The following is an 82838-nucleotide window of genomic DNA, read 5'->3' as shown; positions in this document are numbered from 1 at the left end:
TCACAGTCCTTGGTTCCCGACATTTCGTCGAATATATATGGCGTTGTCGGGCTGACCAGCAACCCTATCATGTTAAGTTTGGACTTTCCCGAAAGGGGAGGTCTGTTTGCACCTGCACGTAACTGTTTTGGAATCCCCCGATTCCTTATTTTGCCAAGCAACCTTGTGGGGTTCGCTCATAGAGTCTGGCCTCAACAATCTTTCACGGATTCAGGTTATTCTTCTAAATCAATTAATAACCATGTTCGAACTTTCCCGGCATAAAAAAGAGACCTGCCGACGGGGACTAGGTCTCGAGCGCTCGCTGACCCTCATACCGTTGAATTCCGGTACTCTTGAGGCGTCAGTCCGTAGTGCTTCTTGAATAATTTAATGAAATAATGCGGGTTCTGATAGCCCACTTCAATGGCTACCTCATAAATTTTATGCGTGCTGTGCTTGAGAAGCTGCTGCGACTTCTCCATCTTAAGCCGGGTGATGTAGTCGCTGAGATTGTCCCCTGTCTCCAGCTTATACAGCCGGGACAAGTAAGCGGGATGCATCTGCAGATGCTCGGAGATCGTCTGCAGCGAAAGATCGCCGGAAAGATGGGACAGGACAAATTTCTGCGCTTCCTTCACAGCCACCATACGGGCGCTCCGGGTTTCACTTACCGCTTGCTGCTTGAATTTGTGATAGACGCTCCACACCCATGAGCTTAAATGCTTTACCGTTTTGGCCGGCTGCATCTCCTTCCCTCGCGCGTAATCGTCCTCGATCCAATCCGCGAGCTTCCGGCCGTTCTTGTGCGCGATATAGGAGAATGCCGAGAAGAAGGAAAAGAAAGCCTCCATTCGATGCTCGGACGATTCCGCCCAATCGGCTTCGAGCTCCTTCAAAATCTCGCTGATCTTCTGTTCGGCGGCATCCCAATGGCCGGCTTCCATCAAGTGCATGAGCATCGGGGGCTCGTAGAGACTGAACAAGGTGCGGACCTCGGTAACCTCCGAATCGTCCATAATATATACCGGGAGATCCTTCTCGTTCCCAAGTCTCTTGCCGAAGATCAACAGCATATTGCTGTAGAGCTTGGCGACATCGTCCGGGAAAGCCCCCCATTGGCCCAGAAGTACGGATACTCTTCTTTTCAAAAAATGCTCAATGTTCCTTTGCAGCTGATGGCTGAGCCGATTGGCGTGGTACTGCAGCTCCTCGGACGATTTGGGGATTAAAGCCAGGACCAAATAGTCATGCAAATCCTTGCAGGACCAGACGTGGAAGTATTCCTCCAGCGTTTCCTGCGCCATATTGACGATGGCGAACTCCATCAAGGACATGTCATACGGATCGAGGTCGGAGAATTGGTCCTTGAACCGAACCATGAGCATCACGAGGCGGTCGTTCAGCCGGACCGGGATTTCAAGCAGCCGGATCTGCTCCGCCCATTTCTCCGATGAGAAGCGCTTCCCTTGGAGCAAATCATGTAACAGCTCTCCGCGAAGCCGGGGCAAATGATCTCGCATCGCATTCACGGCCCGCCTGTAAGCGTCATCGCTCTCCCGCTCCGCCCGGATCGTCTGAACGACGGAAGCCACCCGTTCGATCAATTCGCTGTCGCTGACCGGCTTCACCAAATAATCGCAAATGTTGTTCTTGATCGCGGCCTGCGCGTAAGCGAAATCCGCATGGGCGGTCAGCAGAAGGCATTTCATATGCTTCCAGTGCATATAGATATGTCTCGCGAGCTCCAACCCGTCCATCCCCGGCATGCGGATATCGGTAATCACAATATCGACGGGATGCATGTTGACGAGATCGAGCGCCTCCGATGCCGAATAAGCTTTATGAACCGTGCCGATCCCGATTTCCCGCCAAGGGATGGTGGCGGCCAGCGTCTCTACGATGCTCATCTCATCGTCAACCAGCAGCAGCTGCAGCATGAAGCCCCCTCCTTCTTGTACCGGCCCGGTCAGGCACCGATGTTCCATTGGATGGCCACTCGCAAGCCTCCGAGCGGAGAATGCGAGAAGGTAAGGCCGGATTGTTGATCAAATTGATAAGTAAGCCTCTGGTGAACGTTCCATAGCCCGCACCCGGCCTCCTGATCCAGAGGACTGGAAACCTTGTGCGCCAGCTCCGTCAGCTGCCGTTCCGGTAGTCCTACCCCGTTATCGTCGATAAATATACGGCAAGCATGCTCGAACATTTCCCCGGAAATTGAAATGATCCCGTACTGCTCCTTTCTCTCGATTCCATGGACAATCGCGTTCTCGACGATCGGCTGAACCATGAGCCGGGGGATTTGGAGATCGAGCATTTCCTCCGGAATGTCGATCTCGTAGTGAAACCGTTCCATCCGCAAGTTTTGGATCGTTAAATAATTTTCAATAAGCCGCAGTTCCTCCCGCAGGGTGGTCAACGTATGCTCCAGCATGGTGATATATCGAAAATATTCCGACAGACGCAGGACCATCGTGGTGGCCGCCTGCTTATCGTCGATGGCGATCATATTTTTAATAAAGAACATGCAATTGGACAAAAAATGCGGATTGATCTGGGACTGCAGGTGCTTCAGCTTCGCATCGCGAAACCGGATGTTCTCCATATATACGTTCTCGAGCAGCCGCTGGATTTCCTCCGCCATTTCATTGAATCGGGTGAACAAATAATCGAATTCGTTCCTCGGCCGATAGCTCAGTCGGTGGGAGAACGCTCCCGTGTGAAGCTTCCTGACCCCCTGCAGCAGCAGTTGAATCGGAAGCTGGACCTGCCTGTACAGGATGACGGTGGCCAGGAGGCTGACGAAGAGCATAAGAATAATCGACAAGTAAAATAAATCACGGCTCTTGGTGATGGGGGCCAGCACTTCCTTCAAGGGCAAGTAGTCGACGACATGCCAGCCGAGGCTTTTCGTACGCGCATAATTGACCAGATATTGCTCCCGTCCGATCTCTACGATGCGATGACCGGCATCGTCCAGCGGCGACTCGTTAAGGATTGCGACTATCCGGTCGGTGACGCCGGGGCCCCCCGTCTTGTCCAGAATCGGGCTCGCGTAGCGTTTATAAAAAAACGGGTTGGTCTTGCCGTCATTCTTATAATCCTTCAGCATCCGGATCAAATTGCTCTCCGTGAACCGGACCTCGACGACCGATTCGGCTTCCAGCAGGCTTTTATTCAGAAGCAGCGGACTCCAGACCGCTTTGTTGAAATAAGCGTCCCTGCCCGAAGCGTCGGGATGATAGCCCCATTGACTGGCAGGCAGCTTCTCCACGTATTCGTCGCTATAGACGCTCTGGTAGTCGTTCGACAGAGCCTGCTTCACCTTCGGCAGGTAGATGCTCAGCCGATTGTTCCAGCCGCTTGAAGCGCTCAGCAGGTTCAGCTTCTGGACGATGTCCTCCTGCGTCTTCAGCTGCTGAAAGGCGGCAGGGCCGCTTCCCGGGTCGCCCAACGCCTTGATGGAAGGGTCTCTGCTCACGATAATCGACAGGACCGATAATTGATCCACGGTGTTATCTATTTGACGAGCCAGGAACTCCAGACGGGTCAAGCTTTTTTCCTGCAACTCCTTCTCGATGACCTTGACCGAAGTATGATTCGTATAGCTGAAGATGACTCCGATCGGAAGCAGTATCAAAATAATCAGCATAATCATTTTGTGAAATGTGCTCCATTTGTGACGCATTCCCATCGCCCCTAATCCCCTGTTATGCGTATTATACTCGAACCTTGCGAGCGATGGGTACCGCTAGACGAGCTTATTTCACGCGGTAAGCTTCAAAGCACTCCGGAATCATATCGGTGGAGGCGCCCGGTCTTTCCGGCAGTAAGTAGTAGCCGTCCTTCACGGTAGCCGGTTCGATGAAGATGTGGCGGATCCACGGGATATATTCCAGCATGATCGCATTCGGCGTAGAGGCGACCAGATGCTGATGGATTTGCCCCATATCGCCGACATGCGGACAAATCGGGAGGTCATAGGAAGCGGCCAGCCCCGCCACTTGCAGCCATTCCGTGATGCCTCCCACCCGGGTGACGTCCACCTGCACATATTCCACCGCACCTTGATGGATGTAATCGCGGAACGCATACTTGGTATAAACATGCTCGCCGAGGGCAATCGGAATGTTCAGTTCGTCCGCCAGCTTCTTGTGCCCCAAGATGTCGTCCGGATTCAGCGGCTCCTCCAGCCAATACAGGTCGAATTCTTCCATCTTCTTGGCCCAGGTCATCGCCGTATTGATGTTCCACTGCTGATTGACGTCGATCATAAAAATGATGTCGTCGCCGATCGCCCGGCGCACCGCCTTGACGCGGTCGTAGTCCTCCCGGGGGTCCGGCTTGCCTACCTTGATCTTCACACCGGTAAAGCCCTGCTCCACAATCTCCGCCACGTCCCGCAGCAGCCGGTCTTTGGGCCAGTTGAGCCAGCCGCCGTTCGTATTGTAGGCTTTGATCCGCTTCGACTTGTGTCCGCCGAGATACTGCCAGAGCGGCTTCCCCGCCGCCTTGGACATGAGATCCCACAGGGCGATGTCGACGGCGGCCAGCGCCATGTGCGTCACCCCGGCGCGCCCGATCCAGTGCATCTTGCCGAACCGCATCCGGTCCCACAGCTCGCGGACCATATAAGGATCCTGCCCGATCAGCAGCGGGGCGTAATACCGGTCGATCGTTTGGGTGATCAAATCGTCTCCTTCCGCGCAGGTGCCCGTATAGCCGCAGCCTACGAAGCCCTCGTCCGTGTAAAGGCGGACGCCCGAGAGTCCCCAATGCGACGCCGCATTGATGGCATCCGTAATCGGCGGCGTAATCGGCACATGCAAGATGAAGCTTTCCACTTTCGTGATTTTCATAGTCCAGTCCTCCGTTATACTGAGTTCGGCTCTTATCCCTTAACCGCTCCGGCCGATAAGCCGCTGACGATATATTTTTGGGCGAACAGGGCCATCACAACGACCGGCAGCGTAATGATGCAGGCCGCGGCCATCAAGGCTCCCCAATGTATGGCGTTGCCGGAGATGAAGTTGAACACGGCGATCGGCAGCGGCTTTGTCTTCTCGCCGGATAGAATCAGGGAGAACATGAAGTTGTTCCACGAGAAAATGAATGCCAGCAGCGAGGCCGTTACGATGCCCGGCATGGAGACGGGCAGCACCATTTGGAAAAAGGTCCGGATTCGCGAGCATCCGTCTATCCAGCACGATTCCTCGACCTCCTTCGGAAACGATTCGAAGAAAGGAATCATTACCCACATGATGAAGGGCAGGCCAATGACCATATGGCTCAATACCAGGCCCGTGTACGTATCCACCAGCTTCAGCTGATTGAACAAAATATACCAGGGCACGAGATAGGTGATGCCCGGAATAATTTTGGCGACCAGAATCGCCATGGCAAAATATTGCATCCGGTGTCTCGCGATGGCATAGGCCGCCGGCAGGCCCAGTAGGAGAGCGCCCGCCGTAGAAACGACGGCTACGACGAGGCTGTTCGTAATGAACTTGACGTAATCGTATTCCTTGAATACGGTAATGTAGTTTTTCACCGTGGGCGTGAACGCGAACAAGTACTGCGACGATAAAACCTGCACCTGCGTTTTAAACGAAGCGGACAGCATCCACAGGAAGGGGAACAGAAAGAACGCCAGCACCAGGATATTCATGAGCGTATAGTTCATACGCATGACGGTCGATTGTTTCATTGGAGTCCACCCAGCCTTTTCCGAATCGCCATCAGGATGAAGATCATTGCCAGGATCAGAAGAAAGAACAGGATCAGCAGCGCCGAGGCGGAACCCAGCTTAAAGTTCACGAACGCAAGGTCGAAGATCATCAGGTTCAGCGTCTGGGAAGCAAAGTTGGGCCCTCCCTGCGTCGTGGCGTAAATCGTATCGAACGTCTTGAGCAGGTCAATGATGCGCAGAATGACGGCCGTCATAATGGTTGGCAGGAGCAGCGGAAGGGTTATATGCACCAGCTTTTGCAACGAAGTCGCTCCATCCACATCGGCGGACTCGTAAGGGTCCGAAGGCAGAGTCGCGAGCCCCGCGATCACGATTAGTGCGATCATCGGCGTCCACTCCCAGACGTCGATCAGAATCAGGGAAGGCATCACCTGCGTGACCGAGCCGAGCCATTCCTGCGTCGATAGGCCGAGCTTTCTCAGCAGTTGATTGGCGAGGCCGATGGACGGCTCGTAGATCAGCAGCCAGACGAGGCCAATCGAGACCGGAGTGGCGACCATGGGCAGCATCATGACCGTTTTCACAAGCCTCTTGCCGGCAAACGGCCGGGAGAATAGCAAAGCCACCGCCACGCCGAGAACCGTTTCCAGCAGGATGCTGACCGAGCTGTGATACAGCGTAAGCCCCATCGAATTCCAGAATTTAGGATCCTTCAGCAGCTGCGCATAATTGTCGAGCCCAACCCATTTGGGCGGCGTGATGGCCGACATGCTCCATTCGTATAAGCTGATCTTCCCCGTATAGACGATCGGAAAGGCAATCATCAATCCGATAAACAGCACAGCCGGCAAAGTAAATACCCATTTGAGATGCCGATCCAACCAGTTCACGATCACAATACCGACTTCCTTTCTGCAAAAAAATGGCAAGCCAAAGAGCGACTCCAAGGCTTGCCCTTGTTCCTGACGGACGGTTGTTACTTCGTCTTGTCTTTATCGATAATGGCCTGGAAATCCCGGTTCGCCTGGTCCGCCGCCGCTTTAATGTCTTCACCCAGCATCGCCTTTACCACAATGCTTCCTACGGCGTCACGCGCTTCGCCGACACTGATGACCTGCGGGACATTGTAGCCGACGCCGATCTTCATCGTTTCCTGAATGGCCGCAGCCAGGTCGGGCGGGTACGTTTCCGTGCCTTCCTTCATGGCCCAGACCGAATTCCGGGCACCGGGGACGCCGCTTCGCTGAATCTTCAGGACGTTTTCCTTGTTGCTCGCCCATTCCATGAACGCCCAGGCGGCATCTTTATTCTTAGCCTTCGGGTTCATGGCGAGCGACCACGCCGCGATGTTGTAAGGCTTGGCGCCTGCGGTACCGGCTGGGAAGACGGCGAAGCCGACATTGTCCTTCACCAGCGACTTCTCCGGGTCGGTTGTATTTTTGTAAATGGACGCCGTCTCTGCATAAAATGCCGCTTTGCCTTGAGCAAACAAGGCCGCCGCCTGAGGCCAGCTCATATTCAGCGTCCCCTGCGGGCCGTAATTTTTAAGCAGGCTGGCGTAAATCTGGAAGCCGCGGATCGCCTCGGGCGTATTGACGGCCGCCTTGTCGCCCTTCATAAAGTCGCCGCCTTCGGAGAAGACGAACGACGATACAGCGGTAACCAGCGCGTTGCGCTGTCCCCTGCCTACGAAGCCGTAGAAATCTTTGCCCGGGTCGTGCAGCTTCTTGGCCGCCGCCTCCAGGTCTGCCAGCGTCTTGGGAACAGGGATGTTGTTCTTCTGCAAAATATCTTTCCGGTAATACAGCACGAACTGGTCTGTGAACAAGGGGATGTACATCAGCTTGCCGTCAATGGTCGTGGCATCGATGGCTGCTTTGGAGAAGTCATTGAAGTCGTAGCCCGGATTTTTCTTCACGTATTCGTCCAGCTGGGCCATCCAGCCGTTCTTGTAAAATAAAATTTTGTCCATGTACGGGCGGGACATGAAGACGTCAGGCGTTTCCGAGCTGGACGTAAACTGCACGGCCAGCTTTTGCTGCAGCTGCTCCTCGGCGAAAGCCTGAACGTCCACTTTCATCCCGGTAGCTTCCTCGAATTGAGGCAGCGAGGCTTTAATCGAATCCGTCCACTGGTGGTTCAGCGTAAAGACCGTTAGCTTCTGGCCTGCAAAAGGCTTGGCGGAGGCGGACGGGGCCGCAGGCTTCTGGTCCTGGCTGCAGGCCGTCACCGCCATCGCAGCCGCAAGCGTTAATGCGAGAACGCCGCTATTTTTCCGAAGGTTCATATGTAAACCCCTTTCATGTCTTGGTTTGGAGCCTGCTGTTTACGCTTTCATTTTATAATTGGTTCGATCCGGAGGATATAGCAATTATTTAAGAATTATATATCCATTTTTTATCCGGAGCCTCCAGACAGTTACTCGCCGCCCTTAACGCATTGCCGGAAGCCGGCGTTCAAGCGGCGGACCAGCTCCTTGCGGCCTGGATCCTGGCGGATAATCCCCTCCCGGATCCAGGCTCCGGCTTGCTTCTGGAATTCGATATAGCCGTCGAACCGGGGCCTCATGGAACCCAGGTCAAGCGTACGCAGAGTCTGCGCGAAAAAACCGCCCGATAGCCGGTTCACCTCGGGATCGAGCCAGGCGCTGCGGTGCCCGGGCTGTCCCCCGTTCTGGAAAAAGGACGTACGTTGAAACTTACCTCCCACCGCCAGCTCAAGAAACCGGGCCGACCAATCGGGATGCCGCGTACGCGCCGAGACCGCCAGCCCGACGCCGCCGATCATGCTTCCCCTCGGGCCTCCCTCGTCCGAAGGAATATCGCAGTACCGGATCGCATGGGGAGCAAAGCCGTCTCTCGCATAATTGGAATACCCGTACATCAGCGGCACGTAGGCAATTTCGTTCGTCCGTGCCATCCTATCCGACATGGAAATCGGATCGCAGTCTACGGATTTCGGGTGGAGCAAGGGCATCAGCTCCTGCAGCAGGGCAAGCGTTTGCTCGCCGGTCTCCTCGTCCAAGTCCGACCCGTCGCTCCAGCATTTGCGGTTCCCGATCTGGGAGATCAGCGTGAAGAAGCTCGAAAAGGCGTGGGTCGGCACCAGCGGCATCCCGATGCGCTGGCCTTCGGGCAGCTCACTCGCCAGCCTCCGTACGTCGTCCCAAGTATGCGGAACAGGCAACTCCCTTGCCGTCAGAAGATCCTCCCGGTAGGCGCTGACCTGCGCTGCGGCGTCGGCGGCCAGCGCCCACTGCCGGCCCTCCCACGTATAACTGGCATAGCTCCGCCCGACGCTGTTTCGCTCTTGATCTTCCAGAAACTCGGCGGATAACCTCTCCTCCAGCGGATGCAGCAGCCCCTCGGCCACCGCCGTTCCGATATGGGGATGATCGATCATGATAAGGTCATAAGCGTCCGCCAGCTGCTCCAGCGGATAGTTTTCAAAGTCCAGCAGAGATCTGGCATCCCATTCGATTGTCACCTGCGGATGCCTGCGCGCGAATTCGGCGGAAGCCGCAACCAGCGGCTGAATGCCTCGCGCATGGTTCCAGGTCATTCCTTTTAATCGGATCATGTCCCGCGCTCCTTACTTTTTCTCTACCTGATCCTGCCACTTCGCCGGATCGCGGTAGGTCACCGTCTGCAAATGCTCGCAGTACAGTACAAGCTCCCCTTCGTCCTTGAAAATCTCGTAGCTGACCTTGATGAGCCCCATGTCCTTGTACTTCGGACGCTTCTCCATATTCGTCCGCACGGTATAAATGGTGTCGCCGATGAAGACCGGCTTGATAAACCGGAGCTTATCGTAGCCGTAGCTGAACGTATTGACGTTGTTGTGGGATACGAGGCCGAGACCGTAGCTGAACACCATCGCGCCGGCCACCAGCCTTTTCGAGAAACGCCCCTCCTGCCGGGCAAACCGCTCGTCGCCGACGTAAGGATGCATATCGAGCACGAGCGAATTGAACAGCATGCTTTCTCCCTCCGATATCGTCCGGCGGATCGACCTGACCTTCTGTCCTACTTCAAATTCTTCGTACATCCAATTCTCGGTATGGTATACCGGCAGCTCGTGATGGGCTTGTTGGTTCATTTCCATTATGCTGTTTCCTCCTGCTTCCTCGTTTGGATTTACCCTTGCTTCTTAACCATCAGCAAATGCTCGCAGGCCAGCACGGTTTCGCCCTTCTGGTTGAACACCTCGCAGAGCTCGCTCACCAGACCGTACTCCGGCCACTTCGGATGATCCCGCTTCCCCTTGATCGTGACCCGGGTGCGAATCGTATCCCCGATCAGGACCGGCTTGACGAACCGGAGACGGTCATACCCGTAGGAGAAGGCCTCCGGATTGACCGCTCCCGCAGTCATGCCGACCGCCACGCTGAAAATCAGCGTGCCGTGCGCGATCCGCTGCCCGAACGGCTGCGTCCTGCACCATTCCTCATCCATATGATGCGGGTAAAAATCTCCGGTTTGCCCCGCATGAAGCACGATGTCCGTTTCCGTGATCGTCCTGCCGCCCGTTTCTCTGACCGAGCCTGTCTCATACTCTTCGTAATAGACGGATTTCATCATCGTCCGCCGGTCACCTCCGCTTTTACCTTGGCATTATGCTCCCCGATTGCGGGGGCTCCTTTCCCGGACAGCAGCAACTCCCCGTCAATCCGGATCGGACACCGGATCGCTGTCCATTGCTCCCCGTTGCTTGTGCGCAGCGATTGGGTCATATGAAGGCTGCGAAACGCTTCATGCTCGAGCAGCCGGGGCCAGGTCAGCACATCGGAGCACCAATAGTCCGCCGGCTCCAGTCTCGAAAGCCATTCGGCCGTCGTGCGTCCGGCCAAGTGATCCCGGAGGATGGCCTTAATCGTATCCCTTTCCGTAAACCAGGTCTTGGGATCCGGGTAGGCCAGGATACTGTCGCAGCCAAGAAGCCGGCCCAGCTCCGTCACCGAGCCCATAGCTAGCGCGATATAACCGTCCGCGGTTGCATAAATGCCGTAGGGAGCCGCCAGATAAGCATGGGCGTTGTTGATTCCGCTTCGCTGCGGCAGCTGCCCGCCGTCATTCAGATGCGTCGTCAGCACCTCGAATTGAAAATCTAGCAACGACTCCAGCAGGCTGACCTCGACCAGGCCCCCTTCGCCGGTAACGCCTCTGCGGACAAGGCACGCCAGAATGCCTTGCACCAGATGGGCTCCGGCATACATGTCCGCGATCGCCAGGCCGAACGGGACGGGCGGCTGACCAGCATCGCCGTTCAGCCAAGGCAGCCCCGATAGTGACTGCACCAGCAGGTCCTGGCCCGGCTTGCGTCTCCAGGGTCCGGTTTTGCCGTAACCCGTGATTTCACCGTAGACTAGCCGGGGATTCCAGGCTTTCACAGCTTCATAGTGAAGCCCGAGCTTCTCCATGACGCCCGGCCGGAAATTTTGGATCATCACATCCGCCTGCTCGATGAGCGAACGCACAAAGGCGAGATCGTCAGAGTTTTTCAAATTCGCGGAAACGCTTTCTTTGTTCCGGTTGATCGAATGAAACAAGGTGCTGTCCCCATCCAGTTCCATGTTCGAAATATACAGCCTCCGGCACAAATCCCCGCCGTCCGGCCGTTCAATCTTGATCACGCGGGCTCCTAGATCGGCCAGGCGCAGGGAAGCGGACGGTCCGGATAAAAACTGGGAAAAATCGAGCACCAGAAGGCCTTCTAACGGTTTGTGGATGTTCAAGCTATATCCTCCTTTTTCTTGGTCCTCTGGTACTACCAGTTTAACGCTTGCTTAGCCGGCAACAAACCGACTGCTTCCAAATTAAACTAAGCGCCGGTTACCCTCTCGGCTCACATTGCATTGGTTTGTTTATCCGTATGTGGTATAATACATTGGTATCGTGGTAGTACCAGAGCTCTCTGACGAAAGCGTAGCATCTTTTTCCAATCATTGCAATAGCCAAATTAATATCCTTTCCCATCGAGGTGTTCATCGTGATCGAGATCAAAGCCGTGAAGAAAATTACCGTAACCGAACAAATTATGGAGCAAATCGCGGAGCTCATTCGCTCCGGCCAGCTGAAGCCGGGAGATCAGCTGCCGACCGAGCGCGACTTGGCCGAGCGGCTCGGGGTGACCCGCGGACGCGTTAGGGAGGCGCTGCGGGCCCTCTCGCTGGTCGGTCTCATAGAAATTCGGGCGGGTGAAGGCAGCTTCGTCACCCGTCGCGAGACCCCATTATCTAAAGAAACGATCGTGTGGATGTTTCACCATGAGATCGGTAATCTCGATGAGGTGTATGCCGCCAGAAAGCTGATCGAAACCGAGGTGTACGTCGCTGTCGCCAGGATGGCCTCGGCGGGCGATATAGAGAGCCTCGAGCTCTTGCTGGACGAGATCCGGCGGAAGCTGGAAACCGGCAGCGTGGAGGAGCATTTGAACCTGCTCGACCGCTTGGACCTGCGGGCCGGCGAGCTGTGCGGCAACGGCATCTACAGCAAGCTGATGCAGACGATGGTCCATCTGCGGAGAGAGACCAGTCTGAGGCTCCTCAGCGTTCCGGGGGCGAAAGAGAACGGCTTGAACTCCCGCAGCCAAGTCCTTTCGCGACTGAAGCGACAGGACCCGGTTGAGGCCGCGCAGGCCATGGCCGACTTCTTCAGCGAATCCGCTTCCTTCTACCGCCAGATCGGGGGAACAGCAGAATAAGCACGAATTGTCCGTCAGATCTAATGCGGTGTATTTACATGAAAAAAGCTCCCTCTGCAGCAGGGAAGCGATGGAATATGGCTACATAACAAAAAATAAAGGCTTTTCCCTTATAAAATGAACGGGAAGGGCGGGGAACTGTTCCCGCAGCCGCTCCGCCAGCTCCTTCATGCCAGGCTCCTCGCTTTCGGCGTGACCTAGTGCGATGAATGCTTTGTTCCTGCCTTGATGAACGGCGTCACGAACATATTCTGGCGTTTCCCACTCCGGCCCTTCTCCGGCGATAATCAGATCGAGATTGTAATCCATCAGCAATGGGAGCACCAAGGCCGCCCCCCCTCTGTAGCCTGCCAATAGTCCAATGCGACTGCAGGGCATCTCTCTTTCTCCGACAACACGAACGAACGCAATTTGAAGCTTTTCCTTCAAGTATTGCACTGTCCGTTCGAGGGTCATGCAAGGAATTTGTACAATCGTTGCGGCGGGCAGATGCTCTTCAACGTAGGGTGACCATCCCAATGCATTGATTAACCCCAACGTTATACCATCCGGCTTGGAACGGTGAATATGATCGTGATAACGATAAATGGCGATTCCCGAACGATCGATCAAATTATATTTTTCGTAGATTACCGGATCATCCTGCGCCCCTTGCATATTTTCCTGATGGCGGTAGAACGTCCCTTCATGGGTAATGATCAGATTGGCTCCCAAAGACGCAGCCCGCTCGATCACTGCCTGCGTAGCCATAAAAACAACGACAATTCCCTTAACTTCCTTTTGGGCTGATCCTGCTCTTAATGAATCAACCGTTGGCTCGATTAGGGGTGTCTGCTCCAACAACCGATCCATTACTTGTCCAATGGTAATCGTCATCCCCATCATCCTTTATTAATATATGATGCATCCGTGCTCATCAGGAATGCCTGATTTGCGGAGGAAGTAGGTATTGATCTGGTCGCGCCACTCCTTCGCATGGGCTGCTTGCTCTTGCAGTCGGCTCCTCACAGCCTCGAAGCGCTCTACATCCATTTTTGGCTCTAGCGAGCTCCAGGTCCGGACCAATTCCTTCGCCTGAATAACGCCTTCGAAGTGAGTATCGTAGATGTGCTGAATGACCGTCTTACCCGACTTCAGCTTGTGCGTATACGGCACATGATGGAAGAAGAGAAGCAGCTCATCCGGACATAACTCCCTTGATTCGTAAGCTTCCGAATGCGGCGCAAAGTATTGGGCTGTGTACCCGGTTCCCGACTTGACGGTCATCTGATTCTTCGTCGGCTGCTGGCGATTACCCTACACCAATCCTCAACATCCCATTCTGATATCCGGGTCGACAAGGTCAAGGAGTTCATCATCGACCACTACTCCGATGAGCTGGATTTGGCGACTGTCGCCAAGGTGGTCAATCTGCATCCCGTGTATCTCGGGAAGCTCTTCAAAACCAGCACGAGCTTCAGCGTCAAGCATTTCATCAACCTCATTCGGGTCAACAATGCAGAAATGATGCTATCCGGCGGCGGGTTTTCCGTCTCAGAAGCAGCAGAGCGCTGCGGATACAAGGACATCAGCTATTTCAGCAATGTATTCAGATCCATTAAAGGCTATCCGCCGTCAAAGGCGAGCATGCAAAAAAGAGCCTCGGATTGAACCGAGGCTGTGATTTCGAGATGAAAGATTGGGAGTCAGATTTCAGCTCTTCGTAATTTCTATTGCTCCAGCGCCCCATAAATAACAGCCCTAAGTCGAGGATGTATGTACGGCTCGAGACTTGGCAGCATTTGCTGCATGTAAACGACGGACAATTGCTCCTTTGGATCGATTAACACCCACGACCCGGCTAGACCAGCCCAACCAAATTCGCCTATTGAACCGTTAATTCCACCATCTGCAGGATCCATCATGACGCGGACCCCTAAACCATAGCCATAACCACTCATTTGCGGCCAATTAAAATCTTTGAGTTGCTGTGGCCCTAAATGATTAGTTCCCATCAGTTGTATCGTCTTCCGGCCAAGAATCCGCGCCCCATTCAGTTCACCACCCCTCGCCAGTGCCTGTGCAAACCGACTGTAATCACCTATCGTTGACAGCAAGCCTCCTCCACCGCTCTCATATTGACAGCCCGGCTGATAAGGGGCGTCCATTTTGATATTGGGAGTCAGTGTACCGTCTTCTGCTCGGTCATACATCTTGCAAAGTCGGTCTCGCTTTTCCTCGGGAATACGGAATGAGGTGTCGGTCATTTCTAATGGTTCGAATATTTTCTTTCTCAAAAACTCTCCGAATGTTTCACCGGACAGTACCTCGATCAAAGCAGCCAGGACATCGTGGCTCGTACCATACTTCCAGTGCGTTCCGGGATCAAAAGCAAGTGGAACGGCTGCTAACGCTTTGGATAGAGCTCGCATATCCATCGATGTTACGGCGTTTTCCATGACTGTACGGGTTTGCCGTTCGGTTTCTGTACTGTCACCGCCATATGTAAGCCCTGAGGACATTGTAAATAAATCCTTGATCCGTATCGGACCTGACGCCTGAGAAACAGACCTTGCGCCATAATCGTTATACCGGTACACCGAAGGACTTTTAAATTCCGGTAGATATTCCTCCAGTGGATCGTTTAGCAGATAAAGCCCCTTCTCATAAAGCATTAGTGCCGCTACGCAGGTAACCACTTTGGTCATCGAGTAAATCCGGTAAATCGTATCAGATTCTATCTTTTTATTCTTCTCTAAATCCGCATAACCAAAGCTTTCCTGATATAACACTTCACCACTTCTGACAACGGTACACGCACATCCAGCAGGCCCTTTTTCCATGACACTTTTAAGCAAAAGAGTCAAATGTTGTTGTAATTGGTTCATTCTTATAACCCTCCCATAAAAGTTTTCAATAATAAGTGTAACACATTCTTCTTCCAAAATCCGGCTATTATAAAATGAATCGAGCGAAAAAAATAAATGAATTTTACCTCTTTTGAAATAGAAAATCGTTTTTCCCAATCCCAAAACCTTGTTTAGTGGCCTCGCGACACTAGAGTAAAGGGCAGATAAATCTGCCCCTCCTCATCAAACCGTACGTGAGGTTTTCCCTCATACGGCTTTCCGATGTTCGTCATTCATGTGCATGCAGATCACAAGAGCGTTTTTAGTCCACATTGTCCGGCCAGGAATCTCACTTCTCGAAGCGAACTCATCCACCTTGCGCGTTGCCTCTTCTTGGCGTACCATCTTGTGAGCCTTTGCAGTATGTACCAGTCCAACTTTGCCAGCTTTAATTGGCTGTATGCCGTGTAATAGTAGTTCCTTCACCCCTGAATCTTTGGATTCAGCCACTCCACGTGTTCGAGAAATGATTTATGCCTCATGTTCGGCGTGGATAGACGTTCTTTTACGACCTCCCGGATGCGTTCTTCCGCTTTCCGAGCTATCCTGTCTCTGACAGGTACTTTCGTCGATGCGCTTCTACGCAAAGTTTCGTCGTACGTACGCATCCCAGCTACGGCGGGGGCTTGGCTCCCGCGACCGGATTTTCACCGGCTAGAAGATACGTGCCTCGGGGCACGACAAAAAAAATGACCCGCCAACGGGGCAGAAAGATGACACGATTTATAATAGACGGAATTCCCTAAACCCTTGTATATCAAGGGTTTTTTCCGTTCTTATTTGTTCCCATATGCCCTTATTTCCTATCAAAATAAAGACATTCTGTCCCCAATTCGTCCCCAAAGTAATAAAGCCCTCTCCGATGGTTGAGGGCTTTATTTATGTTTCAGTTATAATAGTCTATTTTAATATCATCGAGAGAAACGTTGATTGAATGTTCCCTCAATGCTTTATCTGCTTGTTTGGCATTTACCTCACTAGCCAATCCAATGCTTGTTTCAGTGACCCAATATTCCTCGCGTTTCAACGGTATGCGAATATAATATCGCCGGATGTCCATAGGATTTAAATCCACTTTCAATAAAACCGCGTGACTGTCCAAAGGCAATCCGTAATTGAGGGGGTCAGCAACAACAACCACTTCATCACCAGGACTGAACTTCAAATCGCCCTCACCTCCTACGCTGCGATTCTTTCAAACTGCTTACGGGACATGCGCTGCACGCTTCCCCTGTAATAGACCAGCGCCGGCCAGGTAATTCGATCAAGGTCAATCACAGGAGAGCAAAAACACCGGCAGTTAAAAATTTCACCTGCATGGTAGTGCCCAAAGGTATGTTTTTCCTTGGCAAGCCTCTCTGGACTCGGCGGATCGGTCCAGCGCACCAGAACGCCGTCCATTAGCTTGTGACTGTCTCTGACGCGTTCATCTTCACTCGACCGCCAAATATACCATTGAACACCAACGAGCTCACTACGCGCTTGTGTGATCGCTGTAGCGGTCTTGCTCGTCTCGGTACGCGCGATGAGGTTGGCCTTGGCTCTTGACTTCTCCGGGAACAGGAGTTGAATCTCCTGAGCGATACTGGAAGCCCGCCTACCTTTTAGCGCCTCGTTCAAGATGTGCTCATTGACGGCTACTGCTACGTCTAAAGGCAGCGACTTGATAATCTCGGCATTACGCCTGACTTGATGCCAGACAGCAGCGCCCATAGGGCCCGACATTTCCTTCTGTAATGCCTCGTAAACCATTCGCCCTTGGCTGTTCTTCCTAGCCGCTTGCCGCCAGGTTCGGCCCGAATCGCTGAAGAGGTGTGTCACCATCTTCAAAGCCGTGGCCTCTGCGTATACGGCGAAGTCCTTACTGCGTGAAAAGGCCCGTATCCTTTCAACGATCTCGAATGGATCGTCTAAGCCATCTAACAAACGGGTTAGGCTTAGCATCGCTTGCAGAAGAGCCTTTTTGAAGCTTTGTTCGATCCTTCGGCGTGGTTGGAACAAAGGCGCCATAGTTTAAATCACCATCTTTCGGCAAGGATTCGCCCGGATTGGTTGAGTCATCGGCATTTTAGATATCCTCGTCCGTTATATTCGTGAACATACCGGTTGTCGTGCTAAGTGCCTTGAGCTCTTTAAGCGTTATTTTTTGACTGATAACGCCGGAGTTAAATGCCTCCAATATTGCCTCGGATTTCTTGGCCGACAGTTCAGCAGTTTCCTTATCCGTCGGTGTGCGAATCGGATTAAATGTATAATCGATATCGTCTGGTATCGCGCCGAACTCTGACATACAGATAATGGGTATAATCTTATCAAGCACCGGCGCGAGAACCGTCTCCTGCGATTCTTGGATGGTCTCGTAATAATTCTGCATGTCCGCGTCGCCCGTAGCGTTAAGGCCCGCTGGAGAACGTCCGAAAAGCTTGGTGACGGGGATTTGGCAAGCCCCGGCCACGTCCATCATGAAGCTCTCATAGATGTCATTTAATCCGCTGAACGTGTATTGGTGCGTTTCAAATCCGTCCTGATTACCCATAACATAGATGCCCATATTGGACATCAGCCAGTTTTGCATTTGCAAGGTGTTATACAAGTCTTGCTGTGCCTGGGCATTTCCTATCGCCAATACTTCGCTAAGATCGCCTATTTTCATCACGCGAAGGTTAGCTAAGAAGACGAGCTGCGCGATATTCCATGATGTGTTGTCGCGTTTTTTCAATTCATCGAACACGACCTCTACCTCTGAAGCGCCCCAATGCACTTCCGCAAGCTCTTCCCAGTAAGGGAGTTTGCGTCCCGAAAAACGGATGATCCGGCTATGGTGAACGTGGATAAGTTTGCCGCCTTCCAGTGTCACTTGATAGGAAAGGGGCAAGCCAAACTCCGTACTATCGATATCTTCCACAAGCTCCAAACTCGGATATGCATCGGACCATCGATCAACCACGGTAAGCCCCGCGAAGGATCCCGGCATAATCGTGTCAAAGTCAAGCGGTTGATCCAAGATATCTTCATGGCCTTTGATCATGATGATACCTACCGCACCGCCATACAGACGGCCCCATTTTAACCCGTGCAGTATTTTGGATTTTAACCCGTTCTTCTTCCACGCCTTATCAATTTTGCGGATATCCTCCGGATCCATCTGCGAATTGACCGTGATCCAGTTCCGCGTCATGTCTTCCGGTATCGTATCAATGATGCGCCTAACGATCCAATGACTTCGGTAAAGGGTGTTCATCAAGTTGTAATTCAGTGTGGCCCGCGTCATTACATAGTTGGTGCCTTCAAGCAAGTTCGGCGTACCGAAGCCCATCCTCGCAATTGGATTCGAGAAAGAATCCGTCGTAAACATACCCTTGGGAGGCTTAGGCTTCGGCATGGTTTTCCTGGCATCTTGTACGGATCTCCGGTTTGATCTATTACGTCTGCTCAAGTTATCCCTCCTCCCTCCTTTCCGACCAAATAAAAAGCACCCTCGGGTGAAGGGTGCCTGCTCGCAAATGGCGTTATTTTCCATCTAAACTCGCGCTATAAATTAATCCCCGAATTCCCAATTGGTGTTATTAAATAGCGCCGTATTCGCAGTAATAGCGGCTTGAAGATCGGATACTTGGGCAGGATTGCCCGTTGCGATTAGTGCATTGATCCGGGATGTCAAATCAGTCCACAGGAAGTTATACATGTCATCTTTAGCATTTGTATTCGGCATTATCGTATCATCCTTTTCCTATAAAATGATATACTTTCGTGAATAAGCCGTTTGTTCCTCTTCGCTGCCATCCTTGACGTAAATGCCGGGCACTACTGTTTAAAACGCGTATTTTGTACAGATGTCTGGACGGTCCGATCTTCATTTTCGGTCAAATACGGCGATTACAGCCGATTACGCTTCCATGGAACAATCGAAAAACAGCGTGATTTTTGCTTTTTACAATCTCCGTATTTCTCACGATTGCTTTCGTTTTCAAGTACCGCTAGATACGGACTCGAATCCCTTATAAGGTACCCATACATACCGGGTTATTTTTGGTTCTCGGTAACTGTATTTAATTGATTTATACCAGTTCATTTTACCCCCCCCCTCCCCCTATGCTGCTGCCAGCCTTCTAGGCCTGATGATCGTTTTCACGAAATACCTTATGGCGTCCATGCTATGATCCATCTGCTTCAATGGCTTTTCCTCGCCGCGCTGCACGGCTTTTTTCGTCCCAGATGTAGCTGGCCCGTTCTTTTAGAAAGTTCGGGCAATTCCTACGATGGACCCGAAGCTTGCGCCTTGCCATCATCGTAGAAACATTCCGAATGCCGTCCGCAACTTCGTTATCCGCATCCTTGACGTACACGCCTCTGTTTCGCAAAGCGACTCTAAAGCTGGCTGCTGAAGGATCAAGGATCGTTGCGACTGGTCGTTCATCACCAACGAACTCCACGAGGTAAGTAGCCCGAGGGAATCGCACCCTCAGGCCCTCTCAGAACCGGACGTGAACCTCTCGGCTCATCCGGCTCCCATTATCCAGCCGCAGGCAGTATTCCTAACTGCCAATGGGCAAAGAGTCTGGGAAGGTTCTTCGCAAGTCGACCCAGCCATCTAATTGCCCGAATCTTGTGCCTCTCCAGTTTCTTGTATTTCCTTCTAGCCCACTGGACGAGCGCCTGATTCATATGGCGGAAAACCGGGTATAGCTGTGACTTGTAAAAGTGCCCGTAGTAGTTGAGCCACCCTCTAATGGACGCATTGAACATCCGAGACAGATCATGGATAGTGATGTCCGGTTTCAAATGCATCCGCCAACCTCGTATTGTCTGTCTCATCGCTTTACACGCTTTGTTGCTTACCGCTGGTGTGAAGTTAATGAAAAATTTTCCATGCCGGTTCTTTGACCTCCTTGGCTGAAAGGTATATCCTAAGAAGTCAAACTTGATCTCCGGATGATCTCCATTACGGTCATCATCTTTGCAGTAGACAATCCGAGTTTTCGCCGGATGTAATTCGAGTTTGCATTGTGCAAACCGCTCCTTGAGTTTCTTTAGCAGTTGTTCAGCATCTTCTTTCGTTCGGCAGTGAATCACTGCATCATCCGCGTATCTTGCCCACGGATTTTGAGGCTGTTCGATTCCCATCCACTTATCAAACGTGTAATGCATGAACAGATTTGCAAGTACTGGACTGATGACCCCACCTTGTGGTGTGCCGGAAGTTCGTTCTACGATGTCTCCATTCTTCATTTGGAATGGAGCCTTTAGCCATCTTTCGATGTAGAGAATGACCCACGCACAGTCCGTATGCTTCTTCACCGCTTTCATAAGAAGCTCATGATCGATGTTGTCAAATAGACCCTTGATGTCAAATTCCAACACCCAGTCGTATCGCCAACAGCGAGTTCTTGTCACTCGAACGGCATCAATAGCGGATTTTCCCGGTCTGTATCCGTAAGAGTCTGGATGGAAAATGGGTTCCACCGTCGGCTCAAAGTACAGTTTAGCTGTCATTTGCGCGATGCGATCTGACACAGTTGGCACCCCTAATATCCTGACGCCGCCATTCTTCTTCGGTATTTCTACCGCTTTGACTGGCGGGGGAAAGTAACTCCCTGAGGACATTCGGTTCCAGATTTTATAGAGGTTGTCTTTCAGGTTGGCTTCGAACTTCTGTATCGACTCTTCATCGACCCCGGCCGCTCCTTTGTTCGCCTTGACTAGCTCATAGGCTTCCCAAACCTTGTGCTTTGAGATTTCATACGACTTTGTTTTGTCCATTTGTTCCTCCCACTTTCGCGGTTGACGCATTTTCAAAACCGGATAACACAGCCCCTTGGCTCCGCCACCTTTTCAGTGGGTTCATTGCTACTACGGGCTATTCCGCCCCTATACTCCGCATCTGTACTTTTATCCTTGCGGGATTTCCGCTTGGACTTTTCCATTAACATCGGAGTCGTAGGTTCCCACGTTCCGAACAAAAGCCTGTGCTACGTTCACGCCGCCTTCATGCCGGCCACCATCTGGACAGTAAACAGGTTTCCTCCAGACTAATCCCAGGCCAACGACTCCCTCCTGGTTTTGATGACATCCCTACGCTTTCGACACTTTATCAGCCATTGACTTGTGTTCGTCTCCGTAGCACTCACCTGACAGAGTCTTGCTCTGCCTTTTCCTTAACGCTCACCACCACGGCTTTTGACCGCAGCAGCTTAAGGTGGTTTGAAGCCTCCGCCTGTACAGCGGCTCCGAAGGGCCCGCCTTCATCTTTTGTTCAGCATTGCTTTGGCTTTCTTACGCGCCGCGCATTCGTGGCGCACAATCGTCAGCGTACTGGCTGTCTTCTTTCTGGACGCCGCGGGCCCGGCCGTCGTAATAATACTCGTTCAGCACCCAGCACGTATCGCCGTCGTCCCATATGTCCAGGAACACCATAGGGTTACTCGTCCCGTAGTCGATCGCGATGTAGCGCCGGGCCAGCATCTTGAACCCAGGCACCAGATCGGCGTCCTCGAACGTGTTCTGATCTTCGTCCCACATGTCGTAGATGATGCCCTCAGCAAGCACCCAGAGCCCGAGAATGTACCGCTTGTAGAAAATCCCGGTGTACATACGCTTGTATCGCTCACGCACCTTTTCCGACAATGAAAGGTTATCCTCCATCGTGAAATGAAGGTGCAGCGCGTTTTTCCGCTCGAGCTGATCGAGCCATTCCATCTTGAACCAGTGGTACGGCCCCGCCGGGTTGCAGTTGAACCAGAACTTGGCCCCGTTAACGGAGCAACGCGCTGTTGCCTGGTTGACGAAGCTCTGCGGCATCAATGCAACTTCATCGAAGAACATGCCGGCCAATGTGATCCCTTGGATCAGGTCCTGGCTGCGCTCGTCCTTGCCGCCGAAGAGGAAGAAGTAATTCGTCTTCATTCCGCGGCTAATCGTCAGCACATTGCCCGTCAGATCATCATGCACCCGATACCCGCGGCTCCTAAGCATATTTTTGAGTGGACCCACGACATTCCGGCTGAGAGCACCGATCGTCTTGCCGGCCATGCCGAACTGATCGCCGTTAAATGTCTCTGTGGCCCAGACGATGTAGCTGAATGACATACACATCGTCTTGCCTGCCCGAACCGATCCGTCGCAGATCAGCGCGTCCTTATCGGCATGCGGGCTTTCCCCGGGCATCCACCAGGTTAAAACCTTCAGCTGCTTATTGGAGAACGGCGACCAGCGAAACGTTGGAGGCTTAAGCTTCGGTTTTGCCATCGTTCCGTACAATCTCCTCCTTTCTCGGACATAAAAAAGCACCCTCGGGTGAGAGTGCTTAATTGTCCTGATGATGTATTCTTTTTTTGGATTTCAAGGATTAAGCCGTCCGTAAAGTAGCAGTAAAAACCAGAATTTATCAATTCCAGTTCTCCCGGCTCATATGCTTTCTTTCACCAAATCCCATCAGACAAACATATTCATCGATAGCTTTTTCCCAAGTAGGGATTTGCACACAATCATTTTTTAGAACTTTTGGGAGAATCGACAATTTGGAAATGATTTGCCAATCGGAAAAGTCGTTTATCGTCAATCGAGATATGAATGTCTGAAAATCCAGTTATTTTCCCTGGAGGATAAATGGTAATACTCCCTTGATAGGCTCTAATTAAGTAACCTATTTTTTTTGCTTCTTCAAAATCTTTATCCGTTATTAATTCATACCCAGTTTTCATTATTACACCTAACCTCTTCGGTTGATGTAACCATTATAACCTTTTAAAACAAAATAAGTAATATTCTAAAAACCCTTATCCGGCACGGGTTGGCCTTCGAAGGACTCATGTATATTATTCATCCGCTTGATCCGGCTCATCACCGTTCCAAGCGGCCGCCACTTTGCCTTTAAGCGCAATCGATAAATCCGTCGTCCTCAGTATCGCTGTCATCACCCTTTATCTTCCCAATTACCAGCTTGGTCTTCTCGATCTGCGCCTGCATTTGCTCGAGTTTCAATCGGCGTTCGTAGTTTTCAGGAGCTGCGGCTTGGAATTGCTTTATTTGTCCCCGGATCTCCCTCATAACGACAGCCTGAGCCTTAATAGCATTGGCAAACTTGTCCCAAGCAAATTGGATCTCCCATTCATCTTCCTGAGCTGAACCGCCGTCTTCGCCTCCGAAAAACGTTGTTTTCGTTTTCCGGATCTCCTTTGTCATATCTTCCTTGTTCTCGACGAACATGATGCGCTGGCCCCAAATGATCTGCTGATACAACGTCACGATGTTGCTCCATATCATGTCCAATGGGTCCATCTGCTCGACCATGTCCATGATCTCGAGGAATTCAGGATCTTGAGGAAAGAACTTACGAAAGAAGCCATGCTTAACGGCTTTCGCGTTCCCTGGGGGCCCGCCGGGGCCGCCCTTGTTTCCTTTGGCGTTCCGGTTACCCTTCGGCGCTCCGCGCTTCCGTGGCTGCGGATCGGGGATATCTACCCACTTGTCAACGCTTTTCCACTTACGAACCATGGCATCACTAACGCCTAGCTTTTCTGCAATCTCCTTCGGCTTAAGCGTTCGCCCACTTTTGATCCACATCTGCAGCGCCTTCTTACGCGCCGGGCTTTCGGTTCGCGACATCTACACCTCACCCACCTCCAAAGTAGGGTAAGACGGGGAATTACTTCCCCGGACTCCCCGTCAAACCGTGCATGCGGATTTCCCGCACACGGCTTTCCTTCGTCAGTTCCCCATCTTCAGGAGTGAGTCGTCTTCACCCGTCACCGGGCTGCATATTTCATTCCTGAGTTAGAAACGTGTGGTGAGTAGATTCGTCAGAAATACCATACCTGCTTCCTCCAACGCTTTGTTTGGAATAAGCTTGTTTGAAACCGTAGACTTCTTTTTCCGCATGAAAGCTCGTACTCTCATGCGCGTCCATTCGTCCAGCCGTTGAAACTTGCTCTTTACGTTCCCGATCCCAAAATAGTTACCAAATCCGCGCGACACTTCATTTAGCTTCATGATCATTTCGTCAAGATTGTTCCCTTGCTGCCTTTGGGTGATCTTGCGGATGTTATCTTTGTATTTCTTCACTTTTGCATCCGGCAAGATGAGATATTCTTTCCAGAAGTCGAATCCCAGGAAGCGGAAGCCTTCATCGAAGTGCACCACTTTCGTTTTCTCCGGGTGCATTCTTAAATGAAGTTCCCCTTCCAGAATGGACTTTGCCGCTCGGTATGCTTCATCCGCCTTCTCCTTTGTTTTACAAAGGATCACAGCATCGTCTGCATACCTGACAACGGCAAACCCCTTCTCCTTCATCCCCCAGTCGAAATGATTCAAGTATAGATTCGCAAGTAACGGACTAATGACCCCACCCTGTGGAGACCCGACTACCGTTTCATGGAACTGATCATCTTCCATGACCCCTGCGGTAAGCCATTTCAAGTTGAGCAAATAAATGGTTATTAAGGTCACCAAGTGTATATTTCATCGTTAAACCCTCCCATGTTCCTCAATATTCATGCTATTTCGTAACTGAATTCGTCTTCAAAAAACTGACTCATGAGGAAAGCGCAGCCGGCCATTTTGTGTTCGTGATTCGGCTCCCATGAGGCCATACACGCTTGAATATGAGCGACTGCCTTTTCCCGATCAACGCCCTCTCTCGGGATAACTTCCAATTTTTTAAGCCCTTTATAGAACCAACAAGTTATCAATTCATTCCACTACATTCCACTTGGTTCTTTCTTTTTGAAACTCCTCTGGAATTTCACACATCGGTGGAAGCAGTCTCTTAACGTCACCGCCAAAAGCACGATCGATATTAGAAACATCAATAGGTAATAGTTTTTTTGTCACCTTAATTCCTCCACCTGTCTATTTTCTATCAATCCGTTATATCAGCCGTTTAATATAAACTGCCGATTTCATAGAATATATTGCTTGACAAAAATAAATCTAAGGAGGAATTGACATGGTCACTGTCGCAACAATTCAAGGTTCAATAGTAAATGATGCATTTTATTTTGACCTTGGGGTTAATGGAACAGTGGTTCCTGGCATGATCCTTGATACTGGAGCATTTGAGTTAACGTTTAATGATCAAGTTGCAAATGTTCTTGGTTTACCGAATCTTGGCAATATTCAAATTGGCGGCGTAGGTGGGACTGTGCAAGCGTATCAGTCGGTCTGCACATTACAGATAGGCAATAGTATTTTCGCTGATGTACCGTGTATTATCGACCCTGGATTTACTGACGCCGGACTGTTTGGCTTACGCTTTTTTGTTGATAACCAATTATCTTTGCAATTGGATACAACATCCCAAGTATTGAATATCCTGTCCGCTTGTTGCTAGTGAATTTATGTGATGACAAGATTCCAAGTCTTAGTTGAGTGGCCCGTACCTAAAAGTGCGGGGCACATTTATTTCAATATTCATCGAATTACTTCGAATGATGATAGCCATAATGACCGTAGCGACCAAATAGCATAGAAATGGCCGCTACTTGTTCGCACGATAAATGAGTTGACCAATAAGGACACATTCCCATGTACACCGCCTATATTCAGATGCAATGCTTCCCAATTGATTAACACAGCTTTCACGTGTTAAAATCGCGTTAACCGTTCATTGTCCATATCTACGGTTCATATGGGAAAGTCGTCCTCTTAGGGCGACTTTTTCCATTTACTCCGGAGGGTTCTTCTCCAGATACCTCATAAGCAGTAAAAATCCTCCGATAACTGATAATGCCAGGACAAGCAGGCCCCACGCCAAGATGTTGTTCACCACCTTTTCACATTGTATTTTAGACAATAATTTGCCTATATTAGGGCCCATTTGATTAAGGCAAGCATCTCGATTTATTGGAAAATCATACCTTGTATTAGCTATAAAATGAGAAAGAGGAGGATCAAACAATGGCTTATAACCTTTTCGTTTACGAATTCCCAGGTCAATATCCTTATCAATTTCCTTATCAATATCCCGGTCAGTTCCCTATGATAACCTATCCAACAACTCCTGGGTTTTTCCCTGGTTACACCGGGCAAGGAGGATATGCCCCTATGGGCGGTTCGTATTCTGGTCAAATTTTTGTGCCTCTCTCAGGTCGGTCATCGAGCAACTAAAACCTATATATACACCATCTGCATAGGTTACAAGCCAAAGGGGAGCTTCATCCCCCTTGGCAGTATCCAGATATGATACATGTTTGCTTCGTCCACTAGGTCAACTTCTGCTGGAAACACTTCGATCGCGGTCCGATCCGGTCCAAACAGTTCATTCTTTATCCGTTGCTTCTCAGCCCAAGGGATATCACTGTTGACTGCATTTCGCATACAAGCATGCTCTATCGTGCCCCACTCGGTTTCAATAGTCCGAGTCATCACGGCGTATTTACCATCGCTGAATGCTTTATTCATTTCACCGAACCATCCCATACCCACCCGCATGCTCTTAGGCGATGGTTTACCAATCCAGTTTTTCATATGTAATAAGGCTCCTTATGCTGATCTATTCCTAATGTTACTGAAAATGGCGGATTCAATGCTTCCATTCTCTCTCCCGGCATTAACTCGATGACGATCCGTCCCTCCACCACATTGATGATCGATCCGACCCGGGATCCATCTCCGTCCTCCAGATACAAAGGCTTTCCGCGGAGATTCTCAATGATAAGCTCTCGCTCCCGTTGAGAGAAATTATGCATAAGCGATTGATTTCCCATGCCGCTCATCCTCTCCGAATGACCTTAGTCTTACTTGCGTGTCGATGGACCAGCACGAGCTCCGACGAGGTATTCCGTTCCACCAGCCAGTTCTCCGGATCGAAGCCGGCTGCATTGATTTCAGCCCTTTGCCTGTGCGTTGGCTTGGTTCCTTGCTTCATAAGCCGCCCGTCTCCCCTCAATGACTTCGATTTCCGTTTCATCAACCGTTACTTCCCGAAGGCCGTCCCAGTCCTGGCAGATCTCAAGGGCTTTCTGTTCGACCTCACCGACCATCCGTTTGCTGATCCTCGGGTGGCATTCCATTGCCTCGCGCATATGCTTCTTACCGAGTTCATAGGCCCGGTTGTGGAGGACATTCATCCAGGCCCAGAACTGCTCCGCCGTACATGTCCGAAGTTGCTGCAGTGTTTTACGCTTTTGTATTGGATTCATACCGAATCACCTCAATCCTCAAACAGGCTACACATTTTCTTTAACTTTAAGGTGGGATTCTTTTCGACAGAACTAGAGTTTTTTCATCGAAGGATACGACACGTCACTTGCCGAATTGTTTTTGCATATACTGCATGATCAAATTGCTAGGAAGGTGTGCATTCTATGTTTTCCCGCGAAGAAATTATTACAATTCGTTACGGTATTTTCTTTTTAGTTGCTCCCTTAGTCACGATTGCATACATGTTTTTGATTAAGTGATTTAATTTCATGTAGCTGTCCCACACTACCTCAATCCATGCAAAAGTAACCTTTATTTATCCTTTCAATATCATCGATCGTGGCCGGCTGCACGATGAACGGCCGGCCTTTGATCCATATCACGTCTTGTTCGTACTCCTTCATCTGTAGCAAGTGCTCTTCGAAGGGGAACTTGTTGTCTTGGTCTGGCATTACTTCCTCCTTATGAATGGGAGCAGCAATACTGCTCCCGACTTCTTATAAATTAAGCGATAATTACGATCTTCCCAGATTCCACTTCTTTTTGGAGAGCTTTTTGTAAGTAGGCATTAATGTTTTCCATAGCTGCAAGCTTCCATGCGCCTCCGTCTGCTTCAAATAATGCGCAGCTAGGGCCGTCTTTCATCCGGAACACGAATTCACTCATGGGCTGGTCAACCTCTACAAATGTACGGAACGGACGAAGAACAACCGGATTCGGTACGATGACATTACCTACTGTAGCGATGCCCGACTTGGCAACGACCGTTTGAGTCACCCCGTTGTCACCAGTCGTTTTTACGTTCTCTTCTTGGATGGTACCAATCACTCGAAGGATAGCGGCCCGGTCATCCGTTGGTATGAATCCGGACTGTAGAGAGATGTTGAACTCTTCGTTCCGGTACCAGGAATCGAATTTGAAATCCGGAAGCATCGCTGCAGCCTCGATCATGAAGTTCCGGGCTTTGTCGCGGTTAAATTCAGTGAATGCCACCACTTTCGTCGGGTTCATCACATGAACCATCAACTTGTGATCACCGTCAAATTCAGATTTGATGTAACCAACCAATCCGCTCAGGCTTCGGACATTGATTGCTTGAGGCACCAATTCCCGAATGAGCTTCAATTCCTCGTAGGTGTGAAACTGCTGGTCTCCTACTTGAAGCAGTTGTCCTTCCGACCTTTTTACCAGACCTGCGATATACTCAATTGCTTCTCTAATCATGTTCATTACCTCCAATATATTTTTAGTTTTGATAACGGTTAAAGCCTACTACCTTATCGTTAGAAGTTTGCTGTGGAAGTTCGGTAAGCTCTTTGCCTACGTGATCAGCGACCTTACCTGCGTCGTTAATCATAAGCTGATTTTTCACTCCGCTTTTAAGCTCTGCCCCGATAACTTGTCCGTCGTTGTCAACATCGAGAATAAGCTTGGTTTCGATATCCCGAGCTGGTGCTAACTTAGTCTTGGCTCCTGATAACAAACGGATCAAACGATACAAGACGATCAAGGTTAAAGGAAAATTCACACCAAAAAAATTGAAGGAATATCTTGAAGAAGAGCTCCTTAAATTCAAAATCGAGGTCGAATCGGGAGAGTATATCGCGCCTGAGAAAATGTCCTTTGAGGCGTTCGTTGAGGAATGGAGAAAACGCTATGCTGAAGATGAATTAAAGGCAAAAACGCGCAAAGGTTATGAAAATGAATTAAATAGCCGTATTATTCCAGTCTTTGGACATAAGCAGCTAATTGACATCAAAACAAAGCATCTCGTTGACTTTTTTAGTGATTTGAAAAAGCCTGGTTCCCGAAAAGATGGCAAAGGCGATACTTTATCTCCCAGCACAGTGCTTTACATTTACAAGGTGATGAAATGCGTGTTTGATCGCGCTTTTGAATGGAAGATGATCCCTTCTAATCCGATGCTCGGAGTTAAACGTCCGATTGCTGAAAAGAATAAAGCTAGTTTTTACAATGATCAGGAAGCAGAATTGCTGATCCAAACGCTCTACAAGGAACCAATCAAATGGAGGCTTTACTTCTTAGGTTGCTTGATCGGCGGTTTCCGCCGCGGCGAGCTGCTAGCTCTGCAATGGTCTGACGCTAACTTTGAGGAGAACACAATCAACATAAATAAGAATATCGCAGTATCTAAGATTGTGGATACCACAAAGAACGATTCGGAAGATGAGATTGATATGCCGGAATGGTACATGCAAGAACTTAAGAATTACCGACCTATATGGGAGGAAGAAAGAGAGGATCGCGGAGATACGTGGCGCGGTGGCACGGATGAATATATATTTCATAAAGGATTTGGCGAATCCTATTATCCGGGAACACCATCGAATGTTTGGGTGAATTTCCTTAAAAAGCATGGTCTTCGGCACATTCGCCTTCACGATCTTCGGCATACTTCTGGCTCTCTGCTCTTTGAAGCCGGGGAAGATATCAAGTCCATTCAGGAGCGTCTGCGCCATTCAGATTCGCGAATTACAGCCAACATTTACGTTCATGTAACAAAGAAGAAAAAGAAGCAAACCGCTCACCAATTCGACCGATTCGCTCCTTCGTCCCCATTTTTGATTTTCTTCAGATTCACAACCTCAAAAACCCTTTATAAATCAAGCCTTTCAGGCGATCAAACAAAAAAAGAGACCCGCCAACGGGGCGGGTTCAAAGGTATATATATTAAAAAGGGGGTCTTGCCTATTATATTACAACGTGAACATGTAGATTGCGTAACAGGAATATTTCAGTTATGTAACAAATTTGAAAGCGCTAACGTATAATGTATTCACGCGATAACCATTCTCATTGAGAAAAACTATCAAAAAGGTGAAAAACCTTCTCATTCACGTGATAATCGGTATCAAATGGCTGATAAACGCTATCAATTAAAGTATTTGCCAAAATATCAGACTTGACGTATAATCCTGACCATAGAGAGTTGATCTCGGAAAGGCAGGTAACATCATGAAGGAATACGATTTTCACCATCTTCATCACGTCAAGGAGCAGTCCCGTTCCCGCAAAACCTTGTGGATCACGCTGATTCTTACCTCATTCTTCACGATTGTCGAAATCATCGGGGGCATCTTGTCCAACTCGCTGGCGCTGCTCTCCGATTCGGCCCATATGATCTCGGACGTCCTGGCACTCGGACTCAGCATGATTGCGATTTACTTGGCCACCCGGCAGCCGAACGCCCGCTTTACCTTCGGCTTTTTGCGGTTTGAAATCATCGCTTCTTTCTTAAACGGTCTTGCCTTGGCTATCATCTCCATCGGCATTTTCATTGAAGGGATCCGCCGCTTCATCACACCGGAAGTGATTAATTTCAAGCTAATGCTCGTGATCGCCTCCATCGGCCTCGTCGTCAACCTCGTGCTCACGCTGGTCCTTAGCCGCAGTATGAAGGAAGAAGAGAACTTGAACGTACAAAGCGCCCTCTGGCACTTTCTCGGTGATCTGCTCAGCTCGGTAGGCGTCATTATCTCGGCCATCGTCATTTATTTCACCGGCATTCAATGGGTCGACCCGTTGATCAGTATGGTCATCGGCGGGATTATCTTTATCGGAGGCGCGAAGATCATCAGGGAGTCATATCTCATTCTGATGGAATCGGTGCCGGAAAAGTTCAACCTCGATCAAATTCGGAAGGACATCGCTGCGGTCGAAGGTGTGGAGGACGTGCACGAAATGCATTTGTGGGCGATTTCCACGGATCACTACTCGTTAACCGCCCATGTCTTCATTGACGATAAGATCCAACCGTTCTGCATCATTCTCGCCATCAATGAAACCTTGAAGGATAAGTATGGCATCGAGCATTCCACGATCCAGATGGAGGAAGCGAACATCCATCCGCACGGCGAATACGGCAAGGAATTCCTGCGTCATAAAGAAGTGGATAAGTTCAAGCACGGGCTTCAGCATTAACGGACCGGCAATGCAACGGGTGCAAGGACAAGGACAAGCACGAGCAGAAGAATTGGCAGACACTTGCGTCAAAAGCAATAGCCGCATCCCTTCTACACGAAGGAATGCGGCTTCTTTTAGTTCCATATTATCGGTCGTACCAATAACCCCGGATCCCCTTCTCCAAGCGGAGCAGCGCTTCCAGGTAGAAGTAGTCGCCCCAGATCATATAATCATCGGGAGCCGCCCCTCCGCGCACGCTGTACGAGCCGTGCTCAAGGAAGCCTTCTGCCTCCGGCTGGCCGAGAGTGGAATAGTTGCCCACCAGCGACGTCATCGTGCGCTGCAGTCCGTCCTCGAAGAAGGCGCGGTCCGAATCACCCGCATCGAGATGGGAGAGCAGCTCGAGCAGGCCGCTGGCCGTAATGGCCGACGCCGAGCTATCGCGCTTCGTATCCGGCGTAATCGGCGCGTCGAAGTCCCAATACACCACATCGTCCTCCGGCAGGCGCTCAAGGAAATACCGGGCCAGACGCTTCGACGTCTCGAGATACAGCGGATTGTTCGTATAGCGGTAGGACAAGGCGAAACCGTAAACGCCCCAGGCTTGACCGCGGGTCCATGTGGAGCCGTCCATATAGCCTTGTGCCGTACCTCCGCGAAGCGCTTCCCCATTCTCCGGATCGAAGTAAAACGTATGATACGACGAATCGTCGCCGCGGACAAGGAAACGGCGCGATTTATCCGCATGAATAACGGCCGCATCGCGGTAAGCCTCGTTGCCAGTATGCTCGTATGCCCAGTACAGCAGCGGTAGATTCATTAAGCAATCGATGATAATACGCCCGCCGTTGTCCGGGTGGCCCTCCGGTCCCCAAGCTTGGATATATTGCCCTTTCGGTCTCCAGCGCTTCATCAGCACGTCGGCTGCCTCCAGCGTCAGCTGCTTGGCCGCTTCATCGCTTTCGATGATCCACTGAGCTTTCGAGGAGAGCGAGTACAGGAAACCGATATCATGATGGTCGAGCTCCGTGAGGTTGTCCAGCCGGTTCCGGAAGCTGGCTACCGTCTTCTCCGCCGCTTTCTTGAACGTCTCGTCCTTCGTATACTCATAGCTCAGCCACAGAATTCCCGACCAGAAGCCGACGGTCCAATCGGTGTTCGGATTCAAATGATATTTGCCGTTCTCGCTCACATGCGGGAACAAGTCTCCGAACCGTTCGATATTAACTCTTGTTTTCTGAATGGCGTCATCAATCGCTTGCTGCCATAAACTCATGAATGAACACTCCCTTATAAGTCTTCTTCAACGACCGGGATTCGCTCGATGCGAGGGTCGGTAAAGATGTCAACCTCGTCGCGGCTCGTGCTGGAAAATTCGGACACGACAGCGCCCTCGTCGCCTGCCTGGAACCAGTGCTTGACGCCCGGCATAATCGTATATTGCTCGCCGGGATTCAGCTCGATTTCATGAAAGACGGTGTAGTACGCCTCGCTCCCGGCGGGAACCGCCGCCTGAACAGTTTCCGCCGCTTCGCCATCGACGTATAAGAACACTTTTCCGGCGCGGCAGCGGAACGTTTCCATTTTGCCGGGGTCGCTGCCGACCGGCGGATGCAGGTGCTCGGGGCAAGTCTGCCGGGGAAACAGCAGCAGCTCTTTCGCGCAATACCGATCGTTGTTCACGTAAGTAATAAGCTCAAGACCTTGTACGTCTAGCTCGCCGAGACCGAAGCCGGCCACCTCGATATTGCCGACATCTTCGGCCGTAAGCCGTATGCCGCACTCCGCGAACATAGACGCCGCGCGCTCCTGCGCTTTTCGAACTTCACTTCTTTTCACAAGAAGCCGCCTCCTTATTATTAGAATTAAATAATAACCGCTTTTGCCGTAAGAATCCTACGCCTCTGTGGACCTTCGCGGAATCAGCTTCAGCGGTATGCGAATTTCGTGCGCCCCGCCCCCCATCAGCTCATCACCGCGTTCGTCCGGCAGACGGATTAGCTTCTCGTCCTCACCGAGCTGCCGCATCATCACCCGAATCGCCAGCCTGGCCTGCAGATCGTAAGGAATTTCGATCGTCGTCAATGCCGGATACGTGTGGGAAGATATTGGATCATTATTAATTCCAATGATGCGAAAATGCTCCGGCACCCGATAACCTGACCGCTGCACATGGGACATGAACGTCAGTGCCACGAAATCGTCGAATGCCAAAATTCCGATCGGCGCCTCGTCGGAAGCAACCGCCTCCAATCGCTCTAATGCCGCTTGCTGCTTGCCGTCCGAATACTCCAGAATCTCGGCCTCCACCTCGGAGGGGAGTTCCGACACGCCAAGGTTAAACCCGATCCGCCGCTGCTCGTCGATGGCATGAGAGCCGCTTCGGGCCAAGTAAAACAGCTTCTTGCAGCCTCGCTCGTACAAATACTTAACCGCTTCCCGGCTTCCCTGGGCAAAATCGAGGTTCACCGCAGCCACGGCCAAATCACTCGGCCAGCCCCAGCCGTTGAAGAGGACGAGCGGCGTGCCGTCGCCGACGAGCTGCCGCGTCGTCTCCTGGGACATCGCAAGACCGTGGCAGACGAGCCCGTCCACGCGCCGCTGCAGGAGCACTTCGAGATGACGCTTCTCGATCTCCGGGTCGAACCCGCCCGAAGAAAATACCGATAAGTGATAGCCGAACTGATGGGCGATGCGCTGCATACTCTCCGCGAACAATCCGTAGTACCCGCCGAAGCCGGGCACCAAGAGCCCCAGCTCATAAGACTTCCGGCGGCTCAGGCTCGCAGCCATCACGTTGCGGCGGTAACCGAGCCTCTCGGCGGCTTCCTCCACCTTACGGATCGTCTCTTCGGCCATCGGTACGTTCCGGCGGTTGAGCACATTGGATACGGTGGCAATTGAAACACCGGCAGCCTGAGCGATGTCCACAATAGTCACTTGCCGGTTCCTGCTCATTAAAGTGCTGCCCCTTTCCGATAATGACCATAATTTAAACGTTTAAATTGATTGTAATTGCAAAACGTCCCCCCGTCAATACGGAAGTTACGCATAGTCTCATCCCCCTTTTGAAAATTAACGTTTCCAGGTTATCGCCTTACTTACGTTATACCCTGGGTTTGTTGTCGAAATACAAATATCCGATCAATTGCAAAAAAACTCCCCCGCCTCAAAGGGCGGGAGAGCCTGCTGCCGGCATCCTGATTACATGCCGAGCCATTTCTTGAATAAGTGCTTCGTCGTATCGGCGTTCATGGCCGCGATCGACGTGGTGAGCGGAATGCCTTTCGGACAAGAGCGCACGCAGTTCTGCGAGTTGCCGCAGCCCTCGATACCGCCGTCTTCCATCAGCGCCTCCAGACGTTCGTGCTTGTTCATTTCACCCGTCGGGTGCGTATTGAACAGACGCACTTGAGAGATCGCCGCCGGTCCGATGAAGGTCGTTTTCTCGTTCACGTTCGGGCACGATTCGAGGCAGACGCCGCAAGTCATGCACTTCGAGAGCTCGTACGCCCATTGGCGCTTGGACTCGGCAAGGCGAGGTCCGGGACCGAGGTCATACGTACCATCGATCGGAATCCATGCTTTGACGCGTTTCAGAGCCGAGAACATGCGCTCGCGGTTGATCACCAGGTCGCGCACGACCGGGAACGTAGTCATCGGAGCGATGCGGATCGGCTGCTCCAGCTTGTCTACGAGAGCGGAGCAAGCTTGGCGCGGTTTACCGTTGATGACCATTGAACAGGCGCCGCACACTTCCTCCAGACAGTTCGACTCCCAGCATACCGGGGTCGTCTTGCTGCCGCCGGCGTTAACGGGATTACGCTGAATTTCCATCAGGGCGCTGATCACGTTCATGTTCGGGCGGTAAGGTACCTCGAACTCTTCCGTATAAGGCTTCGACTCCGGAGTATCCTGACGGGTCACGATAAACTTCACTTTCTTGCCTGCTGCTACTGCTGCTTCAGCCATGATTAATGACCTCCCTTCTTGCTGGTCGTATAGTCACGTTTCCGCGGTGCGATCAGCGATGTGTCGACGTCTTCCCAAGAAATTTGCGGGCCGTCCGGCGTCCATTTCGCCTTCGTCGTCTTCAGGAATTCCTCGTCGTTACGCTCTGGGAAATCCGGCTTGTAGTGCGCCCCACGGCTTTCGTTGCGCAGCAGCGCGCCGAGCGTCATCGCATGAGCCAGCTCGAGCATGTTCCACAATTGGCGCGTATAGGCAACGCCCGGATTGTTGAAGCGAGCGGAATCGTTGACGTTGATGTTGTGCCAGCGCTGCTTCAGTTCGTTGATCTTTTCGATCGTTTGCTCCAGGTTCTTATTGTAACGAACCACGGTCATGTTGTTGTTCATCCATTCGCCCAGCTCTTTACCCAGAACATAAGCGTTCTCGGTGCCGTTCAACTTGATGATGCTCTCATAACGGTCCGTATGCTGCTTCTTGTAGCGGTCGAACACCGAGGACGGCACATCGTCGGTATGCTTGCTGAGGCCTTTGATGTACTCGATCGCTTTCGGTCCGGCCACCATCCCGCCGTAGATCGCGGACAGGAGCGAGTTCGCGCCCAGACGGTTCGCGCCGTGGTATTGGTACTCGCACTCGCCGGCAGCGAAGAGGCCCGGGATGTTCGTCATTTGGTTGTAATCCACCCACATGCCGCCCATGGAATAGTGAACCGCCGGGAAAATCTTCATCGGAATTTTCCGCGGATCGTCGCCCATGAACTTCTCGTAAATCTCGATGATGCCGCCGAGCTTCACGTCCAGCTCCTTCGGATCCTTGTGAGACAAGTCGAGGTAAACCATGTTCTCGCCGTTGATGCCGAGCTTCTGGTCTACGCACACGCTGAAGATCTCGCGAGTCGCGATATCCCGAGGCACGAGGTTGCCGTACGCCGGGTATTTTTCTTCAAGGAAGTACCAAGGCTTGCCGTCTTTATAAGTCCAGATCCGTCCGCCTTCGCCGCGCGCCGACTCGGACATCAAGCGGAGCTTGTCGTCGCCCGGAATCGCCGTCGGGTGAATCTGAATGAATTCACCGTTCGCGTAGTATACGCCCTGCTGGTAAACCGCGCTCGCCGCCGTACCCGTGTTGATGACGGAGTTCGTCGTTTTACCGAACACGATGCCGGGACCGCCGGTCGCCAGAATGACCGCATCCGCGGAGAACGTGTTCACTTCCATGCTGCGCAGGTCTTGCCCTGCAATCCCGCGGCATACGCCGTCGTCGTCGAGGATCGCACCGAGGAATTCCCAATGCTCGTATTTCTTGACCAGACCCGCAGTTTCCCAGCGGCGCACCTGCTCATCCAGCGCGTACAGCAGCTGTTGGCCGGTCGTTGCGCCCGCGAACGCGGTACGGTGGTATTGCGTGCCCCCGAAGCGGCGGAAGTCGAGCAGACCTTCCGGCGTACGGCTGAACATAACGCCCATCCGGTCCATCAAGTGGATAATGCCCGGTGCGGCTTCACACATCGCTTTTACAAGCGGTTGGTTCGCAAGGAAGTCGCCCCCGTATACCGTATCGTCAAAATGCTCCCAAGGGGAGTCGCCTTCACCCTTCGTGTTCACCGCACCGTTGATGCCGCCTTGGGCGCATACGGAGTGGGAACGTTTCACGGGCACGAGCGAGAACAAGTCGACGTGAACGCCAGCTTCGGCCGCTTTCACAGTGGCCATCAGACCGGCCAGGCCGCCGCCGACTACGATGATTTTTGAATTCGCCATGACTTCAGTCCCCCTTAACCTTTAGCTACTTGCGGCAGCTGCTGGAACTCTGGGTTCACAAACGCCGTCAAGGACAAAATGAACATGATGGACATCACTACGAACACGCCCATCCAGATAAAAGTAGAAACGCGCTGCGCACGCGGTCCGACCGTGATTCCCCAGCTAACGAGGAAAGACCACATGCCGTTGGAGAAGTGGAATACCGCGGACACGATCCCGATACAGTACAGCACGAAGTAAACCGGATTCGTCGCAATGTCGTGCATGCGGATTCCGACTTCGCCTACCTCCAGACCGAGCGCCACTTGAAGGCGCGTTTGGAAGAAATGCCACGCTACGAACAGGAACGTCAGAACCCCCGTCACACGCTGCAGGAAAAACATCTGGTTACGGAAGTAACCGTAGTTGCTCACGTTGTTGCGCGCCGTATATGCCACGTATAAACCATAGATGGCATGATAAGCGAGCGGCAGCCAGATGCCGAAGATCTCCAGGAACAGCACCAGCGGAAGCTCATGCAGCCAGTAGACCTGATCCAGGAAAGCTCCGTGTCCGCCGCTGAACGCTTTGTAGTTCGTCAGCAGGTGCTCGATCAGAAAAAAGCCGACCGGAATGACACCCAGCAATGAATGCAGCTTTCGTGAGTAATACGAATTTTTAAACATTGGACTTTCGTTCCCCCCTCAAAAAGTAAGGCTTGTCACCGTTTCGTCAAAACCATTTACCATTGTACTCCTGCCCTGTGAGAGCGTCAACACAATCGCTACGCCTATTTTCCATGAATCGACAACCTTTTATGCAGCACAAGGCAAAAATTGTGAACGCAAAGTGACATATACATACTACTCTTCTATCGCTTATAATGGAAATGCTGTTTTTTTATAATCGCTTATAACAGGAAGACATATAAGATCAATCATTGGCAAAGGAGTCCTCCCTATGGAATTAATGGAAGTATTCGCCGTCGTCGTCGAGCAGCAGAGCCTGAACAAAGCCTCGCAGCTGCTTAATCTGTCCCAGCCCGCGCTGTCGCGCAAAATCATGCGCCTCGAGGAGGACCTCGGCGTCGAATTATTCAAGCGCAAGGGCAAGCGGCTCGAGCTGACGCGGGCCGGCGAGGTATGCTATGAGTTCGCTCTGGAGCAGAAGAGGCTCGAGCATAAGCTGCAGCGCGCGCTGCAGGCGTTTAAGACCGACACGCAGCAGGCCAGCCTCATCGTCGGAGCCAGCCTAACGACGCTCCAGTCCACCCTGCCGGATCTGCTGACGCTGTTCACAAAGGAATTTCCTACGATCGACATCAAGGCCGTCACCGGCAAGACCCATGAGATCGTCTCGCTGGTCAAGGAACGGAAGGTCGACATCGGCCTTGTCGCTTCCAAGATAGACGACGCCCACCTGAACTGCCTGCCGCTGTTCGACGATCACCTGTGTCTCGTGCTGCCTCGTATCCACCCGCTCTCGGGGCAGCATGCACTCGACATTGCGGACCTTCAGGATCTGCCCATGATCCTGTTTTCCCGCGGCACCTGGTACCGCATACTGATGGACGAGCTGTTCCAGCGCAATGCCGTCCATCCCGACGTCAAGATGGAGATCGACTCGTTCGAGGCGATCATCCGGCTCGTATCCACCTGCCAGACGGCGACCCTGCTGCCGCAATCCTATCTTCGCCGCAATTTAATAGAAGATAACGAGCTGACGGTCCGCCACATTCCCGCCCTGCAGCAAACAAAAAGAACGACCTCTCTGCTCTACACAGAGGAAGCCGTTCTGCAGCCTGCCACGAAGCGATTCGTCGAGCAGGCGGTGCTGCATTACCGTGCCGATCCCGCCGGTCCGTTCGTTCAGCTCTGATCCGATGCCGCGGGCTGCTCCTTCAGCCCCAGCTTGCGGGCGGCCCAAGCCGTGGAGCCCGCCTGCACGACGATCGTCAGCAGCACCGCCATGAACGTAACGGAAGCGATAATATCCGCGTGGGCGACGCTCATGCCGGCAACCATGCCGGATAACGCCGCAGGAATGACGCCCGTCTCCCGTACCCAGAACATGAACAGCAGCTCGTTGCGCTTCCACCTAGCGCTCCGGTCGGGCAGCGCGCAGGCGAGAACCGTAAGCGGCCGCGCGATCAGCATGAACACGGCGATGACGGCCAGGCTTGGCCATAAGTAGGCCCAGATGACCCCGAAATTGACTTGGCTGCCCAGCAGAATGAAGATCAGCATCCGCATCAGCACCGTCATGTTTTCCGTGAAATGGCCCATTTCATGAAGCTTGTCATCGAGATCGAGCTTGAAGAGGTCGACATTGCCCCAAATGAGCCCTGCTCTCGGAAAGCGAGAAGGCTTGACCGCCTGTGATCACGACCAGCACCGAGAACGTCAGAATCGAGCCCGTCGCGTCGTTGAAGGCGGATTCGCTCTCCACCGTCTCCCGGACTTTGTTCCGGATCCGCACCTGTTTAAAGACGGGAATCAATGTCGCGGGGTCCGTTGAAGAGATGATCGCGCCTAGAAGCACCGCATAGATCCACGGCAGCCCCAGCAGCAGGTGCGCAGCCAAAGCCACGGCCGCACAGGTGATCAGAACGCCCGGTACGCTGAGCAGCGTGACGGTGAGCCAAACCTTGCGCAGCCCCGATAACCGGATATTCCTTCCCCCGTCGAACAGAATCAGCGCGGAGCCGAGCGTCAGAATGAATTGGTTCGTGAAGGAGCTGCTCGTCTCGGTAACCCAATGGAGCCCCTGCCCCACCAGCATGCCTGCTATAAGAAACAAAGCTACGTCCGGCAGCTTCAATGCGCTTGCGAGTCTTCCGAAGATCATGCCGGCAGCCAGAATAAAGATGATGAGAAAGATAACGTGCTGAATCATTGCGCTTTCCATAAGCAGCCTCCCGCTCAGGGCTATCTGTATTTTATCCCTTCGTCGGTTTAACGAATAAGAGCGTGCTCGAAATGATCAATCTGCTGCTTCGTCCCGATCAGCACCATGACATCCCGCTCTTCCACGGTATCTTCCGCCGTCGGCGCGATGACGACGTTATTCTTCTTGTTGATGGCGACGACGCTGCAGCCGAAACGGTGCCTCGGATCCAGCTCCCTAAGCGTTTTCCCGGCAAGGCAGCGGGGGACAGACAGCTCTGCGATCGTATATTCTTTCGACAGCTCGATATAATCGAGCAGATTAGGCGATACAAGCTGGTGGGCCACCCGGATGCCCATATCCCGTTCGGGGAATATCACCCGGTCTACGCCGATTTTCTCCAGCACCTTCCCGTGGAGCTCGGACAATGCTTTCGTAACGACGTTGTTCACGCCGATGTCCTTCAGCAGAATCGTCGTCAGGATGCTCGCCTGAATATCGTCGCCGATGGCTACGACGACGCAATCGAAATTGCGGATCCCAAGGGAGCGCAGCACTTCTTCATCGGTTGAGTCGGCAACAACGACATGCGTCAGCTTATCGCTAAGCTCATCCACCGCTTCTTCGTCCTTATCAATCCCTAATACCTCATAGCCCAGCTGAATGAGCTCCTTTGCCAGACTGGCGCCGAACCGGCCCAGGCCGATCACTGCATATTGATTCGTTTCATGTTTGCTCTCGTTTCCCCTATCCGATTGTAATTTTCCCTTCCGGGTATCGATACAATTCCTTCTCCGCTTTCGGCCCCAAGGCATAAGCCAGCGTCAGCGGTCCAAGCCTGCCTGCGAACATCATTAATGCGATCATGATCTTGCCGAATCCGGTCAAATCCTGGGTCAATCCCATGGTGAGACCTACGGTGCCGAAGGCCGAGGTGACCTCGAACAAAATCATGAGAAAGGAATGCGCTTCCGTCGTCGACAGCACCATGGACACGAACACTACCAGCATTAACGCAAGAATGACCATGGTCGTCGCCTTAAGAATACGGTCCTTGCCGAGCCGGTAATGGAAGAGCACGATATCCTCCTTACCGCGGATCATGGCGATGACCGCGCCCATAAGCACCGTGAAGGTCGTCGTCTTTACACCGCCGCCGGTCGAACCCGGCGAAGCCCCGATAAACATCAGGATGATCATAAAAAACTGCGACGCCTGTCTCATGCTTCCGAGATCGATGGTATTCGCCCCGGCCGTCCTTGTCGTTACCGATTGGAAGAACGCGGCCAGCACTTTGCCCAATTCGTTCAGGGAGCCCAGCGTCTTGGGGTTCGTATACTCGAATATGTACATAACCGCCGCACCTATAACGATCAAAGCGGCGGTCGCCGTGAGGACGACTTTGGAATGAAGGGAGAGGCGCTTATTCTTCTTATACTCGATCACGTCCGACATGACGAGGAAGCCGATCCCGCCGAGGATGATTAGCCCTATAGCCACGACATTCACCAGTATATCGTCGGCATAGGCCGTTAAGCTGCTGAACGGACCGGTAACCGAACCGAACAGATCGAAGCCGGCATTATTGAAGAACGAGATGGCATGCCATATTCCGTAATACATCGCCCGGCCCGGCCCCAGATCGAAGGACCAGCGGGTGGCGAAAAGCACGGCCGCCACGAATTCGATCGTCAAGGAGTACAGAATTACCTTGCGGATGAGCCGGACGATGCCTTCCATGCTGCCTTGGTTCATCGCTTCTTGAAGAATGAGCCGCTCTTTCAAAGAAATGCGTTTCTTCAGCGCGAACGCTACAAGCGTCGCCATCGTCATGAATCCGAGGCCCCCGATCTGAATCAGCAGCACGATCACGATTTGCCCGAAAAGCGAGAACGTCGTTCCCGTATCTACGACCACTAGCCCCGTTACGCAAGTGGCGGAGGTCGCCGTAAAGAGCGCATCCAGAAAAGGCAGCAACGCCCCCTTGGCCGACGCGATCGGCAGCGTCAGCAGCGTAGCGCCGGTCAGAATGATTAAAGCGAAGCCGATGACCAAAATTTGCGGGGGCGTCAGCTCGATTTTCTTAGGCGAATGCTTCATCGTACACCTCAATTCCGTTTTTCGGACAAACAAAAAAGACACTGGGATCCCAATGCCTCGAGTTGTATTGGTCCCTGTAAATTAGCCTACGAGGTTAGCTGTCGGATTCGGGTATATAGGCACCCTATCAGCGGACCGGCCGGACCGGCTGAATTCACCCCTAAACTCATGGTTCCCCCGTTTTCTTAAAAGAAATTCGGCTGTTTCGATTCAATTGATATGAATTATAATGTTCTTTCTTCAGAAGTACAAAGTCGTTATGGAGTGAAAAAGCAGTGAAAACGGGAATGCTACCCGTTTTGATAACACTTACATTACCATTTCGCTTTGCTTTTCTTCCATTATCCTGCGCATGCTTCCGTTTTCATTGGATTTTGAATATGCATGTATGCTAATTTTAAAGAATAGATTGAAACATGCCTTCCGTGATCTCATTTGCCGTTAAAGGAGCTTCCTTCCATGCCAACACGCCGAAGCGAACCGTCCCTTCTTTTGTTAGCCGTTATCGGGCTGACGCTCTACTTGGGTGTTACCTTCTTGTCTCCCTTTCTTACAAAGTCAGCAAGTCTTGAGGAAGACAAGTCGGGCACTCCCGCAATTTCCAAGGCGCAAGCGTCGCAGGCTGCAGAGCAGTTCGCCCTGAAGCAGCTGTCCTTAACCGCGAACCGCCAAACGAACGTGATCTTCCAGTCCTACTCCGCAAGAAGCGGCTATGTGCAGAAGATCAAGCTGTACGACGATTATTTGAAGCGGTACGGCGACCGGTTCCCGCTCGATTATTATCAGGTGGAAATCAACGATCTGAATTCGAAGGCGACCTATTACATCGATGTCAATTTTACGACCAAAGAAATTATGGGCTGGGAGCTGGGAAGCGCAGGCCGCACAGGGACCGCGCCGGCAAGCTCCGGTGAGGGCGGCAGCGAGAGCCTGGCCCGGAAGACGCTCAAGGATATGGGCTATTTGCCCGAGGAATTCGTGCTGAAGGATTCCTCGGAGCCAAAGAGCGGCCGGTATCTCTTCGAGAGCAAGACGGAAGCTATAGGCGAAGCCCATCTGCAGGTTCTTGTCTCCGTCACCAAAGGGAAGGTCACCTCATTCCATCCCCGCTTCTCCGTACCGGACTCGTTCCTGACCTGGCAGCAGGCTCAGAACGACCGGGCTGCCCTGATGACGCGAGTCAGCATGGGCATCTCGCTTCTTATGTCGCTGTCCGCCGTTTATGTCATGGTACGTTACAGGCGGGAGATTACGTTTGTCAAAGGAACCGTGCTCAGCCTGCTGTTCCTGGCGGTCTATGTCATGAATAATTTCAATATGCTGCCCGCTTTCCGAACGTCGCACGGGGAAGGCCCGAGCGGGCCGGAGACCTTATTTTATCTTTGGTTCATGAATATTTTCGTCGGCTTGCTCGCCCTGTCCACCTATTTCGCCTTATCCGCCGGCAGGCGACTGTGGCAGAACCGCGGCGTAACGGCTTGGCCCTCCTGGCGACAAGCCGGCTTCGGAGCCTCTGTAAAATCCGCGATGGTTCGCGGCTATCTCATCTGCCTGTTCGTGCTCGGCGTGCAGCAGCTGCTCTTCTTTATTGCCGGCGAAGCGTTCGATGTGTGGGCCGTCAGCGATCCGTCCGACTCTGTGTTCAATATGCTGTACCCCGCCGCTTTCCCGCTGATGGCGTGGGCGGCCGCGATTTCGGAGGAAGCGGTTTACCGGTTGTTCGGCATCGCCTTCTTCCTGAAAATAACGAAGAACCGCTTCCTCGCGGTTCTTCTTCCCAGTATCATCTGGGCCATGAGCCACACGCAGTACCCGATTTACCCGGTGTATACCCGGCTGATCGAAGTAACGGTGCTCGGATTAATCTTCGGTTATGCGTTCCTTCGGTACGGCTTCCTGACGGCGCTGTTCGCCCATGCCGCCATGGACAGCATCCTGATGGGGCTATCGCTCATGTACATGGGCGGGCCGATGCAGGTTATAACCGGCGGAGCTTATCTCCTGCTGCCGGCACTGATCGGCTGGCTGATCTATTGGATTCACGGCAAGCTCAAACGTCGGCCTCCGTCGCCTCCGGCTCCGGCCCGTCCGCTGTTTCCTCGTCCGGACCATTGAGCGCGGCAAGAATTTGCGAAGCGAGCTTTTCCCCGATACCGAGAGGCTTGAAGTCGGCGACTTCGGCCTCTTTGATTTTCTTCAGCGAGCCGAAATGCTTCAGCATCGCCTTCCGCCGCTTCTCCCCGATGCCCGGGATCGCGTCAAGCTGCGAAGCGATCATCGACTTGGCCCGCGTCTCGCGGTGGAACGTGATCGCGAAGCGGTGAACTTCTTCCTGAATGCGCTGCAGCAGGTAAAATTCCTGGCTGTCGCGCGGAATCGGCACGACCTCCGCCGGGTCTCCCAACAGCAGCTGCGCCGTCTTGTGCTTATTGTCCTTCGCCAGTCCGCAGACCGGGATGAACAGCCCGAGCTCGTTCTCCAGCACGTCGACCGCCGCGGCAATATGTCCCCGCCCGCCGTCAATGACGACGAGATCGGGCAGCGGCAGCCCTTCCTTCAGCACGCGCTCGTAGCGCCTCCGCACCACTTCCCGCATCGTCTCGTAATCATCCGGCCCTTGCACCGTCTTGACCTTGTACTTGCGGTATTCCTTCCGGTCCGGCTTGCCGTCCGTGAAGACGACCATCGCGGATACCGGGCTCGCGCCTTGAATGTTCGAGTTGTCGAATGCCTCGATGCGTCGGACCGTGCCCGTACCGAGCCACTCGCCGAGATTCTCGACGGCCTTGACCGTTCGCTCCTCGTCCCGCGCGATGAGCCGGAATTTCTCATCCAGCGCCACCCTGGAGTTGTCGCAGGCCATATCGACCATATTCTTCTTCAGCCCGCGGCGGGGCAAATGCACCTTCACCTTCAGCCAGCTTTCCAGCGCTTCCTTCACGTCGGATTTGGCTTCGGCAGCCGCTGCCGGCTCGAGCTCGAGCTCATGTTCGGATTCGTGCTCGGACTTGAGTTCGGACTCGGACTCGAGCTTGTGCTGGGACTCGGACCTGTGTTCGGACTCGAGCTCGGACTCGGACTTATGCTCGGACTGCTCGTGTTCGTGTTCGTGCACCGTCTCGTGCAGCGCATCCTCCGCCGAGACCCGCTCCAGATAGGCTGCCGCCTCCCTGGACACGCCGGTTATGGGAAGAGCGCCGGAAGCTTCCGTCTTGCGGGTGCCGGGTAACGCTTCTCCCGTAGCCTGCTCCGCAGAAGGCAGGAATACTTCCTTCGGCAGCGCCGGGTTATCGCTATAGTACTGCGTCACGAACGTCAGGAAATCGTCGTACGCTTCCCCGTAATAGGGGAACATCGACGCGTGCCGCTCGATCAGTTTGCCCTGGCGCATGTAGAGAATCTGCACGCACATCCAGCCTTTGTCTACGGCGAAGCCGAACACGTCCCGATCGACGGCGTCCATCGTCGTAATCTTTTGCTTTTCCATGACGGCATCGATGTGCACGATCTGGTCGCGCAGCTCTTTGGCCCGCTCGAAGTTGAGCTCCTCCGCGGCTTCGTGCATTTTGCGCGTCAAGTCGTTCTTGATCTCGTCATGGCCCCCGTTCAGGAAACGGGCGATCTCGCCAACCATCTTATCGTAGGTCTCCTGCTCCACCGTATATTCGCACGGCGCCACGCATTGACCGAGATGGTAGTACAAACACACCTTGTCGGGCAGCGTCTTGCATTTGCGCAGCGGGTACAGGCGGTCGAGCAGCTTCTTCGTTTCCTGGGCCGCGTAGGCGTTCGGATACGGACCGAAGTACTTGCCTCTATCCTTCACCACCCGCCGGGTGACCTCCAGCCGCGGATGGGCTTCATTCGTAATTTTAATGTATGGAAACGACTTGTCGTCCTTCAGCAGAACGTTATAGCGCGGATGATACTTTTTGATCAGGTTGCACTCGAGAATGAGCGCTTCTATATTGCTGCCGGTCACGATGTACTCGAAATCGACGATTTCCCCGACCAGGACCTGCGTCTTCGCCGTATGGCTCCCCGTAAAATAAGAGCGCAGCCGATTGCGAAGCACCTTCGCCTTGCCGACATAAATGATCGTGCCGTCCCGGTTCTTCATCAGGTAGCAGCCAGGCTGCTCCGGTACGAGCGACAGCTTCGTCTTGATGGCTTCCATAATCTTGCGGCGATCCGGTTCCCCCGTTACGTTGGTCATGCCTCTTCTCCCCTCTTCCCAAACCCCTGTTCCCCTTGGGGCAACAAAAAAGCTCTTTTTCCAGAATAGCAGAAAAAGAGCTTTTTCTCACGCGGCCTGAGGCCTGCCAAATTATTGATGGCGGCTCAGCACGTTTTTCAGCGCGTCCTTGGATTGGAAGCCGACGACTTTATCGACAGGCTGTCCGTCCTTGAACACGATCAAGGTCGGGATGCTCATCACGCCGAAACGGGAAGCGGATTCCGGGTTGTCATCCACGTTCACTTTCGCGATCTTTACGCTGTCTGCGAGCTCTTTATCCAGCTCTTCGAGAACCGGAGCGATCATTTTGCAAGGTCCGCACCAAGGCGCCCAGAAATCCACAAGAACCGTACCGGATCCTTCTACTTCGTTGGAAAAGGATTGGTCAGATACATTTACAATTGCCATAAGAAAAGGTCTCCCTTCGCCGAGTAATAATGTCAACATGTAAAGTATACCACACTAAGCGTCTTTTTCAACCGAGCCAAAGTTTGCACAATTGTCACTTTTAACATCCTTTACAATTATCCGAAGAGTTGGGTATACTAAGCATAACTACGAAGATGGATAACCTGTTGCCGTCTCCAGACAGCAGCTTGAAGGAGGAACTTTTTCATGAGCGAGCATAAGCACCCGGAACTGCACGTATACGAAGAGCAGCGTGACGATTTACATGACGTTTCCATGGGCTTTGGTGTATTTTTCGCTATCTTGCTTGTCATCGCCATCGTGGCGACGGTAGCTTCCATCGCGGTAAAATAATACGCTTACGGACACAAAGCCTCTTCCACATTACGGAGGAGGCTTTTTTGTTGTGCTTTTGTGTGTGGGCGGTTGGGAGGTAAGCTGGCCGGGTCAGGCAGCGCTGTTAGGGGAAGTTCATGAACGCCGCTACTAGCGAGGCCAGCGAGACTATAGTTGAGAACAAGGGTTCACTAGTTGTACCCTGTGGTTTACCACTGCATGTTGGTGGGTGGTGGTGGCCGAGGGAACGTCCGCGTTTTGGTGAACCTGGATTCGTTAGTTGTACCCTGTGGTTCACTATCGCCCGTTGGCCGAGGGAACGTCCGCGTTTTGGTGAACTTGGGTTCGATACTAACGAACCTGGGTTCACTATAATCCGGGCTAACGCGGATTTCGGAGCGTTACTGAACCAGACGCCGCTACTAGTGAACCCAGGTTCGTTAGTTGTACCCTGTGGTTCACTATCGCCCGTTGGCCGAGGGAAAGTCCGCGTTTTGGTGAACTTGGGTTCGATACTAACGAACCTGGGTTCACTATAATTCGGGCTAACGCGGATTTCGGAGCGTTACTGAACCAGACGCCGCTATTAGTGAACCCAGGTTCGCTAGTAAATGTACCCGGAGGTTCATTACCGCCTTTGGCCGAGGGAACGTCCGCGTTTTGGTGAACCTGGGGTCGTTACTATCGAACCTGGGTTCATTACAAGCCGGGCTATCGCGGATTTCGGGGCGTTACTGAACCAGACGCCGCTACTAGCGACCCCAGGTTCATTAGTTGTACCCTGTGGTTCACTACCGCCTTTGGCCGAGGGAACGTCCGCGTTTTGGTGAACCTGGGGTCGTTACTATCGAACCTGGGTTCATTACAAGCCGGGCTAACGCGGATTTCGGGGCGTTACTGAACCAGACGCCGCTACTAGCGACCCCAGGTTCATTAGTTGTACCCTGTGGTTAACTACCGCCTTTGGCCGAGGGAACGTCCGCGTTTTGGTGAACTGGGGTCGTTACTATCGAACCTGGGTTTACTAAGTGAGGTGAGGGTTACAATCCCCCTCATCTTTCTTCTTTAATGTTCCCAATTATATACTTAAAGAGATAAGTTGGCCCAACTACTTCTTAATCTACGTCTTAATCTACGTCCGATCTTCCTTCTTTGCTATTACTTCTGAGTTGCTTCTGGTTTACATCTAATTTACTTCTAAGTTACTTTCGATTTGCCTTCTGACCGCCCTACTTTCTGAGTTCTTCGCCGCGAACATAATAATCAGGCATTTCCTTGCCTTCGTTATTATTGGTGTTTTTACTTATCTTCCTTGCATTTTGTGCCGTGGGATTTACTGTGTACAAAGTACTTAATTACGGAAACAAGCCTAAGTCCCGACAAACAATGATAGGACTTAGACTAGCAATTTACTTTATTGAAATTTAGGGGTTATATCTCAATACCCACAAGATTGAATATTTCGGTGCCATAGAGCCATTGAGTTAACGAGTGAGAACCACCTTGTTACTGAAATAGAGCCACGATGTTAATCGTGAGGAGAAAAGTTAAGTCAAGAGAAAAAGAAAGAGAGTACCTCAACGCGGTACTCTCTCGGGAATACTTGAAGCCTTAGCTCAAGTATTCCTTTTTTATCGTCCAAAGGAATCGTGGAAAGATCCATGTTCACGTCTCAATGATTTAAAATATTGTCCTCCAATACGGTGAATTTATCGCCGTATTCTTTAATAATATGGCCCTCTCCCCAGGAGCAAAGCGCATCCAGAATCGGCTTGAGGCTCCACCCGTATTCGCTCAGCTCGTATTCGACCTTGGGCGGCACTTGATGATACGTAATCCGGTTGACGATCCCGTCCGCCTCCAGTTCCCGCAGTTGCTGGGTTAGCATCTTTTGCGTAATGCTGGGCATGATTCGCTTGAGATCACTTGTCCGCTTCTTTCCACGCGTCAAGTGACAGAGAATCACGCACTTCCATTTTCCTCCGATGACTTCCAAGGTCGCTTCCACCGAAATATTATACTTCTTATTGGTTCCTGTGCTCATGCGAAGCCCTCCAATTGCTATAGGCACTTATTAGTACCTATCGTACTTTAAAGTACGTACTAGCCAAAAATGCTTGCTCCTCTCATAATAGCATGTATCGGCCGATGATTACCACGATTAGAGGTGAGAAAACATGCAATTGGATCAAAAACGGAGTATGCTCGCGCTTCTGGCTCTGGCCATCAGCGCCTATGCGATCGGAACTACCGAGTTTATCAGCGTGGGGCTGCTGCCCCTGATCGCCGAAAACCTTCATATATCGGTCACAACGGCAGGACTGACCGTGACGCTGTATGCGCTCGGTGTCACCTTCGGGGCTCCCGTGCTGACCTCACTCACCACGGGAATGTCCCGCAAGTCGCTGCTGATCGCCATCATGGTCGTTTTTATCGCAGGCAACAGTCTGGCGGCGGCTTCCGGAAGCATTGGCGTCCTGTTGACGGCCCGCGTGCTATCCGCTTTGTCGCACGGCGTATTTATGTCGATCGCATCGACCATCGCCGCCGACCTCGTGCCGGAGAACAAACGGGCGAGTGCGATCTCCATGATGTTCTCAGGCCTGACGGTCGCCATCGTGACCGGCGTGCCGCTCGGTACCTGGATCGGCCAGCAGATGGGCTGGCGGGCGGCCTTCGTCACCATCGCCGTCATCGGCCTGGTCGCGCTGATCGCCAACCTGATCTTGATCCCCGCCTCGCTACGTAAGGGCGTTCCGACCCCGGTGCGTGAGCAGGTAAAGCTGGTGACGAATGGCAGGCTGCTGCTTGCGTTCGCCATCACGGCTCTCGGATATGGAGGCACTTTTGTCGTATTTACTTATTTATCCCCATTGCTGCATGAGATAACCGGATTTGCCGAAAGCACGGTAGCGGTCATCCTGCTGATTTACGGCATTGCGATTGCGATCGGCAATGTCATCGGGGGAAAGGTGGCCAACCGCCGGCCGCTCAAGGCTCTGTTCCTTATGTTCATCCTGCAGGCGATCGTGCTGCTGGTGTTGATGGTGACCGCGCCATTCAAGGTAGCCGGGTTAATCACGATCTTCTTCATGGGCCTGCTGGCCTTCATGAACGTTCCCGGGCTGCAGATTTATGTCGTCATGCTGGCCGAGCGCTTCGCGCCGGGAGCTAAGGATGTCGCTTCCGCCGTTAACATCGCCGCGTTCAATGCGGGCATCGCCATTGGGGCCTATCTGGGTGGTGTGGTCACCGATTCGATGGGATTGATTCATACCACCTGGATCGGCGCTGGCATGGTCTTGGCCGCGGTTTTGCTGACTGGCTGGAGCATGGCACTAGAACGCAAGACCGGGCCGGTTCGCGCCGTGCAGGCGAAGCCGGCCCGGTCTTGACTGTCGAGCTCTTGTCTCCGCTATCTTGGCATCATCCAAGCAGCCACGTGCAAAATGGCTAGGGCCGCTACCAGCTCCAACAAGACATCATGTATTCAAATCTACCATTTCCCCTACTGGAGGTTTTATCTATGACAACGCATCTGCAAGCAACTACGACTCTAAATAACGGAAAGGCTATGCCTTGGTTCGGCATCGGCGTATTCAAAGTCACGGACGGTCCCGAGCTCGTGGACGCGGTCAAAGCGGCTGTCGCCCATGGCTACCGCAGCATCGACACGGCGGCCATCTATGACAACGAGCGCAGCGTAGGCCAGTCTATCCGCGAAGCCCTCCAAGAAACGGGACTCTCCCGCGAAGACTTGTTCGTCACTTCCAAGGTATGGAACGCCGATCTCGGCTATGAAGCGACGCTCGCCGCCTATGAGACCAGCTTGGAGAAGCTGGGGCTGGATTATCTCGATCTGTACCTGATTCACTGGCCGGTGGCCGGCAAGTACAAGGACGCTTGGCGTGCGCTCGAAGCGCTGTACAAGGCCGGACGCGTCAAAGCGATCGGCGTCAGCAACTTCCAGATTCATCACCTGGAGGACCTGATGAAAGATGCCGAGATCAAGCCGATGGTGAACCAGGTCGAGCTCCATCCGCGGCTCAGCCAGCAAGTGCTGCGCGACTTCTGCGCCCGGCATGACATTCAGATCGAGGCATGGTCGCCTCTGATGCAGGGCCAGCTGCTGGACAACCCGGTGCTGCAGGAAATCGGCGCCCGTCACGGCAAGTCGGTCGCCCAAGTCATTTTGCGCTGGGATCTGCAGCACGGCATCGTAACGATTCCCAAGTCGACGAAGGCTCCCCGGATTATCGAGAACGCCTCAGTGTTCGACTTCGAGCTGACGAGTGAAGAGATGACCCGCATCGATGCGCTGAACCAGAACCTGCGGGTTGGACCGGACCCTGACAATTTTGACTTCTAAGCCTGGCCCAGCCATAATGAAGAACGCCAGTTCCCCTAGCAGGGGGCTGGTCAGCCTGTTGAGAAACCCTCAACAGGCTATTTCTTATTTTCATTATTTATCCATTCACCGCGTTAATATAGTAGTCTTAAACAAGGCGGTGGTTGCATGCTTCGCTCCAATCTGAGCCTGAAAATCAGTTTATTCTAAACATGGATTTTTTCGGAAGTTCTCTTCATGCCGAAAAAGAATGCAAATGGATGGACAATGAGGATAGACCTTCAATCCGCCCAGATTTCTTTGTTGTGGGAAGCGATGGTATGGCTGATATTCTTGAATTTAAACTCCCGAACATAAAAACTGATACAGTGGTTATAGGGAAAATAAATCGTTAGACATTCTCGTCGGAAATTCATTCCCACATAGCTCAGACAAGAGTTTACCGTGAATACTTTGAAGATCCACGCAATCGAGATTTTGTCAAAAGTCACTATGGGTTAGAAGCTTATTATCCGAAAAGATATCTGGTTGTCGGACGAAGATGGATGTTTGATCCCCCAAAATGGAGAGCTATTATAAACGAATACAAGGATTTAACTATACGTACGTATTTTGATATTGTAGATACTGTAATGGGTCACTTAATTACTCCTGATTTGCCTTCTGATTTGCTTTTGACCTCCCGCATCCTTCTTCCTCCTCGCTACTCTTCCCTCCCAGTTGCCATCTTCCTCCCGACAGCCTTCTGCTCTACAATTTCTTCTGCCCTCCTCTAAAATCTTCTTGTATCTTGAACCTATAACAATTCCCTAGGACCAAGTACTAGCTTTAACCCGTCTAAGGTCCAGTTTCATTCACACCCCAGGTCGGTTTTGACGCTGCCCTCGCCAAGCTACAATGATTTCATAAAGACATGAAATGAGGGGGATTTTTTTGTACCGATACGAGCTTTTAATCGAGTTGGCCGCCTTATTGCTGCTGCTCCTTTATTCTTGGAACGCCGCGGGCAAGGCTTCCAAGCTGGTATACGCATCCTCGGTCGAGGCGCTGCGGCGTCAAGCCGGCAAGCAGTTATTTCGGTCGGGCATCATTCTACTCTTCGCCGCCATCCTGCTGACGGACCTGACGTATATGGCCATCAACCTGCCCCTGCAGCTGTGGCTGGACCGTACGCTGCTGCACGCCCCGCTGGTTGCGGTTCCCGCCTTTGCGGTACTCGTATCCGCCGTGCCGGCGCTGCTGAAGCTTCGGACCGCAGCTGTTCCTGCGTCCGGCATCGAGACGGACGGCCCGCCGGAGCCCCAAGCTCGCGGCATGGCTTCTTCTCCGGCCCTGGTCGTGCCGTTCCAAGCCGTGCCTCCGGGCGCTCTCACCGCGCTGTACTATGCGCTTACGGCACCGGTTCCATTTCACGCACAGGATACGATCCCGCTTCTCCTGTACCTTCTGGCCGTCACCGGTCTATGGATCCGTCACAGCCACCGGATGCAAATCATGAGCCATCCTGCGGCAACGGTAAAGTACCGCCGGTGGAAGTCCTGGCTGACGCAAGGCATGGTGCTTGCCGCCGCGCTGCTGGCCGCCGCCGTGCCCGTACTGTTTGCGATGCAGGCCAGCATCCTGCCTTCCCGCATGAGCATGATGGCCGGTTCCATGGATTACGGTACGGGAACGACGCTTCCGCTTCCGCTTGGCCACGCCGAGCATGGCGGCAGTATAGCCTCAACTGCAACCGCAGCCGCAGCGCCGGCAGAATCCGTTTCCGTTACGAAGCTGACGGGGCCGCTTACGGGAATGCCGGACCGCACCTTCACGCTGACGGCGGAGAAGAAAACCATTCGCCTAAGCTCCGGCAAAATGGTCGAAGCTTGGACCTATAACGGGCAATCCCCCGGACCCGAGCTGAGAATGAAAGAAGGGGAGCTCGTTCAGGTGACCCTCATCAACAAAAATATCGACGGCGGCGTCACCCTTCATTGGCACGGCCTCGACGTGCCCAATGCCGAAGACGGTGTTGCGGGCGCAACCCAGAATGCCGTCCTGCCCGGAGAATCGTACACATACCGGTTCATTGCCAAGCAGGCGGGCACCTTCTGGTATCATTCGCATCAGGACTCCAAGGAATCGGTCACAATGGGCTTGTTCGGCCCACTGATCGTAGAGCCCGCCGCAGGCGTGAATCCGCAGCAGCAGGAATTTACGGTCATGAGCCACAACTGGAACGGGACGCTGGCCTCCGGGGCATCCGACACCGTCGAGAACAAGCTCATTGCGCCCGGCACGCCGGTTCGTATGCGGCTGCTCAATACGGATGACTGGGTGCGCCAGCAGTTTCTGCTCACCGGAGCTCCCTTCCAGGTAGCCGCGATCGACGGAACCGAGCTTCATCAGCCGGAGACGTTAGACAACACTCGGCTGGAGCTCACTACCGGCGGACGGTACGACGTCACCTTCGTCATGCCGGATCAGCCCGTGTTCTTAAGCATCGCGGGGAAATCGTCCCTCGGCCTTCTCATGAGTCCCGACGGGAAAGGCAACCTGCCGTCCTTCGATCTGTCCAAGACCGCAGTCTTCGAGCCTTCGCAGTACGGCGGAACCGCTCCAACCCCATTCGATGCAAGCAGCCGGTTCGACAAGCAGTTTACGATGATTCTGGATAATAAGCTCGGCTTCTATAACGGACGCTTCGGCGGTCTGTTCACGATCAACGGCAAGGTATTCCCGAACACGCCGATGTACATGGTCCGAGAGGGCGATCTGGTCAAAATCACCATGATCAACCGAAGCGTCGTCGATCATCCGATGCACCTTCACGGCCACCGTATGCTTGTGCTTTCCCGGAACGGCAAGCCGGTCACCGGCACCTGGTGGTCGGATACGCTCGATGTCAGACCCGGCGAAGTCTATGAAGTGGCCTTCCGCGCCGACAATCCCGGCTTGTGGATGGATCACTGCCATAATCTCTCCCATGCCTCAGGCGGAATGACCATGCATCTGATGTACGAAGGCGTCACCTCCCCCTACAGCATCGGAAGCCAGACAGTGAACCGTCCCGAATAAAAACGAAAAACCGTCGGCCTCACGGCTTGACGGTTTTTTCCAATGATCTATAAAATAATAAGTCCGATCTAAGTGCCCCGCTTGTTGTAACCCTCCACCATGACCACCTCGACGAACGGCCGGATGCGGTCCATGATGCGCCGGCCCTTGTACTCCTCGTCCCCGTCCTTGCTGGTAAAGCCGAAATGCTTCTCCAGTGCATCCAGATCGTGATTCGACGTGAAGAACGTCGGCTTCCGGTTCATCCGGTAGTTCAGGATCGCTCCCATCACGTGATCGCGCAGCCAAGGATTCAGATTCTCCGCCCCGATGTCGTCGAAGACGAGCAGATCCGTTTCCTTCAGCACGTCGATCGTTTCCTTCAGCTTCAGCGGATCGTGGAACATCGACTTCAAATCTTCGGCAAAATCAGGCATATACACAATCGCGCCGGTAAAGCCGTCCTTGGCCAGCTCATAGAGGAGGTAGCACATAAGGAACGTCTTCCCCGTCCCGAAGCTTCCGGCCAAGTACAGGCCGTTCTTCTGCAAGCCGTCCTGCTTCGTCCGAAGCACGTAATCGATAATTTGGTTCACCGCTACCTCGCGCTTCGGGTCCTTGTCCAGGATATCAATGGAGGAATAGCCCTGGGACAATGCCCGCTCATCCACATAAAAGCTCCGAATCCGGCTGCGTACGGCGTCCTGCGCTTCCCGGGCGATAAACTTCTTGCACGCGACCTTCTGGTCGTACACGCGCGTCTCGTCCCCGTCGGACTCCACGGAGAGGATCGAATAATGTCCTTCAAAATCGTTCGGACACCGGTCCAGCCCCGGACAATGCGTGCAATTGTGGTGCTCCGTCGCATATTGATGCAGCCGGTTCAAATTCAGCTTCATCGTCCGCTCGTCGAGCTCCGGATACTTCGCCCGCAGCTTCACGATCAACGGATTCGCGGCCACCTCGCGCAGCTTCTCATCCGCCTGTTTCAGCAGCTGCCTGCCTTGTCCTCGCTTCAGCAGCTCTCCTAAAGATTCCATCCGCGATTCCCCCTCCTTTCGATCCGCACAAACTGCGCAACGTCTTCAAATCTACAGCTTCCCATCCAGCTGCTGCGCCTTCCGCCGTAGTGCCTCGCGCTCCGCTTGACTGAGCTGCTTAGCCGGCCCTGCCGTGCTCTGCACGATCGGGATCGCCGGCTTCTGACGCGGAGCCCGGCCCGAGCGGCTTCCCGCCGCCCCCGTTCCGCCGCTTGATCCGCGGCTCCCGGACGTTTTGCGTTCCATATATTTCGCCTGCTCCCGGATGTACTGAACCGCCTGCTCGAATGTGGATACCTGCTTACCCAGCATGTCCGTCACGCTGAATTCGATCGACGTCCTGGACCAGGAGCGCTTGTTGACATAAATGTAATGAATCAGGACATTAATGACTTCCTCGCGCAACCCGTAGGTCAAATCGACCTTCGACAGCGTATCGAGCAGCCCGTCCGGCACCGAGCCCTTGGAGAAAATTTTCTCCAGGAGGTACGTATAAGGCTCATTGCGCAAAATGAAGTTATACTGGTGCTGGTTGCACTCGCCTTGGAACAAGTCCGGCACCTCGAGGTAATATTCCATCTCGACGGTCCGTTCGGGCATGTCCTCCTTCGCGGCGTTTCCATCCGCTCTGGAAGCCGGTTCTCCCTTGGCCGCGGCGATCTTCGCCATCGTCCGGTTGCGGTCGTCCGTCCGCTTCTTGTCGGAGCGGAACACTTGATTTGCTTTGTGCTGCAGCAGCTCCAGCACGATCCGGCCTTCCTCGTCGAAGACGCCCTCTTCATCAAGCAGCTTGCAGACGTCCGTCAGGTACAGGCTGTATTTTTTGGCTACAAAATTAATCGTCGCCATTTGCTCCGGCTCATACTTCAGCCGCTCCACATATTCTCGGTTCTCGGAATAACGCGGAAAATGCATAATAATTTCCGAGTACTGAAACCCCTTGGGCATGACCTCCGCCTTCGATGCGGAAGGCTGGGCCGCTGGCGTGTCGAACAAGGCCTGCTCCAGCTCGTAGTCCACAACCTGCGTGTTAAGTTGGAACAAATCATAGAACGGCACCGACAAATTCTCCGAATTGGCCGCCTTCAGCTCCTCATGCTCCGGGAGAATCAGCTCATCCCGCAGCGCCAGAACCGCGTACTTGCCGATCTTGTCCCGCAGAAGTAGCGTCAGATGCTGGTTCCGGAAAAATTCCGCCGGATTGAGCGGCGCGTACAGCGTATATTCGTAAACGTAGTCCTCGGAAGCCGCCGCGAACCGGCGCGAGGTCTTCAAGAGACCGACCGCCTCGAGCCTCGACGTCATCTCGATGAAGAGCTGCCGCCCCCGCTCGCCGGATTCCAGCTCCAGGGACAGGAACAGCTTGCGCTGCTGGTCTACCGCCGAGCAGCCGATCCGTTCGCCGGGCAGCTGCTGGTACAGCGTCTGATACATACTGATGGCATAAGCGCCGACCATCGGCTGGTACACCGCGGACAGCATTTTATAATCAAGGCTGCTGAGTGCGAAATCCCGCTGGACATAGAAACGGTGGTATTCGGAAAAGTGAAGCATATTCGTGATTCGCATCGCTCAAAACCCCAATCGTTCTTGCAAGATTTACTCTCCATTTTACCACAGGAATCGACACCGGAGATAGATGAAAATAGCGGCGGTTCCTCTTCTAATTCTAAACAAAAAATCACCCGCCCGCCGGCAGATGATTTGAGGTTTAGAACATCTTGAAGCCCTTGTCTCGCAGCATCTTGATCGCCGAGCCGCTCAGCACCGCTCCGACCAATCCGCCGATGGCGGCGATCATATCGACGAGCGAATACCCCGCAACGGCCGACCAGACCGAATCCGAGCCCCAGCCGTAGTAAATAACGAGACCGATGATCAGGACGATGTATCCGTAAATTGGAAACCAAGTCGTCTTCATCAGCATGTTTAGTATAAAACCGAGCCCGAAAAACAGCACGAACAGCAGCACGGTCGCAATGATCAGCTGAAGCATAAAGCAAGCCCCTTTCACGTTCAAACAAGCCTTTCTTCCACCCTCTATTGTAACCAAATTTCGCCGGGCGGTAAAGTGAACGGTTGTTGAACGAGTTCACACAAAGTTCGGCGGGAAGAGGCGCCCTTCATTTGCCCTTTCCTGCCGATTTCGCTACAATGAAACAAGCGATTACTAGGGGACTCATCCCCTTACATACAAAGGAGTGTGTCATTCATGAGTGAAGCTGTAGCGACGCTGGATGGCTGGTATTGCCTGCACGATTTCCGCGCCATCGACTGGAACGCCTGGAAGAGCTTGAGCGCCGGAGAACGGGCCCGCGCCGAGGACGAGCTGTACGGCCTGCTGCGCAAATACCAGAATGTCGAGAACGCCAAGCAAGGTAGCACCGCCTTCTTCAGCATCGTCGGACAAAAGGCAGACTTCGTCTTCATGCACCTGCGCGAAACGCTCGACGAGCTGAACGAGCTCGAGACCGAGTTCAACAAAACGATGTTTGCCGGCGTCACGGTGCCGACCTACTCTTTCGTGTCCGTCGTCGAGCTCGGGGGCTACATGGCCAAGCCGGGCACCGATCCGATGGAGGATCCGGAGATCCTGGCCCGCTTGAAGCCTGCTCTGCCGAAATCGAAGCACATCTGCTTCTACCCGATGAACAAAAAACGCGAAGGCAGCGACAACTGGTACACCCTGCCGGCGGAAGAGCGCCGCAACTACCTGCGCGCCCACGGCATGATCGGCCGCAGCTACGCGGGCAAGATCAAGCAGATCATCACCGGCTCGATCGGCCTCGACGATTGGGAATGGGGCGTCACCTTGTTCGCGGACGACGCTCTGCAGTTCAAGAAGATCGTTCACGAAATGCGCTTCGACGAAGGCAGCGCCCGCTTCGGCGAGTTCGGCGACTTCTACGTCGGCAACCTGCTGGATGAATCCAAGATGGCCGCCATGCTGCAGCCTTAAGAGCCGCTGAGCCGGTCATTGACAGCTGGCCGGGTTTGCTCGCCCGCACAAGTATCGCCCGGCTACAAACAACCTGTTAACGGTCATGAAACACATGCCGTCCTAAAACCAAGACTTCAGGTCTTTGGTTTTTGGGGCGGCTTATTTATTTGGGAATAGGCAGGAGGTTCGCAACATTGCATAGGAAATTTGAACTGGCCTTTGATCGCTTTATGAAGGAACAGATTGGAATGGAAAGGAATGCACGACGGAGAGAAAGGCTGGAGAAGGGACTCGGACACGCTGAGATGGAATTTCTTCGCTCCATCTGGTATCCTACTGCGGGTAACTTTGACCACTTGTACCCGGAGTGGGAAGTTAACGATTTCTCCGGAGGATATCGTTATTTGGATTTTGCTTACCTCCCCGGCTCCGCCAAAGTGGCGACCCAAGATTCAAGGCTACGGCTCTCACGCGCGGGATTTGGAGCTCTGGAGATTCAAAGACCTTTGCATGCGCCATTGCCATCTCGTTTTGGACGGCTGGGCGGTACTACCAATTGCCTATCCATCCATTAAAGAAGCTCCCCGACCTTGCCAGCAGCTGATCCTTTCGTTTATTGGAAAGTTTATTTCCCTATCCGTTCCAGAAGATCTGTACTGGCTGGAAAGCGAGGCGCTGCGATTCGCACGCCGCTGCCTGCGGTCGTTTACTCCTTCGGAGCTTTCGGCTCATTTAAAGGTAAGTCCCAAATATGCCCGAACGATTCTGCACAATCTGACCGACAAGAAGCTGATTCTCGTAACCAGTGGTGGCGTGCGGGCTCGGACTTACCGGTTAAATGAATGAAGTTGGATGGATGGCCTAATGGAGGCACAGGGTGCTCAAATTACGCTTCCTAGAGAAACACAGAGACGTTATTTATCGAATTTAGCTCATTATGAATAGACTAGAGGAACAAGAGGGCCTTATACGAGGAAAATGCACCAAAAAACGACCGCAACAATGATATAAGGAATCCTTGTTCCTTTCTTCTTTGTAGTAGACGCATACAACAAACAATAAGGTACTGACGTTCCGCCAGGACTATTGCAAAAAAAGGCTCTTAGGGCCGCAGCGGCAGCCTAAGAGCCTTTCATTTATTCGTCTTCGTCATCGAGCTCCGCGAGCAGCTCTTCCTTGCTGCGCAGATACGCTTCCGTATCGCGGTCGCGCTGCCGCGACTTCTCCTTCAGCCGCTCGATGGCGGGCAGGATAAGAATGTCGATCTCCTTCTGCACCGGGTAGACCAGATCATAGCGGTTCTGGCTTTCCAGGTAATGGCCGACCTCGATCAGCGCATTGTAGCGGTCCAGCTCCTCCCGCGTCAACAGACCGCGAACTTGAACGCTGCAGTGCCGCATCGATTAAAACTTACCCTTCTTCAGCACGAGCGGAATGCCGCCGATGATGAACAGGTACCGAAGATCGATGATTTTCTTCATCGCGGCAGCGGCGCCGCCTTTGATCTTGCGGGTTCCTACGATGCCGATCGCTTCGCCGCGGCCCAGGGAAGCCACGGTGCCCTTCGGCTTGTACTCGAAGCTCTTCAGCTCGGTGCCGCGAATTTGCGCTACGAGATTCGCTGCACAAACGTCGGCCTGCTGCATCGAGATTTGAGCGGTCGGCGGGTACGGACGGCCTTCCGGGCTCATCACGATGGAGCAGTCGCCGAGGACGTACACATTGTCGTGGCCCGGCGCGCGCAGCGTCTCGTCGACCTTGATCCGGCCGCGCATCGTTTCAAAGCCGGCTTCCTCCAGCATATGGTTGCCGCGGATCCCGCCGGTCCAGATGACCGTAGCGGCTTTGATTTCTTCGCCGGTAGCCAGCGATACGCCTTCCGGCGTGCATTCTTTGATCGCGGTAGCGATCTTGAACGTGACGCCTTTGTTCTTCAGCACGTTCATCGCGTACTCGACCAGCTCCGGGTCGAAGCCCGGAAGCGCGGTCGGCGCCGCTTCGATATTGTATATTTTCACGAGGGAAGGATCCACGTCGAATTCTTTGCACAGCTCAGGGATGCGGTCCGCCAGCTCGCCGACAAATTCGATGCCGGTGAAGCCTGCGCCGCCGACCACGAACGTCAGGTAATCGAGACGGTTCGGCTCACGCTTGAACTTCGCGAATTGATACTCGATATGCTCACGGATGAAGCGAACGCTGTTGATGCTGCGGATGCCCAGCGCGTATTCCTTAAGGCCGGGGATGCCGAACGTCTCCGGCTCGCCGCCGAGGCCGATCACGAGGTAATCGTAAGAAAGCGTGCCCTCTTCAAGGATCACCTTCTTCTCCTGCTGACGAATTTGAACGACCGTCGACTTGACGAAGTCGATCTTGAACTCGTCGATCAGCTTCAAGATATTCACCCGAGCATTCTCCGGATTATCCGTGCCGGCTGCAGGCATGTGCAAGTGGGTTGTGATGTAGTGGTAATCATGCTTGTTCACCAGCGTCACATCCGCCTCGTTATAATTCAGCTCTTTCTGCAAGCGAATAGCCGTAACGATGCCGCCATACCCTGCTCCCAAAATGACTATTCTCGGAATTCGACTCATGGTTCTATCCCTTCCATCCCGTATTTTTTCTTTATTTTTGGTTAAGGTTACAAAAAAGTTTGTGAAAAATTACACAAGGGAAGCCGAAAAAACATTTTCTTTCCCTATTCTTACCCTCGCTGCCTTAAGTTAAGCGTTTCAAGTGCACAATCGGGTACAACCATTTTAACCAATTCACATGAAATGATATAATGACCCGGCGTAAATAGCAAGCTTTATTTTGGCTAAGATATGATGAATTTCGTCACACTAACGTCAAATGTTCCGCTCGATCTTCCTTAATCAAACCGTTACCAAAAACTTTATCGGTCTCATCAATTAAATTATCGCATGAAAATATACTTGCTTATTTTCGTTTCGTACAGCGTACTATTTATAATAGGATGAATTGATTAGAGCCGGAGGTGCATGACTTAATCATGACTAGCGAAGTGTTGGATATTATCATTATCGGGGGCGGTCCGGCAGGGATGTTCGCGGCTTTCTACGGCGGGATGCGGCAAGCTTCCGTGAAGCTGATCGAGAACATGCCCCAGCTGGGCGGGCAGCTCGCAGCGCTGTATCCGGAGAAGTACATCTATGATGTAGCGGGCTTCCCGAAGGTTACCGCGCAGGAGCTTGTAAACAATCTGGAGCTTCAGATGAAGCATTTTCCGGACATTCAAGTAAGCCTGGAAGAGAAGGTGCTCGGCGTAGAAAAAAAGGACGAGCGTCTGTTCGAGGTCACGACCAATAAGGGCGTGCATCACAGCAAAGCGGTTATTATTACCGGGGGCGTAGGCGCATTCGAGCCTAGACGTCTGGAGCTGCCCGAAGCGGAGAAGTACGAGAAGAAGAACCTCCATTACTTCGTCAGCGATCTTCACAAGTTCAAAGGCCAGAAGGTGCTCATCAGCGGCGGCGGTGACTCCGCAGTAGACTGGGCGCTCATGCTCGAGCCGATCGCAGCGAAGGTGACGCTGATTCACCGCCGCGATAAATTCCGGGCGCACGAGCACAGCGTAGAGAACCTGATGAAATCCAAGGTCGAAGTGCTCACGCCAAAAGAAATTACCGTTCTCCACGGCGAAGCGTTCATTGAGCGGGTTACCTTGGCCGACGTCAAAACCGGCGAAGAGCAAATCATCGACGTCGATGCCGTCATCGTCAACTTCGGCTTCGTCTCCTCCCTCGGTCCGATCGCCGAATGGGGCTTCGAGATCGACAATGGCTCCATCGTCGTCGATTCCCGGATGGAAACGAGCATTCCGGGCATTTTTGCAGCGGGCGACATCACGACCTATCCCGGCAAGCTGAAGCTGATCGCGGTAGGCTTCGGAGAGGCGCCGACGGCGATCAACAACGCCAAGGTGTATCTCGATCCTACGGCCAAATTGTCCCCGGGACACAGCAGCAGCATGAAGTTGTAATTCTCCTATGTAAAATCACAGAGCATCCTTCCTCCCTTGCGGACGGAACGGATGCTCTTTTTGGTTCGTTGCCCATAACACAAAAAAACCAGGTCAGCTGACCTGGTAATCGCCTTCCTTATAGTAATCCAAGTTGATTTGGCGGCGTTCAATCTCTTCGAGCAGCAGTTCGACAAAATCCTCTTCGAGCTTCAAATCGACGGCTTTGAAATAGGAATCCACCAGAATCTCATTGCTTATTTTCATTCTAATCACCTTGTTCCTTAATGTAAAATTATATTAACATCGCTGGAAATTTAGAACAAGCGTTCCGTTATCCACACGAAGCTGTGTATAAGCTGTGTGCAACATGTTGATAAGTGTTGAATTATGGGTATTTATGCGGTGGGTTATGTGGACAAGGTTATGCACACCTTCATCGCTCTCCCGGCTGATAAAAAAAAATGATCGGTTGGATGCCCCTATCCACTCTTCCGCATAAAATTTACTCCATCACGGTGCGGGACAGGAACCCATTCGCCGAATCCTAATACCTTGTTGTTAGGAAGACGAATCGAGGTGAGAAGATGGCTGTTGTAAAAGCGAGAGATCAAGACATTGCAATGCTCGCCAGATTGCTCCGCGCCGAAGCGGAAGGCGAGGGCGAACGGGGGATGCTGCTTGTCGGCAACGTCGGCATCAACCGGATCCGCGCGAACTGCTCCGATTTCAAAGGAATCCGTACGATTCCGCAAATGATCAACCAGCCGCACGCGTTTGAGGCTTTGCTGCACGGCTTCTACTATCAGAGGGCGCGGGATCGCGAGAAGCGGCTTGCCAGACGCTCCGTGAACGGCGAGCGCTATTGGCCGGGAAAATTCTCCCTATGGTATTTCCGTCCGCCGGCCGACTGTCCCCCTACCTGGTATAACCAGCCGCATGTAGGCCGTTACAAGAAGCACTGCTTCTACGAGCCGACGGCGCAAACGTGCGAGAACATTTATAACACGTACTGACGGGCGACAGGAGACGTTAACCTTAAGGGTTGGCGTCTTTTTGTACGGAGCCGGGGTGATAAGGAATTTTTTGCAGGCTTGCCACGAACGTATAATCGCGCTACAATGACATATAATAAGAACATACGTTCGTTATAAGGTGGTGCAAATGCGAACATGAATGTTCCGAACCATGAAGAGATCCGATTTCTCAAAGAATATGTCCTTCTTCCGCTGGTGCTGACCGCCTTCGACCGGGACGCCAAACGGATTACCGCCGCGGTCAAGACGCCGGGTCCCTACGCGGATACGATCCAGCGCGCCATTGACGCGATTACGTTCGATCTGGCTCAGCTTCGCAAATACTTTCGAGCCAACGGCATTCGCGTCTTCGATACGGAAAAAACGACGGACGGCATTCGTACCAAGTATGTGTATAAGCGCCGCCAGTCCGAGTTTATCCTGCTTACCAATTTGATCCGGGTGGAGGCGGAGTTGCTTATGCGGCGGTATCTCGGAGAGAATGTGACGAAGTATATGCGTGCGGACCTGCCGGGGCACCTGGCCGACTTTGACGCGGAAGGGACGCTGCATTAACGATGAGAACGATGGCGGACGACGATGAGCTCCTCCGGATCCGGGAGAGCGTCATCCTGCCGCTGGTGCTTACGGCGTTCGACCGGGATTGCCGCCTTATCGCGGCTGCCGTGAAAACCCCTGGCCCCTATGTGGATACCATCCAGCGGGCGATGGACCGCATCACGGCGGATTTGACCAGGCACCGGCGTTATTTTCGCACACACGGGATTAAGCTCTTCGATCCGGAGTGGACGGCTCAAGGGATTGAAACGGGCTACCTCTATAAAAAGTACGAACGGAAATTCGTTATGCTGACGGAGACGCTGCGGGTGGATGCGGAGCTCTATATGCGGAAGTATCTCGGAGAAAATATCGTGCGGTTCTTGCGGATGGATCTGCCCGATCATCTTCAAGTGCTCCATCTGGATCGGGCATGGGAGGATTAGTCCTGCCGGCTGCGGCGTGTCACTCGATCATATAATCTTCAAGAATCCGTTCCACGGAGGAAACAAAATTGTCCGCCACACCCCAATCGATATTAAAGAACAGGCCCTCGGAACTTCCGGTCGCTATCGCTCTTACATTGGTTACGCCTTTTAAATTGTCAATGATTACGATAAGAGCCGCACGATTCTTCGTTCTGAAATAATATTTTTCGAATATCAGCGTACCGATCGCTCTTCCTTCTCCGAGTTCGTTGTACTCCTCGTGAACAAGGTCTGCATCCTGCCTGTCTCTAACAAGATCAAAAGCCTGCAAGGGTTCAATATCGACACCAGGATAACGCCGTCCTTGTCTTACAAGGACAGCGTTATCCTGGCAAGCTGCGTCACAGACTTAACATTCCTCCCCGGAAACGGCCATATTCACTCCTGCAAAAGCCAAACCGCAATGAACTGCACTGACATATTCATGTTCATGTGACCGCGAACCGGCTGCATTTATCGGCCGTGTAAGACCAGTAAAAAAATAAATGTTGCATTGGAGCCTTAAAGTGGTTATTATTTATCTTTGTCTGTTAGTATCGGGAGGGAAATTATGTCTACTACATCAATGGAAAAGACAGAAGAAATACTGAACGTGTGGAATTGTAAAAATAACGATTGCAACGCCTGGATTCGTGATGAATTCGTAACCGAAGCGGCCCCGGAATGCCCCATGTGCAGCGAACCTATGGTTCAAGGGACTAGAGCGATTCCGATTAAAACGAATAAGTCCAACCGGAAGTTTATAATCGGAAAGAGACGCTTCTAACATAGCGAGTAGATCAAGCCGCCTTAAGGGCGGCTATTTTCTTTGTAACGGACCGAGTTTCACGGTCGCTCCCATAACCTATTCTTATCATCCGATGCGGTGTAGAGTTTGTATTAGACCCTTAACGGTGTATAATAACGAATAATATGGACGACGAATAGTGGAGGCGAAGTCTTAATGACTCATTTAATTCACATTGTGATTGGCGTGATCGCCGCGGTATTCATTTGGAAACTGATTAAGGTCACATTTAAATCCATATTTTGGATTATCCTTTTTGGAATAATAGCGATGCTTGTATTTCCTAAAGCTTTAGTTTTTATTGGCGGGCTAGGATTTCTCTTCGTAGGCTTTCTAGTAACATTAATCGTGCTCGGTATCGCCGGATTATTCTTTTTTGAACGGGATGAGTTCTAAAGCCGAAAGGAAGCGGGAGCACCGAATGATCCCCCTTCCCTCGGCTTTTTTCGTTAAAGAATGAAGTTCATTTATATTCCACGAAACTCAACTAATGAATAATTCACTTTCAATAGGATATTATATTTATCGAAATACCACTTTAAAGGAGCGAAGTAACTTGAACGCAAGCATGAGTGTTGTTGATGTTATTGCTCAAATTCAGCATTTAAGGACAGCCGGGGAAACGTTGAACAAGAAAAAAATAAAGCAGACGCATCCAGATCTTATGAAAAACGCTTTGTTTTATTTCCCTAGTTGGGAACATGCAATTCAAAATGCAGATTCGATATAAGAACCAATTGACCGATGCCTTTGGTGTCGGTCTTTATTTTGCTATCCGTTTCAAAGTAAACGCCTCAAAAAGCTCAGCTTCTTAAAGGTGATCCGAAAGCTACATGCCAATGTAAATGTTTTGAATCTTGGTATTTCCCCAAATTTGTGATAATACGACATGCGCCATGCTCCGACACTACATCTGACGCCACTTTTTTTACTGCTGAAAGAAGCTCAATAAGCAAATCCGTTTCGTTTTCTTCCAATGTAATAAATGACGATATATGCTTTTTAGGAATCACTACAATAGGTACCGGATAATATGGGCGAGTATGATGATAGGCAAGCACGTTTTCTGTTTCATAAACCTTATTTACAGGCGTCTTACCACTTAATACTTCTTCACAGTAAAAATCTTCTGACATTTAAATACCTCCCAATTTATCCATCATTAGAATGGACGAACCGATGCCGCCAATTAATAGACCTGCTTTATTTTTCCGAGGCAAATAAGAGGATATTCCATTGAATATCAGTGAAAACATAAACCAACCATCATCTATGATGAAATAATCGATTTTCTTGGTAAATCGCTCACAACTTAATACTTCTTCAAATAAATAATCTTTTTATGGCACAAAAGCATCAAGAATATCACCAATCTCTTTCCAATCCCTTACTCTCGTTATCCTTTCATGTTGACACTCTTGATTATATGGCTTATCAATCAACAGCACGTTGATACCACCATCAGCTAAGGAGAGAGCATGTGCTGGATGGTCTTCGATAAAAAGTGATACCCCATTTAATTTTGCACATTCTAGCTTCCCATTCTCAAATTGTGATGCACATAGTGAAGATTCAACCATAATGTCATTTTCTTTAATCCACTTTTTTGCGGATTCCATCCATTCAATTGGTCTTCCAGTCATAATTGTAAATTTTATTTTATCGACAAACCTAGATAGTGTTTCTTGTAAAAAAGGGTATGGTTCCATATGATGTAATTCATCTTGGTTAATGGTAAAAAACTCTTGAAAATCTTCAAAACTCTGCCCGTAAAGTTCGGATATTTCATAAATCATAACTTCGTCAAACATAATATTACGTTTAAGTTGTTTATTAAGAACACTTACAATAGATTTCCTTGTATCCATTAAAGTATCATCAAAGTCCAATCCAATATGTATCACTAATTTTCACTCTCCTACTCAGATTCATAGTCTACTGTTTCTGCAACAATTTCAAGTGAAGCTTCTTTCATCCCAATTTCCAAAGATGAACTTACGTAATGGTTGATTTTCCTTCATTTCACTTATTGCATAAAGCATCATCCCAATTGGTCTGTTGGAATGGATTGATTTCACTCCGTTAAATCTAACGACTATCCCTTCTCCGTTATAGCAACGGGAGGTGGCGGCTAGTATCGGTTATTAATTCCGTTTCATTCCTTTCTAATCTTTTTCTGAAACGTTGCTTATACTCGATAAATACCCAATCAGTTATACTTGTCCCCTCATACCTTAACGGTGAATGATTTTATCGCAGAAGGGCGGATGGATAACAGTATGGAAATCAGAAAGGAATTGAATGTGGGAAGGCGTATTCCGGTTAAAGGTTATATCATTGATTCCGGCGATGATATAACCTCTCACTCCCACAAATTATACATTACTTCGTGGGACGGTAGGCCAGTTCATGTACATCCTTTCGCAGGAACGACTTCATTCGATGTGGGACACGACCATCGATATGCCGGATATACCGAACCGGCTCCTAGTGGCATTCAACACGTCCACGGTTACCATGTAAATACCTCATTTGATGACGGTCATAGCCATGTGATAACCGGCACGACCGGTCCTGCTATCGAACTGCCGGGTGGGGGACATATCCATCACTTTGAGGGTTTCACTACGGTCAACGGTAAAACGCCTCACACTCACAAGTATCATGGCACTACCGGGAGTGAAGACAGCCTCATTTAAAAACGTTGTGTTTGGTTTCAAAATACAAATTTTAGGTCCAACAAGGTTCATGTGGCTGCCATCATCTTTGGGCTCACCGCTAATCACTACCGGCTACCGATTTTCCCCACGGTAGCCTGTTCAGCTAAGGGGCAGTATTTTTTTAAGAAATATGAACGATAGAAAAAAGCCACGAAATAAAAATGATATGGCTTCTACCTGGGTATGTAGATATTACGCTTAGTTCCCCTCAAACAGCCCCTCCGCCTTCTTCGCGCTGATAACGAATCTAACGCTTGCTCAAACGTCAACCGCGGATACTCTCGTTGATTAACGAGGGTACCGACTGAAACCCTTCTTTCTCGCTTCTTCAACATTGACAAAATAAAAACCTCCCGGACGAATATTCACATAGAATAAACGTCAGGAGGTTCGTTATCCGCAACCCAGAACGACCCCTTTTAGGGTTGTTATCGTTCATCAAACGGGGTTGTTAATCCTCTGTTTTACCGTAACAATCCGCAATCAACCGTGTCGGCTAACGCTTAGGCTGCCGTTCAGGTTACCGGAGATCAAAACGCCCCGAAACTCTTATTAAGCCTCGACCTTATCGTCGCACTTCTCTACATTGCCCTCTTCTTCCTTATGCTTGAAGGAAGAGCCGCAGCCGCATGTAGCTACCGCATTCGGGTTGTTGATGGTGAAGCCGCCGCCCATGCCGGAGTCTTGGAAGTCGATCTCGACGCCGTACAAATACTTCGCGCTGTCGGCATCCACGACCACCTTCAGACCTTGGATTTCGAATTCCTTATCGTCCGCTTGCTGGTTATCGTCAAAGCCCATCCCGTAGGAAAACCCGCTGCAGCCTCCGGCCTTCACGCCAAGACGCAGGAACAGGTTCGGCAGCTCCTCTGCCGCAAGCATTTCTTTAATTTTATCGCTAGCACTTTCGCTAATCGTAATCATCGGTGTAACCCTCCTCTCAGTATGGCTCCACCCGCTCGTTTGAAACTCCGGATGAAAAAGAGCACACTTCTAGTATACTCCTTCCCGTCCGGCTCCTCAAGAGGCGGTTAGCGCCGCCGCTTCACCTTCAGATCCACTTCGTAAAAGCGCAGCAGCAGCTCGTCCAGCTGACGGCTGCATTTCTGCACCTCGGGATGCATAAGGCCAAGCTGGTCTCCCAGCCGGACCATGCGCTCCCGCACCTTCTCGATTTCGTTTGATATGACTGACCGCAGCTCGGCATTCATGGAGAAAAGCACTTTCGCACCGTCCTAATGGTTCCTTATACAATCCAAAAGTATACTCTAGTTCCTGTTTAAAAGAAAGCCTTCTTTTCAATATTTTTACAAATGAATCAAGCGGATGAATGAAAACGGTTTTGTCGAATAAGTGTTGCTCCGTCCCGCCGAACAGTTTATAATAGGATGGATTGTTTTCTCCATCAGGCCGGATAACCATGTGCAAGGTTTCACAAGGATCCCTACATTTTTTCCAAAACGATTAGAAGGCCCCGCCCCATCGGGGTCTCATCCACATGTGGAGGTAGCATATTTATGAGTATCATAATCCAAAGTCCAGATCATCGTATGGCGGAAATCGCCGAGAAAGTCAAGCATGGAGAGCGTCTTAGCTTGGAGGACGGCGTCTATCTGTACGAATCGGACGACTTGCTGACGATCGGTCAATTGGGCAACGAGGTGAACCTGCGCAAGAACGGCAAGCATGTTTATTTTGTGGACAACATGAGCCTTTATTTCACCAACGTATGCGAGGAGCACTGTGCGTTCTGTCATTTCCGCCGCGACGAAGGCGAGGAAGGCGCTTATACGCTGTCGCCGGAGCAAATGTTCGAGTACATCGATCAGCACATTCACCCAGACCTGAGAGAATTTCATATTTCCCAGGGCCATAATCCGAACGTCCCGTTCCAGTATTACGTGGATAGCATTCGCGGGCTCAAGCAGCGTTACCCGAATGTGACCATTAAAGCGCACACGGCGGCGGAAATTGAGTTTTTTTCTAGACTCAGCGGGTTAAGCTATAAAGAGGTGCTCCAAACGCTGATGGATGCCGGACTCAGCACGCTGCCGGGCGGCGGAGCCGAAATTTTGTCGGACCGCTACCGCAAGAAAATGCTGCTGAAGGACAAGGCTTCCACGGAGCAATGGCTGGAAGTGCACCGGACGGCTCACAAGCTCGGCATGAAAACCCATGCAACGATGCTGTTCGGCGCCGTAGAGACGCTGCAGGAGCGTATCGAGCACATGCTTCATCTGCGCGATCTGCAGGACGAGACCGGAGGCTTCATGGTCTTCATCCCGAATTCCCTCCAGCCTTCGAGCGTGAATGCGGGCATCAAGCGCCGCGTGTCGGCCTACGACAATCTGAAGACGATCGCCATCGGCCGCCTGATGCTGGATAACATTCAGCACGTGAAGGCGTACTTCATCAACCTGGGCACACAGCTGACCCAGCTTGCCTTTACCTTCGGCGCATCCGACGCCCACGGCACGATCATCAAGGAACGGATCAGCCATGCGGCGGGCGCGCTGTCTCCGGAAGGCATGACACGCGATGAGCTGGTATGGCTTATTAAAGGAGCCGGCCGGGTACCGGTGGAACGGGATACATTTTATAACGAGATCAAGGTTTATTAATCATTCATTAAATACAGCTTGAATAGAAAGGGTTTGCCTTCTTATGAAGAAACTTGTTATTTTGGGCGGGGGCTACGGCGGGCTGACGGTAGCCAAGGAGCTGCTGGACAGAAATTTACCTGCGGACACCGTGATGATTATGGTTGACCGGATGCCCTACCAAGGCTTGAAAACCGAATACTACGCGCTGGCTGCCGGAACGGTGTCGGACATCGAAATTCGTGTGAAATTCCCTGTGGATCCGAGGCTGATCCTGAAATACGGAGAGGTCACCTCGGTGGACCTGGAGCAGCGAATCATCCGCTTCGAGAACGAGGAGCCGCTGTCCTACGACTGGCTCGTCATTGCACTGGGCTGTGTCGATCGCTATCACGGCATTCCGGGTGCGCAGGAATTCTCCCACAGCATCCAGACGCTGTCCTCGACGCGCAAGACGTACCAAGCCGTCAACGACGTGAAGCCTTACGGCCAAGTGTCCATTGTCGGCGGAGGACTGAGCGGCGTGGAGATAGCCGCCGAGCTCAGGGAAAGCCGGCCGGACCTGAATGTCCGGATTATCGACCGCAGCGCCAGCGTGCTGTCGCCTTTTCCCGAGAAGCTGCAGTGCTATGTCCGCGAATGGATGCTTGAGCATGATATCGAACAGCGGACGCATGTATCGCTCTCCCGCGTTGAGACGGGCCTGCTCTACAACCAGCAGGAGATCATCCATACCGATATGACGATCTGGACCGCCGGCATTCAGCCGAGCCCGATCGTTCAGCAGCTGACCCTGCCCAAGGATAACCAAGGACGGCTGACCGTCAACGAGTATCACCAGCTTCCGGATTACAATGAGGTGTACGTCATCGGAGACTGCGCATCGCAGCCTCATGCGGCTAGCGGGCAGCTGGCCGAAGCGACCGGCAAACAGGTGGCGGAGGTGCTCCAAGCCCTATGGAAAAACGAAGTTCCCCGGCTTGGCAGAATCAAGCTCAAGGGAACTCTGGGATCGCTCGGCAAGAAGGCCGGCTTCGGTATGATGGGCAAACGCACGGTGATGCTAGGCATGGTGCCGCGCGCGCTCAAGAGCGGCGTGCTCTGGATGTCCAAGAAGCACCTGGGTTAATTTATTCTCCTAAGAGATCGAGCATCGCTTCGATCTCTTTTATTTTCGCTGTGATGGCTTCTTCGAGTTCTTCCGCCGTTGAGCCGGCTACAATCTCCCCGTTCACGAGGGCGAACGGCAGCGTGTAGCATTCGCCGCAGTTGCCGAGACAGCCGTATTCGATGACGTCGTAATCGGGATTTTGCTCCAGCTTCTTCATCAGCGAAGCCGTCCCGTGGTGCAAATTGTTGGTACAAAATTCAATAATCGGTCTCATGGTCAATGCGCCACCTTGTAAACCATTTTATTTTTACGTTGATTGTACTATAATAAGACTTAGAAAGGAGATGAAGCAAATGAGCGAAAGTACAGGACAAAGCACCATGTATGACGAGGTGCTTGAGGTTTTAGATAAGCTGCGCCCGTTCCTGCAGCGCGACGGCGGCGACGTGGAGCTGGTGGACGTGGAGGACGGCATCGTAAAGCTGAAGCTCATGGGCGCCTGCGGCAGCTGCCCAAGCTCGACGATCACCCTGAAGGCCGGGATTGAACGCGCGCTTCTCGAAGAAGTGGAAGGCGTACAAGAGGTAATGCAAGTATTCTAAGGTCTTATCCTTACAATGCTCGGCATCGGCACGGCAGACCCTGGGCCGCGCTTGACGATAAGTCAAGCGCCGGTGCCGGGGTCTTTGTGCATGGTCCTGGACCCGCCGATGACGGCGCGAATCGGGTCAAGCCCCCCGGACACATCCATCAAGTTCCCCGTAATGAAATCGGACCGTTCCTCGCATAGAAACGCGATGACCCGCGCGATATCCTCGCCCGTCCCGGGGCGCCCCCGCGGCGACTCCTCATCGATCTGGCCCTCTACATCGGCTATCGTTTTTTCTTTATTGGCACCGCGAATATCCCCGGGACAGATCATATTGACCGTGATGCCCGCGGACGCTTCCTCGACCGCCAGCGTCTTGGTGAAGGAGACGAGTCCTACCTTCGCCGCCGCGTATACAGCCCGGTGCGGCCACCCCCGCGCCTCCGCCGCGTGGCCGAAGCCGAAATGGATAATGCGGCCCCAGCGGCGCTCGCGCATCAGCGGAAGCACGAGATGGTCCAAATGCATGACACCGAGCAGATTGCCCTGCATCAAATAGTTGATTTCGTCCACCGTATATTCGTTAAACAGCCGCCGTTCCCGGATGAACGGGCCTGCATTGTTGATGAGGATGTCGATGGAGCCGAAGGCGCAGGCGGCTTCATGCACCAGCCGCTCTCTGTCCGCTTGTACGGCGATGTTTCCCTGAACGGCAATACTGCGGACGCCCTTGCTCCGTATGCCCTCGCAAAGCTCATAAGCCTCCCGCTCGCTGTGCATGTAGTTCACCACGATATCGCAGCCCTGATCCGCCAGCCGCAGTGCCGTCATTTTCCCGAGCCCCTTGGCGCTTCCGGTAATGAGGGCCGTCTTGCGCGGTTGCATCATGCTCCTACCTCCCGCTGTCCCAAATTCTAACCTTCCCCTAAAGTATAGAGGAAACACGCCCTCGGCTTCAACCGCGGCCGGCGCTCTCGCCGCTATGGGGCTTGTGCGGCAGTCGGACCAAATAACCGAACACGATGGCGACCGCCCTTCATCGTATACCCGATCTTCAAATCCTTGAGATTGGCAGGAACTTCTTCGGTTTGCTGACGGGGGCGCTTCCCGTATTTGGCCTCCGCCGCCTCCATCAGATCGTCGAGCAGATCGGTATGATCGTATGAATCTCCATGTTGCGCTGGTTCCGCAGCCGGTTTACCGGCTCCTGCGTCTCCTGCTTCAGCTCGAACAGCCGCCGCTCCAGCTCAGCATGAACCTGGTTCTGATGCATCGTCCGCAGCACGGTAAAATAAGAAAAGCGCGCCTTCGCCCGCTCCGTATGCAGCGCAAAGCGCTCGTTCAGGAAATAGCCCAATTTATCGAGAATGGAGAACATGCGGATAATGGCATTTTTATAAAAATAAAGATGGCGATGATAATCGTCCCGCTCCGCTTCCTTCATTTCGTCTACATACAGCTTGTGCACCTTGGTGCCAAAGCGCCCGGCTGCATACTGACTTTGCTCCAGCTCGTCCAGGGCGCGCAGGAAATTCTCGCACCATATGACAAACCGTCGCTCCTGCACCGATTGCGCATCGACCGGAATGCGGGCGAGAGCGTTCATATAACGGTGGATCGCGGCATTCGCTTCCCGCAGCGTTCCTTCGTCGCTGCGCCGCGGCTCGCCGAACAAGGCTCTGAGCATGCTGCAGTTCACCCTCTATTTATCTTGTAAGTTAAGTATACCCGACCCCTGCCTGCAAAAACAAACCGAACCCCGGAGCCAAGGGAGAATTTGGAGGTTAGCCGGGCCGTGCAGAAATGGTGCCCGTGCCTTTAGTTCGGGCATCCGCCGCCTTGCGAAGCGGCTGCATCCGGTCCTTCTGCACCAAATACATGGCCGCGAGTACGCCGGCGCCGCCCAAGTATTGGTTCAATGACAGCTTCTCGCCGAGCAGCCAGAAGCCCGCAACGGCCGCCGTCACCGGCAGCAGGTAGCCGTATACGGACGATTTGAACGGACCGAGCCGGGCCAAGTTCCAGTTATGCAGCGAGAATCCGATGATCGTCGCAAAGACGGGTAACCCAAGCTGAGCCATGCGGTTTCCGTCCTTGCCGCGAGATAAGCCGCATCGGCCTTCCATAGCAAGAACGGAAGCAGCGAGGCCGCCCCGGCCGTCATCTCGAGCGAGAACAGAAGCGTTAGCGGATACTTGCCCACTAGCCGGTTCATGCCGATCAGGTAAAAGGCGCCCAGAAAGCTCCGCATCAGGAGCAGCACGTCCCCCTTCAGCGTCTCGGAGCTGATATGGAAGCCGTGTGGGCCCCCGGCTACGATCAGGATGACGCTCGCGAAGGCGATCGGAATGCCTGCGGCCACGCGCCGCGTGAGCCGGATGTCCTTAAGCAGCAGCGCGATCACTGCCGTGATGATCGGCATAAAGCCGCGCCCGAGCACGGCGCCGTTGGCGGAATTCGAGAACTGCAGCACATACTGCAGGACCGACTCCATGCCGAGAGCCGATACCGCCGAGCACGTAAACGATGACGAAGCCGATGTGCGGGAGCAGCTTCTGGATACCGGATGAGCTCATGAGATGCGGGACTCCTTAAGCAAAATATTCGTTCCAGCGCCGGTCCACAAGTTCCACGATGTCTTCCCGCGGGAACAGCTCGTCCGGATAGCCCGGCTTCATCCGCGCATCGATAATGATCGGCAGCTCATAGCTGAGCTTGTGGCCTTGAACGGTGGAGCGGGCATACATGTCCGCCGCCGGATTAAACCGTGTGAAGACCGTCCACAGGAATGCCGTTTGGTCCCCGGCGATGGCGGAGTCGTCCGCGAGAATGACGAGCGGCCATTCGCGGAGCCGGTCGGCGCTGCTCTCCAGCAGCCGCTGCGGCAGCGTCGGGTCGCTGACGTAGTCGGCACCCGAGACGACGAGGCAGCCTCGGCAGTACACCGCCGCCTCGCGGATATCCGGCAGCGCGCCGCCCATATAGACCGCAGGCAGCTCCCGCTTCGGCTCGCCTACGCCGAGCATGACGGCCTTGCTGCCGTGATTGAGCCGGTCACCGGTATAATCCAGCGTATCGTGCGAAGTGTGGTTGAAAATAAACAGGTCCGTCGCCGGCTCGAACCGGGAAAGCACCGCTTCGAGAAGCTCCGGAAACCGTTCCAGATCGATCGGCTGGTCGGTCAGCAACAGGAATTTGGTCAGCGTCAGCTGGCCTTCGCCCAGAATCCGGAATGCCGTTGTGAGCGCCTCCCGGCTGTAGCTCTCGCGTACGACCGCGGAAGCGAGCGCGTGGAAGCCGGTTTCGGCGTAAGTCCAGAGCGACTTCACCCCGGGCATGACCATCGGGAACGCCGGAGACAGCAGCCGCTGCAGGAACTCGCCCATATAGTAGTCCTCCTGACGCGGCTTGCCGACGATCGTCGCCGGATAGATGGCATCCTTGCGGTGCCATACATGGCTCACGTCGAATACCGGAAAATCGTGCGTCAGCGAATAATAGCCGTAATGGTCGCCGAACGGGCCTTCCGGGCGGCGAAGATACGGCTTCACGGAGCCGCAGATGGCGAATTCGGCCTCGGCTACGAGACGGTGTCCGCCGAGCGGGCTGTCCACAAGCGGCAGCTTCTGACCGAGAATGAGCGAGGTCAGAAGCAGCTCGGGCAGATGCTCCGGCGCCGGCGCGATCGCCGAGGCGATCAGTGCGGGCGGGCCGCCGAGGAACACGGTGACGGGAAGCGGCTCGCTGCGCTTCTCGGCCTCGTGGTAGTGGAAGCCGCCGCCCTTATGGATTTGCCAGTGCATCCCTGTGGTCCGGTCATCGAACACCTGCATGCGGTACATGCCGAGGTTGTGGTGCTTCGTCTCAGGATGCTCGGTGTAGACGAGCGGCAGCGTCACGAACGGGCCGCCGTCCTCCTGCCAGCTGGTCAGCACGGGAAGTCCCGCCAGCGGGGCTTCCTTGCGGCACTGCTGAAGCACGGGTGCGGCTTCCGGCCCTACCGTCTTCGTGCCGACCTTGAACAGATCGATCAGCAGGTCCCGCTGCTGCCAGAGTGCCTTGGGCGTCGGCGGCACAAGCGTGTCCACCGCGCCGATGAGCTGCTTCATGAGCTGCTCGGGACGGGGACCGAAGGCGAGGTCCACGCGGCGGGACGTGCCGAACAAATTCGTGACGACCGGGAACGAGGCCCCTTTTACATTCGTGAACAGGAGGGCCGGTCCTTCCTCGTCAATGACGCGGCGATGGATTTCGGCCAGCTCCAGATTCGGATCGACGGGGGCGGATATGACTTTCAGCTGCTTTTCTTTGCGCAGCGCTTCCATAAAAGTGCGTAAGTTTTCAAACCTCATGCAGGGCGACAGCTCCTTAAAAAGATGATCTGATAATAGAACAGAAGGCTTACGGCAGCTTGGGAGCCGCGTAAGCCTGAATGTTTTCTTGCTCCGACGAGCGGAGGGTAAGCACCCCGAGGTAGCACATGACCCCGAACAGGCACGAAATCAACAGCGTATGCAGCATGCTGGCGAACAGGTAATAATCGTACCCGATGGACAGGGTGACGAACCCGCCGCTCAAGATCTGCAGTACAACCAGGATCAACGACCATTTGGACGCTTGAGTCACGCTGCTCTGCGTACCGGCCTGCGACCGGATGGCGATGTAGAGCAGCAGCAGGTAGATGCCGAATACGGCCGCTGCGACCCGGTGTGTGAATACGATCGCCGTGGCGCCTTGCAGCTCCGGAACGACGGCGCCGTTGCAGAGCGGCCAGCCGATGCAGCCGCCGAGCGAATCCGTATGCCTTACGTAAGCACCCAGATAGACGACGATATAGGCGGCGGCAAGGCTGCACCAGACGGCAACCCGGACGCCCCGGGACAATCTGCTTCCGTCTCCGAGCCGCATCGCTTCGCCCTTCCCGGAGTATATCAGCGCCAGCAGAAGCGTAAAGGCAAACGATAAGAGCGAGAAGCCGAAATGAAGCGCCAGCACCGGTGCCGAGGTGGGCCAAATGACGGCCATCGCGCCGAGCACCGCCTGCAGCAGCGTAAAGAACATCGCGCCGCTGACATACCACTTGGCGTCCTTGCGCCCGCTGTAGAGGAATACGAGAATGAGCGTAGCCAGAAGGATTAAACTGACCACTCCGGTGACGAAGCGGTGGCTGTATTCAATTAAGGAAGTGATCGTATAGGCCGGAACAAATTTCCCGTTGCACAAAGGCCAGTCCGTCCCGCATCCCGCGCCGGAATTAGTTTTCGTTACCAGCGTCCCCATCAGCAGAATCAGGAACATACCGACCGTACTGGCGTACGAGAAACGTTTGAGCCATCGATTGGTATTCATAAAGGTGTCACCCGTTTCTTCGTAAAAATCGGCAGAATAAGACAGTTTTCAACTTGTTTCATGGTTTCATTATACCGATTATAATCCCCTAAATCCATGCGGAAATGTTACAAAGCCTTGAAAGAAGAATAGACCATTTTGTGAACGGGGGAGCACAAAAAAAGAGAAGTCTCGGTAAGAGACTCCCCTCCTCGAATCCGCTTAAATTTGATTCACTTACGCTTTGCTGCCGTTCATCGCATTCGCCACTTCGATGCCGCGGTCGAGGAATTCCTCGATCTCCTGCCGGGTTTTGCGCAGCTTGCTGACGAAGCGAACGAGCTCCTGGCCCTCGCGGAATACGATGAAGCTTGGAATGCCGAGAATGTTCAGCTCGGAGCAGAGATCCGGAAGCTCGTCCCGGTCAATCTGGATGAAGTCGAGCCGGTCCGCATAGGCGGCTTCGATCTCGGGCATGAAAGGCTCAATAAAATGGCAGTCCTTGCACCAGGTCGCCTTGAATACGGCAACAGTAGGCTTGGAGCCGCCCGTTTTTTCTCTAAACAGCGCATCGGTTTTTACTTGTTCCATAAAGCAACCCTTCCCTTCCCAATCGCTTTTCTTAACTTATAGCACTTAGGGTCGGCGGTGTCAACCGAACCCGATCCATTGATTTGTATTTACATAAATTTGAAAAAGTGATATCATATAAATATCAAAACGATACCTTTTTGATGTAATTCTTTTTGTAAACCAAATTCATATTTTGCCAAAGGAGTGCTGCTTCATGAAAGAAAGAAAAGCTTGGCTGGTGAATGGATTCCTCGGACTGCTGTTCAATCTTGCGCTGATTGCGCTTGCGATTGTTCTTCTGGTCAATGAAACGGCGCCGGTGCTGGCCATCGTGCTGCTGGTGATCGGATCCTTGCTCTTCTCGGCCATTACGGTCGTGCAGCCGAATCAGGCGCAGGTCGTCACCTTCTTCGGGAGCTATGCCGGTACGATCCGCGAGAGCGGGTTCTGGATGACGCTGCCCCTGTCGACGCGCAAGAAAGTATCCCTTCGCGTACGCAACTTCAACAGCGTGAAGCTGAAGGTCAACGATGTCGAAGGGAATCCGATCGAAATCGCCGCCGTCGTCGTCTTCCGCGTCGTCGACTCGGCCAAGGCGCTGTTCGATGTGGACAATTATATGCAATTCGTTGAGATTCAGAGCGAGACTGCGCTCCGCCATGTAGCCAACAAGTACCCGTATGACGCCTATGAGGACAACGGCTATTCGCTGCGCGGCAACTCCGAGGAAGTGGCGCTTGAACTCAGCCGCGAGTTGCAGGAGCGGCTCTCGGTAGCGGGTGTGGAAGTGCTGGAAGCCCGTCTGACGCACCTCGCCTACTCCACCGAAATTGCCAGCGCCATGCTGCAGCGTCAGCAGGCATCGGCGATCCTCGCGGCCCGCAGCCGAATTGTCGAAGGCGCCGTGGGCATGGTGCAGATGGCGATAATACAGCTGCAGCGCGAGGGCGTGATCGAGCTGGATGAGGAGCGCAAAGCCGCCATGATCAACAATCTGCTTGTTGCCATCGTCTCCGACCGCTCCGCCAATCCGGTCATCAACACAGGAAGCTTGTACTAGCAGGCAGGACATTATGGCCGCGAAAAAAAGCTTTGCCCTGCGGCTGGACCCGAAGCTGTATGAGATCCTGGAGCGCTGGGCGGCCGATGAATTCCGCAGCGTCAACGGGCATATCGAGTATTTGCTGCGGGAAGCCGCGGCTCGTGCCGGAAGGGTGGCGTCTCCCCGTCCCCCCTCCTCCGGTATGGGCCTTTCCCTTGATCCGGGCAATTCGGATCCAGACCCTTCCTGATCCGTTCAACAAGTAAACAGCCCTTTGTTCCGGTCCGAGGCGGAGTCCGGTTCAGAGGGCTGTTTATTATTTACTGCGATGGCGGGTCATACTAATCCCGAGATATCGTAACCGTTTGCTGCTCCTGGTCCCACTGTACCTTGGCGCCGAACGATTCGGTAACGAAGCGCACCGGTACGTAAGTCGTTCCGTCCACCAGGGCCGCCGGCTTCTCGAGGGAGACGGTCTTGCCGTTCACGCTGGCGTCGCTGCTGCCGATCTTGAGAAGCAGCTTGCTGCCGGAGAGCGGGTCGACGATGGTCACTTGACGCGAAGCCGCATCCCAGGACACATCGGAGTCGAGCTGCTCCGTAACGAACCGGACAGGTACCATAACCGTGCCGTTATCATTGTAAGGCTTCGTGCTTACGCCGTACATGATGTCGTCGATACTCGGTCCGTCCATGTGCATCACGATTTGTTTCTTGGTAATGTGCAGATCGTTCTTCAGCAGCTTGTAAAGCTGGGAATTCGGATCCAGCCCCGCCAGGAAACGTCCTGCCGAAGGGCGGCCGTTTTCGCCGTTCAAATCATATACGCCCGCCGAGGTATCGATCGCAGCGATCGCCACCGGCTTGTTCACGTTCCACGCTTCTTTGGTGCTCGTTACTTTCACGCCTTGCAGTCCGTTGCCTTTGCCGGATGGCAGAGTGAGGCTAAATTCGGTCACGCTCTTGCGGATGAACTGGTCCTTGTCTACGAAGAAATCCAACTTCAGCGCCAGACGGTCGCTAAGGAGCTCCTTCAAATCGGCTCCTTGCTCCGAAGCCAGGAAAGCGGCGGCATCGGTATCGAAATTCGTTAAGAGCTTCTGCAGGCTCGTTTTCAGATACGCGAAGGCGAACTCCACTGCCAGCGTCTTGTTCTGCAGGTAAGGCGCCATGCTGTCGGCCATCGGATTATCGCCCGCAGCTGCGCCGGAGTCCTTCATCGCTTGCTGCATCATCGGCACGTAAAGGTCGTACACCACGCCGATGAAATCCTTCAGGCCTTGCTCATCCGCCAGCACGCTAGTCAGGAAGCCCTTCACCAGCGCCAGCAGGTCGCTTCCGTAGATCTCGGCATGAATCTTTTGCAGCGACAGGCTCTCGCCGTATACGGATTCCGTGACCGGGCTTACCGTCAGCACATTGGGGTTGGGCAGGTTCTTGGAGAAGAAGGTCCCGAGCTTCGGAGCGGCTTCCACCGCCTTCTTGCCGAGCTGCTCCATCTGCGCTTGCAGCGCTTCGGACACCTGCGGCATGCCGGCCGGATTCATTGCCGCTGGCGTGCTGCGGATAACGATCGGCTTCTTCGCCCCTTCAATCTTGATGGTAAAAACCCGATCGGCAGACACCAGCTCAAAAGGGATACTGCCTTTGGAGTATTCCAGCGTTCCTTTCATCGACACGTGCAGCGGGTCCTGAGCCTTCGCTTCGGTCACATTCAGCTTGACTTTGCCGAACAGCTCGAACATCGCCTGCTCTTCCTGCGTAAGCTGAACGGAAGGGTCCTTCGTCAGCTCCAGCATAACCGTTTGCCGGCTTTCACCGGATTTCACGGTAAAGCTCTTCGAAATGATTTGGGTGAGATCCACCCCGCTCACCGGCTGACAGCCTGCCAGGATGACGAGAATCCCGACAAGAAGCATAGCCAGAACAGCGTTCCAACGTTTTCTGTTCATGAGTACAACCTCCGGTATCATATGAGTGTAAAAAGGCAGCGGCTTTTTCCATATGTTACTACGCACCGTATGGAAAAATGTTCCGGCAAAGCTGCAATATTACTAATACGACACCGGACGAAATAATCCTTTTTCTTACAGGAGGGCGTGAGGCAATGTACCGGAGCAAGCAGCGCTACGGCGCGATGGATTTGCTGCATAAGCTGGCGGATTTGCCGCAGGAAGCGCTCCAGTGGGTCAAAGGAAAAGCGCAGACGGTCGCCCATGAGAAAAAGCTGCTGGAATCTGCCCATCGCATCGAGCTGAGTCCCTCTTCCGTCGAAGCGCTGAAGCATCGGCTCAGTTGGATCCTACGCAAGTCCGGCGCCGCCGGACGGGCCGAGCCGCTCCGGCACCAGGCCGAGGACCAGGCCGTCGTAGCGGCCATCACGCGGGAAAGAGATGCGCATAACCAAAACAACGTCAGCCGCACCGCCGCTTATTTGCACATGTACCGTGAGCATCCCGAGCTGCATTGGGCCTTCCTCTCCCACATGGTATCCCGTAACGGCGGCTGGAACATGACCGACCTGCAGGGGGATTTGCTGCCTTACCTGCTGCGCGAACGGGACCGCGAGTGGGTATTCGGCTTCCTGGAACGGGCGAATGCGCTCATCTTCCGGGATGCTTACCCGCAGCTATTGCTGTACCGCGCCAGTCTCCAGGCGGGGAAGCCGCTGTTTCATCTGCTTCCGGCGTTCGGCGTCTCCCGCTTCATGAGACCGGTATGGGAGCTGTTCTGGCTGCACCGGGAGCCGCCGTTATTAACCATAGGTCTAATCGTCAATGAGCAGCACTTTATCGAGCACCGCGTCGTCCGCCATCCGTTATACCGGAAACGGGTGCTGGACCGTATGTTTTTTCAGGCGCAATCGCTGCTGCAGCTCAATCAGGTGGTATTCCCTTACCGCGATGGAGACGGTACCCGGCTTGCCGGCTTAATTCTGGAAAATTTCAGCAGCCTGCAGGAACGCATCGAGCTCGGCAAGAAGCTGTATGCCGTGCTGTTCGGCATTCCCATCGTCTTAGACGGAGCCCAAGCCTTCGCTTACGAGAAGCGGCATTCGGGCTCGCGGGCCGACTATTGGCCGCAGCTGTTCTCGGCGGTCCGATACGGCGCCCCCGTGCCCCGAGGCCAGCTGAAGGAGCGTCTGGACGGCGGCAGGCTGCGTCCAGGCGCGTCTCCCTTATACAGCCCGCGGCTCACAGACGCTTGGCCGGACAAGGAGCTCGAGGCAATCGAGCCCGGCGACTGGTTTCACGAGCCCTCGGTGATCAGCTACTTTCACGATATCCGGGCGCCGTTCTCGTTCGAGATGACGCACGAGTTCTCATTCGGGCTGAGCAAGGTTGAGATGGCGGTACTCGCCGGGGATTTGTGGAAATGACCGCATCCAGGATAAACGGCTACGCTGTCCTTGTCTTACAAGGACCAGCGCGTTTACCAAGGTTGATGCGAAGCTATAAGCTACGAAAACTTATAAATTCTTACTAGAGTAAAGGGCAGAGAAATCTGCCCCTCCTCATCAAACCGTACGTGAGGTTTTCCCTCATACGGCTTTCCGATGTTCGTCATTCATGTGCATGCAGATCACAAGAGCGTTTTAAGTCCACATTGACTGGCCAGAAATCTTACTTCTTGAAGCGAGCCCATCCATCTTGCACGCTGTCTTTTCTTGGCATA

The 82838-nt window shown here is 52.9% G+C and carries 87 protein-coding genes, 2 pseudogenes and 1 riboswitch; of the genes and pseudogenes, 28 read left to right on the top strand and 61 right to left on the bottom strand.

Annotation, left to right across the window (positions count from 1 at the left end):
- Positions 1-311: 311 nt before the first annotated feature.
- The 10 genes from O9H85_RS31735 to O9H85_RS31690 form a co-directional block, all read right to left on the bottom strand.
- A complete protein-coding gene (locus O9H85_RS31735) occupies positions 312-1919 on the bottom strand; it encodes a response regulator (protein WP_269885387.1) in 1608 nt (535 codons plus the stop codon).
- A 29-nt stretch (positions 1920-1948) separates the two neighbouring features.
- Positions 1949-3667: a sensor histidine kinase gene (locus O9H85_RS31730; protein ID WP_269885386.1), complete on the bottom strand. Its 1719-nt coding sequence runs from the start codon at positions 3665-3667 to the stop codon at positions 1949-1951.
- 73 nt (positions 3668-3740) lie between these two features.
- Complete coding sequence (locus O9H85_RS31725; protein WP_269885385.1) at positions 3741-4838, bottom strand: mandelate racemase/muconate lactonizing enzyme family protein; 1098 nt, start codon at positions 4836-4838, stop codon at positions 3741-3743.
- A gap of 32 nt (positions 4839-4870) precedes the next feature.
- Positions 4871-5686, bottom strand: coding sequence for a carbohydrate ABC transporter permease (locus O9H85_RS31720; RefSeq protein WP_269885384.1), 816 nt, complete (start codon positions 5684-5686; stop codon positions 4871-4873).
- A complete protein-coding gene (locus tag O9H85_RS31715; RefSeq protein ID WP_269885383.1) occupies positions 5683-6564 on the bottom strand; it encodes a carbohydrate ABC transporter permease in 882 nt (293 codons plus the stop codon). The genes O9H85_RS31720 and O9H85_RS31715 overlap by 4 nt, the downstream gene beginning before the upstream one ends.
- A gap of 80 nt (positions 6565-6644) precedes the next feature.
- Entirely contained in the window at positions 6645-7955 is a 1311-nt protein-coding gene (locus O9H85_RS31710) for an ABC transporter substrate-binding protein (protein WP_269885382.1), read from the bottom strand.
- Between the two features lie 131 nt (positions 7956-8086).
- Positions 8087-9247, bottom strand: a complete 1161-nt coding sequence (locus O9H85_RS31705; protein ID WP_269885381.1) for an extracellular solute-binding protein — start codon at positions 9245-9247, stop codon at positions 8087-8089.
- A gap of 12 nt (positions 9248-9259) precedes the next feature.
- A complete protein-coding gene (locus O9H85_RS31700; protein WP_269885380.1) occupies positions 9260-9772 on the bottom strand; it encodes a MaoC family dehydratase in 513 nt (170 codons plus the stop codon).
- Positions 9773-9804: 32 nt separating this feature from the next.
- Positions 9805-10248 carry a MaoC family dehydratase gene (locus tag O9H85_RS31695; RefSeq protein WP_269885379.1) on the bottom strand — a complete coding sequence of 148 codons (444 nt, stop codon included), beginning with the start codon at positions 10246-10248 and terminating at the stop codon, positions 9805-9807.
- Positions 10245-11402 carry a CaiB/BaiF CoA transferase family protein gene (locus O9H85_RS31690; protein WP_269885378.1) on the bottom strand — a complete coding sequence of 386 codons (1158 nt, stop codon included), beginning with the start codon at positions 11400-11402 and terminating at the stop codon, positions 10245-10247. Before O9H85_RS31690 ends, O9H85_RS31695 begins: the two co-directional genes overlap by 4 nt.
- Before the next feature lie 254 nt (positions 11403-11656).
- Here O9H85_RS31690 and O9H85_RS31685 point away from each other — a divergent pair, with 254 nt between their 5' ends.
- Entirely contained in the window at positions 11657-12370 is a 714-nt protein-coding gene (locus O9H85_RS31685) for a FadR/GntR family transcriptional regulator (protein WP_269885377.1), read from the top strand.
- Between the two features lie 81 nt (positions 12371-12451).
- On the opposite strand, the gene O9H85_RS31680 is transcribed toward O9H85_RS31685, so the two are convergent.
- Together O9H85_RS31680 and O9H85_RS31675 are read right to left on the bottom strand one after the other, a co-directional pair.
- Positions 12452-13246: a Nif3-like dinuclear metal center hexameric protein gene (locus O9H85_RS31680; protein ID WP_269885376.1), complete on the bottom strand. Its 795-nt coding sequence runs from the start codon at positions 13244-13246 to the stop codon at positions 12452-12454.
- A 15-nt stretch (positions 13247-13261) separates the two neighbouring features.
- Positions 13262-13633, bottom strand: a pseudogene (locus O9H85_RS31675) (alpha-glucuronidase); the annotation flags it as partial.
- On the opposite strand from O9H85_RS31675, the gene O9H85_RS31670 reads away from it, so the two are divergent.
- Positions 13586-14020: a helix-turn-helix domain-containing protein gene (locus O9H85_RS31670; RefSeq protein ID WP_269885375.1), complete on the top strand. Its 435-nt coding sequence runs from the start codon at positions 13586-13588 to the stop codon at positions 14018-14020. The pseudogene O9H85_RS31675 and the gene O9H85_RS31670 sit on opposite strands and share 48 nt — an antisense overlap.
- 59 nt (positions 14021-14079) lie before the next feature.
- Here O9H85_RS31670 and O9H85_RS31665 read toward each other — a convergent pair whose 3' ends face one another.
- The 11 genes from O9H85_RS31665 to O9H85_RS31610 form a co-directional block, all read right to left on the bottom strand.
- A complete protein-coding gene (locus O9H85_RS31665; RefSeq protein ID WP_269885390.1) occupies positions 14080-15237 on the bottom strand; it encodes a serine hydrolase domain-containing protein in 1158 nt (385 codons plus the stop codon).
- A 907-nt stretch (positions 15238-16144) separates the two neighbouring features.
- The gene (locus tag O9H85_RS31655; RefSeq protein ID WP_269885374.1) at positions 16145-16423 is read right to left on the bottom strand and encodes a hypothetical protein; all 279 of its coding nucleotides are present in this window, start codon (positions 16421-16423) and stop codon (positions 16145-16147) included.
- Between the two features lie 14 nt (positions 16424-16437).
- Positions 16438-17268, bottom strand: coding sequence for a phage head morphogenesis protein (locus O9H85_RS31650; RefSeq protein ID WP_269885373.1), 831 nt, complete (start codon positions 17266-17268; stop codon positions 16438-16440).
- A gap of 58 nt (positions 17269-17326) precedes the next feature.
- Positions 17327-18694, bottom strand: a complete 1368-nt coding sequence (locus tag O9H85_RS31645) for a phage portal protein (RefSeq protein WP_269885372.1) — start codon at positions 18692-18694, stop codon at positions 17327-17329.
- 102 nt (positions 18695-18796) lie between these two features.
- The gene (locus O9H85_RS31640) at positions 18797-18970 is read right to left on the bottom strand and encodes a hypothetical protein (RefSeq protein WP_269885371.1); all 174 of its coding nucleotides are present in this window, start codon (positions 18968-18970) and stop codon (positions 18797-18799) included.
- 800 nt (positions 18971-19770) lie between these two features.
- The gene (ltrA, locus tag O9H85_RS31635; RefSeq protein WP_269885370.1) at positions 19771-21018 is read right to left on the bottom strand and encodes a group II intron reverse transcriptase/maturase; all 1248 of its coding nucleotides are present in this window, start codon (positions 21016-21018) and stop codon (positions 19771-19773) included.
- A 513-nt stretch (positions 21019-21531) separates the two neighbouring features.
- The gene (locus O9H85_RS31630) at positions 21532-22503 is read right to left on the bottom strand and encodes a PBSX family phage terminase large subunit (RefSeq protein WP_333474291.1); all 972 of its coding nucleotides are present in this window, start codon (positions 22501-22503) and stop codon (positions 21532-21534) included.
- A 239-nt stretch (positions 22504-22742) separates the two neighbouring features.
- Complete coding sequence (locus O9H85_RS31625; RefSeq protein WP_269885369.1) at positions 22743-22958, bottom strand: hypothetical protein; 216 nt, start codon at positions 22956-22958, stop codon at positions 22743-22745.
- A gap of 169 nt (positions 22959-23127) precedes the next feature.
- Positions 23128-23862, bottom strand: a complete 735-nt coding sequence (gene terS / locus O9H85_RS31620; RefSeq protein WP_269885368.1) for a phage terminase small subunit — start codon at positions 23860-23862, stop codon at positions 23128-23130.
- Positions 23863-24030: 168 nt separating this feature from the next.
- Complete coding sequence (locus O9H85_RS31615) at positions 24031-24702, bottom strand: reverse transcriptase domain-containing protein (protein WP_269885389.1); 672 nt, start codon at positions 24700-24702, stop codon at positions 24031-24033.
- A 243-nt stretch (positions 24703-24945) separates the two neighbouring features.
- Entirely contained in the window at positions 24946-25086 is a 141-nt protein-coding gene (locus tag O9H85_RS31610) for a hypothetical protein (protein ID WP_269885367.1), read from the bottom strand.
- Positions 25087-25201: 115 nt separating this feature from the next.
- Between O9H85_RS31610 and O9H85_RS31605 the strand changes: the two genes are divergently transcribed.
- Together O9H85_RS31605 and O9H85_RS31600 are read left to right on the top strand one after the other, a co-directional pair.
- On the top strand, positions 25202-25585 hold the full coding sequence (locus tag O9H85_RS31605) for a retropepsin-like aspartic protease (protein ID WP_269885366.1): 384 nt from the start codon (positions 25202-25204) through the stop codon (positions 25583-25585).
- Positions 25586-26151: 566 nt separating this feature from the next.
- Complete coding sequence (locus O9H85_RS31600; RefSeq protein WP_269885365.1) at positions 26152-26361, top strand: hypothetical protein; 210 nt, start codon at positions 26152-26154, stop codon at positions 26359-26361.
- Positions 26362-26388: 27 nt separating this feature from the next.
- On the opposite strand, the gene O9H85_RS31595 is transcribed toward O9H85_RS31600, so the two are convergent.
- The 6 genes from O9H85_RS31595 to O9H85_RS31575 all read right to left on the bottom strand — a co-directional run bounded on the left by O9H85_RS31595 (position 26389) and on the right by O9H85_RS31575 (position 28626).
- Positions 26389-26721: a DUF7694 domain-containing protein gene (locus O9H85_RS31595; RefSeq protein ID WP_269885364.1), complete on the bottom strand. Its 333-nt coding sequence runs from the start codon at positions 26719-26721 to the stop codon at positions 26389-26391.
- Positions 26718-26960, bottom strand: a complete 243-nt coding sequence (locus tag O9H85_RS31590; RefSeq protein WP_269885363.1) for a hypothetical protein — start codon at positions 26958-26960, stop codon at positions 26718-26720. Before O9H85_RS31590 ends, O9H85_RS31595 begins: the two co-directional genes overlap by 4 nt.
- A gap of 5 nt (positions 26961-26965) precedes the next feature.
- Positions 26966-27121: a DUF6906 family protein gene (locus O9H85_RS38020; protein WP_409348232.1), complete on the bottom strand. Its 156-nt coding sequence runs from the start codon at positions 27119-27121 to the stop codon at positions 26966-26968.
- Positions 27081-27395, bottom strand: coding sequence for a hypothetical protein (locus tag O9H85_RS31585; RefSeq protein ID WP_269885362.1), 315 nt, complete (start codon positions 27393-27395; stop codon positions 27081-27083). Before O9H85_RS31585 ends, O9H85_RS38020 begins: the two co-directional genes overlap by 41 nt.
- A 291-nt stretch (positions 27396-27686) precedes the next feature.
- Positions 27687-27848 (bottom strand): hypothetical protein, encoded by a 162-nt coding sequence (locus O9H85_RS31580; protein WP_269885361.1) that lies wholly within the window; start codon positions 27846-27848, stop codon positions 27687-27689.
- A gap of 52 nt (positions 27849-27900) precedes the next feature.
- Positions 27901-28626, bottom strand: coding sequence for a hypothetical protein (locus tag O9H85_RS31575; RefSeq protein ID WP_269885360.1), 726 nt, complete (start codon positions 28624-28626; stop codon positions 27901-27903).
- Positions 28627-28862: 236 nt separating this feature from the next.
- Here O9H85_RS31575 and O9H85_RS31570 point away from each other — a divergent pair, with 236 nt between their 5' ends.
- On the top strand, positions 28863-30188 hold the full coding sequence (locus O9H85_RS31570) for a tyrosine-type recombinase/integrase (protein WP_269885359.1): 1326 nt from the start codon (positions 28863-28865) through the stop codon (positions 30186-30188).
- Between the two features lie 184 nt (positions 30189-30372).
- Positions 30373-31338, top strand: coding sequence for a cation diffusion facilitator family transporter (locus O9H85_RS31565; protein WP_269885358.1), 966 nt, complete (start codon positions 30373-30375; stop codon positions 31336-31338).
- 127 nt (positions 31339-31465) lie between these two features.
- On the opposite strand, the gene O9H85_RS31560 is transcribed toward O9H85_RS31565, so the two are convergent.
- The 6 genes from O9H85_RS31560 to O9H85_RS31535 all read right to left on the bottom strand — a co-directional run bounded on the left by O9H85_RS31560 (position 31466) and on the right by O9H85_RS31535 (position 37720).
- Positions 31466-32596: a glycoside hydrolase family 88 protein gene (locus O9H85_RS31560; protein WP_269885357.1), complete on the bottom strand. Its 1131-nt coding sequence runs from the start codon at positions 32594-32596 to the stop codon at positions 31466-31468.
- Positions 32597-32610: 14 nt separating this feature from the next.
- The gene (locus tag O9H85_RS31555) at positions 32611-33114 is read right to left on the bottom strand and encodes a D-lyxose/D-mannose family sugar isomerase (RefSeq protein ID WP_269885388.1); all 504 of its coding nucleotides are present in this window, start codon (positions 33112-33114) and stop codon (positions 32611-32613) included.
- A gap of 102 nt (positions 33115-33216) precedes the next feature.
- The gene (locus tag O9H85_RS31550) at positions 33217-34278 is read right to left on the bottom strand and encodes a LacI family DNA-binding transcriptional regulator (RefSeq protein WP_269885356.1); all 1062 of its coding nucleotides are present in this window, start codon (positions 34276-34278) and stop codon (positions 33217-33219) included.
- 246 nt (positions 34279-34524) lie between these two features.
- Positions 34525-35292 (bottom strand): succinate dehydrogenase iron-sulfur subunit, encoded by a 768-nt coding sequence (gene sdhB / locus O9H85_RS31545; RefSeq protein WP_269885355.1) that lies wholly within the window; start codon positions 35290-35292, stop codon positions 34525-34527.
- A gap of 2 nt (positions 35293-35294) precedes the next feature.
- The gene (gene sdhA / locus O9H85_RS31540) at positions 35295-37052 is read right to left on the bottom strand and encodes a succinate dehydrogenase flavoprotein subunit (protein WP_269885354.1); all 1758 of its coding nucleotides are present in this window, start codon (positions 37050-37052) and stop codon (positions 35295-35297) included.
- A gap of 14 nt (positions 37053-37066) precedes the next feature.
- Positions 37067-37720 carry a succinate dehydrogenase cytochrome b558 subunit gene (locus tag O9H85_RS31535; RefSeq protein WP_269885353.1) on the bottom strand — a complete coding sequence of 218 codons (654 nt, stop codon included), beginning with the start codon at positions 37718-37720 and terminating at the stop codon, positions 37067-37069.
- Positions 37721-37994: 274 nt separating this feature from the next.
- Between O9H85_RS31535 and O9H85_RS31530 the strand changes: the two genes are divergently transcribed.
- Positions 37995-38912: a LysR family transcriptional regulator gene (locus tag O9H85_RS31530; protein WP_269885352.1), complete on the top strand. Its 918-nt coding sequence runs from the start codon at positions 37995-37997 to the stop codon at positions 38910-38912.
- Here the strand turns inward: O9H85_RS31530 and O9H85_RS31525 are convergent.
- The 3 genes and pseudogenes from O9H85_RS31525 to O9H85_RS31515 all read right to left on the bottom strand — a co-directional run bounded on the left by O9H85_RS31525 (position 38903) and on the right by O9H85_RS31515 (position 42020).
- Positions 38903-39941 (bottom strand): annotated as a pseudogene (locus O9H85_RS31525) (cation:proton antiporter). The gene O9H85_RS31530 and the pseudogene O9H85_RS31525 overlap by 10 nt on opposite strands.
- 47 nt (positions 39942-39988) lie before the next feature.
- The gene (locus tag O9H85_RS31520; protein WP_269885351.1) at positions 39989-40630 is read right to left on the bottom strand and encodes a potassium channel family protein; all 642 of its coding nucleotides are present in this window, start codon (positions 40628-40630) and stop codon (positions 39989-39991) included.
- Between the two features lie 37 nt (positions 40631-40667).
- Entirely contained in the window at positions 40668-42020 is a 1353-nt protein-coding gene (locus O9H85_RS31515) for a TrkH family potassium uptake protein (protein ID WP_269885350.1), read from the bottom strand.
- Between the two features lie 67 nt (positions 42021-42087).
- Positions 42088-42232, bottom strand: a riboswitch (cyclic di-AMP (ydaO/yuaA leader).
- Between the two features lie 247 nt (positions 42233-42479).
- Between O9H85_RS31515 and O9H85_RS31510 the strand changes: the two genes are divergently transcribed.
- Positions 42480-44135, top strand: coding sequence for a CPBP family intramembrane glutamic endopeptidase (locus O9H85_RS31510; RefSeq protein ID WP_269885349.1), 1656 nt, complete (start codon positions 42480-42482; stop codon positions 44133-44135).
- On the opposite strand, the gene uvrC is transcribed toward O9H85_RS31510, so the two are convergent.
- Both uvrC and trxA read right to left on the bottom strand, forming a co-directional pair.
- On the bottom strand, positions 44071-46236 hold the full coding sequence (gene uvrC, locus O9H85_RS31505) for an excinuclease ABC subunit UvrC (protein ID WP_269885348.1): 2166 nt from the start codon (positions 46234-46236) through the stop codon (positions 44071-44073). The genes O9H85_RS31510 and uvrC overlap by 65 nt on opposite strands.
- Before the next feature lie 111 nt (positions 46237-46347).
- On the bottom strand, positions 46348-46665 hold the full coding sequence (trxA, locus tag O9H85_RS31500) for a thioredoxin (RefSeq protein ID WP_269885347.1): 318 nt from the start codon (positions 46663-46665) through the stop codon (positions 46348-46350).
- A 207-nt stretch (positions 46666-46872) separates the two neighbouring features.
- Here trxA and O9H85_RS31495 point away from each other — a divergent pair, with 207 nt between their 5' ends.
- Positions 46873-47019 (top strand): YqzM family protein, encoded by a 147-nt coding sequence (locus O9H85_RS31495; protein ID WP_269885346.1) that lies wholly within the window; start codon positions 46873-46875, stop codon positions 47017-47019.
- Positions 47020-48673: 1654 nt separating this feature from the next.
- Here O9H85_RS31495 and O9H85_RS31490 read toward each other — a convergent pair.
- On the bottom strand, positions 48674-49045 hold the full coding sequence (locus O9H85_RS31490; protein ID WP_253409783.1) for a winged helix-turn-helix transcriptional regulator: 372 nt from the start codon (positions 49043-49045) through the stop codon (positions 48674-48676).
- A 133-nt stretch (positions 49046-49178) separates the two neighbouring features.
- Between O9H85_RS31490 and O9H85_RS31485 the strand changes: the two genes are divergently transcribed.
- The 3 genes from O9H85_RS31485 to O9H85_RS31475 all read left to right on the top strand — a co-directional run bounded on the left by O9H85_RS31485 (position 49179) and on the right by O9H85_RS31475 (position 54409).
- Entirely contained in the window at positions 49179-50396 is a 1218-nt protein-coding gene (locus tag O9H85_RS31485; protein ID WP_269885345.1) for an MFS transporter, read from the top strand.
- A gap of 131 nt (positions 50397-50527) precedes the next feature.
- Positions 50528-51370 carry an aldo/keto reductase gene (locus O9H85_RS31480; protein ID WP_269885344.1) on the top strand — a complete coding sequence of 281 codons (843 nt, stop codon included), beginning with the start codon at positions 50528-50530 and terminating at the stop codon, positions 51368-51370.
- Between the two features lie 912 nt (positions 51371-52282).
- Positions 52283-54409: a multicopper oxidase family protein gene (locus O9H85_RS31475; protein ID WP_269885343.1), complete on the top strand. Its 2127-nt coding sequence runs from the start codon at positions 52283-52285 to the stop codon at positions 54407-54409.
- 68 nt (positions 54410-54477) lie between these two features.
- Here O9H85_RS31475 and zapE read toward each other — a convergent pair whose 3' ends face one another.
- The 3 genes from zapE to O9H85_RS31460 all read right to left on the bottom strand — a co-directional run bounded on the left by zapE (position 54478) and on the right by O9H85_RS31460 (position 57424).
- Complete coding sequence (gene zapE, locus O9H85_RS31470; protein WP_269885342.1) at positions 54478-55428, bottom strand: AFG1/ZapE family ATPase; 951 nt, start codon at positions 55426-55428, stop codon at positions 54478-54480.
- A gap of 51 nt (positions 55429-55479) precedes the next feature.
- On the bottom strand, positions 55480-56997 hold the full coding sequence (locus O9H85_RS31465) for a replication initiation and membrane attachment family protein (protein ID WP_269885341.1): 1518 nt from the start codon (positions 56995-56997) through the stop codon (positions 55480-55482).
- A gap of 142 nt (positions 56998-57139) precedes the next feature.
- A complete protein-coding gene (locus O9H85_RS31460; RefSeq protein ID WP_269885340.1) occupies positions 57140-57424 on the bottom strand; it encodes a YuiB family protein in 285 nt (94 codons plus the stop codon).
- 216 nt (positions 57425-57640) lie between these two features.
- Here O9H85_RS31460 and hemQ point away from each other — a divergent pair, with 216 nt between their 5' ends.
- Both hemQ and O9H85_RS31450 read left to right on the top strand, forming a co-directional pair.
- Positions 57641-58387 (top strand): hydrogen peroxide-dependent heme synthase, encoded by a 747-nt coding sequence (hemQ, locus tag O9H85_RS31455; RefSeq protein ID WP_269885339.1) that lies wholly within the window; start codon positions 57641-57643, stop codon positions 58385-58387.
- 225 nt (positions 58388-58612) lie between these two features.
- On the top strand, positions 58613-59215 hold the full coding sequence (locus O9H85_RS31450) for a hypothetical protein (RefSeq protein ID WP_333474290.1): 603 nt from the start codon (positions 58613-58615) through the stop codon (positions 59213-59215).
- Positions 59216-59505: 290 nt separating this feature from the next.
- Here O9H85_RS31450 and O9H85_RS31445 read toward each other — a convergent pair whose 3' ends face one another.
- On the bottom strand, positions 59506-59769 hold the full coding sequence (locus tag O9H85_RS31445; protein ID WP_269885338.1) for a hypothetical protein: 264 nt from the start codon (positions 59767-59769) through the stop codon (positions 59506-59508).
- Between the two features lie 3 nt (positions 59770-59772).
- Complete coding sequence (locus O9H85_RS31440; protein WP_269885337.1) at positions 59773-60963, bottom strand: NAD(P)/FAD-dependent oxidoreductase; 1191 nt, start codon at positions 60961-60963, stop codon at positions 59773-59775.
- A gap of 419 nt (positions 60964-61382) precedes the next feature.
- On the opposite strand from O9H85_RS31440, the gene O9H85_RS31435 reads away from it, so the two are divergent.
- Entirely contained in the window at positions 61383-62372 is a 990-nt protein-coding gene (locus O9H85_RS31435) for an NAD(P)/FAD-dependent oxidoreductase (RefSeq protein ID WP_269885336.1), read from the top strand.
- A 93-nt stretch (positions 62373-62465) separates the two neighbouring features.
- On the opposite strand, the gene sda is transcribed toward O9H85_RS31435, so the two are convergent.
- On the bottom strand, positions 62466-62618 hold the full coding sequence (gene sda / locus O9H85_RS31430) for a sporulation histidine kinase inhibitor Sda (protein ID WP_269885335.1): 153 nt from the start codon (positions 62616-62618) through the stop codon (positions 62466-62468).
- A 320-nt stretch (positions 62619-62938) separates the two neighbouring features.
- On the opposite strand from sda, the gene O9H85_RS31425 reads away from it, so the two are divergent.
- From O9H85_RS31425 to O9H85_RS31415, 3 genes are all read left to right on the top strand, one after another.
- Entirely contained in the window at positions 62939-63367 is a 429-nt protein-coding gene (locus O9H85_RS31425) for a cell wall hydrolase (protein WP_269885334.1), read from the top strand.
- Positions 63368-63523: 156 nt separating this feature from the next.
- Positions 63524-63943 carry a hypothetical protein gene (locus O9H85_RS31420; RefSeq protein ID WP_269885333.1) on the top strand — a complete coding sequence of 140 codons (420 nt, stop codon included), beginning with the start codon at positions 63524-63526 and terminating at the stop codon, positions 63941-63943.
- 2 nt (positions 63944-63945) lie between these two features.
- Positions 63946-64371, top strand: coding sequence for a hypothetical protein (locus tag O9H85_RS31415; protein WP_269885332.1), 426 nt, complete (start codon positions 63946-63948; stop codon positions 64369-64371).
- 19 nt (positions 64372-64390) lie between these two features.
- Here O9H85_RS31415 and O9H85_RS31410 read toward each other — a convergent pair whose 3' ends face one another.
- Positions 64391-64684, bottom strand: a complete 294-nt coding sequence (locus tag O9H85_RS31410) for a DUF6054 family protein (RefSeq protein ID WP_269885331.1) — start codon at positions 64682-64684, stop codon at positions 64391-64393.
- 279 nt (positions 64685-64963) lie between these two features.
- On the opposite strand from O9H85_RS31410, the gene O9H85_RS31405 reads away from it, so the two are divergent.
- From O9H85_RS31405 to O9H85_RS31395, 3 genes are all read left to right on the top strand, one after another.
- The gene (locus O9H85_RS31405; protein WP_269885330.1) at positions 64964-65179 is read left to right on the top strand and encodes a cold-inducible protein YdjO-related protein; all 216 of its coding nucleotides are present in this window, start codon (positions 64964-64966) and stop codon (positions 65177-65179) included.
- Between the two features lie 177 nt (positions 65180-65356).
- A complete protein-coding gene (locus O9H85_RS31400; protein ID WP_269885329.1) occupies positions 65357-65596 on the top strand; it encodes a hypothetical protein in 240 nt (79 codons plus the stop codon).
- 160 nt (positions 65597-65756) lie between these two features.
- Positions 65757-65930, top strand: a complete 174-nt coding sequence (locus O9H85_RS31395) for a hypothetical protein (protein ID WP_269885328.1) — start codon at positions 65757-65759, stop codon at positions 65928-65930.
- A 73-nt stretch (positions 65931-66003) separates the two neighbouring features.
- Here O9H85_RS31395 and O9H85_RS31390 read toward each other — a convergent pair whose 3' ends face one another.
- Both O9H85_RS31390 and O9H85_RS31385 read right to left on the bottom strand, forming a co-directional pair.
- Positions 66004-66336: an HIT domain-containing protein gene (locus tag O9H85_RS31390; protein ID WP_269885327.1), complete on the bottom strand. Its 333-nt coding sequence runs from the start codon at positions 66334-66336 to the stop codon at positions 66004-66006.
- A 204-nt stretch (positions 66337-66540) separates the two neighbouring features.
- On the bottom strand, positions 66541-67104 hold the full coding sequence (locus O9H85_RS31385) for a 5' nucleotidase, NT5C type (protein ID WP_269885326.1): 564 nt from the start codon (positions 67102-67104) through the stop codon (positions 66541-66543).
- Between the two features lie 375 nt (positions 67105-67479).
- Here O9H85_RS31385 and O9H85_RS31380 point away from each other — a divergent pair, with 375 nt between their 5' ends.
- A complete protein-coding gene (locus tag O9H85_RS31380; protein ID WP_269885325.1) occupies positions 67480-67899 on the top strand; it encodes a YmaF family protein in 420 nt (139 codons plus the stop codon).
- 573 nt (positions 67900-68472) lie between these two features.
- Here O9H85_RS31380 and O9H85_RS31375 read toward each other — a convergent pair.
- Positions 68473-68844, bottom strand: coding sequence for a HesB/IscA family protein (locus tag O9H85_RS31375; RefSeq protein ID WP_269885324.1), 372 nt, complete (start codon positions 68842-68844; stop codon positions 68473-68475).
- Between the two features lie 107 nt (positions 68845-68951).
- Positions 68952-69131, bottom strand: a complete 180-nt coding sequence (locus O9H85_RS31370) for an aspartyl-phosphate phosphatase Spo0E family protein (protein WP_269885323.1) — start codon at positions 69129-69131, stop codon at positions 68952-68954.
- A 306-nt stretch (positions 69132-69437) separates the two neighbouring features.
- Here O9H85_RS31370 and mqnE point away from each other — a divergent pair, with 306 nt between their 5' ends.
- Both mqnE and O9H85_RS31360 read left to right on the top strand, forming a co-directional pair.
- A complete protein-coding gene (gene mqnE / locus O9H85_RS31365) occupies positions 69438-70541 on the top strand; it encodes an aminofutalosine synthase MqnE (RefSeq protein ID WP_269885322.1) in 1104 nt (367 codons plus the stop codon).
- 43 nt (positions 70542-70584) lie between these two features.
- A complete protein-coding gene (locus O9H85_RS31360) occupies positions 70585-71649 on the top strand; it encodes an NAD(P)/FAD-dependent oxidoreductase (RefSeq protein ID WP_269885321.1) in 1065 nt (354 codons plus the stop codon).
- Between the two features lies 1 nt (position 71650).
- On the opposite strand, the gene O9H85_RS31355 is transcribed toward O9H85_RS31360, so the two are convergent.
- Positions 71651-71905: a YuzB family protein gene (locus tag O9H85_RS31355; RefSeq protein ID WP_269885320.1), complete on the bottom strand. Its 255-nt coding sequence runs from the start codon at positions 71903-71905 to the stop codon at positions 71651-71653.
- 79 nt (positions 71906-71984) lie between these two features.
- Between O9H85_RS31355 and O9H85_RS31350 the strand changes: the two genes are divergently transcribed.
- Positions 71985-72233, top strand: a complete 249-nt coding sequence (locus tag O9H85_RS31350) for a NifU family protein (protein ID WP_269885319.1) — start codon at positions 71985-71987, stop codon at positions 72231-72233.
- Between the two features lie 62 nt (positions 72234-72295).
- Here the strand turns inward: O9H85_RS31350 and O9H85_RS31345 are convergent, their stop codons facing one another.
- The 7 genes from O9H85_RS31345 to O9H85_RS31315 all read right to left on the bottom strand — a co-directional run bounded on the left by O9H85_RS31345 (position 72296) and on the right by O9H85_RS31315 (position 78139).
- The gene (locus tag O9H85_RS31345; protein WP_269885318.1) at positions 72296-73108 is read right to left on the bottom strand and encodes an SDR family oxidoreductase; all 813 of its coding nucleotides are present in this window, start codon (positions 73106-73108) and stop codon (positions 72296-72298) included.
- Positions 73109-73352: 244 nt separating this feature from the next.
- On the bottom strand, positions 73353-73907 hold the full coding sequence (locus O9H85_RS31340; RefSeq protein WP_269885317.1) for a Cthe_2314 family HEPN domain-containing protein: 555 nt from the start codon (positions 73905-73907) through the stop codon (positions 73353-73355).
- A 97-nt stretch (positions 73908-74004) separates the two neighbouring features.
- Complete coding sequence (locus tag O9H85_RS31335) at positions 74005-74301, bottom strand: EamA family transporter (RefSeq protein ID WP_457920782.1); 297 nt, start codon at positions 74299-74301, stop codon at positions 74005-74007.
- On the bottom strand, positions 74184-74714 hold the full coding sequence (locus O9H85_RS31330; RefSeq protein WP_269885315.1) for a hypothetical protein: 531 nt from the start codon (positions 74712-74714) through the stop codon (positions 74184-74186). Before O9H85_RS31330 ends, O9H85_RS31335 begins: the two co-directional genes overlap by 118 nt.
- Positions 74715-74811: 97 nt before the next feature.
- Positions 74812-76572 (bottom strand): UbiD family decarboxylase, encoded by a 1761-nt coding sequence (locus O9H85_RS31325; protein ID WP_269885314.1) that lies wholly within the window; start codon positions 76570-76572, stop codon positions 74812-74814.
- Positions 76573-76621: 49 nt separating this feature from the next.
- The gene (locus O9H85_RS31320) at positions 76622-77569 is read right to left on the bottom strand and encodes a COX15/CtaA family protein (protein ID WP_269885313.1); all 948 of its coding nucleotides are present in this window, start codon (positions 77567-77569) and stop codon (positions 76622-76624) included.
- A gap of 216 nt (positions 77570-77785) precedes the next feature.
- Positions 77786-78139, bottom strand: a complete 354-nt coding sequence (locus O9H85_RS31315) for a thioredoxin family protein (RefSeq protein ID WP_269885312.1) — start codon at positions 78137-78139, stop codon at positions 77786-77788.
- Between the two features lie 196 nt (positions 78140-78335).
- Here O9H85_RS31315 and O9H85_RS31310 point away from each other — a divergent pair, with 196 nt between their 5' ends.
- Entirely contained in the window at positions 78336-79181 is an 846-nt protein-coding gene (locus tag O9H85_RS31310) for an SPFH domain-containing protein (RefSeq protein WP_269885311.1), read from the top strand.
- Between the two features lie 13 nt (positions 79182-79194).
- Positions 79195-79413 carry a type II toxin-antitoxin system antitoxin gene (locus O9H85_RS31305; RefSeq protein WP_269885310.1) on the top strand — a complete coding sequence of 73 codons (219 nt, stop codon included), beginning with the start codon at positions 79195-79197 and terminating at the stop codon, positions 79411-79413.
- A 91-nt stretch (positions 79414-79504) separates the two neighbouring features.
- Here O9H85_RS31305 and O9H85_RS31300 read toward each other — a convergent pair whose 3' ends face one another.
- Positions 79505-81115 (bottom strand): copper amine oxidase N-terminal domain-containing protein, encoded by a 1611-nt coding sequence (locus tag O9H85_RS31300; protein WP_269885309.1) that lies wholly within the window; start codon positions 81113-81115, stop codon positions 79505-79507.
- Between the two features lie 155 nt (positions 81116-81270).
- On the opposite strand from O9H85_RS31300, the gene O9H85_RS31295 reads away from it, so the two are divergent.
- Positions 81271-82542, top strand: a complete 1272-nt coding sequence (locus O9H85_RS31295; protein WP_269885308.1) for a DUF2515 domain-containing protein — start codon at positions 81271-81273, stop codon at positions 82540-82542.
- Positions 82543-82838 lie beyond the last annotated feature (296 nt).

It is taken from the genome of Paenibacillus gyeongsangnamensis (genome assembly GCF_027533625.1).
Taxonomy (GTDB): domain Bacteria; phylum Bacillota; class Bacilli; order Paenibacillales; family NBRC-103111; genus Paenibacillus_G; species Paenibacillus_G gyeongsangnamensis.
The sequence above is the reverse complement of the archived record's forward strand: the minus strand, read 5'-3'. Positions and strand labels throughout refer to the sequence as shown.

Coding starts and splice junctions, on each gene's coding strand:
- O9H85_RS31345 (WP_269885318.1), bottom strand. CDS start 73,108: ATGATGCAACCGCGCAAGACGGCCCTCATTACCGGAAGCGCCAAGGGG.
- O9H85_RS31295 (WP_269885308.1), top strand. CDS start 81,271: ATGTACCGGAGCAAGCAGCGCTACGGCGCGATGGATTTGCTGCATAAG.
- O9H85_RS31485 (WP_269885345.1), top strand. CDS start 49,179: ATGCAATTGGATCAAAAACGGAGTATGCTCGCGCTTCTGGCTCTGGCC.
- ltrA (WP_269885370.1), bottom strand. CDS start 21,018: ATGGACAAAACAAAGTCGTATGAAATCTCAAAGCACAAGGTTTGGGAA.
- O9H85_RS31400 (WP_269885329.1), top strand. CDS start 65,357: ATGACTCATTTAATTCACATTGTGATTGGCGTGATCGCCGCGGTATTC.
- O9H85_RS31335 (WP_457920782.1), bottom strand. CDS start 74,301: ATGGCTCAGCTTGGGTTACCCGTCTTTGCGACGATCATCGGATTCTCG.
- trxA (WP_269885347.1), bottom strand. CDS start 46,665: ATGGCAATTGTAAATGTATCTGACCAATCCTTTTCCAACGAAGTAGAA.
- O9H85_RS31415 (WP_269885332.1), top strand. CDS start 63,946: ATGAGAACGATGGCGGACGACGATGAGCTCCTCCGGATCCGGGAGAGC.
- O9H85_RS38020 (WP_409348232.1), bottom strand. CDS start 27,121: ATGAAGCAAGGAACCAAGCCAACGCACAGGCAAAGGGCTGAAATCAAT.
- hemQ (WP_269885339.1), top strand. CDS start 57,641: ATGAGTGAAGCTGTAGCGACGCTGGATGGCTGGTATTGCCTGCACGAT.
- O9H85_RS31680 (WP_269885376.1), bottom strand. CDS start 13,246: ATGACGATTACCATTGGACAAGTAATGGATCGGTTGTTGGAGCAGACA.
- O9H85_RS31350 (WP_269885319.1), top strand. CDS start 71,985: ATGAGCGAAAGTACAGGACAAAGCACCATGTATGACGAGGTGCTTGAG.
- O9H85_RS31375 (WP_269885324.1), bottom strand. CDS start 68,844: ATGATTACGATTAGCGAAAGTGCTAGCGATAAAATTAAAGAAATGCTT.
- sdhA (WP_269885354.1), bottom strand. CDS start 37,052: ATGGCGAATTCAAAAATCATCGTAGTCGGCGGCGGCCTGGCCGGTCTG.
- O9H85_RS31535 (WP_269885353.1), bottom strand. CDS start 37,720: ATGTTTAAAAATTCGTATTACTCACGAAAGCTGCATTCATTGCTGGGT.
- O9H85_RS31580 (WP_269885361.1), bottom strand. CDS start 27,848: ATGCCAGACCAAGACAACAAGTTCCCCTTCGAAGAGCACTTGCTACAG.
- O9H85_RS31585 (WP_269885362.1), bottom strand. CDS start 27,395: ATGAATCCAATACAAAAGCGTAAAACACTGCAGCAACTTCGGACATGT.
- O9H85_RS31735 (WP_269885387.1), bottom strand. CDS start 1,919: ATGCTGCAGCTGCTGCTGGTTGACGATGAGATGAGCATCGTAGAGACG.
- O9H85_RS31600 (WP_269885365.1), top strand. CDS start 26,152: ATGGCTTATAACCTTTTCGTTTACGAATTCCCAGGTCAATATCCTTAT.
- sda (WP_269885335.1), bottom strand. CDS start 62,618: ATGAAAATAAGCAATGAGATTCTGGTGGATTCCTATTTCAAAGCCGTC.
- O9H85_RS31700 (WP_269885380.1), bottom strand. CDS start 9,772: ATGGAAATGAACCAACAAGCCCATCACGAGCTGCCGGTATACCATACC.
- O9H85_RS31510 (WP_269885349.1), top strand. CDS start 42,480: ATGCCAACACGCCGAAGCGAACCGTCCCTTCTTTTGTTAGCCGTTATC.
- O9H85_RS31305 (WP_269885310.1), top strand. CDS start 79,195: ATGGCCGCGAAAAAAAGCTTTGCCCTGCGGCTGGACCCGAAGCTGTAT.
- O9H85_RS31330 (WP_269885315.1), bottom strand. CDS start 74,714: ATGGAGTCGGTCCTGCAGTATGTGCTGCAGTTCTCGAATTCCGCCAAC.
- O9H85_RS31315 (WP_269885312.1), bottom strand. CDS start 78,139: ATGGAACAAGTAAAAACCGATGCGCTGTTTAGAGAAAAAACGGGCGGC.
- O9H85_RS31440 (WP_269885337.1), bottom strand. CDS start 60,963: ATGAGTCGAATTCCGAGAATAGTCATTTTGGGAGCAGGGTATGGCGGC.
- O9H85_RS31530 (WP_269885352.1), top strand. CDS start 37,995: ATGGAATTAATGGAAGTATTCGCCGTCGTCGTCGAGCAGCAGAGCCTG.
- O9H85_RS31355 (WP_269885320.1), bottom strand. CDS start 71,905: ATGAGACCGATTATTGAATTTTGTACCAACAATTTGCACCACGGGACG.
- O9H85_RS31460 (WP_269885340.1), bottom strand. CDS start 57,424: ATGCTTCAGCTGATCATTGCGACCGTGCTGCTGTTCGTGCTGTTTTTC.
- O9H85_RS31360 (WP_269885321.1), top strand. CDS start 70,585: ATGAAGAAACTTGTTATTTTGGGCGGGGGCTACGGCGGGCTGACGGTA.
- O9H85_RS31560 (WP_269885357.1), bottom strand. CDS start 32,596: ATGAGTTTATGGCAGCAAGCGATTGATGACGCCATTCAGAAAACAAGA.
- zapE (WP_269885342.1), bottom strand. CDS start 55,428: ATGGAATCTTTAGGAGAGCTGCTGAAGCGAGGACAAGGCAGGCAGCTG.
- O9H85_RS31630 (WP_333474291.1), bottom strand. CDS start 22,503: ATGGCAAAACCGAAGCTTAAGCCTCCAACGTTTCGCTGGTCGCCGTTC.
- O9H85_RS31405 (WP_269885330.1), top strand. CDS start 64,964: ATGTCTACTACATCAATGGAAAAGACAGAAGAAATACTGAACGTGTGG.
- O9H85_RS31695 (WP_269885379.1), bottom strand. CDS start 10,248: ATGATGAAATCCGTCTATTACGAAGAGTATGAGACAGGCTCGGTCAGA.
- O9H85_RS31710 (WP_269885382.1), bottom strand. CDS start 7,955: ATGAACCTTCGGAAAAATAGCGGCGTTCTCGCATTAACGCTTGCGGCT.
- O9H85_RS31565 (WP_269885358.1), top strand. CDS start 30,373: ATGAAGGAATACGATTTTCACCATCTTCATCACGTCAAGGAGCAGTCC.
- O9H85_RS31595 (WP_269885364.1), bottom strand. CDS start 26,721: ATGAAAAACTGGATTGGTAAACCATCGCCTAAGAGCATGCGGGTGGGT.
- O9H85_RS31310 (WP_269885311.1), top strand. CDS start 78,336: ATGAAAGAAAGAAAAGCTTGGCTGGTGAATGGATTCCTCGGACTGCTG.
- O9H85_RS31605 (WP_269885366.1), top strand. CDS start 25,202: ATGGTCACTGTCGCAACAATTCAAGGTTCAATAGTAAATGATGCATTT.
- O9H85_RS31665 (WP_269885390.1), bottom strand. CDS start 15,237: ATGAACCAATTACAACAACATTTGACTCTTTTGCTTAAAAGTGTCATG.
- O9H85_RS31300 (WP_269885309.1), bottom strand. CDS start 81,115: ATGAACAGAAAACGTTGGAACGCTGTTCTGGCTATGCTTCTTGTCGGG.
- O9H85_RS31420 (WP_269885333.1), top strand. CDS start 63,524: ATGAATGTTCCGAACCATGAAGAGATCCGATTTCTCAAAGAATATGTC.
- uvrC (WP_269885348.1), bottom strand. CDS start 46,236: ATGACCAACGTAACGGGGGAACCGGATCGCCGCAAGATTATGGAAGCC.
- O9H85_RS31640 (WP_269885371.1), bottom strand. CDS start 18,970: ATGCCGAATACAAATGCTAAAGATGACATGTATAACTTCCTGTGGACT.
- O9H85_RS31490 (WP_253409783.1), bottom strand. CDS start 49,045: ATGAGCACAGGAACCAATAAGAAGTATAATATTTCGGTGGAAGCGACC.
- O9H85_RS31495 (WP_269885346.1), top strand. CDS start 46,873: ATGAGCGAGCATAAGCACCCGGAACTGCACGTATACGAAGAGCAGCGT.
- O9H85_RS31575 (WP_269885360.1), bottom strand. CDS start 28,626: ATGAACATGATTAGAGAAGCAATTGAGTATATCGCAGGTCTGGTAAAA.
- terS (WP_269885368.1), bottom strand. CDS start 23,862: ATGTCGCGAACCGAAAGCCCGGCGCGTAAGAAGGCGCTGCAGATGTGG.
- O9H85_RS31380 (WP_269885325.1), top strand. CDS start 67,480: ATGGAAATCAGAAAGGAATTGAATGTGGGAAGGCGTATTCCGGTTAAA.
- O9H85_RS31370 (WP_269885323.1), bottom strand. CDS start 69,131: ATGAATGCCGAGCTGCGGTCAGTCATATCAAACGAAATCGAGAAGGTG.
- O9H85_RS31730 (WP_269885386.1), bottom strand. CDS start 3,667: ATGCGTCACAAATGGAGCACATTTCACAAAATGATTATGCTGATTATT.
- O9H85_RS31390 (WP_269885327.1), bottom strand. CDS start 66,336: ATGTCAGAAGATTTTTACTGTGAAGAAGTATTAAGTGGTAAGACGCCT.
- O9H85_RS31320 (WP_269885313.1), bottom strand. CDS start 77,569: ATGAATACCAATCGATGGCTCAAACGTTTCTCGTACGCCAGTACGGTC.
- O9H85_RS31705 (WP_269885381.1), bottom strand. CDS start 9,247: ATGATCCGATTAAAAGGAATGACCTGGAACCATGCGCGAGGCATTCAG.
- O9H85_RS31625 (WP_269885369.1), bottom strand. CDS start 22,958: ATGAAAACTGGGTATGAATTAATAACGGATAAAGATTTTGAAGAAGCA.
- O9H85_RS31425 (WP_269885334.1), top strand. CDS start 62,939: ATGGCTGTTGTAAAAGCGAGAGATCAAGACATTGCAATGCTCGCCAGA.
- O9H85_RS31445 (WP_269885338.1), bottom strand. CDS start 59,769: ATGCGGCACTGCAGCGTTCAAGTTCGCGGTCTGTTGACGCGGGAGGAG.
- O9H85_RS31435 (WP_269885336.1), top strand. CDS start 61,383: ATGACTAGCGAAGTGTTGGATATTATCATTATCGGGGGCGGTCCGGCA.
- O9H85_RS31515 (WP_269885350.1), bottom strand. CDS start 42,020: ATGAAGCATTCGCCTAAGAAAATCGAGCTGACGCCCCCGCAAATTTTG.
- O9H85_RS31550 (WP_269885356.1), bottom strand. CDS start 34,278: ATGAGCAGGAACCGGCAAGTGACTATTGTGGACATCGCTCAGGCTGCC.
- O9H85_RS31650 (WP_269885373.1), bottom strand. CDS start 17,268: ATGGCGCCTTTGTTCCAACCACGCCGAAGGATCGAACAAAGCTTCAAA.
- O9H85_RS31670 (WP_269885375.1), top strand. CDS start 13,586: ATGCGGCGCAAAGTATTGGGCTGTGTACCCGGTTCCCGACTTGACGGT.
- O9H85_RS31340 (WP_269885317.1), bottom strand. CDS start 73,907: ATGCTCAGAGCCTTGTTCGGCGAGCCGCGGCGCAGCGACGAAGGAACG.
- O9H85_RS31325 (WP_269885314.1), bottom strand. CDS start 76,572: ATGAGGTTTGAAAACTTACGCACTTTTATGGAAGCGCTGCGCAAAGAA.
- O9H85_RS31720 (WP_269885384.1), bottom strand. CDS start 5,686: ATGAAACAATCGACCGTCATGCGTATGAACTATACGCTCATGAATATC.
- sdhB (WP_269885355.1), bottom strand. CDS start 35,292: ATGGCTGAAGCAGCAGTAGCAGCAGGCAAGAAAGTGAAGTTTATCGTG.
- O9H85_RS31465 (WP_269885341.1), bottom strand. CDS start 56,997: ATGCGAATCACGAATATGCTTCACTTTTCCGAATACCACCGTTTCTAT.
- O9H85_RS31480 (WP_269885344.1), top strand. CDS start 50,528: ATGACAACGCATCTGCAAGCAACTACGACTCTAAATAACGGAAAGGCT.
- O9H85_RS31725 (WP_269885385.1), bottom strand. CDS start 4,838: ATGAAAATCACGAAAGTGGAAAGCTTCATCTTGCATGTGCCGATTACG.
- mqnE (WP_269885322.1), top strand. CDS start 69,438: ATGAGTATCATAATCCAAAGTCCAGATCATCGTATGGCGGAAATCGCC.
- O9H85_RS31590 (WP_269885363.1), bottom strand. CDS start 26,960: ATGGGAAATCAATCGCTTATGCATAATTTCTCTCAACGGGAGCGAGAG.
- O9H85_RS31555 (WP_269885388.1), bottom strand. CDS start 33,114: ATGTTCGCGGAGTGCGGCATACGGCTTACGGCCGAAGATGTCGGCAAT.